116 protein-coding genes, 3 tRNA genes and 1 pseudogene (1 of these 120 only partly in view) are annotated in these 115,343 nt (G+C 44.2%); 57 read left to right on the forward strand and 63 right to left on the reverse strand.

What is annotated here, in order from left to right; translation table 11 throughout:
* Positions 1–51 carry the 5' end (the start) of a flavodoxin domain-containing protein gene (locus BHR79_RS01450; RefSeq protein ID WP_072560524.1) on the reverse strand. Its footprint begins 384 nt before the window's first position, so the window shows 51 of its 435 coding nt (coding positions 1–51); it begins with the start codon at positions 49–51; the stop codon falls past the left edge of the window.
* Between the two features lie 165 nt (positions 52–216).
* Between BHR79_RS01450 and BHR79_RS01455 the strand changes: the two genes are divergently transcribed.
* From BHR79_RS01455 to BHR79_RS01465, 3 genes are all read left to right on the forward strand, one after another.
* Positions 217–293, forward strand: a tRNA-Ala gene (locus tag BHR79_RS01455).
* 201 nt (positions 294–494) lie between these two features.
* Positions 495–725, forward strand: coding sequence for a ferredoxin (locus BHR79_RS01460; RefSeq protein ID WP_072560526.1), 231 nt, complete (start codon positions 495–497; stop codon positions 723–725).
* A 73-nt stretch (positions 726–798) separates the two neighbouring features.
* The gene (locus BHR79_RS01465; RefSeq protein ID WP_072560528.1) at positions 799–1,983 is read left to right on the forward strand and encodes an FprA family A-type flavoprotein; all 1,185 of its coding nucleotides are present in this window, start codon (positions 799–801) and stop codon (positions 1,981–1,983) included.
* A gap of 58 nt (positions 1,984–2,041) precedes the next feature.
* Here the strand turns inward: BHR79_RS01465 and phrB are convergent, their stop codons facing one another.
* The gene (phrB, locus tag BHR79_RS01470; RefSeq protein WP_072560530.1) at positions 2,042–3,400 is read right to left on the reverse strand and encodes a deoxyribodipyrimidine photo-lyase; all 1,359 of its coding nucleotides are present in this window, start codon (positions 3,398–3,400) and stop codon (positions 2,042–2,044) included.
* 107 nt (positions 3,401–3,507) lie between these two features.
* Here phrB and BHR79_RS01475 point away from each other — a divergent pair, with 107 nt between their 5' ends.
* Both BHR79_RS01475 and BHR79_RS01480 read left to right on the forward strand, forming a co-directional pair.
* Entirely contained in the window at positions 3,508–3,891 is a 384-nt protein-coding gene (locus BHR79_RS01475; RefSeq protein ID WP_072560532.1) for an OB-fold nucleic acid binding domain-containing protein, read from the forward strand.
* 41 nt (positions 3,892–3,932) lie between these two features.
* Positions 3,933–5,093, forward strand: coding sequence for a sugar phosphate nucleotidyltransferase (locus BHR79_RS01480; RefSeq protein WP_072560533.1), 1,161 nt, complete (start codon positions 3,933–3,935; stop codon positions 5,091–5,093).
* A 54-nt stretch (positions 5,094–5,147) separates the two neighbouring features.
* Here BHR79_RS01480 and BHR79_RS01485 read toward each other — a convergent pair whose 3' ends face one another.
* Together BHR79_RS01485 and BHR79_RS01490 are read right to left on the reverse strand one after the other, a co-directional pair.
* Positions 5,148–5,678, reverse strand: a complete 531-nt coding sequence (locus tag BHR79_RS01485) for an FKBP-type peptidyl-prolyl cis-trans isomerase (protein WP_072560535.1) — start codon at positions 5,676–5,678, stop codon at positions 5,148–5,150.
* A gap of 34 nt (positions 5,679–5,712) precedes the next feature.
* Positions 5,713–7,248, reverse strand: a complete 1,536-nt coding sequence (locus BHR79_RS01490) for a radical SAM protein (protein ID WP_072560537.1) — start codon at positions 7,246–7,248, stop codon at positions 5,713–5,715.
* Between the two features lie 91 nt (positions 7,249–7,339).
* On the opposite strand from BHR79_RS01490, the gene ilvD reads away from it, so the two are divergent.
* Positions 7,340–9,001, forward strand: a complete 1,662-nt coding sequence (ilvD, locus tag BHR79_RS01495; RefSeq protein WP_072560539.1) for a dihydroxy-acid dehydratase — start codon at positions 7,340–7,342, stop codon at positions 8,999–9,001.
* 1 nt (position 9,002) lies between these two features.
* Here ilvD and BHR79_RS01500 read toward each other — a convergent pair whose 3' ends face one another.
* Genes BHR79_RS01500 through mtxX form a run of 4 tightly spaced genes read right to left on the reverse strand, consistent with a single transcriptional unit; the run spans position 9,003 to position 11,994 of the window.
* Complete coding sequence (locus BHR79_RS01500) at positions 9,003–9,572, reverse strand: hypothetical protein (RefSeq protein WP_143743528.1); 570 nt, start codon at positions 9,570–9,572, stop codon at positions 9,003–9,005.
* Positions 9,573–9,623: 51 nt separating this feature from the next.
* Positions 9,624–10,556 (reverse strand): tetrahydromethanopterin S-methyltransferase subunit H, encoded by a 933-nt coding sequence (gene mtrH, locus BHR79_RS01505; protein ID WP_072560542.1) that lies wholly within the window; start codon positions 10,554–10,556, stop codon positions 9,624–9,626.
* A 9-nt stretch (positions 10,557–10,565) separates the two neighbouring features.
* Complete coding sequence (locus BHR79_RS01510; RefSeq protein WP_072560544.1) at positions 10,566–11,150, reverse strand: tetrahydromethanopterin S-methyltransferase subunit A; 585 nt, start codon at positions 11,148–11,150, stop codon at positions 10,566–10,568.
* Between the two features lies 1 nt (position 11,151).
* Positions 11,152–11,994 (reverse strand): methanogenesis marker protein Mmp4/MtxX, encoded by an 843-nt coding sequence (gene mtxX, locus BHR79_RS01515; RefSeq protein ID WP_072560546.1) that lies wholly within the window; start codon positions 11,992–11,994, stop codon positions 11,152–11,154.
* A gap of 88 nt (positions 11,995–12,082) precedes the next feature.
* Here mtxX and BHR79_RS01520 point away from each other — a divergent pair, with 88 nt between their 5' ends.
* Both BHR79_RS01520 and BHR79_RS01525 read left to right on the forward strand, forming a co-directional pair.
* The gene (locus tag BHR79_RS01520) at positions 12,083–13,552 is read left to right on the forward strand and encodes a replication factor C large subunit (protein WP_072560548.1); all 1,470 of its coding nucleotides are present in this window, start codon (positions 12,083–12,085) and stop codon (positions 13,550–13,552) included.
* Positions 13,553–13,614: 62 nt separating this feature from the next.
* Positions 13,615–14,958, forward strand: a complete 1,344-nt coding sequence (locus BHR79_RS01525; protein WP_072560549.1) for a dihydrolipoyl dehydrogenase family protein — start codon at positions 13,615–13,617, stop codon at positions 14,956–14,958.
* On the opposite strand, the gene BHR79_RS01530 is transcribed toward BHR79_RS01525, so the two are convergent.
* Positions 14,959–15,753 carry an ABC transporter ATP-binding protein gene (locus BHR79_RS01530; RefSeq protein WP_072560551.1) on the reverse strand — a complete coding sequence of 265 codons (795 nt, stop codon included), beginning with the start codon at positions 15,751–15,753 and terminating at the stop codon, positions 14,959–14,961. It lies immediately after the preceding gene.
* A gap of 163 nt (positions 15,754–15,916) precedes the next feature.
* On the opposite strand from BHR79_RS01530, the pseudogene BHR79_RS01540 reads away from it, so the two are divergent.
* Positions 15,917–16,636, forward strand: a pseudogene (locus BHR79_RS01540) (RAD55 family ATPase).
* Here BHR79_RS01540 and BHR79_RS01545 read toward each other — a convergent pair.
* Positions 16,633–17,040 carry a MarR family transcriptional regulator gene (locus tag BHR79_RS01545; protein WP_072560557.1) on the reverse strand — a complete coding sequence of 136 codons (408 nt, stop codon included), beginning with the start codon at positions 17,038–17,040 and terminating at the stop codon, positions 16,633–16,635. The pseudogene BHR79_RS01540 and the gene BHR79_RS01545 sit on opposite strands and share 4 nt — an antisense overlap.
* 167 nt (positions 17,041–17,207) lie before the next feature.
* Here BHR79_RS01545 and groES point away from each other — a divergent pair, with 167 nt between their 5' ends.
* The 3 genes from groES (at position 17,208) to clpB (ending at position 21,854) form a co-directional block, all read left to right on the forward strand.
* The gene (gene groES, locus BHR79_RS01550; protein WP_072560558.1) at positions 17,208–17,483 is read left to right on the forward strand and encodes a co-chaperone GroES; all 276 of its coding nucleotides are present in this window, start codon (positions 17,208–17,210) and stop codon (positions 17,481–17,483) included.
* 17 nt (positions 17,484–17,500) lie between these two features.
* On the forward strand, positions 17,501–19,111 hold the full coding sequence (groL, locus tag BHR79_RS01555; RefSeq protein ID WP_072560560.1) for a chaperonin GroEL: 1,611 nt from the start codon (positions 17,501–17,503) through the stop codon (positions 19,109–19,111).
* Between the two features lie 133 nt (positions 19,112–19,244).
* Positions 19,245–21,854, forward strand: a complete 2,610-nt coding sequence (clpB, locus tag BHR79_RS01560) for an ATP-dependent chaperone ClpB (RefSeq protein WP_072560562.1) — start codon at positions 19,245–19,247, stop codon at positions 21,852–21,854.
* 39 nt (positions 21,855–21,893) lie between these two features.
* Here the strand turns inward: clpB and BHR79_RS01565 are convergent, their stop codons facing one another.
* From BHR79_RS01565 to artA, 3 genes are read right to left on the reverse strand one after another with little or no spacing between them, the layout of a single operon-like run.
* Complete coding sequence (locus tag BHR79_RS01565) at positions 21,894–22,577, reverse strand: archaetidylserine synthase (protein ID WP_072560564.1); 684 nt, start codon at positions 22,575–22,577, stop codon at positions 21,894–21,896.
* Positions 22,578–22,580: 3 nt separating this feature from the next.
* Complete coding sequence (locus tag BHR79_RS01570; protein WP_072560566.1) at positions 22,581–23,282, reverse strand: phosphatidylserine decarboxylase; 702 nt, start codon at positions 23,280–23,282, stop codon at positions 22,581–22,583.
* Positions 23,283–24,104: an archaeosortase A gene (gene artA, locus BHR79_RS01575; protein WP_072560568.1), complete on the reverse strand. Its 822-nt coding sequence runs from the start codon at positions 24,102–24,104 to the stop codon at positions 23,283–23,285.
* 65 nt (positions 24,105–24,169) lie between these two features.
* Between artA and BHR79_RS01580 the strand changes: the two genes are divergently transcribed.
* From BHR79_RS01580 to priL, 4 genes are all read left to right on the forward strand, one after another.
* Positions 24,170–24,586, forward strand: coding sequence for an NUDIX domain-containing protein (locus BHR79_RS01580; protein WP_072560569.1), 417 nt, complete (start codon positions 24,170–24,172; stop codon positions 24,584–24,586).
* Positions 24,564–24,878, forward strand: coding sequence for a transcription factor S (locus BHR79_RS01585; RefSeq protein WP_072560571.1), 315 nt, complete (start codon positions 24,564–24,566; stop codon positions 24,876–24,878). Before BHR79_RS01580 ends, BHR79_RS01585 begins: the two co-directional genes overlap by 23 nt.
* An 83-nt stretch (positions 24,879–24,961) precedes the next feature.
* Positions 24,962–25,699, forward strand: coding sequence for a DNA polymerase sliding clamp (locus tag BHR79_RS01590; RefSeq protein WP_072560573.1), 738 nt, complete (start codon positions 24,962–24,964; stop codon positions 25,697–25,699).
* A 3-nt stretch (positions 25,700–25,702) separates the two neighbouring features.
* A complete protein-coding gene (priL, locus tag BHR79_RS01595) occupies positions 25,703–26,758 on the forward strand; it encodes a DNA primase regulatory subunit PriL (protein ID WP_072560575.1) in 1,056 nt (351 codons plus the stop codon).
* Between the two features lie 24 nt (positions 26,759–26,782).
* Here the strand turns inward: priL and metX are convergent, their stop codons facing one another.
* The 5 genes from metX to BHR79_RS01620 form a co-directional block, all read right to left on the reverse strand.
* Positions 26,783–28,234: a homoserine O-acetyltransferase MetX gene (gene metX / locus BHR79_RS01600; RefSeq protein WP_072560577.1), complete on the reverse strand. Its 1,452-nt coding sequence runs from the start codon at positions 28,232–28,234 to the stop codon at positions 26,783–26,785.
* The gene (locus BHR79_RS01605) at positions 28,231–29,535 is read right to left on the reverse strand and encodes an O-acetylhomoserine aminocarboxypropyltransferase/cysteine synthase family protein (RefSeq protein ID WP_072560579.1); all 1,305 of its coding nucleotides are present in this window, start codon (positions 29,533–29,535) and stop codon (positions 28,231–28,233) included. Before BHR79_RS01605 ends, metX begins: the two co-directional genes overlap by 4 nt.
* A gap of 10 nt (positions 29,536–29,545) precedes the next feature.
* Complete coding sequence (pscS, locus tag BHR79_RS01610; RefSeq protein WP_072560581.1) at positions 29,546–30,925, reverse strand: O-phospho-L-seryl-tRNA:Cys-tRNA synthase; 1,380 nt, start codon at positions 30,923–30,925, stop codon at positions 29,546–29,548.
* Between the two features lie 14 nt (positions 30,926–30,939).
* Positions 30,940–31,010, reverse strand: a tRNA-Cys gene (locus BHR79_RS01615).
* Between the two features lie 218 nt (positions 31,011–31,228).
* The gene (locus BHR79_RS01620; protein ID WP_072560583.1) at positions 31,229–31,561 is read right to left on the reverse strand and encodes a transcriptional regulator; all 333 of its coding nucleotides are present in this window, start codon (positions 31,559–31,561) and stop codon (positions 31,229–31,231) included.
* 178 nt (positions 31,562–31,739) lie between these two features.
* On the opposite strand from BHR79_RS01620, the gene nifS reads away from it, so the two are divergent.
* Genes nifS through larE form a run of 4 tightly spaced genes read left to right on the forward strand, consistent with a single transcriptional unit; the run spans position 31,740 to position 34,863 of the window.
* On the forward strand, positions 31,740–32,933 hold the full coding sequence (gene nifS, locus BHR79_RS01625) for a cysteine desulfurase NifS (RefSeq protein ID WP_083432984.1): 1,194 nt from the start codon (positions 31,740–31,742) through the stop codon (positions 32,931–32,933).
* Positions 32,934–32,938: 5 nt separating this feature from the next.
* Positions 32,939–33,352 (forward strand): Fe-S cluster assembly scaffold protein NifU, encoded by a 414-nt coding sequence (gene nifU, locus BHR79_RS01630; RefSeq protein WP_072562252.1) that lies wholly within the window; start codon positions 32,939–32,941, stop codon positions 33,350–33,352.
* Complete coding sequence (locus BHR79_RS01635) at positions 33,333–34,058, forward strand: HesA/MoeB/ThiF family protein (RefSeq protein WP_072560585.1); 726 nt, start codon at positions 33,333–33,335, stop codon at positions 34,056–34,058. Before nifU ends, BHR79_RS01635 begins: the two co-directional genes overlap by 20 nt.
* A 7-nt stretch (positions 34,059–34,065) precedes the next feature.
* Positions 34,066–34,863 carry an ATP-dependent sacrificial sulfur transferase LarE gene (larE, locus tag BHR79_RS01640; protein WP_072560587.1) on the forward strand — a complete coding sequence of 266 codons (798 nt, stop codon included), beginning with the start codon at positions 34,066–34,068 and terminating at the stop codon, positions 34,861–34,863.
* A 2-nt stretch (positions 34,864–34,865) separates the two neighbouring features.
* On the opposite strand, the gene BHR79_RS01645 is transcribed toward larE, so the two are convergent.
* Positions 34,866–36,182: a cobyrinate a,c-diamide synthase gene (locus BHR79_RS01645; RefSeq protein ID WP_072560588.1), complete on the reverse strand. Its 1,317-nt coding sequence runs from the start codon at positions 36,180–36,182 to the stop codon at positions 34,866–34,868.
* Between the two features lie 122 nt (positions 36,183–36,304).
* Here BHR79_RS01645 and moaA point away from each other — a divergent pair, with 122 nt between their 5' ends.
* The gene (gene moaA, locus BHR79_RS01650; RefSeq protein ID WP_072560590.1) at positions 36,305–37,225 is read left to right on the forward strand and encodes a GTP 3',8-cyclase MoaA; all 921 of its coding nucleotides are present in this window, start codon (positions 36,305–36,307) and stop codon (positions 37,223–37,225) included.
* Between the two features lie 11 nt (positions 37,226–37,236).
* On the opposite strand, the gene BHR79_RS01655 is transcribed toward moaA, so the two are convergent.
* Positions 37,237–38,526 carry a coiled-coil domain-containing protein gene (locus tag BHR79_RS01655; RefSeq protein WP_072560592.1) on the reverse strand — a complete coding sequence of 430 codons (1,290 nt, stop codon included), beginning with the start codon at positions 38,524–38,526 and terminating at the stop codon, positions 37,237–37,239.
* 186 nt (positions 38,527–38,712) lie between these two features.
* Here BHR79_RS01655 and BHR79_RS10620 point away from each other — a divergent pair, with 186 nt between their 5' ends.
* Positions 38,713–38,862: a hypothetical protein gene (locus BHR79_RS10620; protein ID WP_169818152.1), complete on the forward strand. Its 150-nt coding sequence runs from the start codon at positions 38,713–38,715 to the stop codon at positions 38,860–38,862.
* Here BHR79_RS10620 and surE read toward each other — a convergent pair whose 3' ends face one another.
* From surE to BHR79_RS01675, 4 genes are all read right to left on the reverse strand, one after another.
* The gene (gene surE / locus BHR79_RS01660; protein WP_072560594.1) at positions 38,863–39,651 is read right to left on the reverse strand and encodes a 5'/3'-nucleotidase SurE; all 789 of its coding nucleotides are present in this window, start codon (positions 39,649–39,651) and stop codon (positions 38,863–38,865) included.
* 49 nt (positions 39,652–39,700) lie between these two features.
* Positions 39,701–40,180 (reverse strand): hypothetical protein, encoded by a 480-nt coding sequence (locus tag BHR79_RS01665; RefSeq protein ID WP_072560596.1) that lies wholly within the window; start codon positions 40,178–40,180, stop codon positions 39,701–39,703.
* On the reverse strand, positions 40,177–41,775 hold the full coding sequence (locus BHR79_RS01670; RefSeq protein WP_072560598.1) for a BCCT family transporter: 1,599 nt from the start codon (positions 41,773–41,775) through the stop codon (positions 40,177–40,179). The genes BHR79_RS01665 and BHR79_RS01670 overlap by 4 nt, the downstream gene beginning before the upstream one ends.
* Positions 41,776–41,882: 107 nt before the next feature.
* The gene (locus tag BHR79_RS01675; protein WP_072560600.1) at positions 41,883–42,158 is read right to left on the reverse strand and encodes a hypothetical protein; all 276 of its coding nucleotides are present in this window, start codon (positions 42,156–42,158) and stop codon (positions 41,883–41,885) included.
* A 247-nt stretch (positions 42,159–42,405) separates the two neighbouring features.
* Here BHR79_RS01675 and alaS point away from each other — a divergent pair, with 247 nt between their 5' ends.
* From alaS to BHR79_RS01700, 5 genes are all read left to right on the forward strand, one after another.
* Positions 42,406–45,180 carry an alanine--tRNA ligase gene (gene alaS, locus BHR79_RS01680; protein WP_072560601.1) on the forward strand — a complete coding sequence of 925 codons (2,775 nt, stop codon included), beginning with the start codon at positions 42,406–42,408 and terminating at the stop codon, positions 45,178–45,180.
* 95 nt (positions 45,181–45,275) lie between these two features.
* Complete coding sequence (locus tag BHR79_RS01685) at positions 45,276–46,343, forward strand: response regulator transcription factor (RefSeq protein WP_072560603.1); 1,068 nt, start codon at positions 45,276–45,278, stop codon at positions 46,341–46,343.
* A gap of 137 nt (positions 46,344–46,480) precedes the next feature.
* Positions 46,481–46,735, forward strand: coding sequence for a hypothetical protein (locus tag BHR79_RS01690; protein WP_072560605.1), 255 nt, complete (start codon positions 46,481–46,483; stop codon positions 46,733–46,735).
* A 185-nt stretch (positions 46,736–46,920) separates the two neighbouring features.
* Positions 46,921–49,518 (forward strand): valine--tRNA ligase, encoded by a 2,598-nt coding sequence (locus BHR79_RS01695; protein ID WP_072560607.1) that lies wholly within the window; start codon positions 46,921–46,923, stop codon positions 49,516–49,518.
* 52 nt (positions 49,519–49,570) lie between these two features.
* Positions 49,571–50,092 (forward strand): universal stress protein, encoded by a 522-nt coding sequence (locus BHR79_RS01700; RefSeq protein WP_072560609.1) that lies wholly within the window; start codon positions 49,571–49,573, stop codon positions 50,090–50,092.
* Here BHR79_RS01700 and BHR79_RS01705 read toward each other — a convergent pair.
* From BHR79_RS01705 to thiD, 3 genes are all read right to left on the reverse strand, one after another.
* The gene (locus BHR79_RS01705) at positions 50,085–50,726 is read right to left on the reverse strand and encodes a MarC family protein (protein ID WP_072560611.1); all 642 of its coding nucleotides are present in this window, start codon (positions 50,724–50,726) and stop codon (positions 50,085–50,087) included. The genes BHR79_RS01700 and BHR79_RS01705 overlap by 8 nt on opposite strands.
* A 51-nt stretch (positions 50,727–50,777) precedes the next feature.
* Positions 50,778–52,058 (reverse strand): mechanosensitive ion channel family protein, encoded by a 1,281-nt coding sequence (locus BHR79_RS01710; RefSeq protein ID WP_072560613.1) that lies wholly within the window; start codon positions 52,056–52,058, stop codon positions 50,778–50,780.
* A 65-nt stretch (positions 52,059–52,123) separates the two neighbouring features.
* Positions 52,124–53,452, reverse strand: a complete 1,329-nt coding sequence (gene thiD / locus BHR79_RS01715; RefSeq protein ID WP_072560615.1) for a bifunctional hydroxymethylpyrimidine kinase/phosphomethylpyrimidine kinase — start codon at positions 53,450–53,452, stop codon at positions 52,124–52,126.
* Between the two features lie 164 nt (positions 53,453–53,616).
* Between thiD and BHR79_RS01720 the strand changes: the two genes are divergently transcribed.
* From BHR79_RS01720 to purF, 3 genes are all read left to right on the forward strand, one after another.
* A complete protein-coding gene (locus BHR79_RS01720; RefSeq protein WP_072358970.1) occupies positions 53,617–53,835 on the forward strand; it encodes an LSm family protein in 219 nt (72 codons plus the stop codon).
* Between the two features lie 79 nt (positions 53,836–53,914).
* The gene (locus BHR79_RS01725; protein ID WP_072358969.1) at positions 53,915–54,085 is read left to right on the forward strand and encodes a 50S ribosomal protein L37e; all 171 of its coding nucleotides are present in this window, start codon (positions 53,915–53,917) and stop codon (positions 54,083–54,085) included.
* Positions 54,086–54,113: 28 nt separating this feature from the next.
* Positions 54,114–55,526: an amidophosphoribosyltransferase gene (gene purF, locus BHR79_RS01730; protein ID WP_072560617.1), complete on the forward strand. Its 1,413-nt coding sequence runs from the start codon at positions 54,114–54,116 to the stop codon at positions 55,524–55,526.
* Here the strand turns inward: purF and BHR79_RS01735 are convergent.
* Positions 55,513–55,959, reverse strand: coding sequence for a phosphatase PAP2 family protein (locus BHR79_RS01735; protein ID WP_072560619.1), 447 nt, complete (start codon positions 55,957–55,959; stop codon positions 55,513–55,515). The two genes, purF and BHR79_RS01735, sit on opposite strands and share 14 nt — an antisense overlap.
* Before the next feature lie 159 nt (positions 55,960–56,118).
* On the opposite strand from BHR79_RS01735, the gene BHR79_RS01740 reads away from it, so the two are divergent.
* From BHR79_RS01740 to BHR79_RS01750, 3 genes are read left to right on the forward strand one after another with little or no spacing between them, the layout of a single operon-like run.
* The gene (locus tag BHR79_RS01740; RefSeq protein ID WP_169818166.1) at positions 56,119–59,694 is read left to right on the forward strand and encodes a hydantoinase B/oxoprolinase family protein; all 3,576 of its coding nucleotides are present in this window, start codon (positions 56,119–56,121) and stop codon (positions 59,692–59,694) included.
* The gene (locus BHR79_RS01745) at positions 59,678–60,217 is read left to right on the forward strand and encodes a M23 family metallopeptidase (RefSeq protein WP_072560621.1); all 540 of its coding nucleotides are present in this window, start codon (positions 59,678–59,680) and stop codon (positions 60,215–60,217) included. The genes BHR79_RS01740 and BHR79_RS01745 overlap by 17 nt, the downstream gene beginning before the upstream one ends.
* 47 nt (positions 60,218–60,264) lie before the next feature.
* Positions 60,265–60,723, forward strand: a complete 459-nt coding sequence (locus tag BHR79_RS01750) for a bifunctional nuclease family protein (protein WP_072560623.1) — start codon at positions 60,265–60,267, stop codon at positions 60,721–60,723.
* Between the two features lie 5 nt (positions 60,724–60,728).
* On the opposite strand, the gene dinB is transcribed toward BHR79_RS01750, so the two are convergent.
* From dinB to dusB, 7 genes are all read right to left on the reverse strand, one after another.
* Positions 60,729–61,820: a DNA polymerase IV gene (dinB, locus tag BHR79_RS01755; protein WP_072560625.1), complete on the reverse strand. Its 1,092-nt coding sequence runs from the start codon at positions 61,818–61,820 to the stop codon at positions 60,729–60,731.
* Between the two features lie 98 nt (positions 61,821–61,918).
* Positions 61,919–62,557, reverse strand: coding sequence for an endonuclease III (gene nth, locus BHR79_RS01760; protein WP_072560627.1), 639 nt, complete (start codon positions 62,555–62,557; stop codon positions 61,919–61,921).
* A gap of 24 nt (positions 62,558–62,581) precedes the next feature.
* Positions 62,582–63,460: a pyruvate synthase subunit PorB gene (gene porB / locus BHR79_RS01765; RefSeq protein WP_072560629.1), complete on the reverse strand. Its 879-nt coding sequence runs from the start codon at positions 63,458–63,460 to the stop codon at positions 62,582–62,584.
* On the reverse strand, positions 63,457–64,671 hold the full coding sequence (porA, locus tag BHR79_RS01770; RefSeq protein ID WP_072560630.1) for a pyruvate synthase subunit PorA: 1,215 nt from the start codon (positions 64,669–64,671) through the stop codon (positions 63,457–63,459). The genes porB and porA overlap by 4 nt, the downstream gene beginning before the upstream one ends.
* Positions 64,672–64,932, reverse strand: a complete 261-nt coding sequence (gene porD / locus BHR79_RS01775; protein WP_072560632.1) for a pyruvate synthase subunit PorD — start codon at positions 64,930–64,932, stop codon at positions 64,672–64,674. It lies immediately after the preceding gene.
* Positions 64,932–65,477, reverse strand: a complete 546-nt coding sequence (locus tag BHR79_RS01780) for a pyruvate ferredoxin oxidoreductase subunit gamma (RefSeq protein ID WP_072560634.1) — start codon at positions 65,475–65,477, stop codon at positions 64,932–64,934. Before BHR79_RS01780 ends, porD begins: the two co-directional genes overlap by 1 nt.
* Before the next feature lie 194 nt (positions 65,478–65,671).
* Entirely contained in the window at positions 65,672–66,625 is a 954-nt protein-coding gene (gene dusB / locus BHR79_RS01785; RefSeq protein ID WP_072560636.1) for a tRNA dihydrouridine synthase DusB, read from the reverse strand.
* Between the two features lie 68 nt (positions 66,626–66,693).
* Between dusB and BHR79_RS01790 the strand changes: the two genes are divergently transcribed.
* From BHR79_RS01790 to BHR79_RS01800, 3 genes are read left to right on the forward strand one after another with little or no spacing between them, the layout of a single operon-like run.
* A complete protein-coding gene (locus BHR79_RS01790; protein ID WP_072560638.1) occupies positions 66,694–67,245 on the forward strand; it encodes a dephospho-CoA kinase in 552 nt (183 codons plus the stop codon).
* Positions 67,232–67,666, forward strand: a complete 435-nt coding sequence (locus BHR79_RS01795) for an RNA-binding domain-containing protein (protein WP_072560640.1) — start codon at positions 67,232–67,234, stop codon at positions 67,664–67,666. The genes BHR79_RS01790 and BHR79_RS01795 overlap by 14 nt, the downstream gene beginning before the upstream one ends.
* Entirely contained in the window at positions 67,659–68,447 is a 789-nt protein-coding gene (locus BHR79_RS01800) for a sugar phosphate isomerase/epimerase family protein (protein WP_322787695.1), read from the forward strand. Before BHR79_RS01795 ends, BHR79_RS01800 begins: the two co-directional genes overlap by 8 nt.
* Here BHR79_RS01800 and BHR79_RS01805 read toward each other — a convergent pair.
* Positions 68,437–68,607 (reverse strand): ribbon-helix-helix domain-containing protein, encoded by a 171-nt coding sequence (locus tag BHR79_RS01805; protein ID WP_072359607.1) that lies wholly within the window; start codon positions 68,605–68,607, stop codon positions 68,437–68,439. The genes BHR79_RS01800 and BHR79_RS01805 overlap by 11 nt on opposite strands.
* A gap of 336 nt (positions 68,608–68,943) precedes the next feature.
* Here BHR79_RS01805 and BHR79_RS01810 point away from each other — a divergent pair, with 336 nt between their 5' ends.
* Entirely contained in the window at positions 68,944–69,345 is a 402-nt protein-coding gene (locus BHR79_RS01810; RefSeq protein WP_143743530.1) for a hypothetical protein, read from the forward strand.
* Positions 69,346–69,360: 15 nt separating this feature from the next.
* Here BHR79_RS01810 and BHR79_RS01815 read toward each other — a convergent pair whose 3' ends face one another.
* Positions 69,361–69,624: a DUF3303 domain-containing protein gene (locus BHR79_RS01815; RefSeq protein ID WP_072560644.1), complete on the reverse strand. Its 264-nt coding sequence runs from the start codon at positions 69,622–69,624 to the stop codon at positions 69,361–69,363.
* Between the two features lie 192 nt (positions 69,625–69,816).
* Positions 69,817–69,890, reverse strand: a tRNA-Lys gene (locus BHR79_RS01820).
* Positions 69,891–70,019: 129 nt separating this feature from the next.
* On the opposite strand from BHR79_RS01820, the gene BHR79_RS01825 reads away from it, so the two are divergent.
* Positions 70,020–71,105 (forward strand): PAS domain-containing sensor histidine kinase, encoded by a 1,086-nt coding sequence (locus BHR79_RS01825; protein WP_234970391.1) that lies wholly within the window; start codon positions 70,020–70,022, stop codon positions 71,103–71,105.
* On the opposite strand, the gene BHR79_RS01830 is transcribed toward BHR79_RS01825, so the two are convergent.
* Positions 71,106–72,896 (reverse strand): ATP-binding protein, encoded by a 1,791-nt coding sequence (locus tag BHR79_RS01830; protein ID WP_072560647.1) that lies wholly within the window; start codon positions 72,894–72,896, stop codon positions 71,106–71,108.
* Positions 72,889–74,142: a DNA double-strand break repair nuclease NurA gene (locus tag BHR79_RS01835; protein ID WP_072560649.1), complete on the reverse strand. Its 1,254-nt coding sequence runs from the start codon at positions 74,140–74,142 to the stop codon at positions 72,889–72,891. The genes BHR79_RS01830 and BHR79_RS01835 overlap by 8 nt, the downstream gene beginning before the upstream one ends.
* Before the next feature lie 311 nt (positions 74,143–74,453).
* Here BHR79_RS01835 and BHR79_RS01840 point away from each other — a divergent pair, with 311 nt between their 5' ends.
* The 7 genes from BHR79_RS01840 (at position 74,454) to thsA (ending at position 81,986) form a co-directional block, all read left to right on the forward strand.
* The gene (locus BHR79_RS01840) at positions 74,454–75,602 is read left to right on the forward strand and encodes a quaternary amine ABC transporter ATP-binding protein (RefSeq protein ID WP_083432986.1); all 1,149 of its coding nucleotides are present in this window, start codon (positions 74,454–74,456) and stop codon (positions 75,600–75,602) included.
* Entirely contained in the window at positions 75,599–76,429 is an 831-nt protein-coding gene (locus BHR79_RS01845) for an ABC transporter permease (RefSeq protein WP_072560653.1), read from the forward strand. Before BHR79_RS01840 ends, BHR79_RS01845 begins: the two co-directional genes overlap by 4 nt.
* 53 nt (positions 76,430–76,482) lie before the next feature.
* Positions 76,483–77,367: a glycine betaine ABC transporter substrate-binding protein gene (locus tag BHR79_RS01850; protein ID WP_072560655.1), complete on the forward strand. Its 885-nt coding sequence runs from the start codon at positions 76,483–76,485 to the stop codon at positions 77,365–77,367.
* Positions 77,368–77,439: 72 nt separating this feature from the next.
* The gene (locus tag BHR79_RS01855; RefSeq protein ID WP_159429222.1) at positions 77,440–78,321 is read left to right on the forward strand and encodes a glycine betaine ABC transporter substrate-binding protein; all 882 of its coding nucleotides are present in this window, start codon (positions 77,440–77,442) and stop codon (positions 78,319–78,321) included.
* A 571-nt stretch (positions 78,322–78,892) separates the two neighbouring features.
* Complete coding sequence (locus BHR79_RS01865) at positions 78,893–79,771, forward strand: glycine betaine ABC transporter substrate-binding protein (RefSeq protein ID WP_072560660.1); 879 nt, start codon at positions 78,893–78,895, stop codon at positions 79,769–79,771.
* Between the two features lie 196 nt (positions 79,772–79,967).
* The gene (locus BHR79_RS10625; RefSeq protein ID WP_158008567.1) at positions 79,968–80,141 is read left to right on the forward strand and encodes a DUF5350 domain-containing protein; all 174 of its coding nucleotides are present in this window, start codon (positions 79,968–79,970) and stop codon (positions 80,139–80,141) included.
* Between the two features lie 159 nt (positions 80,142–80,300).
* Positions 80,301–81,986 carry a thermosome subunit alpha gene (gene thsA, locus BHR79_RS01870; protein ID WP_072560662.1) on the forward strand — a complete coding sequence of 562 codons (1,686 nt, stop codon included), beginning with the start codon at positions 80,301–80,303 and terminating at the stop codon, positions 81,984–81,986.
* Between the two features lie 52 nt (positions 81,987–82,038).
* Here thsA and xth read toward each other — a convergent pair whose 3' ends face one another.
* From xth to BHR79_RS01885, 3 genes are read right to left on the reverse strand one after another with little or no spacing between them, the layout of a single operon-like run.
* Entirely contained in the window at positions 82,039–82,809 is a 771-nt protein-coding gene (gene xth, locus BHR79_RS01875) for an exodeoxyribonuclease III (protein WP_322787703.1), read from the reverse strand.
* Entirely contained in the window at positions 82,806–83,357 is a 552-nt protein-coding gene (locus BHR79_RS01880) for a winged helix-turn-helix domain-containing protein (RefSeq protein ID WP_234970369.1), read from the reverse strand. Before BHR79_RS01880 ends, xth begins: the two co-directional genes overlap by 4 nt.
* Entirely contained in the window at positions 83,347–84,462 is a 1,116-nt protein-coding gene (locus tag BHR79_RS01885; RefSeq protein WP_072560666.1) for an ORC1-type DNA replication protein, read from the reverse strand. The genes BHR79_RS01880 and BHR79_RS01885 overlap by 11 nt, the downstream gene beginning before the upstream one ends.
* A 112-nt stretch (positions 84,463–84,574) precedes the next feature.
* Here BHR79_RS01885 and BHR79_RS01890 point away from each other — a divergent pair, with 112 nt between their 5' ends.
* Genes BHR79_RS01890 through BHR79_RS01910 form a run of 5 tightly spaced genes read left to right on the forward strand, consistent with a single transcriptional unit; the run spans position 84,575 to position 87,654 of the window.
* Complete coding sequence (locus BHR79_RS01890) at positions 84,575–84,880, forward strand: DUF134 domain-containing protein (RefSeq protein WP_072560668.1); 306 nt, start codon at positions 84,575–84,577, stop codon at positions 84,878–84,880.
* 14 nt (positions 84,881–84,894) lie between these two features.
* Positions 84,895–85,728: an Mrp/NBP35 family ATP-binding protein gene (locus BHR79_RS01895; protein WP_200796353.1), complete on the forward strand. Its 834-nt coding sequence runs from the start codon at positions 84,895–84,897 to the stop codon at positions 85,726–85,728.
* Positions 85,729–85,763: 35 nt separating this feature from the next.
* Entirely contained in the window at positions 85,764–86,462 is a 699-nt protein-coding gene (locus tag BHR79_RS01900) for a DUF169 domain-containing protein (RefSeq protein WP_072560672.1), read from the forward strand.
* On the forward strand, positions 86,428–87,171 hold the full coding sequence (locus BHR79_RS01905) for a prenyltransferase/squalene oxidase repeat-containing protein (RefSeq protein WP_083432988.1): 744 nt from the start codon (positions 86,428–86,430) through the stop codon (positions 87,169–87,171). The genes BHR79_RS01900 and BHR79_RS01905 overlap by 35 nt, the downstream gene beginning before the upstream one ends.
* Before the next feature lie 42 nt (positions 87,172–87,213).
* On the forward strand, positions 87,214–87,654 hold the full coding sequence (locus tag BHR79_RS01910; protein ID WP_072560674.1) for a bactofilin family protein: 441 nt from the start codon (positions 87,214–87,216) through the stop codon (positions 87,652–87,654).
* 1 nt (position 87,655) lies between these two features.
* Here BHR79_RS01910 and BHR79_RS01915 read toward each other — a convergent pair whose 3' ends face one another.
* From BHR79_RS01915 to BHR79_RS01925, 3 genes are all read right to left on the reverse strand, one after another.
* Complete coding sequence (locus BHR79_RS01915) at positions 87,656–88,411, reverse strand: ABC transporter ATP-binding protein (protein WP_072560675.1); 756 nt, start codon at positions 88,409–88,411, stop codon at positions 87,656–87,658.
* Positions 88,412–89,191: an ABC transporter permease gene (locus BHR79_RS01920; RefSeq protein ID WP_072560676.1), complete on the reverse strand. Its 780-nt coding sequence runs from the start codon at positions 89,189–89,191 to the stop codon at positions 88,412–88,414. It abuts the gene before it with no gap.
* Between the two features lie 84 nt (positions 89,192–89,275).
* Positions 89,276–90,286: an ABC transporter substrate-binding protein gene (locus BHR79_RS01925; protein WP_072560677.1), complete on the reverse strand. Its 1,011-nt coding sequence runs from the start codon at positions 90,284–90,286 to the stop codon at positions 89,276–89,278.
* Positions 90,287–90,456: 170 nt separating this feature from the next.
* Between BHR79_RS01925 and BHR79_RS01930 the strand changes: the two genes are divergently transcribed.
* A complete protein-coding gene (locus BHR79_RS01930) occupies positions 90,457–90,984 on the forward strand; it encodes a helix-turn-helix domain-containing protein (protein ID WP_072358882.1) in 528 nt (175 codons plus the stop codon).
* A gap of 44 nt (positions 90,985–91,028) precedes the next feature.
* Here the strand turns inward: BHR79_RS01930 and BHR79_RS01935 are convergent, their stop codons facing one another.
* The 5 genes from BHR79_RS01935 to BHR79_RS01955 all read right to left on the reverse strand — a co-directional run bounded on the left by BHR79_RS01935 (position 91,029) and on the right by BHR79_RS01955 (position 99,401).
* Positions 91,029–94,742, reverse strand: a complete 3,714-nt coding sequence (locus BHR79_RS01935) for an S-layer protein domain-containing protein (RefSeq protein WP_072560678.1) — start codon at positions 94,740–94,742, stop codon at positions 91,029–91,031.
* 19 nt (positions 94,743–94,761) lie between these two features.
* On the reverse strand, positions 94,762–95,751 hold the full coding sequence (gene thiL, locus BHR79_RS01940) for a thiamine-phosphate kinase (protein WP_072560679.1): 990 nt from the start codon (positions 95,749–95,751) through the stop codon (positions 94,762–94,764).
* A gap of 204 nt (positions 95,752–95,955) precedes the next feature.
* The gene (locus BHR79_RS01945; protein ID WP_072560680.1) at positions 95,956–96,774 is read right to left on the reverse strand and encodes an anaerobic ribonucleoside-triphosphate reductase activating protein; all 819 of its coding nucleotides are present in this window, start codon (positions 96,772–96,774) and stop codon (positions 95,956–95,958) included.
* Positions 96,752–98,980 carry an anaerobic ribonucleoside-triphosphate reductase gene (nrdD, locus tag BHR79_RS01950; RefSeq protein ID WP_234970392.1) on the reverse strand — a complete coding sequence of 743 codons (2,229 nt, stop codon included), beginning with the start codon at positions 98,978–98,980 and terminating at the stop codon, positions 96,752–96,754. Before nrdD ends, BHR79_RS01945 begins: the two co-directional genes overlap by 23 nt.
* 166 nt (positions 98,981–99,146) lie before the next feature.
* Positions 99,147–99,401, reverse strand: coding sequence for a glutaredoxin family protein (locus tag BHR79_RS01955; protein WP_072560682.1), 255 nt, complete (start codon positions 99,399–99,401; stop codon positions 99,147–99,149).
* 331 nt (positions 99,402–99,732) lie between these two features.
* Between BHR79_RS01955 and radB the strand changes: the two genes are divergently transcribed.
* Positions 99,733–100,410 (forward strand): DNA repair and recombination protein RadB, encoded by a 678-nt coding sequence (gene radB, locus BHR79_RS01960; RefSeq protein ID WP_072560683.1) that lies wholly within the window; start codon positions 99,733–99,735, stop codon positions 100,408–100,410.
* 10 nt (positions 100,411–100,420) lie between these two features.
* Here radB and BHR79_RS01965 read toward each other — a convergent pair whose 3' ends face one another.
* The 9 genes from BHR79_RS01965 to BHR79_RS02005 form a co-directional block, all read right to left on the reverse strand.
* A complete protein-coding gene (locus BHR79_RS01965; RefSeq protein WP_072560684.1) occupies positions 100,421–101,149 on the reverse strand; it encodes an RAD55 family ATPase in 729 nt (242 codons plus the stop codon).
* Between the two features lie 139 nt (positions 101,150–101,288).
* The gene (locus tag BHR79_RS01970) at positions 101,289–101,663 is read right to left on the reverse strand and encodes a hypothetical protein (RefSeq protein ID WP_072560685.1); all 375 of its coding nucleotides are present in this window, start codon (positions 101,661–101,663) and stop codon (positions 101,289–101,291) included.
* Between the two features lie 14 nt (positions 101,664–101,677).
* The gene (locus BHR79_RS01975; RefSeq protein ID WP_072560687.1) at positions 101,678–102,295 is read right to left on the reverse strand and encodes an NTP transferase domain-containing protein; all 618 of its coding nucleotides are present in this window, start codon (positions 102,293–102,295) and stop codon (positions 101,678–101,680) included.
* Positions 102,280–103,107: an adenosylcobinamide-GDP ribazoletransferase gene (gene cobS / locus BHR79_RS01980; RefSeq protein WP_072560699.1), complete on the reverse strand. Its 828-nt coding sequence runs from the start codon at positions 103,105–103,107 to the stop codon at positions 102,280–102,282. The genes BHR79_RS01975 and cobS overlap by 16 nt, the downstream gene beginning before the upstream one ends.
* Positions 103,104–103,688: an alpha-ribazole phosphatase CobZ gene (gene cobZ / locus BHR79_RS01985; protein ID WP_072560710.1), complete on the reverse strand. Its 585-nt coding sequence runs from the start codon at positions 103,686–103,688 to the stop codon at positions 103,104–103,106. The genes cobS and cobZ overlap by 4 nt, the downstream gene beginning before the upstream one ends.
* 18 nt (positions 103,689–103,706) lie before the next feature.
* Positions 103,707–104,705 (reverse strand): cobalamin biosynthesis protein, encoded by a 999-nt coding sequence (locus tag BHR79_RS01990; RefSeq protein ID WP_072560712.1) that lies wholly within the window; start codon positions 104,703–104,705, stop codon positions 103,707–103,709.
* Positions 104,702–106,180 carry an aminotransferase class I/II-fold pyridoxal phosphate-dependent enzyme gene (locus BHR79_RS01995; protein WP_072560714.1) on the reverse strand — a complete coding sequence of 493 codons (1,479 nt, stop codon included), beginning with the start codon at positions 106,178–106,180 and terminating at the stop codon, positions 104,702–104,704. The genes BHR79_RS01990 and BHR79_RS01995 overlap by 4 nt, the downstream gene beginning before the upstream one ends.
* Before the next feature lie 126 nt (positions 106,181–106,306).
* Entirely contained in the window at positions 106,307–107,059 is a 753-nt protein-coding gene (locus BHR79_RS02000) for a tRNA (adenine-N1)-methyltransferase (RefSeq protein ID WP_072560716.1), read from the reverse strand.
* 9 nt (positions 107,060–107,068) lie between these two features.
* Positions 107,069–108,892 carry an HD domain-containing protein gene (locus BHR79_RS02005; protein WP_072560718.1) on the reverse strand — a complete coding sequence of 608 codons (1,824 nt, stop codon included), beginning with the start codon at positions 108,890–108,892 and terminating at the stop codon, positions 107,069–107,071.
* A gap of 84 nt (positions 108,893–108,976) precedes the next feature.
* On the opposite strand from BHR79_RS02005, the gene BHR79_RS02010 reads away from it, so the two are divergent.
* On the forward strand, positions 108,977–109,996 hold the full coding sequence (locus BHR79_RS02010) for an S-methyl-5-thioribose-1-phosphate isomerase (protein WP_072560720.1): 1,020 nt from the start codon (positions 108,977–108,979) through the stop codon (positions 109,994–109,996).
* 69 nt (positions 109,997–110,065) lie between these two features.
* Complete coding sequence (locus BHR79_RS02015; protein ID WP_072560722.1) at positions 110,066–110,239, forward strand: preprotein translocase subunit Sec61beta; 174 nt, start codon at positions 110,066–110,068, stop codon at positions 110,237–110,239.
* 32 nt (positions 110,240–110,271) lie between these two features.
* Here BHR79_RS02015 and BHR79_RS02020 read toward each other — a convergent pair whose 3' ends face one another.
* Positions 110,272–110,559: a signal recognition particle protein Srp19 gene (locus BHR79_RS02020; protein ID WP_072562256.1), complete on the reverse strand. Its 288-nt coding sequence runs from the start codon at positions 110,557–110,559 to the stop codon at positions 110,272–110,274.
* A gap of 114 nt (positions 110,560–110,673) precedes the next feature.
* On the opposite strand from BHR79_RS02020, the gene glmM reads away from it, so the two are divergent.
* Positions 110,674–112,020, forward strand: a complete 1,347-nt coding sequence (gene glmM / locus BHR79_RS02025) for a phosphoglucosamine mutase (protein WP_072560724.1) — start codon at positions 110,674–110,676, stop codon at positions 112,018–112,020.
* Between the two features lie 4 nt (positions 112,021–112,024).
* Here the strand turns inward: glmM and BHR79_RS02030 are convergent, their stop codons facing one another.
* Both BHR79_RS02030 and BHR79_RS02035 read right to left on the reverse strand, forming a co-directional pair.
* Positions 112,025–112,618, reverse strand: coding sequence for an endonuclease dU (locus tag BHR79_RS02030; RefSeq protein ID WP_072560726.1), 594 nt, complete (start codon positions 112,616–112,618; stop codon positions 112,025–112,027).
* Positions 112,619–112,626: 8 nt separating this feature from the next.
* Positions 112,627–113,916, reverse strand: coding sequence for a proteasome-activating nucleotidase (locus BHR79_RS02035; RefSeq protein WP_072560728.1), 1,290 nt, complete (start codon positions 113,914–113,916; stop codon positions 112,627–112,629).
* A gap of 85 nt (positions 113,917–114,001) precedes the next feature.
* Between BHR79_RS02035 and BHR79_RS02040 the strand changes: the two genes are divergently transcribed.
* Both BHR79_RS02040 and proC read left to right on the forward strand, forming a co-directional pair.
* Positions 114,002–114,484, forward strand: coding sequence for a multiprotein bridging factor aMBF1 (locus BHR79_RS02040; RefSeq protein WP_072358836.1), 483 nt, complete (start codon positions 114,002–114,004; stop codon positions 114,482–114,484).
* Positions 114,485–114,493: 9 nt separating this feature from the next.
* On the forward strand, positions 114,494–115,309 hold the full coding sequence (gene proC / locus BHR79_RS02045) for a pyrroline-5-carboxylate reductase (RefSeq protein ID WP_072562257.1): 816 nt from the start codon (positions 114,494–114,496) through the stop codon (positions 115,307–115,309).
* The last annotated feature ends 34 nt before the right edge of the window (positions 115,310–115,343 follow it).

Consider the following 115,343-nt stretch of genomic DNA (forward strand, 5'->3'; position numbering starts at 1 on the left):
CTTTTTGGTGTTCCCCTGAGTACTCAGGTATACTACTGCCAGTTCTGCCATCTTTTCCACTCCTCCCTGTTGATTATAAAAATATGTGATGTTTGCTACTTTAAGTGTTTCCCATAAAAATCCAAAACCGGTATTAAAGTAAGAAAATAATAGTTATGCAAAGCAAAATTGGCGATAGGTTTATTAGTAATGATTGCAACTGTGGATTGCAAATGTGGGCCGGTAGATCAGCTCGGAAGATCGCTACCTTGGCATGGTAGAGGCCTCGGGTTCGAATCCCGACCGGTCCACCACAATTTTGATTCCTTTCTATAATTTAATGCTCAAAGGACAAGAGCAATCTATACCTATTTGGTTACAATTTTTTAGATATACAATTTTTGTAATAAATTAATATTACACCAATTTCCCATGCTACACCCAATATTGATAAATATCAGTGGATCAAATTTGGAATGGGTACATTACAGATTGCTAATAGGGGAGTAATATAAATGGCAGACAAAGCAAACAAAGTTCCGCTGAACGTTGAAGGTCCATACTATGTGGATGACCAGTGCATAACATGTCGTCTTTGTACAACCGATGCACCGGCTAATTTCAAGATGGCTGATGACGAATCAACAGCATATGTCTATAAACAGCCTGAAAATGACGCCGAAAAGGAAGCCTGCGAAGAAGCACTGGACACATGCCCTGTAGATGCTATTGGCAATGATGGATAAACATTGCCCGGAGTAATAAAATAACTTTTTTTACATTGTTCAAATCTGCGTAGATTTAAAGGAGTTGTAGATAGTGGATAGCTATTTTGTACCAGAGATTTCCGATAATGTGTACTGGGTGGGAACAAAGGACTGGAACCGGCGCATGTTCGATGCGCTGATACCCCTTCCACAGGGAACTTCATACAATGCCTACCTTGTGAAAGGTGATGAAAAAACGGCCCTGATAGATTCCGTAAACCCGGGGTTTGAGAAGGAACTTGAACAGAAGATCAACCAGATCCATAAGATAAAGGATATCGATTATGTAGTCATGAACCATGCCGAACCGGATCATTCGTATTCCATACCCCTGATAATGGAAATGGCCCCTGATGCCATGCTCGTGACAACAGAGAAAGGGGCCGGGATGGCGCAGACCTATTACAACATTCCGCAAGACAGGATAATGCCAGTAAAGGATGGGGATACCCTGAATCTCGGTAACCGGAAACTGAAGTTTATCAGTGCACCCTGGCTTCACTGGCCTGAGACAATGTTCACTTATCTCGAAGAGAACAAGGTCCTGTTCCCCTGTGACTTTTTTGGTGCACATACTGCCTTTGGCATATATGACGGGGACGTTGATGACCTGATGAGCCTGGCAAAAAGGTATTTTGGTGAAATCATGATGCCTTTCAGGAAAATGGGAAAGAAAGGACTGGAGAAGGCACAGGAACTATCCCCGGCAATGATCGCACCCAGCCATGGGCCCATATACAAAAACCCGGAGAGGATTTTTAAAGCATACTCCGACTGGACTGCGGGGAATACCAGGGAAAAGGCAATCGTTGTTTATGTCAGCATGTGGCAATCCACCCAGGACATGGTTATGCAGATGGTGGAGACACTCCAGTCAGAGGGTATCGAGGTATGCCTGTATAACCTCGAAAATGCGGATATCGGAGACATCGCCATGGACCTTGTGGATTCCAGGGCGGTTGTGCTTGGCACACCTACGGTACTTGGCGGGATGCACCCACTTGCACTGCATGCAGCAAATCTTGTAAAGACCCTTCGCCCACCTCTCAAATACGGGGCCGCCCTGAGTTCCTATGGGTGGGGTGGAGGTGCTCTGTCCCAGCTACAGGACGTGCTGGGCTCGACAAAGATAGAACTTGTGGGGGCAATGGGCGTGAAAGGACCCTGCACTAAGGACGACACCGGCAAAATAATAGAGCTAGGCAGGGAACTTGCAGGGAAAATAAGAGAAGGATGAAGCAAGAGCCTCGAGATTCCGGGGAACAAAGGCTACCGAATATAGTTACCGCTGATACTTAATTGAACTTTTCTTCCAGACTGGCAACCTTTTCCACGTAGCCGTCAGCATCAAATTTACGCTTGAGGCCATTGGCGTTCATATACCGCACCTTCCCGAAAATATCCCGTTCCTTCCAGGCCCGGTCATGTTTACCAAAACACCAGGCAATACCCGCATAACCATTAGGGTCCCTGCCGTCCAGTTCATATTTGTTGTTAAGGTACAGGGCGATCTTATATGCCTGCTCGGGGGAATCCGTCCATTCCAGTATCTTCTTGCCCCAGTACATGCGCATGTAGCCGTGCATTTTTCCTGTCAGGACCATTTCTTTCTGGGCTGCGTTCCAGTATGGATCATGAGTCCGGGCCTGTTCAAACTCTTCCAGAGTATATATGTACTGCCTGAAATCATCCCTGTGTTCTGCAAGAGTCTTTTTTGCCCAATCGGGAATACAGTGAAGGGAATCGTAATATTGATCATAATACACAAAGTTCATTGCCAGTTCCCTGCGAACAACAAGTTCTTCCATATATGCTGTTGATCCACCCTTTTTGGCATCCTGCACCTTTAATGCAATCTCAAGAGGTGAAATTTGACCGAAATGCAGGTAGGGACTCATCCCCGAAAGGAAATCAAGGTTTGGATCATTACGTTTTTCAGCATAATCTTCAAGTTTGTCTGCTATAAAATCTGACAGCTTCTTTCTGGTCTGATGAATACCCCCTTTATATGTTGGAGAGGGTTTTACATTCCTGTCAATATCCATATTTTTCAGAATGCGTTCAAAATCATTCGGATCCAGAGAATCCAAATCAATTGCCAGAGATGAATTGGCCAAAGTGGATAATTCAAAAGGATGCATGAATTCATCAAGATGTTTATGGATTTTCTTGCGCAGGGTGGCTGCCGACCATTCCTCCTTGCCGGAAACATTCTCCACCGGCACTATAACATTGCTTTCCACCTGCGCAAAAGGACAGGAAACCGATGCAGCAAGATTCCCACGCCAGCTGCGTTGTAATTTCTGGTAATCCTGATCGGTAATCAACAGGCGTGCATCCCGGGCAAATTCATGGACAACATCAACTGGGTTTCCCTTTAAAATTGCAAATTGTATTCCCAATTTTTCCAGGGATTTTTTTGTTTGGACCAGACCTTCAAACATGAATGTATAATGCCGCAAATTAGCTTCAGGATATTCTGTCAGGCAGAATAAAACCAACAAAGGCAAATCCCTTTCATTGGCCCGCTGTATAGCAAATTCCAGTGCATGGTTGTATTCCACGCGTTGGGAAGATTGCATCCAGTAAAGTACGTATGTCTCCCTTCCAATGGGTTTCTCATTGAGCCAGTGGATCCTTCCAGCATTTGCCATCACAAGGAATTTTATCTTCTATCACATAAAAGACTAGTCATCGATACAAAAATATTTCTAGGTCACACACATTGGTCGAGGAAAGTAAGATTAAGGGGAAATTAAGCATGGAAAAGGAAGAAAAGGTAATTGCAATTTTGCTGACAATGGCGATATTATCCCTGGCTGTAGCATATGTCACCTATTTTCCCAACTCTTTTAACAAAACAGGTGAACAGCCCTTAACAGATTCTACAGAAGTAGGAAAAACTGTGACAATCGAAGGAACCCTCTACAGTAAAGAAACTACATTCAACGGAAATCACCTTATTCTTCAGATAGATTATAATTCCGATTTGCTGACTGTATTTATACCGGAAGATAACGGTGCAATGCACATAGATTCACGGATAACTGTAGGGGATAAATTAAGGATAAGAGGAGAAGTGGATGAATATAAGGGTGAGCCGGAGATCATAGTGGAAAATGAAAACGATATCAAGAAAATGTAAATCGGTACAATTTTAAGTCATTAAAAATATCATTTCTATACATGAAAGCCTGTATTATGTGTGGAGGAAAGGGTACCCGACTTAGGCCTTTAACTTTTGACAGACCAAAACCAAATATTCCAATCATCAACAAAGCATCAGTTGTACACCTTGTGGAGCATCTTGCAAAAGAAGGATTCACTGAGATAATAATCACCCTGGGCTACATGGGTGATAAGATCCTGGAGGAGCTGGGCGACGGCAGCATGTTCGGAGTCCATGTGGAATATGTGTACGAGGAGACAAAACTGGGTACTGCTGGAGGTGTGAAGAATGCTGAGAAGTACCTCTGTGATGAACCTTTCCTGGTAGTTGGGGGAGACCATATAATGGACCTTAAACTCCGTACTATGTACAGGTTCCATGAACGCAATGACGCAATCATTACAATAGGTCTGCTATCCATAGATGATCCCAGGGAATTCGGTATCGCGGATATGGATGTGAACAACCGTATAAATCGATTCCTTGAAAAACCAGGACCCGGCGAAATATTCAGCAATCTTGCAAGCACGGGTATATACATGTGTGACCCGGAGATATTCAAATGGATCCCGGAAAACCAGCCCTACGATTTTGCCAAAGACCTATTCCCATCACTGATGGCAGAAGACAGAAGAATCAATGGTTTGCTTGTGCGAGGACACTGGACTGATGTAGGCAATCCGGCAGCCTATCGCCAGGCACAGCGCTGGATGCTTGAATCAATGCCTGGAACGACCATTGAAGGTCACTTCAACACCAAGGATTCCCGTATAAACGGACCCCTCAAAATAGGCAACAATGTGGTGATCGGTTCCAACACCGCAGTTGTGGGACCAGTGGTGCTCGGTGAGAACACAACCATCGGGGATAATGTCCTGATCGGCCCGTATACGACGATCGGTTCGAACTGTGTCATCAAGGATGGCTGCAGGATCCTTTCATCCTACATATTCAATGATGTGACCATAGGAAGTAATTGTAACACTTCGGGTACTGTGATTGATAACACTACAGTGGTTGGCCAAAACTGCAGTCTGGAAAACGGAACCGTAATTGGCCCCAGGGTACATATAGGGAAAAATTCGACTATTCATTCCAATGTAAAGGTCTGGCCGGACCTGACAATCAAAAATGGATCCATAATAAAGGATAACTTGCTTAATCCTGATTATGATTAATTAAAAAAGGGATTGAGTATCCTGAGCGGATATTCAATCATTTAATGTTTCTTTTTATTCTTCTATGGACACCAGCGTAATATTGAATTTCAGTGTTTCCCCTGCCATAGGATGATTGAAATCAATCATTGCAGCGGTGTCATTAACATCGACAATAACTACCTGCTGGCCATAAGCGGTTGAAAGCCGGTCACCTATTTGATATGGTGTTGTTTTATTGGGCAAATCATCAAGGGGTACTGGCCTGACAAGTTCTTCTTTGTAGGGGCCATATGCTTGTTCAGGTGAAAGTTGCACTGTCTTTTCTTCCCCGACAGCCATTCCCTGCACTGCGCTGTCAAAACCTTTGATCATCCCTTCCCCTCCCAGAGTAAAGCCCAGGGGTTCATATGGTCTGGCAGGGTTGTGTATGCCCTCTTCCAGGGCAACTTCTTCTATGGAAGTGTCAAATACCGTACCGTTTTCGAACTCACCAACATAATCCACGGTGACATTGTCTCCTTCCTCTGCAACTTCAGCAGGGGTCGAGCAGCCACTTATGAGAAGAATTGCGGCAAGTGCTAAAATAAATAGTAGTTTTCTCATGCTCCGACTAATTTACTATTCATGATAAAACTTGTCATTCACGAACTACTGTGGCTGAAATAGACCTGAAACCGTGACCTGTTACCCTCACATCAACAAATTCACCCAGGGGAAGTTTTTCTGAGATACCTACAAGTATCGGATAGGACCCCATCTGCCTGCCAAAGGTACCCACAGAACCCTCACTCCATACCTCACAAAGCACATCCTTAAGTACAGTCCCCTCGGGTACTACCTTCCTCAACATGGGTAAATCAATATCCTTGCGGACTTTTTCCTTGTATTTCAAAAACATTTTCCGGTTTTTGGCCAGAGGCAGCTGCTGTTCTGCTACAGGAGTACCGCTAAAAGGCATAACCTGGCGAATGTTAATCCTGCGCAACAAAAAACCAGCATCCAGGATATTTTTCAAAAAATCATAATTCAATCCGAAGGTTTTCTTTGTTTCTCCTCCAAGACCGTGTACAAAATTAAGCCCGGGAAGCAGATGTGAAAGACCATTGGAGCCTCTTATGCTTCCAATATCATTCATCAATTTTACAGCTTCAAATACATCATCTGGCATTGCTTTGAGATTGTTGGCCCTGATTACAGCAGGATCAGCACTTTCCATGCCCATAGCCGCTACATCCCCGGGTGTGTGATATTTCAAAATGGACTTCATTATTTTACTGCATTCATCAGGATAGGTAGCTATAGTTGCCGGATTGGCATTGTCCATATGCAATACCTCCAGCCCGGGAGCCACTTTCCGAATCCCCGAGTACAGGGATTCAAGCGCCTGCGGATTTGGCCTTGGGAGAGAATCCCCTAAATCCACTGAATGATAGGTGAAAAGATCAGGTTGGCGACCCAGGCGGAAATACAGGGCACCTTCCTTATAAAGACTGGAGGCTTCGGCAACGACATCCTTCACAGGACGGTAGGTTGACGGACCATAGAAAAATTCAGTACAAAAAGAACAGTGGGTATCCCTGCCACATCCGCGGTAAGTTTCCATCTCACACATTATATTCGGGAAATCCGGATGCCTCCTGATTATAAATGCCCCCTTGTCGGCCCATCTGCCAATCTCCCCAACCGTACGCATCCGGTGTTCAACGTTATCAGGGTCCTCGATACAAGGACCGGGGCCAATTATATCATGCACAAATGCCTCAATGTCCTGCCGTGCAACAAATACATCATCACCAGCCATTTCAAGGGTTGACGCTGCCATGCCGCCTTCACTACTGTAACCCAGGCGTATAGGACCACCGATCACCTTCACACCCGAAGTGGCCCTGCAAAGGTATTCGATTTCCTTCAGGGTGATAGGTGAGGAGCGCAGGTACTTACCGGGAACGGTCATACCCGACAGAATTACCACAAGATCAGCCCGGGCAAGCAGGGTAAGGTCTTCCCGTTTACTGTTCCTTATACCGTCTATTGTGAAATAGGATACATCATCCCGACCTATACCACGCTCAACCAGGGCTCCCGCTATATAGCGTATGTAGGGAGAAATATAGGGAGGAACTCCGAAACATGCGGGTTCGTCAACATAACCGTCTATGATTGCAACTTTCATGAATACCGTGGACCTTGCTATAAGGACAAACAGAAAGCTTACTTATATTTAATGATTCATAAATATGAAGTAATTACCCAGAGGTTTCCAAATGAGAAGTGACAGTATCAAAAAAGGGACAGAGAGGGCACCCAACCGTTCCCTCCTCAGAGCTACAGGAGTTACCGATTCTGAAATGGAAAAACCGTTTATCGCGGTGGTCAATTCCTGGACTGAAGTTGTTCCCGGCCATATTCATCTTGATAAAGTATCCGAAGCCGTCAAGGCAGGTATCCGCAACGCAGGAGGAGTGCCCTTTGAATTCAATACTATAGGCATATGTGATGGTATTGCGATGGGGCATGAAGGAATGAGATATTCCCTCCCCAGCAGGGAAGTTATCGAGGATTCGATCGAGCTCATGCTCGAAGGCCACCAACTGGATGGCATGGTCATGATCACCTCATGTGACAAAATCACACCCGGCCATCTCATGGCTGCCGGCCGGCTGGATATTCCGACTATTGTGGTCACCGGAGGACCTATGCTACCCGGTTTTTCAGGAGATGAGCCAAGGGACCTGGTCTCCGTATTCGAGGGGATCGGGGAACACCGCACCGGCAAAGCTACAGCCGAACAACTGAAGGTACTGGAAAATGTATCATGTGCAGGTGCCGGGTCATGTGCCGGAATGTTTACTGCCAATACAATGGCGTGTATGACTGAAGCACTGGGACTGAGCCTGCCCGGCTGTGCCACAGCCCATGCGGTAGATGCCAAAAAGATCCACATCGCCAAGGAATCCGGAGAACGTATCGTTACAATGGTGGATGAAGGGTTGTCAGCACGCAAGGTGGTCAGCCAGAAATCTTTCGAGAATGCGATCATGGTAGACATGGCAGTGGGCGGAAGTACCAACACAGCCCTGCACCTGCCGGCTATTGCCCATGCATTCGATATGGAACTGCCCCTGGATACATTTGACCGCCTGGGTCGCTCAATCCCGCATCTAATCGGATTGAGACCTGGTGGCAAATATCACATGATCGACTTTGAAAGAGCCGGTGGCGTGCATGCAATAATGCAGAGATTGAAATCAAAACTCAACCTCGGGGAAAAAACTGTCACCGGAAAGGCAGTTGGAGAAAATATCGACGAATACGTGATAATAAATCCTGCCATAAATAAGAAGATTATCCATACCCTTGAGAAGCCCCTCCATCAGGAAGGAGGCCTGGCAATACTGAAAGGAAACCTAGCCCCGGAAGGAGGAGTGGTCAAACAGGCAGCTGTTGAGCCCGGAATGATGCAGCACAAGGGCCCTGCAAGGGTCTTTGAAAGCGAGGAGGAGGCCATGCATGCAATCCTTGATAATAACATCAAACCCGGAGATGTTGTGGTAATCCGTTATGAAGGTCCCAAGGGTGGCCCTGGAATGAGGGAAATGCTTTCCCCAACCTCAGCAATTGCAGGCATGGGACTTGCCGATTCAGTTGCCCTTATCACAGATGGCAGATTCTCCGGTGGAACCAGGGGACCCTGCATAGGCCATATTTCCCCGGAAGCCATGGAAGGCGGGCCAATCGGCCTTATCGAGGAAGGGGATATGATAGATATCGATATCCCTGCAAGGAAACTGGAGCTTCTCATCGATGAAGAAGAAATGCAAAAGAGAAAAGAAAACTTCAAACCTCTTGTTAAAGAAGTAAAAGGATATCTTGCCCGTTACAGGAAATCCGTAAGTTCTGCCAACAAGGGCGCTATCAGAGAATAAATCAACAACGTTGAATGCAGGTGCCGTCTCCTTTCTCCACAGTGGAGACGGTGCCTTCCCCTATCATATCTTCGATATTTCTTTCAACTTCATCCTTTGGATAGCGGACCGAAAGCAGGCTTATAAGAACTTGCTTTTTAATTATCATGCCATCAGGAAGGTACTGAAGTATACTCTGTTTAATAGGAGAAGGCGCTTCGTCTGCTGAACTTGTTTTTTCATTGTCCTTTATCCGTTTCATTTTAGTATAGAATGGATCATCCTCTTGTTCGGCAACTTCCTCGGGTGCAGGATTTGCAGCCACTACAGGTTTTTCATCCGGAGATAATGTATCGGTCACAGGAGAAGGTGGGACTGGATCTGTCGAGGAAGTGCCTGCTATGTGATTTTCAATAGATTTCAATCTGTTTTCAATTGACATGAGTTTTTGGGCCAGCAATACTGAATCATCCCTTGTCTTTCCAGGATCAAGGGCTTCTTCGAGCAAACTGCATATAAAGTTGTCACTGTCCGGCATCAATTCCAGTTTCGCAAAGAGAGTATCAGGAATGTCTATTTGCAATTGTCTCATCTGAATCACTTCATTACTATAGACCATTGACTTATGTACAAAACCATATAATCAGACCAACCTGTTAAACGGATGGGAAGAAGCAGGTTCTATTTCAAATTCTTCGGCAGATTCATAAATCATGATATCTGACATCGCAGCTACCGGGAAAATGTAGGGTGCATTCTCAATGGGGCCGTAAAGCACAAAATTCCCGGCTGCAGACTGCTGCATTACGGCAGATGCGATATCACACATCTTAAACACAAGTGGATCATGTTTCTTTTTATCCCTGAGCCATTCCCATGAAGAAGGAGCGTTGTGAATTCCCGAACCTACCGGAAATCCCCATTTTGCCTTGGATGCAAGCGTAATCCTCAGGCAGACCCCGGAACCATTGCCCATAGGAGTTACACCCGGATCAATCAATATATTACACATCCCGCATTCCAGAGCAATATCAATCAGGCCTTTGTCCATTGAAGAGATACCGGACTCCAGAAGTTGCATTCTGCCTTTGAAACCTGAATCCATGGCATTGAAACCCAGGACTATGGAGCTGTCTATATCTGAATCTTTTAACACCTTGCGCTCCTTTTCACCGATGGTCATATTTATGGAGTTATAAACTGCCCTGTCCCCGAGGCCGATCTCGCTCACATATTCTGCCGCAGCCATCCGGGCCAGCGGGTCGGGTGAATCAATAAGGAAAGGAGAGTCCGTAATCTCACTGACAAAGTCAATATAGTTGCGGAGGGCTTGTTCGGTATTGCCGAATATGTGCACCAGGCAGGGATTACCGGTTTCATCGGATGAGGCTCGCTGGGAAATGAGCAGCTCCTCTGCAATTTTGTGATCAAACAACCCTTCATTAGCATTCTCCACTATATCGTGTCCTTCATAGAATATTGTGCCTGCAAGGGCCGTGGGCAGTTCACCGGGATTGCCTCCAATCTTCACACCGGCAATATTGGCAATTTTTTGATCTTTTTGGAACCTGAACATCTGAATACCTCAAGCAATCTCGTAAATTAAGCCGGAAAAAGCATCCATAACCACTTTTTCACTGATAAGTATATCAGCACCGATGGATTCAGGGGCCTGATATTTCCTGACAGCTTTTTTAAAAGATACAGGAGAAACGTCAAAGGGCTCCTCCTGATCATGATAACTGTCAACAATAGAACATATTTCATCAAGATCAGTAAGTCCGATACGGTCTATAAGTTCCACCTGTTTACGGAAACGCTGAATGGTTTCAATTTCCAGATTCTCAATAAAGGGAATCGCCCCCTCTGAACCCAGAATCCTCCCATCTTCATCAATACCGTTTTCGTAAAGGGCTTTCAGGGTCTGCCCGGCAAGATGTCCCCGGGATTCGCCACCACAGAGAAGCACGTACCTGATATTGCAGTTGGAAACGACATTCATTACAACTTTCTCAGCTCCCAGGTTTTCCGTTTTGCAACTACCCCAGATTGCTGCTTTTTCGAACAGAGGCATCGAACTTGCAAGAGTTACCACGGCAATACAGGATTTGGGATTGCCTGCACTGAAATCTCCTTTTGTAACGGGCCATTTCTCTGAAACTGTATCCAATTTATACTACCTCCCTTTTGTTGGAAACAAGAGCTGCAGCAAGCATTATTGCCAGGGTATAATGGCCGCCCACCCGGGATGTGTCAATAAACACATGCCTGTCCATAAGGACGGGGGCCCCAATTCCATTGCCCCCACCCAGAAATACAAGTGAACGGAAGATAAGATTGCCTGATATGCCATCCGGAGCAAGGATGAAGTTAGATTCCCTGATGGCATCCTCTATAAGAATCGTGTAATGTTTCGCATCAATTCCTGCATCATTTAAACGGTTTGCCAGAAAATCCGCATCTGCCAGGGTACGATCCACGCGTTCGTCCCGACCAAGGTCCCCCATACGCCCTCCAGACAGGATACCAACCACGGGTTCAATACCAAACCTGCGGATATAGGCAGCACTTCTTTTTACAAGCTCGATTTTATCGGAAAGGGAGTGCCCTTCATCAATACCCACAGGTGCAAGGAAAAAAGGATTATTGTCATGAGTGAGCAGGAAAGCAACCCTGTATAATTTCTCGATGCCGAGTACCTCTTTGAGGTGAGACAGGGTGCCCGAGGCTTTTGCAGTGCCTCTTACAGCAGCCTCAACGTCCCCGGATGCAAGCAGACTGCCGAGAACTTCTTCCGGTTGTGGGGTATCGATCACTTCAAGGTTTGTCCCGATTGCCGATATATCACGCTGGTCGCCTACAAGAACCACCCTGGCATAACCCTCAACCTGGGCTTTTTCTGCACTCTGGATCAGTTTGGGAGTGGGATTGCGCACACCCAGTGCAACCCGGGGACAATTATCAAGAGCCCTTGTACGTATGATATCCAGCAATCCGTCTGTCTTTTTCTGCATGGGCAGCCTCATTAATATGCGAAGTTAAACAATCAACAAACAACACAATTATTAATTAGTTTTCGCTTTAATATAGGTGAGGTCACAGATGACAATAGAGCAAGATTGGGCAGAAAAATACCGTCCTACAAAACTGGCAGATGTTGTGGGGAACAATAAACCCCTGCAGGCTCTCCGTGACTGGGAAGAAGAATGGGAACACGGAGTTCCTGAGAAAAAAGCAGCCATATTGAGTGGACCTGCCGGTGTTGGAAAGACATCAGCTGCCCATGCCCTGGGAAATGAGATGGGCTGGGAAATAATAGAGATGAATGCAAGTGACCAGCGGACTGCCGGGATTATCGAGAGGGTGGCAGGTTCTGCTTCACGCATGAGTACACTTACAGGGATACAAAAGCGCCTCATAATACTGGATGAAGCAGATAATATGCACGGATCGGCCGACAGGGGTGGAACCCGGGCCATTACGAATGTGATCAAGAAATCCGATCAACCCATTATACTCATTGCCAATGACCTGTATGCCCTCTCATCAACCCTGCGTTCTCATTGTGCGAACATAAAATTCAATTCCATTCCCCAGCGTTCCATCCTGCCTGCATTGAAAAAGATATGCAAGATGGAAGGGATAACATGTGGCACAGGCGTGCTGGAGAAAATCGCTGAAAATACAGGCGGTGATCTTAGAAGTGCCATAAAAGATTTGCAGGCAACAGCAACAGATAAAAAAGAGATAGAAGTTGTGGATGTTACCACTGCAGAAAGGGATACAAAGGAATCTATTTTCAAAGTACTTACCAAAGTTTTCAAGGGCAAGGACCCTCTTGAAGCCTACAGGGCAACCTTTTCCCTTGACGAAACACCTGAAGACCTTATCCAATGGGTTGATGAGAACCTTCCCAACCAGTACCTGGACAAGGACGAAACACTAAGTGAAGACATGACAGCCGCCTATCACAATCTTTCAAGGGCTGATATATATCTTGGCAGGGTACGATTGCGGCAGAACTACGGACTCTGGAGATATGCCGGATTCCTGTTAAGCGGAGGAACGGCAATGGCAAAGAAACACTCCCATTCCGGTTTCCGCAAGTTACAGCCCCCCTCCATGTGGAGACGTATGGGCCAACTGCGCTCCAAACGAAACATGAGGGATAACATAGCTGCAAAAGTGGGATTACACTGCAATGAACCAATCCGGGATTGCCGTATAGATCTGCTTCGGATGTATGGGCTTTTGCTCAAAAGCGAGGACTATGCAGTTGATACAGCATATTCTCTTGAACTCGATGTAGATGAGATTGCTTACCTGACTGAAAGCAAAAAGGTAACCAAGAAAATCCAGAAGATCTATGATGCTTCCCGGGAAATGATGCATGAAAAGGAAGATGAAGATATCGATGTATTCATGCATGTTGCTGAAAAAGACAGGGGACAGTCAACCCTTGATTCCATGTTTTCAGCAGAAAAAGACCCTGCAGAAGAAAATAAAATGGACGGAAAGGAAAAGGATGATCCAAAACCTGCCAAATCCCAGAAGACTCTTTTTGATTTTTAAACTATATTTGCGATATACATTTATCTTCCAGACGCCTAATTTTCCCCGGAGGGTTGAAGGAAATGGCCAGAGAGTATGACATTATTATCATTGGGACAGGCGTAGCAGGCACCGTTTGTGCGAACAAGGCAGCTGCGGCAGGAATGAAGATCGCGATTACAGATATCAGGGAATATGGCGGGACATGTGCACTTCGGGGATGTGTGCCAAAAAAAGTACTTGTGGGTGTTGCCGAAACTGTTGAACAGGTTAATCGTTTCAACAAACTGGGAATCATGCCACAATCTTCCATGAACTGGAGTAAGTTAATGGACTTTAAACAAACTTTTGTGGAAAAATTCCCTCAGAACAAGGAAGAAAAGTTCAAAAATATGGATATTGATACCTATCATGGCGGGGCAAAGTTTGTTTCCCAAAACGAAGTCAAGATAGCAGATACAGTCCTGAAGGGCAAACACATTCTGATTGCACCCGGCTCGTTGCCCCGAAAAATAGGAATCAAGGGCGAAGAAAACCTGATTACAAGTGAGCAATTTCTCAATCTCGATGAATTGCCCGGTAGAATTGTTCTTGTGGGTGGTGGCTATATTTCGTTTGAATTTGCCCATATCGCTGCACGTGCCAAAAGTCAGGTAACTATTTTGCAAAGAAGTGAAGTGCTCAAACACTTTGACAGGGATATGGTCAAATTGCTGGTAAAGGCTTCCCAAGAAGCCGGCATAAATGTAAATACCGGTGTCTCGGTCAGCTCTGTTGAAAGTACTTCAGCAGGATATATTGTGAAGACCAGAGATGGTGAGGGCAAAGAATCGCAGATTGAATGTGACCTGGTTGTAAACGGTTCCGGCAGGATTGCAGCCCTTGAAGGAATGGAACTTGAAAAAGGGAATGTTGAGACAAAAGAAGGATTCGTGGAGACGAATGATTACATGCAAAGTATCTCCAACCCTTACGTATATGCAGCCGGAGATTGTGTAAAGTCTGGAGCTCCTTTAACCCCTGTTGCAAGTTTGCAGGGAACGACTGCAGCAGACAATATGATAAAAGGAAATGTCAAGACAGTGGATTATACCGGCATTCCTTCCACGGTATTTACCCTGCCTCCTCTCTCAAGCGTAGGAATCACCCTGCCTCAATCTACTGACAGGTATGAAGTCCTGATTCATGATCGCAGCCATTGGTATAACAGTAGGCGCCTGTCGGAAAACTATGCGGCCTCAAAAGTCATCATAGAAAAAGAAAGCCAAAAAGTTGCAGGCGCCCACATACTGGGATCCCATTCAGAAGAAGTGATTAATCTCTTTGCAATGGCAATAAGACTTGGACTGACACTTTCCGAATTCAAGAGAGTGGTTTATGTGTTCCCCACGGTCAGTTCAGAAATCCAGTCCATGATACGTGGATAATCACCAGGCGTGATAGTAACCATCTTTAGAGAAAACCTGTACCTGTATTCCAAATATATCAGACAGGTTTTCTGCAGTTAATATTTCATCCGTTGGCCCGTCCCTGTATACACTTCCCTCACTTAGCAGGACCACCCTGTCAATTTCAGGGACCAGGTCTTCGAGATTATGTGTCACAAGAATTATGTTTTTACCTTTGGAAGCAATCGTGCGCATGGACTGCCTGAAAATATGCTGTGCCCTGAGATCTAAACTGTTTGTAGGTTCATCCAGTATCAGTACATCGGGGTCATGCACAAGTGCCCTGGCAACCAATAGTCTGCGGGCCTGTCCAGTTGACATTTCGTTTATGGGGCGTGAGGCAAGATTTTCAATGCCAAGAAAGCCGAGCACCTCATGAGCCCGCCTCTTCATATCCCCGGTAATAGAATGGTTGCGATAGAGGCCTATGCTGCTAAAAAACCCGGACACTACCACCTCGATACCCGGAATATTACGCATATATTCATCCTGCAAATCACCACTGATGATACCCATTTTGTTGCGCAACCCGAAAATGTCCCGGCGCTCCTTTCCAAATAAGCGGACAATTGTCTTTTCAGAGTGAAGGGGACGTAGGTCTCCTGTGACCGTTTTGATAAAAGAGGATTTGCCCGCTCCATTTGGACCGATAATCGCAACATTTTCTCCATTTTTAATATTAAGAGAGAAATTGTCCAGTAATATGTTACCCTTTTTGCAAACTGTGACATTTTCCATTTCAATAATCATAGGCTTCGCATTTTTCGTTTCCATGTGTTACACAACAACAGTTAAATAATTTATAAATTTTTTTAGACATAACATATCCTGCTATACACAGATATCCTAAGATATATATCCATATAAAAATATACTAACATATGGAGGAAATGACATGGGGATTGAAGACAGTAATTTCTCAACGCATCAACAAGGAATGATTCCTAGTGGAATCGAGGGGCTTGATATCTATCTGGAAGGTGGGATAACAGAAGGAACTACAGTACTTCTGATGGCAGAACCCGGGGCAGGATCATCCATTTTTGTCCAGCAATTTGCATACGGTGGCATCGAAAACAATGAGTAGGTCCTGTTTTTTGACAGTGAACAAAGGCCGGAAATGATAAATTCAAATATGGCCCGTTTCGGGATGAATATATATCCACATATCGGCAAAAATATCAATATTATTGATGTCCACAAATATCGTGAGCAAGGACGCGAAGATGAACTTTATAATAAATACCTGAAGGATACGGACATAAACCCTATACTTGAAGAAATGTTGTCGGAAATCACCGAAAACGAGTCTGATAAAAAATGTCGTACCATTGTGTATTCACTGTCATATTTTATACGCCTGGTAGGCCTGGATCCTGTAGTTGAAGCTATTGAATCGCTATCAAAGAAAGGGGACATAAATAAATCGGTCAATTTCCTCCACATTACAAAAGGAATGCACGGGACAACTGTGGAAAACACATTAAAACAGGTTTGCGATACTGTAATTGAACTTCAGGTGGAAGAGAGAAGTTTCAATGTACAAAGAACAATATTTATCAGAAAACTCTACGGCTCCATTGCACCGGATAATTTCCTGCCCTTTTATATAGGAAAAGAAGGAATAAAACTGGATACGATAAAACGTATTCTTTAACGGTTCCTGATACCTTTTTGTCTGTCAATTTCTGAAGCAATGGCTTCCAATTCATCAAACATGCGTTCGGAGTCTTTACGCATTTCATGTACTGCTGCCTTCAGGCTTCCCCCCCTTAGATAAAGCAGGCGTTTTTCACGATAAACAAGTCCTGCCTTTACCAAATTCCTTACATGGTGATTAACACGGGAGAGATTTATGCCAAGAGCCTCAGCTATCATTTCCGATGAAACACGCTCATTCTCGGCAATGTTATCAAGCAAAGTCATTACGACCTGGTTTGCCGTGTTTTCTATATCCCTTCCCGAAGACAGGCCAAAGCTATCACATAACCAGTGTAAATCCTTTTCAGGGTCCTTTTCCCTTGGTTTTTCCAGATTTACCAATATAATCTGCCGACTCATAGGAGATGAATTAAAGAATAATAGTATATAAAAATAACTGTATTACGTAGATATGATATCTACATAATACATATAAAATACACAAAAAACAAAAAGTTTAAATAATAGATTCCCCATTAAGATTCCATACTGACCGAGTCAGTCTGAAAAGGTCAGGAGGACAAAGCATGAATATAAAACCAGTTGGAGAAAGAGTTCTTATCAAACCCATAAAGGAAGAGGAGGTCACTTCGGGAGGAATATACATCCCGGAAAGTGCCCAGAAAGAAAAAAAAGAAGGAAATATTGTAGCCGCAGGCACATATGAAGACGGTAAAGAATTACCGGTCAAAAAAGGTGATCATGTCATCTATGGTGGATTCCAGAGTGATGAAATGGAAATGAACGGGGAGAAATATCTATTCATAGATTTCAAAGATGTACTTGCAATTGTTGAAGAATAAATTATAGGGGGATATAAATGACTACTAAACAGATCACTTTCGACGAAAATGCCAGACAGGCTTTACTGAGAGGTATCGACAAAGTATCCAACACCGTTAAAGTAACCCTTGGGCCCAAGGGAAGAAATGTCGTGCTTGATAAATCAGGCAACCCTACAGTTACCAATGACGGCGTCACAATTGCCAAAGAAATCGAACTAAAGGACAAGTTTGAGAATATGGGAGCAAAGCTTGTCAAGGAAGTTGCTTCACGCACACAGGATAATACAGGGGACGGGACAACTACAGCAACATTACTGGCACAGGCAATGATCAGTGAAGGTATACGTAATATTACAGCGGGAGCCAATCCGATCGAAATCAAAAGGGGAATCGATAAAGCAACCGCTAAAGTAGTTGAATACCTGCAGACCCAGAGCAAGGAAGTCAAGGATAAGGAAAGGATCATACAGGTAGGAACAATTTCTGCCAACAATGATGAGGAAATAGGCAAACTGATATCCGATGCTATGGACAGGGTCGGGTACAACGGAGTAATAACCGTAGATGACTCCAAAACAATGGAGACATCCCTGGAAGTTGTTGAAGGTATGCAGTTTGACAGAGGATATGTCTCACCGTATATGGCAACCGACCAGGAAAAAATGGTTTGTGAACTTGAGAATCCGTACATACTCCTTACAGACAAGAAAATCAATAACGTAAACCAGATTGTACCGGTGCTCGAAAAAGTCGCACAGGAAGGAAAACCTCTCCTGATAGTCGCACAGGATGTAGAAGGGGATGCACAGGCAGCACTTATTCTCAATATTATGAGAGGATCCCTCAAAGTAGGTGCAGTCAAGGCACCCGGATTTGGTAACGACCAGAAGGATATGCTGGAAGACCTGGCCGCCCTGACAGGTGGAACTGTTGTCAGTGAAGACAAGGGAATGAAACTCGAGGATGTTACCGACGATATGCTCGGAAGTGCCCACAAGGTCAGTGTGGACAAGCAGAAGACCACCATCATCGAAGGCAAAGGGGACAAAAATGCCATCGAACGCCGTATGGAAATGATAGAGTCCCAGATCAATATCACTGATGCCGAATACAAGAAAAAGGAACTGCAGAAAAGACTGGCCAAACTCGGAGGCGGTGTGGCAGTCATCAAAGTTGGTGCTGCAACAGAAACCGAACTCGAAGAAAAGAAGATGAGAATAGACGATGCTCTCAATGCCACAAAAGCAGCCGTTGAAGAGGGAGTAGTTGCCGGGGGCGGTGTGACCCTGTTCCATGCAATCCCACATCTGGAAAAATTGGAACTCGAAGAAGACCAGATGGTAGGTGCCAACATCGTGAAAATGGCTCTTGAAGCACCCCTGCGCCAGATCGCACACAACGCAGGCAAGGAAGGTGCCGAGGTAATAGCACTGATCAAAGCCGAAGCTGATGAAGAAGTGGGCTACAATGCCAAGAAGGATACTGTAGAAAATCTTTACAATGCCGGTGTAATAGACCCGACAAAAGTGGTCAGGAGCGGCTTACAGAATGCATCTTCAATTGCAGGAATGGTACTTTCCACTGAGGCCCTTGTCGCTGAATACGACGAGGAAAAGGATGAAAACGCACCTGCAATCATAATCTGATGGCACCAGGCAAGCCCTGCTATCTTGCAGGGCTTTTTTTTTTGAGGCATTACACCCGGGGGAGAATGTCTTCAGAAAAACACTCCAAAAGTATAAAGCCCTGAAATATTGAATTAAATAATGGAGGATCATTATGGACCTGAATAATTTCACACAGAAAGCCCAGGAGGCAATACAAAATTCCCGCACCATTGCTGCAAGATATTATCATCAGCAGATTGATGCGGAGCATCTATTCCTTTCTCTTTTGGAACAAAGGGAAGGGCTTGTGCCTTCTCTGCTTGACAAGATGAACATTTCCAGTGCAATGGTTAAAGAACAACTCGAAAAACACATGTCAGGGCTTCCGCAAGTTTCAGGTCCTGGGAGTGAGAATGTTTACTTCACACAGAAAGCCATCCGGGTACTGGATAATGCTGCATCCCTGGCAGGCAAGATGGGTGACGAGTATACCAGTGTAGAGCACATACTGGTATCCCTGGTCCGGGAAAAGGACAGTTACAGCAAGGAACTGCTCGAGGAATTCGGGGCAGATGAAGAGCGCCTGAATCAGGCGATCAAGGAAATCAGGGGGAATCGCAGAGTGACATCAGAAAACCCGGAGGATACATATGAACCTCTGGAAAAATACGGCATAGATTTTACAGAACTTGCCAATCAGGGGAAACTTGACCCGGTAATAGGCAGGGACCATGAGATCAGGCATACGATAGAAATACTGTCCCGGCGCAGGAAGAATAACCCGGTACTCATCGGAGAGGCAGGTGTGGGCAAGACCGCCATTGTAGAAGGACTGGCGCAGCGTATTGCAAAAAAGGATGTCCCCGATGCAATGAAGAACAAACGTATTGTGGCCCTGGACATGGGTTCCCTGGTCGCAGGAGCCAAGTTCCGGGGAGAATTTGAGGAAAGGCTCAAGGCAGTCCTGAAGGAAGTAGCCGAATCTGAAGGCCAGATTATACTGTTCATCGATGAGTTGCACACCATTGTAGGAGCAGGAGCCACTGAAGGTGCAATGGATGCAGGCAATCTGCTCAAACCTATGCTAGCCAGGGGAGAACTGCACTGTATAGGTGCAACCACCCTTGATGAATACCGGAAATACATCGAGAAAGATGCAGCCCTGGAACGCAGGTTCATGCCAGTGATGGTGAACGCTCCGGATGTCGAGAACACCATCTCTATTTTGAGGGGTCTGAAAGAAAAATATGAGGTTCATCACGGGGTTCGTCTCAAGGACAGTGCCCTTGTGGCAGCTGCTGTCCTGAGTGATCGGTATATCTCGGACAGGTTTTTGCCCGACAAAGCCATTGACTTGCTGGACGAGGCAGCATCGAAGGTTAAGACTGCCATCGACAGCAAACCGGCCAGTCTGGATGAAGCTGACAGGAAACTTATGCAACTTGAGATCGAGAAGGAAGCCCTGAAAAAGGAAAAGGATGCTGCTTCAAAAGAAAGGCTGCAGAGCCTGGAGAAAGAGATCTCAGAAATCCGGGCCGAATCCGATGCAATGCGCACTCGCTGGGAAAACGAGAAGGCCACTATTGCAAAACTGAACAGCCTCAAAGAGCAGATTGATGATACCAAGACCCAGCTGGAACTGGCAGAGACAGAAGGCGATTTTGAAAAAGCATCCCGCCTGAAATATGGTACCCTGGTCCCCCTGCAACATGAATACGAGGAAGAGGAAAACCGCCTGAAGGAAAAGCAAACCAATATGCTGCTCAAGGAAGAGGTGGATGAAGAAGATATCGCATATGTAGTCAGTGAGTGGACCAGAATCCCGGTTACCAGACTCATGGAGGGAGAACGGGAAAAACTGGTGTATCTGGAAGATCGCCTGCATGAAAGAGTGATAGGCCAGAACGAGGCAGTAAAAGCCGTTTCAGATGCTGTGATCCGTGCCCATGCAGGTATCAAGGACCCCCGCCGGCCAATAGGCAGTTTCATCTTCCTGGGACCTACCGGCGTGGGTAAGACCGAACTCGCCAAAGCTCTTGCCAATGAACTTTTCGATAGCGAAGATCATATGATCCGCATTGATATGTCCGAGTACATGGAAAAACACACAGTTGCAAGGCTTATCGGTGCGCCGCCGGGCTACATCGGTCATGAGGAAGGGGGCCAGCTTACCGAAGCCGTACGCAGGAATCCCTATTCAGTCGTCCTGTTTGATGAGATCGAAAAAGCCCATCACGATGTATTCAATATCATGCTCCAGTTGCTCGATGACGGCAGACTGACCGATTCAAAGGGCAGGACTGTGGATTTCAAGAATACGATAGTGATCATGACCTCCAACATCTGTGTGGATTACGCCATCTCCAAACTGGAAGAGGGAGTTGCCTACAGCAAGATGCAGGAGACGGCCATGAACGAACTTACCAAACACTTCAGGCCGGAATTCCTCAACCGTATCGACGAGATCGCCATATTCCGCGCCCTTACCAAGGACCAGCTGACATACATCGTGGATATCAAGATAGAGGACCTCGTGCAGAGGCTCAAAGAGCGCAGGATCGATCTTGAAATCACCGCCCGGGCGAAGAAATACCTGGGGGATGCTGGCTACAGTGAGACATATGGTGCGAGACCACTGAAAAGGGTCATCCAAAACGAACTAGAAACCGAAATCGGCAAACGTATTGTCAGCGCAGAGGTTATGGAATCCGATACTGTTGTTGTCGATGCCGATGAGCGTGGCCTTAGCTTTGAGGTCAGAAAGGGAGAAGAACATACATAAGCTCCCTTTTCTTTTTTTTAATTAATTAAACCACTTAACTCATTTTTCATAATACTGCCTGGGAATCCTCATTATCGGAGATTCCAGGTACAGCATCAGGGATAAAAACAGGATAGTGGAGAATATCCACATATAGGAATTAAGCAGGAAATAGGACAGTATTGTTGAGAAAAAGAGTATTGATACAGCACCCATGGCCCTGGGACCGCGAAGTTTGGGATAAGGATGATCACTGATCATTAGATAGCACAACAGCACGACCAGACCGAAGATAACCCAGGTATAGATATATTGAGGGGCAAGCAGGACATAGGATGATAAAACCACAGCAGAAGCCGTGATTGGCAAACCTTCAAAATCCGGGATTGTTTTTTTCTTAGTGTTGAAACGGGCAAGCCGCAATATTCCACAAACCAGATACATGCAGGCAAAAAAACCCGCTGCGTATCGCAGGGGACCTGATATACTTAAAAAGATCAGACATGCAGGAGCCACTCCGAAAGAAACAGCATCTGCAAGGGAATCAAGGTATTCCCCCATTGGACCCTGACTTATGGTGCGTGCCAGATAACCATCCATCCCATCGGCTACCGCTGCAACCAGTACAAAAATAAAACCCAGCTTAATCTGTCCGCTGAAGGCCGCGAAAATAGCCAAAAGTCCGAAAACAGCATTTGTCAACGTCATTATGTCCGGCAGGACCAGATCCTTGAAGATATCCATCCATTACCTCTCATGATGTGGAGTTTTTGCAATTTTTGTATCACCTGCATATACCTTATCCCCTTTACTGACACAAATATCAAATCCTTCAGGGATAGTAACATCCACCCGGGACCCCAGCCGTATCATTCCAATTTTTTCTCCCTGCAGGATTTCATCCCCTTCCTCCACATAAGTAACTATCCTGCGTGCCAGGAAACCGGCTATCTGGGTTACTTCTATTTTTCCTACGGATGTCTGCAGCTGAATATTTGTTCTCTCGTTGCGTGAGGAATCCTTGGTAAATGCCGGTAGATAACTTCCTTTGAAGTGTTTTACAGATAAAACTTTACCGCAAAAAGGAGCGCGATTGACATGAACATTGTTAAGGTTCATGAAAATGCAAACCTTACGACCCCTGATATCCGAAATTTTACCATCAGCCGGGGCAAGGATACAGCTTTTACAGAGAGTAGAATCCCGCTTAGGATCACGGAAAAAGAAAACAAAAAATACTGTCAGCAACCCAAACCCAAAAGTGGAGTAGAGGAATATTTGCCAGCCGGAAAACAGGCTCAAAAAGAAAGTGTTTCCCCCCAGCAGAGGGACATCCAGCATTGATTGAACGGTAAATATCTGCAATCGCGAAGTTACATACATAAATCCCATTGCAATTGTGAGCAATGAGGCCGTAAAGACCCAGCTATGAGAACCTTTTGCAAGCATTTACCTGTTTCCTGCAATTTTATCAATAATGTCCTTTAACCTGAATCTTGAAAGGGACACAAGCCCATCAATCAGGTCGAAGAGCTGGGGAAGAATCTTCAGGACAGCATAGCCAATTACAAAGAGGGCTACCGCCGAACCCATCTTGGCAATCATATGGTGGGCGATCTCAAAACTTTCTGCACCAAACCATTGCTCTCCATAAGCTATAATTACAAAAACATCACGAAAAATATTCAGTATATAGATAACCGGTACTGAAACCATAAATGCCTGGAACAACTTAGAAGCAGGAGCCCTGACAGAAGCAATCAGGCCGCAAAAGAGGGCAATACTTTCAATGGCAGTACAGGCAAGGATAATCTCCACTGTATAGCCATTATAGGAAATCAGGTTCCAGGAATCCTGAGTAACTTCATAGCCCAGAGAACCGAGAAGCCAGGTTATGTTATCTGTAACGCCAGCAATGATCCAGTAATTAAGTGAAGGCAACTGAGCAAAAGGAAAATAGAAAAAAGAACCTATTGCAGTCGCGCTGGTCACCATTGAAGTAATATCCAGATTCGCAACCGGCAGGGTGTTTGACCTGTATTCGTCTATCATTGAGTAGGCCATCATAAGACAGAAACAGGCAATCATTATTGTAAGGAATACATTGAAATAATCGTAAATTTCCATGTAATGGATTGGCTGGTAAGCCCAGTGTGCACCAAAAGTAATCCATCCAAAAGCGCCTATCATTTTACGATAGGATAATTTACCGGGAAGAATAGCTGAAAGAATCATTAATCCTATTGCTATCAATAAAATGTAGTCTGTCATTTTGGAAGCACCTTAATAAGTATCCAATCTTAATATAGTATCTATCCTATTAAGGTTTTGTCAGAATGAGACCAAAAACACCCCTACTGACAGTCGATGGCGTAATCATATTAAACGGGAAGATAGTACTTATTAAAAGGAAAAATGAACCTTACAGGGGATCGTTTGCCCTGCCGGGTGGTTTTGTAGAGATTGGCGAAACCACAGAAGAAGCGGTAAAGAGAGAAGTAATGGAAGAAACGGGCCTTCTAATCGAAATACTCAAATTAGTTGGTGTATATTCAGACCCTTCCCGTGATCCCAGGGGTCACACAGTATCCGTGGCCTACCTTGCAGTAGGCAAAGGCGAACCAAGGGCAGATACAGATGCTGCAGAAGTTGGATGTTTTGATCCCGACAGTCTGCCAGGACTCGCTTTTGACCACCAGCGGATTCTAAATGATGCAGGAGATGATATTGATGGAATTTTGTCCAAAATGTAAGAGTATGATGTTTCCCAGCGACGGGGACCTTAAGTGTCGCAAATGTGGATATGAGAAAAGCAGGGAAGAAGGCGCAGAAACCATGGTTTCAAAAACCAAGCGTGATGAACGTGAGGTTACAGTGCTTGAGGAAAATGTCGATGAAGGGTTACCTACAACACTTGTCCAGTGTCCGGAATGTGGAAATAACAAAGCATACTGGTGGATGCGACAACTACGTTCAGCAGATGAATCGGAGACCAGATTCTTTAAGTGCACAAAATGCAGTTATACCTGGAGAGAATATGACTGATATCCTCCGACAAAATAAAAACTTATATAACCTGTCGCGTATAATGATTTTCAGATTTTAAAATAATCAGGCGGAGCGACAAAATGTTAGAGGCAACAATTGATGCATCACTTCTGAAAGATTCCATTGAATCATTATCTGTATTGGTTGACGAAGCCCGAGTACACATCTCACCCGAAGGTATAGGCGTGAAAGCTGTGGACCCGGCCAACGTTGCCATGGTCAGCTTTGAACTTCAGGCTGATGCCTTTGATGAATACCAGGCAGAGGAAAGCGAGATCGGATTGGACCTTACAAGAGTACTGGACATATTGGGTGTCGCAGAAAAAACGGACAAAGTGAAGATGAAGCTGGAAGAGGATTCCAGGAAACTCTCCATAAGCATTGGCGGAATATCATATACACTTACATTGCTTGACCCGTCTACAATCCGTGCAGAACCCAGGATCCCACAGCTCGAACTGCCTGCAGAGATCGTTGTGAACGGTAAAGGATTCAGCAGGACCGTTAAAGCAGCCGAAAAAATAAGTGACCATATGTCAATGGGAGTTGAAGGAGAAACCTTCTTCCTGGAAGCAGAAGGCGACACAGATCGTATGCGTCAGGAAATGCCCCGTGATGAACTGATAAGCATCACACCGGGACCTGCACGATCATTGTTTTCCCTGGATTATCTTTCAGACATCGTTAAACCTGCCTCCAAATCCAATGAGGTAACCCTCCAGATAGGAAATGATTTCCCTATCAAGATAAATTTTGAAATTGCAGGTGGAAGGGGTAAGGTCGGATACCTGCTGGCCCCCAGAATAGAGTCTGAGTAAATTATGGAAAGGGCAGAACTTGCGCTGTACCCCTTTACATCCGCCGCTTCGCAATATGTCGGAGAACTGGATTTTGATCTGGATCGCCTTATAAATTCAAGAGCGTTCCAATCAGCCAGACTCAGGGGTGAGGAAAGATTAATCCAGTCTCTGACCTCGGGCATCAGTAAACCCTCCCTCACAAATACAGATGAGGGACGGGTACTCACAGAACTTCTTTCCTACCCTTATGCAAGGATACTCGTATCCTGCCTGAACGATCCCTACCTTAACCGAAAATATTCTCACGCTGAAGCCGAAGCTGCATATTCCCTGCTGTTAGAGAGAGAAGATTTTTTTCTCAGGGAAATAGGAGAAGAATTCGGAATCCATGCCAAACAGCATGAAAGAGGCTTCCATCTACACTTTGCGGATTTTTTGAAATATTCCACAACCCTCAAAGCAATTGAGTGGAAACTGATAAACCAGAGAATGGTACATGGCAAAGTTTTTGTTGAAAGAAAAGATTTTGCCCGATTGCTGCAGGAAGCAATCAAAAAAAGTATTCATGACAGCCTTCCCCTCAAAGTTCCCGAGAAGACCTGCACAGATTGCTCAGGTGCACTGTCAAGATTGAAGGAACTACTCCAGCAAAAGAAAGGTGATATTGAAAGTGGACAGATCGGAGAAGTAGACAGTAAACTGTTTCCTCCCTGCATCAATTATGCCATCAATAATGTTCGTACAGGGGTAAACCTTGCTCATTCAATGCGTTTTGCAATGACTTCCTTTTTGACAGGTATTGGCATGACAGTGGATGATATAATCAACATGTTCAATGTATCCCCGGATTTTGATGAAGAAAAAACAAGATACCAGATTGAACATATTGCTGGTTCCTCAGGTACAAAATATACTCCTCCCTCATGCAGCACCATGAAGACTTACGGCAATTGCCATGGAGCTGATGAGCTTTGCAAGAGAATCAACCATCCCCTGAACTATTACCGCAGGAAAATGTGGTATAAAAATAAATTTAAAAAGCCTGCAAATACAAAAGAAAAGAAAGAGACAGAGTAACTGGCATAAATCATATCACTCGTCTCACTTTGCACCCCTTCCCACCATTGCACTGATAGTATCACTGGAAAGAATACCTACAAGACAACCTCTGTCATCAACCACAGGAAGAGCCGAGATTGCATGGTCTTCCATTATAAGAGCTGCACTGGAAAGGTTTTCATCGGGATGGGATGTCAAAATATCCCGTGACAGTATTTTTTCGATGGAAGTTATATTGTTGGCAACAGCCCTTGTGATATCCCAGGAAGTCACTATACCCGTAATACGGCCACTTGCTGCCAGAATCGGAATATGTGTTGCATTTTTCAAAATCATTAATTGTGCCGCCTCTTCCAGCGTACACCCTTCATGGAGAGTCGATACGTTCTCCGACATGACATCTCCCACAGTGAGATGGCCCAGGAAAGTGGATAAAAGATAATTTAATTGCCCCTTTTCCAACAAAAAGGCATCATGACCAAAATGTGAAATGAGTTTACGATACTGCACACTTATATCGTTGGAGCCCAGCGCCTGGACTATTTCCTCGGACTGGTAGGAAGGATAAAGCCAATCCGAAGATACAGAAATAACCATAAATTCTGATTCTATATTGCTGAAACTTTTTGAGAGGGAAAACCCATTGCTTAAATCAAAATTGTCAACTGCACCGGTAAGATAAAGATAGGAATTAGGGTCAAAACGGCTGGTAAAAGTATCACCCTGATGGTGTAGATAACTCTCCACCTGGAACATTTCGTTTTCCCTGATATCCCTTCCAAACTTATCATGCATGGAATCATCGCTCAGGTAAGTGATGTGTCCGATCATGCGTGCAAGGGAAAGACCCTGTCTGGGTAATTCTCTCCCATAATAATCCCCATCATTCCAATAAGGATCCCGTATTATTGCCTGTCTTGCAACCTCATTAAAGGCAATCTGCTGGGGCGAGGAGATTGCTGTGGATGCAAGCACAATGGCCCTTTTCATGAAGCCTGGATAGGATACTGCCCATTGCAGAACCTGCATACCGCCCATGGAACCTCCTGCTATTGCATAAAGGCCGGAAATACCAAGATTGTTAAGTAATGTGTGTTGCAGGTTCACCATATCTTCAATAGTAATACGGGGAAAAGACAAACCATAAGGCAAACCGGATTGGGGATTGGTGGAGGCCGGACCTGTGGTGCCCTTACACCCCCCCAGGACGTTAGAGCAGATTACAAAATACTTATTGGTATCAAAAGCTTTCCCGGGCCCAATTACAATATCCCACCAGCCCGGTTTTTTATCGCCTTCATGCCAGCCGGCAGCATGGGCATCCCCAGTGAGGGCATGACATATAAGAATTACATTGGATTTGTCAGAATTCAGTTTGCCATAGGTCTCATAAGCTATGGAAACCTCTGCCATTTCATCACCATTCACAAGCCTGAAGGGTTCTTTTAGATGATGATATTTTGTTTCCACATAACCTACGGACCTCTCGGTCATACATTCACCTCGTTCAAGGCCTGGTCAAGATCTGTGATCAGGTCTTTTGCATTCTCAATACCAATGGATAAACGGATGTAATCGGGCGTAACACTGGTACTTGCCTGTTCCTCGGGGGTAAGCTGCTGATGAGTAGTGGAAGCGGGGTGGACAACAAGGCTCTTTGCATCCCCGATATTGGCAAGATGGGAAAACAGCTCAAGATTTTCAATGAATTGTTTACCGGCTTCAAGCCCTCCCTTAATACCAAATCCAACTATCGGGCCAAACCCTCCATCGAGATACTTTTGAGCCCTATTATGGCTGATATGGTCTTCAAATCCCGGATAATTCACCCATGCAACTTTCGGATGGTCTTTTAGGAAACGGGCGATCTCAAATGCATTTTCAGAATGTTTTTTCACACGCAAGAAAAGGGTCTCCAGTCCTTGCAGGAAAAGGAACGAATTAAAAGGACTTACTGCCGCTCCCAAATCCCTTAACCACTGGACCCGGGCCTTCAGGACAAAAGCAATGTTACCCATTCCAGGAACGTCCTTGAACGCATCCCAGTATACAAGGCCGTGGTAACTCGGATCGGGTTCTGTGAACTCAGGGAATTTTCCGCTACCCCAGTCGAAATTACCTGAATCGATGATGACACCTCCCAGCGAAGTACCGTGGCCACAAACATACTTGGTGGCGGACAGGACAACGATATCAGCACCGTGTTCAATGGGTTTTACAAGTCCGACACCCACTGTATTGTCCACTACCAGCGGTACACCTGCCGCATGGGCAATGTCTGCAATTGCTTCGAAATCTGGGACATCGAGTTTGGGATTTCCTATAGATTCGATATACACAGCCCGTGTATTCTCATTTATAGCCTGCCTGAAAGCTTCCGGGTTAGTGGAGTCCACAAAGGTTGTGTTCCGTCCCAATTTTGGAAAGGTGTGATTGAATAACTGGTATGTCCCACCATAAAGGTTATCGGCAGCCACAATCTCATCACCCAGTCGGGTAATTGTCAGCAGGGCAAGGGAGATGGCAGACATTCCCGAAGAAACAGCCAGGGAACCAGTACCACCTTCAATAGCAGCCATCCTTTTTTCAAAGACATCGGTGGTAGGATTCATCAGGCGGGTGTAAATATTGCCAAATTCCTTCAGGGCAAAAAGATTTGCCGCATGTTCTGTATCGTCAAAAACATAGGCCGTGGTCTGGTAGATGGGAACGGCCCTTGAACCCGTAGTTGGATCCGGTTCCTGTCCTGCATGTATGGAAAGGGTTTCCGGATTATAATTATTTGATCTGCTCATTGTTTATACCTCAATTGACATTAAGGTTATATTTTACTGCTATTTCCTTAAATGCATCTGAAAGATAGTCTATCTTTTCCCTGCTGAGACCATAGGTGTTAAGTTTCCATGCCCTGGTGGCGCCCGGGAACATCCCTACAACCCCTAGTTGTGAAAGTTCATCACTCAGGAAGAATCCACGGCGTTTGTGCTCCTTTGCCACTTTATCGAAGGTCTGTGTTGTATCCACTTTGGTCAGTGTGTGTCTTCGCGGGTACTCAGAAATCACCTTATTGCCTTCTATTTTCAAGAACTCTTCCATGAAACGGTTGGAATTGCGGACTTGCTCATCCCATTTCTGTGTACGTTTTTTCACATGTGGGAATGAGGCCATCATGGCAAGCAAGGTACCTCCCATAAGAGTACATCCCATCATCTCCACTTCCTTGATGCCAAATTTGCGTCCCGTGACATCTCCTTTCATCCGGGTTGTGCGAAAAACCAGGTCCGAATATTCATCAGTGGTGGCCAGTATTCCAGAAGGGGCGGGAGAAGCCATACTTTTGTGACCGGAACCGACTACAAAATCTGCACCCAGTTTCTTGCCATCGACGGGCATAACACCCACAGTGTATGCACCGTTATAGAGCACCGGTATGTCATAATCATGTGCAATACTGGCGATGGATTTGATATCATGCTCATTTGCATACTGGTAATCATAGTGGTCTATCATCATCAGCGAGGGATTTTTCCCATCTTCTCCGATAACATCCTCTATCTTTTCAGCCATTGAGTTAACATCTACCTTGTTTTCACCATCCAGTGGTATTTCCCTGACCTTGCCTCCTGCAGCTTCAACTGCCAGGAATTCCGTGTAGTGAGCCAGGGATGAAACGATTACCGAATCATCTTTTCCCACAAGAGACGATGTAACTGCCTGGAAACCTCTTCTGGCTCCGGGAACCACCCTGGCGGTATCCATATTCACAAAGCTTGCCAGTTCTTCGTGGAAATCAGCAATTGGAGGGCGACTAATTTTGTCTAGACGAAAAGGCTTGCGGCATGAGTCACAGGTAGAATATCCATCCCCGTAGGATATGAGAGCCTTCCGGGCCTCAGGTGTAAGCCTGCCTGCAGCCTGGATAGGCTGGATGTTTATATTTCCCTCTTCCCTGTACCTCAATCCTATACGGTCAACTATTTGGGGAAAATTGGCCTGTTTTTCAGAAGTGCCTTTTTCGAGGTCCTCAATCACCGATTTAAGGTTAGCAGTAGATTTCATGAATGCATCCTCTTCTCCGGCAGACATACCGTTGGGAAGGGATCGACGAATAATCTCCCGCATATCCTCCAGCTCAAAAAGGGCCTCAAAGGTCTTCTCTATCAAATGGTCTTTGGCGCCTTTCATTTTCTTCCTCCTAAAGGCCGGGGTGAGAATCGAACTCACCTACACCGATCTGCAGTCGGTTGCATAACCGCTCTGCCACCCGGCCGGTACGCATCATATATTAATCCACATCATTGCTTTTCCCGATAAGAACCTATGAATAGTTGATGAAGACATCTGTCGCCTTCATCACGTTTTTTGTGGTGGTTGGTGGTGGCAGGCATCTATCACCTGCATTTCACAATAGTGAATTAACAATTGTGAATTGTGCTTCCTTATAGATATAGTTTGTGGATGGGAAAGTAAAAAGAAAAAGTAGAACCATTACTTATCGGCGGGACAGGCATCATCCGACCTGAGCTGGCGGCAAATGTCACAGAACCTGTGAGAGAGATCATCAACCGTCCCATTCTGGATATCGACCGCTAGATTGGCTATGGAAGCTTTTATTTCGTCATCAAATTCTATCCTGTAACCTCTTTTTTTAGTAAGATACTGGGAAACCGCTGAAGGAGCCATCCCGAAAAGCTTAGCCACTTCCTGTTGGGTTACACCGTTATCCACCAATTCTTTTGCAAGGGCAGCCCTGATAGCAGGCAGAACATCCCATACCACAACCTGACACGGAGTTTCAGTTTTCATATTCTCACGCTTCATTTTCTATAGATACTGATCTACAAGTATATCACTATTGTGAATGGTAGTTGATACCTTCCATCGAATATACGTGCAAAAACTTAAAAGGCATTAAAAAAACAATATATTCACAATTGTGACACAAACATATTAAGAATTGAAGAACGATAAGATCTCACAATAAATAAAGGAGGTCACAATGAAAAACAATATGGACAGTACAAGCAAGACCGTCTATCTGGACCATGCAGCCACAACGTTTACTGATACCGAGGTGCTGGAGAAGATGTTGCCATATTTCACCGAAAAATTTGCCAATCCCTCTTCACCTTACAATATTGCACATGTGTCCAGGGATGCAATAGACCGCGCCCGAAAGCAGGTAGCCGATGCCATCAATGCAGAAATCAATGAGATATATTTCACAAGTGGCGGGACTGAATCCGACAACTGGGCCATCAAGGGTGTTGCCTTTGCCAACAGGAAAAAAAGCAACCACATAATTACCTCCGCCATTGAACACCATGCTGTACTGCATACATGCCAGTGGCTGGAAAAGCAGGGTTTTGAGGTTACCTATCTTCCAGTAGACAAATTCGGGCAGGTCAGAATAGAGGATGTAAAAAAAGCCATCAGAGAAGACACAATCCTTATATCTGTAATGCTGGCAAACAACGAGATCGGCACAATTCAGCCAATTTCGGAGATCGGCAGGATTGCACGGGAGAAGGGCATATATTTCCATACGGATGCCGTGCAGGGGATCGGCCAGATACCCTTGGATGTGGAAGGCCTGAATGTGGATTTACTCTCCCTCTCCTCCCATAAGTTCTACGGACCAAAGGGAGTAGGTGCCCTGTATATCAAAAAAGGTACCCGGATCGACAGCTATAGTCATGGGGGTGCCCAGGAAAAGAAAAAAAGGGCAGGCACAGAAAACGTACCCGGTATCGTGGGACTGGGCGCAGCTATCGAACAGGCAACATCTCAACTAGAAGAACATGCTACTCACATGAAAAACCTGAGAACACGCTTGTTAGAAGGCCTTCTGCAGATCCCGGCCACCCACCTTGCAGGACATCCGGAAAAACGCTTGCCGAACAATGCAAATGTGATATTTGAGTACATAGAAGGTGAATCGATCCTGTTGATGCTGAATTCTTTCTCTATTGCAGCCTCTACGGGAAGTGCCTGTACCTCGGCTTCCCTTGAACCATCTCATGTGCTCATTGCCTGCGGATTCCCCCATGAGATCGCACATGGGTCCCTACGCCTGACCCTGGGCAAGGAAAATACGGAAGAGGACGTGGATTACCTGTTGCAAACGCTGGAGCCAATTATCAAGAGGCTCAGGGCGATGTCACCTATGACACCAAAGGAACTGAGGGAATGATATTAATGATGTACAGTGAAAAAGTAATGGAACATTTCATGAATCCCCACAACGTAGGCGAGATGGAAAATCCCGACGGAGTCGGAGAGGTAGGCAATCCCCAGTGCGGGGATATCATGCGGATATACCTGCGCATTGAGAATGATGTGATAACGGATGCAAAGTTTATGACCTTCGGGTGCGGTGCCGCCATTGCTTCCAGTAGCATGGCAACCGATCTGATCAAGGGCAAAACGCTGGAGGAAGCCTGGAAGATCACAAACAAGGCAGTGGCAGAAGCCCTCAACGGCCTGCCTCCGGTGAAAATGCACTGCTCGGTGCTTGCGGAAGAAGGCATCCACAAGGCAATCAATGACTACAGGGAAAAACAGGGCCTGGAGCCCCTGGAGGAAAAGCCGGATGCTGACTGCTGCGGATAAGGAACTGTACGGCCGGCAGGTCATGATGATCGGGGAAGACGGGCAGGAAAAGCTTAAAGGAGCAACCGTACTTGTGGCCGGCTGCGGAGGGTTAGGTTCCCCTGTTTTGCATTACCTGGCCGTTGCCGGTATCGGCCATATCCGGCTTATCGATAAGGATACCGTTGAACTGAGCAACCTCAACCGACAGATACTGCACTGGCACCGGGATATAGGAAAAGCCAAAAGTCAGTCTGCTGAAGAAAAACTTGCAGAACTCAATCCTAATATCAGGCTGGAAGCTTTCAATACAGAAATCAATGCTGAAAACGTAGATGAATTGATACAGGGAGCAGATATAATCGTAGATGCACTGGATAACTATGAAACACGAATGTTGCTCAACAGGGCCGCAATCCGGCAATCAGTACCCCTGGTCCACGGTGCCGTTCACGGGTTCCACGGGCAACTCACCACAGTCATTCCGGGAAAAACACCCTGCATCGAATGCCTGATCCCTGAAAAACCCCCGAAAGAAGTATTTCCAATCATCGGTTGCACTGCGGGTGTTGTGGGAACCATGCAGGCAAACGAGGTCATAAAGTACCTCCTTGGTGAGGAAGGATTGCATACCGGACACATTGTTATGTGGGACGGTAAAAATGGGACACTGGAGAAAATGAGAATCTGTCGCAGGCCAGACTGTCCTGAATGCGGCCATCTTTAAGAAAAATATGCCTGATAATAAGTTAAGGAAACTGGAAGATATCATAAAAGACACCGGCCCCATGGCAATTCTTTTTTCCGGCGGCGTGGACAGCAGCCTGCTTGCAGTTGTAAGCAGGAAAGTGCTGGGAAAAGATCACATCTGCATCCTTCTGGATTCACCCCTTATCCCCGGGAGTGCAGTTGATAATGCCAGAAAAATTGCAGATGAAAATAATTTGGAACTTCACGTACTGAACTTCAATCCCCTGGAAATCCGTGACATACGTAAAAATCCAAAGGATAGATGTTATCATTGCAAAAAACAGATCATAAAAACTGCAAAAGAATATGCCTCTTCCCTTGGGTTTGCAATTATTGCCGACGGAACCAACGTCTCGGATACACAGACATTGCGACCTGGGCTTGCTGCTTGCAGGGAAGAAGGGATATTTCATCCATTCATCTCTGCAGGCATCAGTAAAGCGGATATCAGACAAATTGCCAGACAGGAAAAATATGATTTCTGGGGGCTGCCTTCTTCTGCCTGTCTGGCCTCACGTATACCCTATGGCGAAATGCTGGACAGCGGGAAACTCAGAAAAATCGAACAGGGAGAAGACATTCTGCACAGAATGGGATTTTTACAATGCCGTATGAGGTTGCATGATGAAGGAAACCTTGCACGTATAGAGGTCCCCGCAGAACAAATCCCAACGGCTGTCCTGAAAAAAGATGAACTGGTCAGGCACCTGAAAACAACAGGTATCACCCATGTCTGCCTGGACCTCAAAGGCTACAGAAGCGCCAGCATGGATGAGACCTGAGATCAGCGTTGTTTGTACTTGCGACAGCTTTCCACGAAATCATCCACCGGAAATGAGCCCGGATGAGCATGCATATAACTTGCCACCGAATTGTGTTCATAGATACCATCCATACCATCAACAATTCCTTTGCCCCGCTCCATAGTGTAAGCCAGACGGCTGTCAGACGCACAATCTGTTACAGAGTAATGGAATTCATGGCCACGTACTTCTCCCCTGAATATGGGGGAATCGGCGTGCCCTTTGGTGTAGCCCAGTGCCTGCAATTTTTTCGTCATGACGGTTTCAGCGGGGAAAAGGTCAGCCAGTTTATAGACCCTGTCCTCTATTTCATAGGAAGTACAGAGATATTGCAGACCGCCACATTCACCATAGATTGGCATCCCGTCTGCTGAAAGGTCCTTTAGTTTGTGAGTGGTCTGTGACTTTTCAAGTTCTGCTATGTGGAGCTCAGGATAGCCACCTCCGAAATACATACCATCCACATCAGGAATTTCACCTTCAAGCGGACTGAAGAATTTAATTTCAGCCCCTGACCTGCGAAAAGAGTCCAGCATGTCCTGATAGTAGAAACAGAAAGCACTGTCCATTGCCACACCTATTGTCACATCAGCCTCCCTGCTGGCAACGCATTTCCCAGGTGCAGCCGGGAGAGGTTCGTTTGCCAGGGATAGCACACTATCCAGATCAATGTTCTCTTCAATGAAGTTACCCAGTTTTTCCAGATCATAATCCCGTTCATCAGCCATGTGCAAACCAAGATGACGGGAAGGGACGGTCAGGTCCTGGTTACGAGGCAGGGCACCAACTACCGGCACATCTCCCAGGGCATCCCTGATCATTTGAGCATGTCTGGGACTTCCCACGCGGTTAAGAACCACACCATCAATATGTACATCACTGTCAAATTCAGAATAGCCTTTGATGAGGGCCGCAGCACTTCTGGACATGCCGTGCACATTGACTACAAGAATCACAGGAGCACCCAGGGATTTGGCCACATGAGCCGAACTTGCAAGATCAGAGGAATTCATTCCGTCAAAAAGCCCCATGACACCTTCAACGACCCCTATATCCGCATCATTATAACTGCAATGAAAACTCTGCCTGACACCTTCTTCACCCATCATGAACGTATCAAGGTTCCTTGAAGGCCTCCCGCAAATTGCTGTATGATGAGTGGGATCGATGTAATCCGGCCCCACCTTATAGGGCTGGACGTGCATTCCCCGACGGGTCAGGGCCGCCATGATACCCATGGAAACGGTTGTTTTACCGACTCCACTGTGTGTGCCTGCAATAACTATTGATTTTTTCATGGCACAAGTTGGGTTGATTTGATATTTAAAATATGGGGCAGTAAGCTTCACTGTTACCGGATAAACTTAAGTTTATATACCCCCTTCACCATCCCAAATTAAACACCAATTCCCGATATAGCATGATTCCCGGAAAACAGCTCACAGATTCCTACGGACGCACTATAAAAAGCCTCAGAATATCGATTACTGACAGGTGTAATCTCAATTGTATTTATTGCCACAATGAAGGGAATATGAAAGTGGCAGATGAAATGTCAGCCCAGAAAATATCTGATATCATCAAGGCAGCCAGCCTGTATGGAGTGGACAGGGTGAAATTCTCCGGCGGAGAGCCACTTGTCCGCAGGGATTTCGAGGATATACTGAAAAGCCTGCCCCCCTTAAAGGATGTATCTGCAACTACCAACGGTATACTGCTGGAAGAAAGGGCCCAGAGTCTCAAGGAAGCAGGACTGGACCGGATAAATGTAAGTTTGGATAGTGTTGATGACAAAAACTACAGTTTGATTACTGCAGCAAATCCGGGTGATGTATATAAAGTGCTCAGGGGAATAGAAAAAGCAATCGAGGTTGGCCTTACTCCTGTAAAACTGAACATGGTAATGCTCAAAGGGATCAATGAAGACAAAATCGACCAGATGCTTGAATTTGTCCGTAAGCACAAAGGCAACATCATACTACAACTCATACAGCTAATGGATTTCCAGGATGTTGTAAAATATCAGGTTGACGTGGAAGGAATTGAAAAACAACTTGAAGAAAGGGCCGATGAAGTCCGGGTACGTAAAATGCACCGCCGCAAAAAGTACATCATCGGCGGTGCTGAAGTTGAAGTAGTAAGACCCATCGACAATACTGAATTCTGTGCCAATTGCAACCGGCTGCGTGTGACAGCCAACGGGAAACTCAAACCATGCCTGTTGGTTAATGATAATCTTGTGGATACAAAAGGCTCAAATGCAGAAGATATTCCACGATTGCTGGAGGCAGTTGTGAAAAAAAGGGTGCCTTATTACAGAGGAAACGTAACTGAAGGGTAACAGGTAAATTATTACCTGAAATTTATCTCGATATCCTCCTCAAATGCATCATTCACATGTGAACTCAACTTCGATTTTGTATTTACCAGCTGCTCTTCCAGGGATTGCAGGCGTTCTGTTTCATCTTCCAATTTATCCTCTGTGGAAAACAGGGCCTCTTGCTTTTTTGAAATATCCTTTTCCATGGAGGTTTTCTGGCGATACACATCCATCTGGTCCAATTGATCCCTTAACTGCCTGAGCCTGTTATCGTATTTCTTTTTATCCTCATATAAGGATTTGAGAGAAGAAGAGGTTTTTATTGAATGCACCTGTTCAAGAGTTTTATCTTTCTTTTTATCCTTCAGACCAAGTGAATCACTTTGAAGTCTCAAAATCAACTCATCATAGAGCGGATCCAGGTTGTTATCCAGTGCCGAGACAGGATCTTGCATGACAGTATCAAGTATATTGCGCACTTGTGGCGACAGGGTATGAATTCCGTTTTCATCCTGTTTTTTCATTCTGGATAAGGCCTTGGACAATGGGGTGAACATCCTTTTGATATCAGCTTCTACATCCTGGGCCTGTTGCCTTACGTCGTCAATTTCACTGTTAATTGCTTCTGCCCGCGGATATTCAGAACCGTTAACCAACTCTTCAAGATCTGATTTTGCACCCTGCAAAATTTCATCCAGGGAGGTATACTTATTCTCCAATTCCTGGATATTATCCCGACACTCCATTATTTCAGATTCCAGATTATGGATAGCTTCAATATCTGCAAATATATTGCTGATCATACCCAGTTTATGCCGGGGGCCCTCAATTGTCGAAAATAAATCACTTAAAGCATGGTTCAGGTGTGCAAGATCGCCGCTTATTTTGTTATATTCAGTTGGATAGAGTTTTTTTGCATAAAGCATGCTTTTTCGGGTATTGTCCAGAAAAGTATCCATATGGGAAACCGCTTCAGTATAGAAGGTATAAGCCCCCTCTATAGAGTTATCATGTGGGACCGTGATTTTCTCATCAAGTATTTCCAGGTTATCAACAATAACATCCCGGTTTGAATCTCCGATCTTACCCATTTTCTTATCAGCTGATTCAATCGGCGTGGCAGCCAGAAAGGCCTTTTTGTCGACCCTGAGCTGCTCAAGTTTATTGCCAATTACGGAATAAAGATCGCTTATAAGGGGTTTTGCAGCGTTAACTTCCCTTTCATATCTGGTTTTACTCCATTCACGGAGATTTTCAAATTCCAGATGTAATTCTTCAGGCTCATCCTTGCCCTTACCAAAGAGTTTCTTGAGGAAATCCATGTATTCAGATGAAAAAACATGGTGATTTGTTAAAAAGATTCTGCATGAAGAAGAATTGAAACATAAATATTAAATCAACTCCCGGCCATCAGGTTCAAATTAGAATCTCTAATACAGAAAGAGAAGGATACAAAGAAAAATAAATATTGGAATCCATTCTATATGCACAAAAGGGAAGTGTCAAAAATGAAAGTCGAACTCAGTGTTGATGGTAAAAATATAGAAATAAACGATTTTGTTCAGAAATTCCTGGGAAAGACTGCAGCTGCTTCTGCAGAAAGTCTGCATGGTGTCGACCCGACATGGGAAGAGATCGACATCCATATCAAAAAATAATCAAAGTAATTTTTCTATTTCCGAGTTATCCACGCGGGAAGTTGAATCCAGACTGAGAGGTGTTATAGATATGTGCCCTTTCTGGGTAACTACATGCACATCGGTACCTTCTTCACCCTGTGGCATAAGGTCACCTGCCAGCCAGTAATATGGCCTGCCCCTGGGATCATGACGCTCCTCCACTTCCATATTGAAAAACTTCCTTGCAAGACGGGTGATCTCAATCTCGGTATCTTCTTCCACATCATGCGGCAGGTTCACATTCAAAACATCCACGTTTTCAGGCAGTCCATGTTCCAGAACTTTTTTTGCAATCCGGTTTACTACCTTGATACCAACCTCAAAATCGTGTTCATAGTCCCGTAAATCATCGAATTTAAGTCCCTGTTCTATGACCTGAATAGAAACAGCAATTGCCGGGATACCATAACTTGCACCTTCCAGAGCTGCACCCACGGTTCCTGAGGTAGTGGCGGTATCCGTACTGATATTTTCCCCGATATTGAATCCTGATAAAATCAGGTCGGGTTTTTCCTTCATAACCGAAAATATCCCCAATATCACCGAATCAGTGGGAGTGCCTCCTATTGCATGAGCCTCCACACCATTTATCTTTGTACGATTCATCCGCAGAGGCTCAAAAATAGAAATTGACCGCCCTACACCGCTTTGCTGGAAAGCCGGTGCAGCAATCGTCACATCGCCCAGTGAATCCACACTTTTGTAAGCGGCACGTATACCAGCTGAATAAACACCATCATCGTTGGTAAGCAGAATTTTTTTCGACATGAAAAGCCAGATTAACCTTAAGGGTTTTAAAGGTAATGAATTGGATAAATCAGTAATTGATCCACTTGGAATATTCAGCGACAAAGCATTCGATGATATTTTCCCGTGTCAGATCCTCTATATCATATTCATCGACAGTACCGTTGCGAAGTAATATTTCCACCTTACGGATACGTGGCTGCTCTTCATCTGCATGTTGCGGAAAAGCAAAGCCGCCCCTTTGGTAGGCCCTCCCCCGTATCTCAAAATAGAACTCCTCAACCTGTTCATGGGGTTTTGTGCCAGAGGAAACATAAACAGTTAGAGAGGCAGAATTCATTCCGGTGTCATCCACATTAACCTCAACAGTTCTGCCATATTTTTCAATTTCCTTTTTCAGGTCGTCATAGGCAGGAAATACCACATGTCTGAAAAAATCCCTCATATTGAGTTCTGCAAACCTGACATTCATTTCCTGCGTAGTCTTTTCCCCGGAATTTTTCTTTTCCGTCTGGAAAATATCCCGCAATTTTTGTTCCCACCTGTTCATTTGGACCCACCTTTGAAAAGTTCTCCTACCAGTTGTTTAGCTTTATTATTTGATGTATTTTCCGGCGGTTTTTTTTTCGTATCTATGACCTTATAACCATCAGACTCAGCTTTTAATCCCTTGGATATGCTGTAACACATCAGAATTAAAACAACACAGAAAGGCAGAGCCGTAGTAAGGGCAGCTGTCTGCAATCCCACAAGCCCCCCGGTCAACAGGAGAACAGCTGCAACAGCACCCTGAAGCAGGGACCAGAATAGCCTCAGGGGGATTGCCGGTTTGGGATCTCCTCCAGATGAAAGGATGGAAATCACAAGAGAACCCGAATCAGAAGATGTGACAAAGAAAGTCATTACTACAATGGTTGCAAGAGCGGAAGTCAGCAATGAACCGGGTAATTTATCCAACAGGACATAAAGGGCAGTCGGAATACTTGTCTGGACAACATTCACAATACCACCATTGCCAAATATTTCCATATGAATTGCCGTGTTACCAAAGACGATAATCCAGATGAAAGTTACAATCGCAGGAGCAAGCAGTACTCCCCTGATAAATTCCCTGATTGTACGCCCCCGGGATATACGTGCAATGAACATGCCAACAAAGGGTGACCAGGAGATCCACCAACCCCAGTAGAACATGGTCCACATTTTCTGCCATTCCAGGCCAGTGAACGCATCAGTCTGGAATGTAAGATAAACAATATTTTGCAAATAATAACCAATACTTTGTACATATGAACTCAAAAGAAAAACAGAGGGGCCTACGATAAAGACGAATATCACAAGGGTAAGACCCAGCAGGATATTAACCTGACTCAATATACGTATTCCCCTGTTCAGACCCGACATCACAGAAGTAGTGGCTGCAAGAGTTATGAATACAATCAGCAATATCTGGTTATTTATAGACACCGACATCAGGCCAAGATAATCCATTCCTGCATTAATCTGCATCACACCCAGACCCAGTGAAGTGGCAACACCAAACAATGTGCCAAAGATGGCCAGCACTTCCACAATGTTTCCACGTATTCCATATATCCTGTCACCAAACAATGGATACATTGTAGAGCGAATGGTCAACGGCATATCATGCCTGTAGGAAAAATATGCAAGAGAAAGCCCTACCACAATATATATTGCCCAGGCATGAAGCCCCCAGTGGAAAAAAGTGAGATTCATCGCTTCAACTGCCGACTCAATTGTACCCGGTGCAGCATCCCTCGGAGAAGCGAGATGAAGAATCGGTTCTGCAACACTATAGAAAAGCAGCCCTATGCCCATACCCGCACTGAAAAGCATTGCAAACCAGGTGGTGTCCTTATAAACCGGCCTATCCGAATCTTTGCCCAGCCTGACAGAACCATAGGGGCTGAAATATAGCCAGATAACAAATAGAAGGAAAAAAGCAACTGAGAGAATGTAGAACCAGCCAAAATTGACCACAATTATATTCTGTAACGTTCCAAAAATTTCAGATAAGCTTTCTGTAAAAAAGACTCCCAAAGACACAAAAAATAATACCAGAACTGCCGATACATAAAAAACATGAGGATTTACCTGAAAGCCGGGACTTGCCTTTATCTGCATGTTGCCTCCTATCTATAAGACACTGGCACAGAGACAAATTACAAAAGAGTTTTGATTATATCTTTACTGTTTCGTATAAAAAGGAGGAAAGGAAAGTAAGAAGGAGTTCAATCATCCATAGAGAAGGGAGTTACTAACTTTGCATAATTCACTTCGTGAATATTCTCATTTTCGGAAATGTCACTCACAAACTGGGCTCCGTTAACTTCATAGTCACCCATTCCATAAGTAGTTTCAAATTCTTCTTCCGCTGCAACTGGATCACAGAGATATATTTGGAGTTCGCCATTTGAATCAAGGAATACCGAAGGATGAACACCGGTTTTTTCATAATCTTCTACTGCACCCCTGAAAACCATTGACATGTAATTAATAGTCTGCATTAATATCATCTCCTCAATAAAAAGAACTACTTATGGACATTCATATAATCTAAATGTACACAAATTGCTCATAAATGAGCTTATTAATGGATGCTTGTGTTCAAAAAATATAATACAATAAATATAAATATAAAATAATAACTGATTGAGAAGGTGTATATATGAGAAATATTTTTAAACATGGGGGCATTAGGCATAAGAATCTAAGGCTCTATTGTTACAATTAACTATTCAATTTGGGATTATTATGCTTGAAGAGGAATACGATATAAATTTCTTCTACGAAAACGGTTTTATCAGAAAACAGTGCCAAAAGTGTGGCAGTTATTTCTGGACCCGTGACAGAGACAGGGATACATGCGGAGATGCACCCTGTGACCCATATTCATTCATCGGCAACCCCGTCTTCAAGAAAAAATTTAATCTTGCACAGATGAGGGAGTTTTATCTTAGTTACTTTGAGAAAAATGGACACACACGTATTGAAAGATACCCTGTGATAGCACGCTGGAGAAATGATATCTATCTTACTATCGCCTCCATAGCAGATTTCCAGCCCTTTGTAACTTCCGGACAGGTTGCCCCACCTGCAAACCCACTCACCATATCACAACCATGCATTCGTCTTTCTGACCTGGATGCAGTAGGAAGAAGTGGCCGCCATCTGACTACCTTTGAGATGATGGCACATCACGCATTCAACAAAAAGGATAATGAGATCTACTGGAAAGACCAGACAGTACAGCTCTGTGACGGCCTGCTCAACGAGCTTGGAGTAGACCCCTTTGCTGTAACCTATAAAGAAGAACCCTGGGCAGGTGGCGGAAACGCCGGTGCCTGTGTTGAAGTTCTCATAGGTGGCCTGGAAGTGGCAACCCTTGTGTTTATGAATCTCCAGCAATCCAAAGACGGAGATATTGTGATTAAAGGTGATACTTACAGGAAAATGGATAACTACATAGTGGACACAGGCTACGGATTGGAAAGGTTGGTATGGGCATCCCAGGGAACCCCTACTGTATACGATGCTATATTCCCGGAAGTTGTTGGGGAACTTATGGAACTGGCAGGAGTGGAGCATCGGCTGGAAGACAAAGACTATGCAAACATTTTATCCCAGAACGCCCGGCTTGCAGGCCTGATGGACGTAAGTGAAAAAGCAAACCTGCTGGAATTGCGCAAACAGGTAGCTTCAAACATAGGAATTACTGCTGACAAACTTGGCACCATAATGGAGCCCGTGGAAACGGCATATGCAATTGCAGACCACGCCCGTTGTATAACATTTATGCTGGGTGACGGAATAATACCTTCAAATGTCAAAGCCGGATATCTTGCAAGACTTGTGATCAGGCGCACAATGAAGATGATGCAGGACCTTGGTATCAAAATCCCGTTATCAGACATTATACAGATGCATATCAACCATCTCCCTGAATATCCTGAGTTCGCCGACAGATTTGATGTAATAAACGACATACTGGATAACGAAGAAAAGAAATTCCAGGAAACCCTGCAGCGTGGGAAGAAACTCATACAAAAATCTGCAAAGCACTACAAGAAAAAGGGAGAAAAAATGCCTCTTGACACTGTTATAGATATGTATGACAGTCATGGCATACCGGCTGAAATATCCAAAGAAGCTGCTTCTGAAGTTGGAGTGGAAGTCGAACTACCCGATAATTTTTACTCCCTTGTCGCTGAGCGTCACAGCAAATCCGTGCAGGAAGAGGAAAAAGAAATCCCCTATGCAGATCGTCTCAAGAAACTCCCCCCTACAAAACGGCTTTTCTACGATGAACCAAACAGAATGGAATTCGAAGCTGTTGTTCTTGATGTTTTTGACAATAATATAGTGCTTGACAGCACGCTTCTCTATCCGGAAGGAGGGGGACAACCACCAGACCATGGCACATTCATGGTAGATGATGCCTTACTCAAAGTGATCGATGTCCAGATATTTGACGGCGTGGTCATCCATACCATAGAAAGGATCGAAGATGAACTCCATATTCGAAAAGGAGATATGGTAACGGGTAAAGTGGATGAAAAGCGTCGCATGGCCCATGCAAGAAATCATACTGCAACCCATATAATAAACGATGCAGCCCGGCAGGTGCTGGGAGAACATATATGGCAGGCAGGTGCACAGAAATTCACCGACCGCGCCAGACTTGATATTTCCCATTACAAAAGAATTGTTCCTGAGGAAATCAATGAGATTGAGATGATTGCAAACCAGATGGTAATGGAGAACAAGCGAGTAATAAGCGAATGGATGGATCGCAGTACCGCCGAAAAAAGATATGGTTTTAGCCTTTACCAGGGCGGAGTACCACCAGGCGATCGCATTCGTGTATTGCATGTAGGAAGCGATATTGAAGCCTGTGCAGGGACCCACTGCACCTTTACCGGACAGGTCGGCCCCATCAAGATTCTGAAGACAGAACGGATACAGGATGGAGTAGAACGTATTGAATATGCAGCAGGCGAATCTGCTGTTGTAGCTTTCCAGGAAAGGGATAAGCTTCTCAGAAGTTCTGCAGAAACATTGAGGGTATCTACCGAGCAACTACCGTCAACCATTGAACGTTTCTTCACTGAATGGAAAGAATTTAAGAAAGAAAACACCCGACTCAAGAAAGAACTGGCAGAATCCCATGTAAACCAATTAGTTGAAAATGCTGAACTGATAAAGGAGATTCGCCTTATAAATTCAAGAATCGATGGTGCAGATGCCGATGAACTTACCCGAATTGCAGGAGAACTTGCTTCAAGTGACGATATTGTTGCATTACTCATAAGTGATCATGAAGGTGTCAAAATCGCATCTGCTGCCGGTGACAGTGCAGTTTCAAAAGGGGTTAACGTAGGAAACATCGTACGTGAAATAGCAAGTCTAACCGGCGGAGGCGGAGGAGGTAAACCTTCAATGGCACGTGGTGGAGGCCAGGATAGTTCAAGGATTGATGAAGGTCTTGCATTGGGTCGCCGGATGTTAGAAGAGCAACTCGGGGATTAATCAAAAACGTTTGGGACTAATTGTAATGTGAACAGAAGTCCCAAACATTAATATTCTAATACACCAAATAGAGATATCAGGAGGAGTAGAGGGAAATGTCCGGCGAAGATACCGCAGAGATTATGGATACTTTTCGTGAAGGACTTGCCGACAAAACCACTGTTTTTCTGGCTCCTGCAAGTATATCCAGTGAAAGGTTAATCTACTTTTATATTCAGTCCATACTGGAAAATGATGATCAAAAGAATATAATATGGCTCTGTCTGAAAAACTCAAGAGACAAGGTAATAGATAATTTTAGGGATTATGGGATGGGGATTGAAGACTATCTGGATAGAATATGGTTTATAGATATCGAAGACCCTTCAAAAGAGAAAAAAGAAAATACCCTTTACTATTCTTCCCAGACCGATTATATGAAAATCGGGTCACATACCTCAAAACTATTTTCTGAAATGCCCGGATCAACAATGGTCATTGATGACATGAATACCCTTTCAAAGGATAATCTCCAGGTTGTTGAAAATTTCCTGAAATACGTTATGTCAAATGTCCACCAGCATGAAGGAAGCGCTGTGTCAATGCTCAACAAAGGTTCTGCTGGTGAAAAAGAAGGAACTTTGGTATCCTTTTTCGATGTTGTAATAGATGCCTCGGATACCGGAGAGATGCATGTTGAAATGGGACTGAAAAGTCTTGATGTGAAATACGTAGTCGAAAAGGGAAAAATAAATCTATACTACATCCAGAAAAAGATCAAAAAAGAAAGACTAAAAATACTTATTGTAGATGATGAACCCGATATTCCCGATCTTTTGAAATTGTCCCTGAAAGATGAACCCTACGATTTTTTAGTTGCATATAACGGGAAAGATGCCATCAAAATTGCAAGAGAAGAATTCCCGGACCTTATATTACTGGACATAATGATGCCGGATATGGACGGTTATGAGGTCGTTGAGACCCTGAAAAAGGAAAGGGACACAAGAGACATTGCGATTATCATGATTACAGCCAAAACAAAAGTAGATGACAAACTAAAGGGAATGGAACTGGGTATTGATGATTATATTTCAAAACCCTTTGACAAAAGAGAAGTTAATGCCCGTATAAAAATGGTTATGAAACGTTTTGGCTGGAAACCCCCAGAAGAAAGTGAATAATTTACTCAACTACCTTTTTGCCGGGTTTTGTGACCTGGAATATTATAATTACAACCATCAAGAACTTTAATTATAAAAGATCTGGTAACCGGCACCCCATTGCAGGTTATAACCGATAAAAGTACCCAGGTGACAGGATGAAAAAAGAAAAATCATTATATCACAACCCCTATCTTATAGCAGTACTCTACATCATTGCAATTCTTTTTCTATACACGGCATACCGTGATCTGATAGCTATAGCTGTTGGCGGGATATTTATAACCATTTTTGGCCTGATGTACGGAGTACAGGAACATGACAGGGATCTTATATTTTACTCCGGTCTTTTTTTATCCGCCTCAATTGTGGCAATAATCATAGCAGGCACCTTTGTTTCACTCATTATATAACTTAAATTGAGTTCACCAAATCATACTCTGTGGTCAGGCTATTCTATAGAAGCCATTGTTGGACATAAGCAAACCTTTAATATAAGATTAGACAAGATGTTGTTCGAGATTTGCCGGATATACATATATTATGCCATCCGGTACTGAATATCAAACTTATTCATCATAATTATCGGAGTGTCCTGATGACGATCCCTAAAGAATATAACCCCCAAGAAGTGGAAAAAAGATGGCAGAATGCCTGGGACATGTCAATGTACCATTTTGATTGGGAAGATGAGAATAAACCCCAGTATATAATAGATACCCCTCCTCCCTATCCTACAGGGAATTTCCATATCGGAAATTCCCTTAACTGGTGTTACATCGATTTTGTTGCACGATATAAACGCATGCAGGGATTCAATGTTATGTTCCCACAGGGATGGGACTGTCATGGCCTTCCCACTGAAGTGAAGGTAGAAGAGATACATGGCATTACTAAAAATCAGGTTCCAAGAGCTGAATTCAGGGAGCTCTGTGAAGAGCTTACAATCGGAAATATAGAGAAAATGCGCCAGACAATGCGCATGTTGGGTTTTTCGGTGGATTGGAGTAACGAATTCATCACGATGAAACCCGAATACTTCGTAAAAACACAGCGCTCCTTTGTCCAGATGCAAAAACAGGGACGTATCTATCAGGCCGACCATCCCGTAAACTGGTGCCCGCGCTGTGAAACAGCTATTGCCTTTGCGGAAGTCGAATATGAAGCAAGGGACACAAAACTGAATTATCTGAACTTTGATAAAGTCAGGATCGCTACCACAAGACCTGAATTGTTGGCTGCCTGTGTTGCTGTGGCAATCAACCCCGATGATGAAAGGTATAAAGAAAATATTGGTGAAAATGTAAAAGTACCTTTATTTGACCATGAAGTGCCTGTAATAGCAGACAAAGAGGTCGATCCAGAATTCGGTACAGGCGTGGTAATGATATGTACCTTCGGTGACAAACAGGATGTACGCTGGTGGATCGAGCACAACCTACCCCTGCGTAAGGCTATTGATCGTAATGGCTTTATGACAGGTATTGCCGGCAAATATGAAGGAATGAAATCTTCAGAATGCAAGGAAGCAATCGTTCGGGATCTCAAAGACCAGGGTTACCTGTACGATCAGGACAGCCTTGACCAGAATGTGGGAATGTGCTGGCGTTGCAACACACCGATAGAGATTCTTTCTGAAAGGCAATGGTTTGTCAAAATTGAAAATGATAAAATCCTTGAAACAGCAAATGAGATCAACTGGATCCCTGACTACATGAAGATACGCCTGGAAAACTGGACAAACACCATGGAATGGGATTGGTGCATATCCAGACAGCGTATTTTTGCCACCCCTATACCGGTGTGGTACTGCAAACAATGTGGGAAATCCCTGATTGCAGAAGAGGAGTGGTTGCCTCTTGACCCCACACAGACAAAACCTCCAATACCCTGTGAATGTGGTTCGATTGATTTTGAAGCTGAAGAAGATGTACTGGATACCTGGATGGACTCATCCCTGACAGCCCTGCATGTTACAGGTTGGCTTACAGATCATGAAATGAGATCACCTGCACAGCTGCGACCCCAGGGCCACGACATTATCCGCACGTGGGCATTTTACAGCATACTCCGTGCCAAAGCTCTTCAGGATTCCAAACCGTGGGAATCTATCATGATAAATGGTATGGTACTCGGAGAAGACGGACACAAGATGAGCAAATCCCGGGGCAACATCATTTCTCCGGAAGAGGTCGTCGACCAGTACAGCTCTGATGCGTTCCGCCAGTGGGCTGCAATCGGAGGTTCTACGGGTTCTGATGTAATGTTTAGATGGAAAGACGTGGTATCAGGATCCAGATACTTTAACAAAATGTGGAGCATCTTCCGCTTTTCAATGTCCCATCTGGAAGAAGTACTACCCGACATCCCTGAAGTTGCCATATCCAGCCTAGGCACAGTAGATCGCTGGTTGCTCAGCAAACTCAACAGGCTGATAATTTCAGTAACCGAGAATATGGATAACTACCAGTTCGACGAAGCCTACAAATCCATACGAGGATTTGCCTGGGAAACCCTTGCGGACAACTATATCGAACTTGTCAAAGCCAGACTTTATGGAGAGGAGGAAACTTCAAAGAAAGCAGCCCGTTATACCCTCTACACAACCCTGGAAACCCTGACCCGCATGCTTGCACCCTTTGCACCTTTCTTTGCAGAGGAAGTTTATTCCCATATTTCTACAGACAGTGTTCACCAAACAAACTGGCCTTCTGCACACAGGGAAATGATCGATGAAACTTATGAGAAGCAGGGTGAAATAATAAAAGACCTCGCAAGCAGTATCCGCAGGTATAAATCCGATTCAGGGATGGCCCTGAATGCCCCTCTCAAGAAGATCGAGATCTATTCTGTAATGGATGATGTTACAGACCTTGAGGGAGCTACAAATTCTGCAGTGGAAGTTATAGAAGGAATACCCGAATTTGAACATGTACCCGTGGATGTTAAACCCAACATGGGAATTATCGGACCAAAATTCCGCAAACAGGCTGGCAGTATCATCGCTACCCTGAAAAAAATGGATGCATCCAGGGTTGCACAGATGAAGGAATCTGGATCCATTGATATTGAAGTTGATGGAGAAAAAATAAGTCTGGAACCTGAAAGTGTGGAAATAATAAAAGAAGTAACGTCTGCAGGCAGAACAGTGGATGTCCTTGAGGTCAGCGATGTAATGGCCGTAATATTGCGCTGATTTCGCTATTTATTTATTGGAGTACTCCCCTTGTTTCTATGGGGGAGTACCAATGGTATATAATACTATATTAATAACTACCGACGGTTCCGAAAATGCACGAAAAGCAGTGCAATCGGGAATAGATTTAGCAAGTGCATGTGGTTCAAAGGTCTATGCACTCTATGTAATGGAAATGAATCCTGTAGGCATGACCAGGGAAGCAATACACAGGGATTGGAAAACGGCAATGCAGGTGTCGCTTCCCGAACATATATCTCCGGCCCAGTGGCGTGAATTTGCAAAGATTGCCGACGAAAACTGGAAAATAGAACGCAAGAAGCATCTCGAGGAAAAAGCAGAAAATATTCTTTCCTACGTCGAGGATCTCGGGAAAAATAAGGGCGTCGATGTCGAAAAAGTACACATCGAAGGCAAACCGGCAAATGAAATCCTTGATTTTGCCTCCGATAAGAACGTAGATCTGATTGTTATGGGCACATTAGGCATGGGCTCAGACGGGACATTCCGGCTGGGACGTGTAGCAGAAAGAGTAATCCATAATGCCGGCTGTGATGTAATGTCGGTCAGGTGAATCCTGCAAGGTTACTATATATATTCCACACACCATGAGTTACAAAATCCACCGCAAGAGCTGCAAGGAAAAGACCGAGAAGCCTGGTGATAACATGTGCTCCGGTGTATCCTATTAATTTATAGAGACGCCGGGAATAATATAGAGTCACAAAGCATATACCGAATGTCAGCAGGATTGCCAGCAATACCACCAGTTTATGAGAAATTAAAGGGGATGTACCCGAAAGCACGACTACGGTTGTGATTGTGGCAGGCCCTGTCATCAAAGGAAGGGCTATGGGGAATATCCAGACATCATCACGGCTGAGGGATTCATGAATTTCCTCTTCCGTTACACTTTCCCCGGATACTTTTGAGAGCAGCATATCAAAAGCTACCTTGAACAACAATATTCCACCAGCCACCCTCAGCGAATCTACACTAATCCCGAAAACATTGAGGATGCTGTGACCGGTAAGTGCAAAGAAAATGCATATAGCACAGGCAAGAAGGGTTGCACGGGTTGCTATACTGTTTTTTTCTTCCTGGGTCATGCTGCTTGTTAGTGAGATGAACGTCACGACTACTCCGATCGGACTCACGATAACGAAGATGCTAACAAAAGAGTAAATAAAGAATGATACAACGTCCATATCTGGCCACTATAGCAATCTGGTATTTAAAAGTGATCCTAAATAAGTCAGTTAATTAACATCGTTTTCACTGACAGATTCTTCACTATCTGATAACCCATCAGATTTTTTGTCCTCAATCTCACAGGAGCCAGATTCCATTATTTCCACCATTTGGTTATAATCCTCAAGAATGCTGTCCATGATGGAACTGAGGTGTTCAAGCACCTTGGAGTGAAGCAGACCTTCGGGCGATGATTCCATTTCTCCCGGTTCCGGAGCTTTTTCCAGTGCCTCAACAATCTGCTCTATGTTTTTCAAGCGATCCTGTATAGAAGACCAATTATTCTGCTGGATTTTGGCAGATTTTTCAGGAAGGCAGGAAATTTGTTTTTCCACTTTTGCCTTTTTATTATCAAAATATTCCAGGGTATTACGAGCTTTTTCCAGCATTTCAGCCTCTATAGCCTTATCAAAAATGATTTCTTCGGTGGATACCTCGGGAATGTAGTTCCTGTCAGGCCGATATTCCTCCTCATCCTCCTTATTTTCCCGCAGAGGAGGAATGAATCGTTTGCCATTCTTCATGACCCTCTGGTTCATGAATGTAGGAGATACAATTTCAATATCCATTTTATGAAGCGAATCCAGCACTTCCTTCTTAAAATTAGAACGGTCAGTTAGCAAAGCTTTAGTCTCTTTCAGCAGACCACCCACTTTGTAGGTGACAGAGAAGTCCCCCAGCTCAAGAACATGTACGAAAGGATCCTCCAGGCCTGCCTGACCAGCCGCCTCGAGTAAAGCTGTTTCAATATCCTGCCGGCATACATCATAACCCAGTGAAACATTAGTAGAGATTATGGTTCCCGAAGAGCGTATGGTAATCAGAGGATTGGACATTAGTTTCAAATTTGGTACGATGATCAGGTCACGATCTTCTGACTGAATTCGTGTATAGAGTATAGTTTTGTCAGTCACCCTGCCAAAGATTTCACCACTTCTGATATAATCACCCACATTGAATGGCTTAATGAGCCGAACCATTATACCAGACATTCCATTTGAAACAAAGGTGGTAGAAGAAAGAGCTACAGTAGCACCAACAATAATACCTATCGCACTTACTATGATCTGTTTTGAATCACTGGATATCGGCAGGGAAAATATAACCAACATCATGCCCAGGAATGTAATAAGGGTAAAGAAAAGATTCCTTATGAAGTTGTCACCTTTGAAAATCAAAGATTTCTTAAAAAGATACTGGAACAGAAGGACTACCAGCAATGTCAATATAACTATTACAATCGTTGAATAAAAATCATCGACCCCAACTGCGATACAATATTCCTCCATTAATAATGGAAATTACCAGTATAAGGTATAAGTCTGTATTTACTTATACCTATACCCAAAACCGATCAATTAATTCGTTCGACAATCCGCAGGGCCATCTCCACAACATCTGTCGCATTCTTGCCAAGCAGCCTTATCATAGGTTCTTTTCCAAAATCGCCTTCATCATATATGACTTCCGGGACCTTGCCGTATTTTTCTATTGCATAAGCCGTTCCCCAATCCATTGTACTCACATCGGAAGGCTCGTCTTTGCGTTCAAAAGAAGCAATTCCAAGGCCCATCTGGCTGCAGGCAGCAAGTACCGCCTTGCTGTACTTAACATTCAGGCATGCCCTGATTTCAGGATTGGAATGTATAGCAGCAAGTACCACACTTCCAACATGTTTACTGGCACCAAACCCAACACATCCTGATGCCACAGGCCTGCCTTTTGAACGGGTTATACGACCGTGTACACCGGCTACATCGGATATTGTTTCCGCCTCAGGAGTTGCCATGGCAATATTGCATCCTACCTCGGGGATAAGTTTTGAAAAAGCCTTTTCTGAAAGCAGGATATCCAGGGCCTCGGTAGTATTCACAAAAGTATGGTGTTTTGCAGCTGAATTACGCAGAAAAGCAAGCGGATCTACCGGCGAGACACCCATTCCAGCATCGGTACTTTTTGAAATGGCATTTTCTACAAATCTTTTGGCACACCTTGCAGCCTCGGGCACTCTCAATTCATTTGAGAGATAAACAAGCAGAGCCGCCGAATAGGTGCACCCTGAGCCATGAGTTCCCCCTTCAACAAATCGACTTGATATTGTTGTAAATGTGTCATTGTGGGATTCATAGACAAGATCCGAAGCATCAAAATGACCTCCTGTAATTATTACATTATCCACACCGAGTTTTGCTATCCTGCGAGCTGCTTTCTGCCCATCTTCCCAGGTGTTTATCGTAACTCCTGACAGGGCTTTTGCCTCATATATGTTGGGAGTTACAACAAAAGCCAGAGGGAACAATTTTTCTTTCAGGATACTAAGCGCAGATTCTGCAAGCAAGGTGCCTCCGGCCTCGGCAGTCATTACCGGATCCACAACAAGTTTAAGACGATGCTTCTTTACCTCAGATGCAACCGTGGCGATAATTTCAGGAGAAGAAAGCATTCCTGTTTTTGCCCATTTTACATCCATATCCGTACACACCGCATCAATCTGAGAGGATATATGGGGCAAGGGCACCTCCATTGAATCCTGTACACCCATTGTATTCTGGGAGGTAATGCATGTGACGGCGCATGTGGGATGCATCCCAAGTGCCGAAAAGGTACGAATGTCTGCTTCTATGCCGGCACCTCCGCCGGAATCCGAACCTGCTATCGTAAGGGCTACCTTTGTATTGCTCATATAATTTCACCTGATGATAATTTATTTGACTGATGCAGAATATCTGCGATAACTTTATATATAGTATTTGCAACATGTGAGGTTTACATTATTACATGCAAACACCCAATTAAATTCGTTTGGGTAAATTAGATTTAAATATTATACCTACGGGGTAATTCAATATGGGAAACAGACCTCTGGACATACTGAACAACGCATTAAACACAGCCGTAATCGTAAGATTGAAAGGTGCAAGAGAATTTCGTGGAACACTTCAGGGATATGACGTTCACATGAACCTGGTGCTGGATGAAGCTGAAGAGATCAAGGAAGGAGAAATCGTCCGCAAGATTGGAAGCGTTGTTGTCCGTGGAGATAATGTTGTATATGTATCTCCGTAACCTATAAGAATAATCAGGGCAATCAATGGTACCCTTCAGAATACTGATTACTACTATCCATATTACAAGGTGATAAATAATGTCAAAAGGTACTCCCTCAAGAGGAAAAAGGCAGAAACGTACACATGCTAAATGCAGACGTTGCGGTAGCGTATCTCTTAATATCCACACCAAACAGTGCACATCCTGCGGATTTGGTAAGACCTCGCGTATGAGAAGTTACAAGTGGCAGCGCAAGTGCAAATACTGATTACTCTTATTCTTTTGCTGAGGTGCAAATGAAGGAAGAATGCGGTGTTGTAGGGGTTTTACTGGATGATACAAAATCCCAATCAAAAACCGCCGCACTTCAGATTTACTATTCTCTCTATGCACTACAGCACAGGGGTCAGGAATCCACTGGCATTACTGTTTACAATGGTGGGTCAACCCATTCGCTGAAAGGGATGGGCCTTGTCCCGGAAGTTTATGCAAGAGAAGACATTGCAAAACTTGTAGGTCATGTAGGCATTGGCCACGTCCGTTATTCCACAACGGGTCAGTCACGAATAGAAAATTGCCAGCCCCTTATTGTGAATTATAAAAGTGGTACTGTAGCTATTGCCCATAATGGCAACCTGGTGAACGGCAGTGACCTGCGGGACGAACTGGAATCAGAAGGCAGGATTTTTATTACCGATTCTGACACCGAAGTCGTTGCCCACCTTCTGGTCAAGGAACTGCTAAAACACGGACCTGTAGAGTCTATCAAGAACGTGATGAACAGGCTTGAAGGGTCATATTCCCTGGCCATAATGATCGATGACCTCCTGATAGCCGCCAGGGACCCGCTTGGGATCAAACCTCTATGTATAGGAAAAACGGACCTTGGACTGGTAGTGGCATCCGAAAGTGTGGCCATTGATACATTAAACGGCAAACTTATCAGGGACGTAAAACCTGGCGAGGTTGTTGTATTAAAAGATGGTGAAGTGGAAAGTCATCAGGTATACAATACCACACATGCAGCACATTGTGTTTTTGAATATATCTATTTTGCAAGGCCTGACTCTGTAATCGATGGCCAGCTTGTCTACAAAGTCAGGGAACGTATTGGCAGGGAACTTGCAAAAGAACATCCTGTTGAAGCGGATATTATTTCTCCGGTACCTGATTCGGGTATTACTTCTGCTGTCGGATATACCAGGGAATCAGGCATCAAGTATCAGGAAGGTTTGATGAAAAACCGTTATATTGGCAGGACCTTTATTCTTCCGGGCCAGGAAATGAGAGAAACCGCTGTCAGGCTCAAGATGAACACTATTGCAGAAAACATAGAAGAAAAAAGGGTAGTACTCATCGATGACAGTGTTGTAAGGGGAACCACTTCCCGGAAAATCATCAAAATGATAAAAGACGCTGGTGCCAGAGAAATACACGCAAGAATCGGGAGCCCTGCTATAATTGCCCCCTGTTATATGGGAATTGATATGGCTACCCGTGAGGAATTAATTGCGGCAAACAACAAAGTGGAGAATATTTGTAATACCATAAACGCAGATTCCCTTGGATACTTAAGTATCGATGGACTGGTCAGAGCCATAGGTCTTGACAAAGAGGACCTGTGCATGGGATGTCTGACAGAAGTATATCCTCTGGAGATTCCCGGGGAAAAATGCCAGTGCAGGCAAACCCGGCTTAATCAATTCTAAACCTATTTACTTTTCTTACAAATGCAGGATAAAAAAGCAAACCTGCATAACCCAGAATAATGCCTGCTATTGCACCTGCTATAACATCCGTAGGGTAATGTACACCTACTGTAATCCGGCTGATACCCATCATTATGGCAAATAGCCAGAATAAATAACTTGATTTGCCTGAAACTGGATGCAAAAACGTGGCAGTTCCAAAAGCCAGTGCTGTGTGACTGCTGGGAAAAGAATAGCCGGCTGCATCCACAAGGATACGTCCAGTTTCTGGCCTGGGAAACATGAATAATGATTTCATCCCATAAACAGCCAGCCATATTATTAACAAAAGTGACAAGTAATAGACTGCATAAGATTTACCTTTAAATATATATAGAAATGCAGCGATTAACAACCATATAAACAGGTTTCCCGCTATTGTCAGGGGAACCATGATAAAATCAAGAGCCTGAATGGAATTTATGTAATGAAATAATTGCAAATCAAATTCCTAAAATGACATTGACATAATATTGTAAGCCAGATATAAACAATTTTGCAGGATAATCGCTGTGAAAACATGCAAAATAATTCAAATTCCTAGGACTTCTGGATTGACAGAGGAGGTACCTTCACTGATATAGTGGCCCTAAAACCGGACGGGAAACTCCAGACACACAAACTCCTATCCGACAATCCCGAACAATACGAAGATGCTGCCATAGAAGGGATCCGACAGGTCCTGAATCTCGGAAAAGATGAATCCCTTCCTGCAGAAAAAATTACATCTATCCGTATGGGGACCACTGTAGGAACGAATGCACTGCTTGAGCGCAGGGGAGAGCCTACAGTACTTGTAATAACGGAAGGATTCCGGGACATCCTGAAAATCGGATACCAGAACCGCCCCTGTATATTTGCACTTGATATCAAAAAACCCGAAGTACTCTATGAGGAAGTTATTGAAGCCAGACAAAGATACAGCTCTGACGGAACAATAGTAACTCCTCTGGACTGTGAGGATATCAAAGAAAAACTTATGGAATATTACAATAAGGGTTACCGCTCTGTCGCAGTTGCTCTTATGCATTCGTTTCGCTATCCTGCTCACGAAGAGCAAATAGAAAAGATTGCACATAATGTAGGATATACCAATATATCCCTCTCCCATCGCACAAGCCCTTTAAGCAAACTGGTTGCCCGGGCAGAAACAACAGTTGTGGATGCATACCTGTCCCCTGTGCTGGAAAATTATGTTAATCTGGTCCGCAACAAACTCAATGACCAGAAAAACTCTACTGATCTTTTCTTCATGCAATCCAGCGGCGGACTTGTAAATGGAGACAGTTTTCGGGGCAAAGACAGTATTCTTTCGGGTCCTGCCGGCGGCATTGTAGGATCGGCAGAAGTCTGCAGGATGGCAGGGTTTGACCGGGTAATCAGTTTTGATATGGGGGGAACATCCACCGATGTAGCCCATTACAGGGGAGAAATGGAACGAACCCTCGAATCAACTATCTCAGGAACACATCTGCACACTCCCATGCTGAACATACATACTGTTGCTGCAGGCGGCGGATCAATCCTGCACTTTGAAGATGGCAGGTTCCAGGCAGGACCCGATTCTGCGGGCGCCGACCCCGGACCCGCCTCCTACAGGAAAGGAGGTCCACTTACAGTTACTGACTGTAACGTAATGCTGGGCAAGATAAACCCACAGAATTTTCCCCGGATTTTCGGTGAAAATGCGGATTTACCCCTTGACAGGGAAATTGTTGTGGAAAAATTCAGTGAACTTGCAGAAGAAATAAAGCTGCAAACCGGTAAAAGCATGAATCCGGAGGAAGTCGCCGAAGGTTTCCTGAAGGTGGCAGTGGAAAATATGGCTAATGCCATCAAGCATATTTCGGTGAAACGGGGGTATCACCTGGAAGATTATATCCTATGTTGTTTCGGAGGTGCGGGAGCACAACATGCAGGCCTTGTAGCTGATTCTCTGGGAATTGGAAAAATACTGATCCATCCTTTTGCAGGAGTACTGTCAGCGTACGGAATGGGACTTGCAGACAGACGGGTAATCGAGGAGAAGGCCCTGGAGACGTACCTTGAGGAAGGAGTTGAAAAGGAACTGGCAGGTATCACAAAAAACCTTTCTGAAAAAGGAATGGAACGCATGCTTGCAACAGGTGACAGGAATATTGAAATCGAAACCTTGGAAAGGGTACGCCTGAAATACGAAAGTACTGAAACCACTTTTGATTTGCCATGTGGCCCAATAGACGAAATGACAAAAATGTTTCACACCCTGCACATCGAACGTTTTGGTTTCGTAAGTGAAAATAGAAAACTGGTAGTGGATTCTGCCTATGTGGAAATTATTGGCAAGAACCAGACACCTGTAGAAACCACCCATTTATTAACAGATAAAAACCCGAAGCCTGCATCTTCAAAGGAAGTTTACATGGAAGGGAGATGGCACAGGATACCTTTGTTCACAAGAGATGTCCTCAAACCCGGCAATCGGATTACAGGGCCTGCCCTAATCATGGAAAATACAACTACCATTGTACTGGAAAGTAAATGGCAGGCTTCCATAACAGAACACAATCATTTGCTGCTGGAAAAAAAGGTGACGAAGTCCAGACCGGATATTGGTACTGAAGTCGATCCCATCATGCTTGAGATATTCAATAATCGTTTCATGTCAGTAGCCGAACAAATGGGATACAGATTACGCAATGCAGCCCATTCGGTGAATATAAAAGAGAGATTGGATTTCTCCTGTGCAATCTTTGATAGCAGCGGTAATCTTGTTGCAAATGCACCCCACATCCCGGTACACCTGGGATCAATGGAAGACGCAGTAAAAGAGGTAATCTGCAACCATGAAAATGATTTCAGCGAAGGTGACACCTACATTCTCAATTCCCCCTATCATGGAGGGACCCATCTCCCTGATATAACTGCAGTATCCCCGCTTATTAGCAATGGAAAACCACAATTTTATGTAGCATCCAGAGGCCACCATGCGGATATCGGCGGGATAACTCCGGGTTCCATGCCACCATTAAGCAAGAGGATCGAGGAAGAAGGAGTCCTTATTGAAGAATTCAAACTTACAGAGCAAGGAAAATTCCGGGAACAAAAATTGCTTGAACTTTTCAACCAGGCAACATATCCCCCCCGAGACCCCGACCAGAACATCGCAGATCTCAAAGCACAGATTGCTGCCAACCATAAAGGAATAGAAGAACTCCGCAAACTTGTTGATACATATTCCCTGAAAACCATTACTGCATACATGCAACACGTACAGGATAATGCCGAAATGGCGGTGGAAAGAGTAATTGATGTTTTAGAAAATGGAGACTTTGAGTACAGACTGGATGATGACAGTAAAATTGCAGTAAGGGTAAGAATTGACAGGGAGAACACAAAAGCAATCATCGATTTTACACACACTTCACCCCAAACGGAAAGCAATTTCAATGCACCCTCAGCAGTATGCAAAGCTGCGGTACTTTATGTATTCAGGACACTTGTGCAGGATGACATTCCGCTCAACTCTGGCTGTCTCAGGCCAATTACGATAATTATTCCCGAAAATTCGATGCTTAATCCTTCATATCCTGCAGCTGTTGTGGCAGGGAATGTCGAAACTTCCCAATATATTGTGGATTGCCTCTACGGAGCCCTCGGTACACTTGCACCTTCCCAGGGAACAATGAATAATTTCACATTCGGCAATGACAGATTCCAGTATTATGAGACAATCTGTGGGGGGGCAGGAGCAGGCAATGGTTTTGATGGAGAAGATGCAGTTCAGACACACATGACTAATTCCCTGATTACAGACCCCGAAATCATGGAATTACGCTTTCCTGTGAGAATAGAGGAATTCAGTATTAGGAGTGGTAGCGGAGGAAAGGGACAATTCCAGGGAGGCAACGGTGTACTCAGAAAGGTACGTTTTCTCAAAAAAATGAATGCAGCAATTCTTTCAAGCCACAGGAAATATCCACCAAAGGGAATGGCAGGCGGAAAAAATGCAAGCACCGGGGAAAACACCTTAAAAAGGAAAAGTGGGGAAACTATTGAACTTTCAGCAGCTGATGAAATAGAAGTGGAAGAAGGAGATGTATTCATAATTAAAACTCCCGGAGGAGGAGGCTATGGAAACAGGGAATGAAAAAAACTGGCCCCTTCCAGTACCGGTACATATACCTGCTGATGGTGAACGGGGTTGTTTCTGGGAAGACAGAAAAGACCGCCACCACTGTGGCATTGACCTTTATGCAAAAAAAGGAACCCCGGTTTTTGCCATAGAGGAAGGGGAAGTTGTAGAAATTGAAATCATGACTTCCCCTTCAATGATAAAGTACTGGAATGAAACCTACCATCTAATAGTTAGGGGGAATTCCGGAACATATTACAAATACGGGGAAATGGCCATGACCATTCCGCAGAAAGGTACATGGATCAAAAAACATGACCAGATTGGAGAAGTCGGGCTGGTACTCAACCCTGCGATTATAGATAGCACATCACCCCGATATATCCAGGCACTAAAAGAAAAAAATCCTGCCATGTTGCATCTTGAAATATGGGAAGAATACCCTGTTACAGATCATAAATTGTATCTGGGAGGAAATTGGTTCGGGTCCAAAAAACCACCGGGCCTCTTGAACCCCCTGCATTATTTGCATAAATAAAAATCAATTGATAAGATATTAATATTATTGAATTTCATGATAAAGGCATGCCAGAGGAAGACGAAACCTGCCAGGTAAATATAAAGGGAGTTTACCTCATGAAAATGGAAGAGGGAATAGCACCAACTGTCATCCTGGAAGGTGCGGCCGGAAAAATAATGCCGATTTATATAGGGCATCTGGAAGCCCTGTCCATAAATAATGCATTAAACAGTGAGACAACACCACGCCCAATGACCCATGACCTTTTGATGTCCATCCTCTCAAGAATGGAAGGCAAAGTTGAAAGCGTATTCATTGATGAAAAGGCAGAAGGAGTATTTTACGCCCGTCTGACTTTGAGCAAAAACGGTGTTAAAATGGAATTCGATGCAAGACCCAGTGATTGCATCGCCCTTGCCCTGCGAGCAGATGTTCCAATCAATATTAAGGATGAAATTCTGGAAAACGATGTCATAAGTCCCGAAGAACTGGACGGCGCGAAATCATTCGAATCCCTGTTGTAATCGCCTCAAAAGTAAGAAGCAAGTGTTGTCTGAGACGATACTTCCTGTAACCCGGCAACCCTAACTCCAATTCGGCGAATGGTCGATTTGTTTTCCCCAAGGAAGTTTGTTAGCAATTTATCCAGATTTGTCCTCAGAATTTCTTTTCCAGCAACCGCTCTCTGGAGCGTATGGTTACGAGTTTGGGTTTTGAAATCAGATGTGATCACGATCAGTGTAACCTGACGAAAAGAAACGCCTCTTTCGATTGTCTTTCTGATCACATCATCGGCAAGGTTATCCAGAACAGGCATTATCAAATCGTGATCCGATGAATTTTCCGGCAAAGTGGCTATCCTGCCAATCTGTTCAGTACCTTCCCGTTGCCTGACAGGAGAATCATCAATTCCCTGTGCAGCCTTTTTGAGCCATGAGCCTTTCTTTTTACCAAAAGCATCTATAAGAGACACAATATCCGAAGAAGCAAGTTGCCCCACTGTATTTATATCCATCTGTTCAAGGCTGCCGGCTGTGACATCCCCCACACCCCAGAGCTGGGAAGGGGACCGGTCCTTCAGGAATGAACTGATATCATTTTTCGAAATTACCGTAAGCCCATCGGGTTTATTTTCTGAGGAGGCCATTTTGGCAATGAGTTTGTTGGGCCCAATCCCCACAGAACATGTTAGCTGTTCTTTTTCGAGAATCGTTTGCTTAATATCTTCACCCATTTTCCGGGCACATTCAAAGTCACCGTTACAATTTTCTGTAACTTCGATGAATGCCTCGTCTATACTGATCTGCTCAAAGGATTCATCACTATCCGCATGCGAGCGCAGTATTTCCATGATACTGTCAGAAACTTCAGTGTAAAATTCTTTCCTTACGGGAAGAAAAACCGCATCCGGATTCAGTTTAATGGCCCTGGAACAAGGAATTCCGGATTTGATACCATATTTGCGGGCTGTATAATTGGAAGTGCTTACCGAGCCTCCGTGCTCCCCTCTCCCCGAATACATGCAGACCACTACAGGCCTGCCTCTAAGGGAAGGGTCTTCACGCTCCTCGACAGCAGCATAAAAATAGTCCATGTCCACATGGACAACAATACGTAACATAATAAAAAGAGAGGTTTTTTAGATTTGTATAGTTTGTGGAAAAAGATTCACATTCTTTTTGTTACAGATAGCAAAATAAAATGAACTATAAAGAGATATCAAACCAAACTCGATGGACATAGGTGATTTACAACACATTTCTCACAGGCGGGCTTGCGGGCAAAACATACATTCCTGCCATGTAATATCAGGGTCAGGGAAAAATCATCCCATTCATTCCTGTCAGCAAGCTCCATCAGATCTTTTTCAATTTTGACAGGATCTTTATTTTCAGTAAAACCCAGCCTTGTAGCAAGACGTTTGACATGGGTGTCCACCGCAATTCCCGCTTTTACACCAAAACCCCTTGCAAGCACTATATTAGCAGTTTTGCGAGCCACGCCGGGAAGTCTTAACAGATCTTCCATCGTAGAAGGAACTTCACCATCAAACTCCTCGATGATAACTTTGGCACTCTGTTGGAGATGTTTGGCCTTGTTGCGATAGAACCCGGTAGAATAGATATCCTTTTCCAGTTCACTGATGTCCGCATCCGCATAATCAAAGACCGAACGGTATTTCTTGAACAACTCATGTGTCACTTTATTGATCTGCACATCCGTACTCTGGGCAGATAGGATAGTGGCTACAAGTAATTCCAGCGGGGTTTTGAAATGAAGAGCAGGCTGTGGATCAGGATACTCCTTTTTAAGAATTTCCCATATTTGAGGGAAATTAGAAAGATTACTTGGTGTCATAGAAAAAGAGAATAAGATTCAGGCTTATTCAAGCCCGAAATCTTCAATGTTTTTATCTGCAAGTGCCTGGATCAGTTTGAGCTGTTCCTCTCCGCCTTCCATTTTGAAAAGATGTTTAAACCTTTTCTGCATCTTAAGATAATCCTCTACAGGTTTTTTCTGTTTGCCTATCTTGCGCACCTTTGTAACTTCACCATTCTCCATTTCATACAGCGGCCACAGGCCGGTCTGTACTGCCAGTTTTGCAACTTCCACAGTTTTGGAAGTGTCAAAACCCCATCCTGTGGTACAGGGAGCATGGGCATGAATGTAGGTTGGGCCTTCAATCTCGGTTGCTTTCTTGATCTTCTTGATCATATCCTTGGGATAACCCAGGGAAGTTGTAGCAATGTATGGAGAACCATGAGCTGCCATTATTGCAGGCATGTTCTTTTTAGGCAGGGGGTTCCCATAGGAAACCTTTCCGGCAGGGCTTGTTGTGGTAGACGCATCAAAGGGTGTAGCACCACTTCTCTGCACTCCGGTATTCATGTATGCCTCGTTATCCATACATACATAGGTTATATCGTGGCCCCTCTCAAAAGCACCGGAAATGGATCTCATCCCTATATCAAGAGTAGCACCATCTCCTGCCAGTGCGATTACCTTGGTGTCGCCTTTCTTACCCATTGCTTTAAGGGCAGCCTCCACACCGGAAGCCACAGCACCTGCATTCTCGAAAAGGGAATGTATCCAGGGAACCTCCCAGGAAGTTTCAGGGTAAGGTGTACTCATAACTTCCAGACAGCCGGTAGGAGATATAACGATACAGTCTTCCCCTGCGGCCATAAGGGTGAACTTGGCCACCATTGCATCACAGCAACCTGCGCAACCCCGGTGTCCTGATGTAAACAATGATTTCACAACAAATCCTCCTTCAGATCAGCATATTTGCTCTCAGTATTGATACCCGAAGAGATAATGCCTTTGGCTTCCTCCACGATATCCTCAATGGTTTTTACAGGTATGTCACGACCACCGTGTCCGATCATACGGCCCACTATCGGGACATCAATCTTAGTATTATACAGGCTTGCCTTGGTTTCTGTAAACAGGGCTCCTTCATTGAGTCCTAATGAGATATTCTTGTCAAGTGCGACAACGACTCTGGCACCCTTGATAGCATTCCTTATTGCTTCTGCCGGGAATGGCCTGAAAGTCCTTACTTTAAGCAAACCGACCTTGATTCCCTTTGCACGGAGTTTATCCACGACATCCCTGATGGTTCCCACAAGTGAACCCATCGCCATGAGTATGATGTCAGCATCTTCTGTTTCGTATTCATCTATCAGGCCACCGTAGTACCTGCCGAATATCTCATAGAACTCATTGGCAGCTTCTTCTATCTTGGGCAGGGCATTATCCATTGCCTGTTGCTGCAGATATCTGAATTCAGTATAGGCAGTAGGGTCTGCAAAAGCACCGAATGTCAGCGGGTTTTTGGGATCAAGGGTATATTCCGGTTCATAGGGTGGCAGATATTCATCCACAAGGTCCTGTTCCAGCAAGACCAGGGGCTCGTAGACGTGAGACAGGATGAAGCCGTCCATACAGGTCATTGCAGGCATCATTACATCCTTATCTTCTGCTACCTTGTAAGCCTGGGCGGTCATATCAGAACTTTCCTGTAGATCTTCGGCATACATCTGGATCCAGCCGGTATCACGCTGGGAAATTGAATCCTGATGATCATTCCAGATGTTGATAGGGGCACTGACCGCACGGTTTGCTATGGTCATTACAACTGGCAGGCGCATCCCTGACATGTTGAAAAGAACTTCGTGCATCAGTTCCAGACCCTGGGAGGTTGTGGCCGAATAACACCTCGCACCTGCTGCAGCGGATCCCACAAGGGCCGAAAGGGCGGAAAACTCGGATTCCACTGTTATATATTCACAGTTGGAAATCTCACCATCGGCCATAAACTGGGAAAGGTCTTCAACAATATGGGTCTGTGGTGTGATAGGATATGCGGAAATAACATTTGGCCTGCATATTTTCACCGCATGTGCAACGGCATATGAACCCTCTGCCACACTCATTTTATCCTTATCAAGGGTACGTATAACAGTCATTTATTTTTCCTCCAATACCATATCGATGGCTTCTGTGGGACATTCATTGGCACAGATTCCGCAACCTTTGCAGTAATCATAGTCAAATTCAAAGAATCCGTCATCCCTGGGAAACACCGCCATGTCAGGACAGAGCAGTTCACATAATTTGCACTTAATACATTTGTCATAATCAAAGACTGGTCTGAAGGTTCTCCAGCCACCGGTCTTGTTTACCCTCGTGGTACCGGGTTCACAGACTCCTCCAAGTGATATGCTCATTATTTTTCCTCCGCCATCAAATCATAGGCTTTCTGTACAGCCTCTGCGTTTTTCTCTCCGATCTTACCTGAGAAACGCTCCTTTACGGCATTGACAATTGAACTGGCCCTGACCTCTCCGGTAGCACCGGCAAAGGCTCCTAAAAGAACAGTATTTACAATCGGCCTGCCAATGATATCAAGAGCGATTTTTGTTGCATTCACGGTCATTATACGGGCATTTGTGTCAAGATCAAAATCTTCCGGAGCAAAATCAGAATTAATAATTATAATACCATCGTCCTTTGCCCCACTTGCAACATCCACTACCTCAAGAAGCGTGGGATCCTGAACGATTATGTAATCTGGTTCATAAATCTGGCTCCTGAGCCTGATTGGGGCATCACTGATCCTTGTGAAAGCCTGAACCGGTGCTCCACGTCTTTCGACACCAAAGGCCGGGAATGCCTGACTGAACTGGCCATCCTCAAAAGCGGCTCCTGCTAGCAGTTCGGCTGCTGTAACCGAACCCTGTCCGCCTCGACCATGTACTCTTATTTCTTTCATCTGTATTCTCCGTAACAAACGTAATGGACATATAATTGTAGATAGCGGATACAAACCCGCATGCATCAACAATTACCGGTTGGATGGTAATTGGAATAAATGCAATGTTTAATTGTGTAGAATAGCTAATTCCTATTTAGTTTTTCGGTGATAACAAATGACAGAAATTTATTTTAAAAATCCCAAAAGAACAATTAGGTCTCCCTGCATAGCATTTCCATCCTGGATATAATGCCCTCACTACTCTTTACGTTCTGGATGGATTTGCGAAAAGCCCTGGAACCTGCAAGACCCCTGGTAAACCATGCAGAATGTGCTGCCAGGTTTACTTTTTTGTCCAATCCATAGGTTTCCAGTAGTTTCAGATATTCCTCCAGACTGCTTTTTCGCTGATCACAACCGGCAGGAGGAAACTCCGTGCCGCTTTCAAGGGATGCCGCTATCCTTGAGAAGATATCAGGATTCCCCATGGCTGCCCTCCCTATCATAAGACCGTCACATCCTGTATATTCAAGTACCCGGGCAGCAAAAGCACCGTCCCGGATATCCCCGTTTGCAATAACAGGAATTGATAACTTTTCTTTAATCCTGCGAGCGTACAAATGATTCGCCACCCCCGAATATTGTTGCATGGCAGTCCTTCCATGGACTGTTACGGCTGAGACACCGGCATTTTCAAGCCTTGATGCGAGCTCTACAGTCTGTGATACATCCCTGAATACTCGTATCTTTACAGTAACCGGCACAGTTACTGATTCCACTACACACTGTATAATATTTTCCAGCACATCAGGGTTTTCCATAAGCATTGAACCTGCACCCGTTTTTCGGATCCTGGGGGACGGGCAACCCGCATTGATATCAATAATTGAGGGAGATGTTTCACTTTCAATTAGGCAGGCAGCTTTTGCCATAGAAACCGGGGAACTGCCAAATATCTGGACACCAAATATACCCTCGTCCGGACAACTTAACGCCATCTGATGTGATTTTGCATTGTCATGCAGTATCGCCTCGGAATTTATCATCTCGGTAAAAGCAAAAGATGCACCCCTGCGCCTGCAAATTACCCGATAGGCAAGATTGGTCACCTCTGCCATTGGAGCAAGCAGAAGGTTTCCTCCAAGCCTTATCTTTCCGATTTGCATGATATGTTCTATGGGATAACGATATATAAATAATAACATATCATAGGGCAGGAAAGGAGAAGCAACTCATGAAAATAATAGCCTTTGTAGGAATGCCCGCCTCCGGGAAATCCGAAGCCTCAAAAGTAATTCGTAATATGGGACTTAACGTAATCAATATGGGAGATGTGATCCGGGAAGAGGTCAAGCACCGCCAGCTCGATCCAACAGACAGCAACACGGGAATGGTAGCCAATGACCTGAGGGATAAAGAAGGCATGGATGCCGTTGCCAGGAGATGTATCCCGAAAATCAAACAGAAAGATAACGATGTTGTTGTGATAGATGGCGTCCGCGGGATTGCAGAGGTGGAAACTTTCAAGAAAGAATTTGGAAATGAATTTTCATTAATAGCTATAAGCAGCCCTCTTGAAAACCGGTTTAAACGTGTGTGTAAAAGATGCAGAAGCGATGATATGCAAAAAATCGAAGATTTGAAACTAAGGGACGAAAGGGAAATGAAATGGGGAATGGGACAGGCAATGGAAAATGCCGATGTAACCATTGACAACACCGCCAGTCTCAAGGAATTCAGACAACACGTAAAAGACACGGTGGAAAGGATAAATGGCCAGTGTTAAGTTATGGGCTCCTGTAAATCCAACAGAGGATGCCTCAAAGGTCTGTGGGGCACTTACAAGAATTAGTGGTCTTACACCCCGTTTAGATGATAATGTCGCAGTTATAGATTGCGACCATCGTGACCTGCAAATATTCCACCGCCTGCTGCGGGATGAAGAAATTCTCGATACCGCAAGATCCGTTCTCGAAAAAGGAACACAAAGCCCGGAAGAAAAAATAAGTTTCATGCTCAATAAACAGGTTGCTTTTGTGGGACGCATCAGTTTTCCTGCAGGAGAAGAAGAGCTCGGGTCGATCCATGTGGAAATTAAATGCAATGAAGGGGAACTGGAAGATATAATTAACTGGTTAGCACCTCCCACAGAAGAAGGAAAACCTGTTTATGAAAAGGAAATGCCTCCATTAAGAGAAGGTGAATAAGTTGCCACCGGCAATCGGGTTTTCTGCAAGGGCAAGCGGGGAAATGCCTCTAGAATGGGCTTATGAACTGGAAGAGATGGGATTTTCAGCAATCGAACTTGTGCAGGAAGGAAAGCAGAAAATTACTGCTGAAAACATTGACAGGGTACAACAGATAAAGGATACAACAAACCTGACCTTCACAATACACATGCCATTTTCTGACATAAACCTTGCAACCCTCAATCCCGGTATACATAAAGAAATTATAAGGCAGATGGGACATTGCCTGCACATGGCATCAGGTCTTGCTGAAATCGCAGTAATCCATCCTGGTTATCTCTCCCCTGAAGGAGCATTATATCCCGAAAAAGCCTGGGATAATACGATAGGATCCCTGAAAGAGATAAGCACGATTGCAGTGGAAGAAGGAATTATGCTCGCACTGGAGAATATGCCAGCTATGCCCCACATATTCGGAAAATATCCTGCTGAAATACTGGAAATTATAGAAAAGGTTGATTCGGATAATATAGGCATGACACTGGATATCGGCCATGCCAATACAATGGGCCTGCTTGATGAGTTTCTGGATTCCTGCAGAGAAGTAATGGTCCATTCCCACATACATGACAACCATGAAAAACGAGATGAACACCTCCCTCTTGGCAAGGGTTGTATAGATTGGAAAAAAGTATTTGACAGGGTTGACGGTTATGAAGGGTTGTTCATTACAGAAATGAAAAATCTGGAAAATGGTACAGAATGTATGGAATATTTAAAATCAAATCTTATTCTTTAACTCTTCCATGCCTTGTATCCACATCATCCATCCTGTCCAGTAATTTACGTATTGCAGTCCGAATAGCATCCGACTGGCTCACGAATTTCCTATCTTCCCCTACGTGACAATTAAGATCATCCAGCAATTGCTGGGGGATATCCACACTAACCTTGGGCATAAATCTCACTCTCCTGTGAATTTTATATAAGATAATAACTGATAATACATATAAACGACTCGTTGAAAACGGGCCTAAGAAAATAAATCGGCATCCTTTCAATTATTCTTATAAAAATAAGGGGGATTTTCTATTTCAACAACAGGATATAACATATTTTTGGGGTTTTACAAAATAATAAGCTCTATATTTAAACCTATAGAAAAAAAGCCAGACACAAAGGACTCCGATATTGAGTGGGATGTATCACACAAGAGGCTCAAACCCGGGGAAAACATCACAATAAAGGGCAATACTAAGCCTGACACCCGCATAAACATGATCGTGAGGTTCAATTTGGCAGTTGAGGTACATGATGGCAGGTACAGTCATGATTTCCGGAAAGTGCAAATTCCAGAAGGGCCTAATGAATTTAAAGTCCAAACAAGGCCTGTAAAGAACATGACATTTACCGTTAAAATGTTGATGCCTTTCCGACAACACAGGGATGCTGAAGAGTCAGTTGCCACATATATAGACACAAATGTGCCTTCTGGCACCTTCAATATAAACATAAGCGGGGATGCTCAGGAAAATACAGAAACGGTCCAGATGGATGTAAAAGCCTCACAGGTCATTCGAGCCGATCCTGAAGGTAATATTAGTTATACTTATGATACAACCCCATTTAATCCAGGAATTGTTGAGATAGAAATCGGCAACGATAAAAAAGAAGTAGAACTTATAAGGGAAGATTGAAACTTCCCTTATAAATTATTGCTTTGACATTAGTTTTATGAAATCAGTTGATTCCATAACAGGAACACTGTCTATTTCGCAGATATCAGACCATGGAAGGTTGAAAGCCGCATAGGCTTCTGCATCATCACATTCGTAGAGGATGAAATAACGTCCTCCTGTAAGGTCAACCCACTGTTTTATTATATTGATACCTGTAGGTGGTTTTAGTTCCTTAAAGTGTTCAATTACCTTGTCACTGAGAGTAGGTTCCCATGTACTAACATCCATATATAACATATTTTCAAATCCTCCATTTATACCAGGGAATGAGATAGATGGTTTAATATCACCCCACGGAACCCCATTCCTTATCAATAAATATTAAGAAAGTAGTATATAGGTTTTGTTGTTTAGCCTATTTTTATCCAGAATCGAAGAAAGAAAAATATTGAATATGATTTGAAAAATTGTAAAGAATAACAAAATAGGCGGGCCGGAAGGGATTTGAACCCTCGGCCTATGGATTAAGAGTCCATCGCTCTGCCTGACTAAGCTACCGGCCCATTTGTGCGGCCCTTCATAGGTATTACCTGAATATATACGTTTCGGCAAAAAGATAAAACAAAAACAGTACATAGCACTATTAGGAACTAATTTATCGCTAAAAGAAATGGGGAGTAATTGTGGGAGAAATGGACAAATCAAAACAATATCCTACGGATATGTATTCCACCCTGGTCAAAAAAAGTAATGACGGGATAATAATAATTCAGGACGAGGCCATAATATTTGCAAATCCTAAGTTCAGAGAGATTATCGGATATACACCCGCAGAACTTAAGGGAATGAATTTCAAAAACATCTTTCCTCCTGAAAACATCAATATGATCAGCGAACGATATCATCGCAGGCTCAAAAAAGACCCCGACATCCCTGAAAGATATGAAACAGAAATGCTCAGCAAACAAGGAGTAAGGGTTCCTGTAGAGATCAGTGCATCTTACATAGATTACGACAACAGGCCAGCTGACATGGCAATAATCAGAGATATAACAGAGAGGAGGGATGCAGAAAAAAGATTCGAACAATATACCAACACTCTTGAAAAAAATTATCATGTCAAAGAGCTATTCGGTGATATCGTAAGTCACGATCTGAAAAATCCTGCAGGAATAATTAAGGGTTACTCACAGTTGCTGGTAGATAGGGAAGAGGATACAGAAAAAAAGAAGATGGCCATTACTATCAACAGGAACATAGACAGAATACTGGAACTTATTGAAAATGCATCTGTTTTCGTAAAACTTGATACCCTCACAGACATCAAATTCGAAAAAGCAGACCTTGCCATGATGTTGAAAAAGGTCGCAAACGAATATGCAGAAGAAATTCAAGAAAAAGAGATTGACCTGAAAATAAATGTCAGCGGCGAATATCCTGCAAACATCCACAAATCAATCCAGGAAGCATTTTCCAACCTGCTTTCAAATGCAATAAAATACGGGCCTGAAAAAAGTCACATTACCATAGATATAATTAAAGACAATGATATGTGGAAAATACTTTTCATCGATGAGGGTGAGGGAGTACCCGATGATAAAAAAGAACTCATATTCGAGAGGTTCGAAAGAGCAGGATCATCTGTCAGTATAAAAGGGACCGGACTTGGACTTGCAATTGTAAAAAAGATAATGGAGCTACATGGCGGCCAGACAGGTGTTGAAGACAGGGAAGATAGAAAGGGAAGTATTTTCTGGGCCACTATCCCCCGTGCCTGATCAGGCGTGTTTTACCACACATTTATGCAGACCGGTTACCTCCACAATATCACTGTTATCCGGACTCTGAATTATCATCTGCCCCTTGCGAAGATAAGGAATCCTTTTTTCAAATTCCAGTGGAACATTTAATGCATTTATGGCATTGTCGTTTGAGAGATTGAGAATAATCCGGCTATTTATCTGCTTGAGCACCGTGTCATCGATATCCTGTGGGTCCTGGGTAATCAGGAAAAGTCCAAGTGTTTCTTTGCGCCCCTGCCTGGCTGCATCTGCGAATCTGGAAACGATACGTCTTGAATGGGCCGACATCGCACCGGAAAGATACCTGTGTGCTTCATCCAGAGCCAGTAATACAGGGGTTTTCTTAACAGAATCGTTGCCTGATGTGCTGAGTTTATTATCCACTACAATTGTCATCAAGGTGAGAGTAATGAGATCCCTGATACGGCTATTGTTTATATATTCAGTCGGGAAAACACTAACCCTGCCCGGCTTGAAAACTTCATCAAGTATTTCGGTTATCGGTTTTGCCGGCTGGTCAAATACCCTGCTGAAAGAGCGGTTTTTGACCTTACGCACAATAGCATCATAGGAGGATTCATGGATTTTCCCACTATCAACATAAACAGAACGTGTGCCTTCATCCGCAATGAAGCCTGTAAATCCCTGATAGGTATGATTTGCAGGAGTCTTGAAATAATCCTCAATCAACAGCTCAAGGCCTATATACTGGTTTTCAGTCAATTCAGCTGCTGATATCAACCAGGAATTATTCCTTACAAGTTCGAAAGGAATTGTAAATTCCATTTGTTGTGCACGGGATTTGCCCGGATAAGACTGACCGTCCACACTTGCCAGGAATGTTCTTGTATCCTGATGGCCCCCATGCAAGACGTCCTCTTCTGCAAAGGTTACTTCATCGGAATATCCTATATCCGCATTATCCTCAAACAACTGGGAATATTCATCCTGTGGATCCATTATCACAAGACACGGGTTTTTCTTTCTGCCCTGTTCACCCCTTACAAGATACTGGTTATCCGATGCCAGGAATTGGCGCAGAATATTCTTTGTAAGAAAAGTTTTGCCCGTACCGGTACTTCCGCACACCAGCATATGACGGAACATTAGCGGATCCCCCATTGAATAATCATTGCGCAGATAGTAGGCAACTGTTGGAGGTGAAGCATGTGTCCTGACAAGTTCACCCCCCACACTCAAATGTCCCAGAAAAATACCTTCGGTAGGAATGTTGAGACCTGTCTGGATCTTGAGTTTTTCAGAAACCGGTAGTATCGGAGTATTGGGACGGGGAAGCCTGTCGGCCATGCGACGCATTAGTCCTGTCTTTGCAGGAGACAGGATACATAGAGGGTCAAGATATGCAAGGAATTTGTAATCTATCTCATTGGTATTATTGGCCTTTAACATCCTCCTGGAATGCAACTCTGTCGCATCATCCACTTCAAATTCCTGAAGGTACTGCAGCTTCCAGACCCTTGCAAACAGATCTTCATCTCCGTAGGGAACCAGTACATATGTACCAAGCCTGACATTCGGCCTGTGAGAAGAAGTAATATAACCAGTAAGTCGTGCACCAGCTTCAGTTATTTCCAGGGGGTCAATACCTGTTGTAATTGTACCCAGCGCATCATCAAAGGATGATTCATCCGGATTATCCACCTTATCAGGAACATATTCCTCAAAATCTTCAACCGGTTCTTTCGAGGATACACTGTCCCCCTTATCACCTGTGGCATAAGCAAGTATATCGTCATCATTATCCATCTGTATCACTCCAGCGTATATCGTTGTATTTCGTATCAACCCTGAGTTTATTGAATTGTCCAAGAACCTGTTTCCTTTCTTTTTTGCGTATCTTTGCTATTGAATCCACCTTGGAGAGTGTCGGTGGAATACCGCCTACTGAAATATCATATAATACTTTGCGGGTGATCAGGTGCCTCATATCATCATCTTTTGTCAAGCCATAAGGAGATTCTACTTTAAAAAGAACATTCATAGCAGGAACATAGATTACAAAAAATGTCAATGCATAATCCTCTGCATCATACTTGTGGGAAAGAGAACTATCCATCAAAGGACTCGTGGTCTGGAGCATATTCTCATAGAACTGGTTGGGTTGCATGAACCAGTTTGTATACGTAATACAATTACGTGAATCTTCAGCAGAAGGATGGAGGACGTTTTTGAAAAATTGGGCATCTACCAGCCAGGGTATATCCAGCTCCATTTCCTGCTTTTTAAGCGTTTGTACGATCTGCATATCTTCAGGATTTTTCACAAATCCTACCAGTGGGAGACTATTATCCATTGCATGATCCATGATGTCAATATAATTTTGCAAGATTTTCAATGCTGTAGGGTCATATCTTATTCTGACTTCTTCAGAAGGCACAACCATCCAGTACATTAACTGTTTAGGATATATGGGACCATCCATTATGAAAAAATCCCTCTTTGTGAAAATATCTTTCATCCAGAGAATATGTTCGGACTCGGAAAGGTAAAGAGCAATATTGTGAACAAGGCGTTTTTCCCTGGTCTCCAGCAGACCTGCCTCAATTTTTACCAGGCGACTTCTGCCATTGCCCCTATCAAATAATTTCCAGTCCTGTGAGGTGTTGATAGTAACATTTGCAGAAGAGGAATAAGTAGCAGCAACAATTGTTCTTTTTGAATGGATATCAAGATCGCTTGGCGAGGAAGCCATTGCACAATGACAGAAATCCAGTGCAAGTCCCGAATCAAAGAGAAAAGTGTTGGTACTTCCACTATCAGAAGAAAGAGTTCTTTCAACAGGGTCTTTTGATTGTGACATTCGGGCCATATCTACCTTTCCCCTGTATAACCTCCCGATGGATTTCAAAACAATTCTGGAGCCGTATTTTAGTTCTTTCAAAAAATCAAGAAGATCAGTGGCATCGTTATCTTCATCTTCTTGCTCTACATCCATTTCAATACCGGATGCGATTTCTTGTATGGCTTTTATGTGAATCGGTTCAAGTGACATTTAATACTAAATGAGGTTTCTGACAATATATAATTATTCACATAGACTGGATTTTTCAGCAGATGGCGCCACTTTTTCATAGAAAATGTATCACCATAAAGTATAAAAAGAATTAAGCCATTTATAGTTTGAATTCCAAACGATTATTCCCTGTTTAATATTGAAAGTATATTTACAAAAAAAGATTGTTATAATCTTTTACTAAATAACCTATTAAAAAAAAAGGGGTTATTTTTATTTCTGAAGAAAGAACGAAGAAAATTGTAGTCAGCAACTTAACGAAGATCTTTGGTAAGCATCCAAAGAAAGCTTTGTCTTATGTTGAAGAAGGTCTTTCAAAAGATGAAATCTTCAACAAGACTGGTCAGACCGTAGGACTGTATAATGTGAGTTTTGATGTGTATGAAGGAGAAATTTTTGTACTTATGGGCCTTTCCGGGTCCGGTAAATCAACCCTTCTGCGTTGCCTAAACCGACTCATTGAACCCACATCCGGGTCGATACAGGTTGGTGAGGAAGATATTACAAAGGCGTCCAAGGAAAGACTTCGGTTGATCAGGGAAAAACAGATCAGCATGGTCTTCCAGAATTTCGCCCTTTTACCACACAGAACCATCATTGATAATGTTGCTTATGGTCTTGAAATACAGGATTTCTCAAAGGATGAAAGACATGAAAAGGCAGCAGTTGCAATCGAAACTGTTGGCCTGAAAGGTCATGAGTTCAGTAAACCATCCCAGTTGAGTGGAGGTATGCAGCAGAGGGTCGGACTTGCCAGAGCCCTTGCAACAGACCCGGAGATCCTCTTAATGGATGAAGCATTCAGTGCCCTTGACCCGCTTATCCGCAGTGAGATGCAGGATGAGTTGCTTGAACTTGAGGAAAAGATGCAGAAAACGATTGTTTTCGTATCACATGACCTGGATGAGGCCCTCAAGCTCGGTGACCGTATTGCCTTGATGAAAGATGGAGAAATTGCCCAGATCGGGACTGCCGAAGAAATCCTCACAAATCCTGCGAACGATTATGTCTCCAAATTCGTTGCCGGCGTGGATAAGACAAAGATCCTTACTGCTGAGAATGTAATGAAGAGGCCTGATCCAGTTGTTTCAATGAAATCTGGCCTACAAGTTGCCCTGAAACTCATGGAAAAGCACGGCATATCCTCCATATACGTGGTGGATAAAGCCAAGCGTCTCCAGGGATTCCTGAAAGTCGATGATGCGGTCCGAGCACAGAAAGCCGGAAAAACCATGGAAGATGTAATCATAAAGGAGTTCCCGAAAACTACAGTCGACACTCCACTACAAGACCTCATATCAATCCGGGCAGAAACTGACCAGCCAATTGCGATTGTTAACGAAAATGATAAACTTGTAGGCGTGGTCGTCAGAGGTAGTATTCTTGCTGCACTTAAGACCACTGAAGATGAAGAACAAGTTGAGGAGGTAGCACAATGATAGTACCACAACTCCCTATAGGAAGCGTTGTCGAATCTGCAGTCTATTGGATTAGTGATACTTTAGGCTTCATCCTTGATGCATTCAGTGCCCTTTTTGGATTTGTCATTGATATTTTCAAAGATGTACTAATGGCAATGCCACCTCTGTTGTTTGTTGTGTTGCTTGCAGCCCTTGCATACGTAATCGGTCGCAAGGACTGGAAACTTGCTTTAGGTACTGCCCTTGGATTCATAGTGATACTGAGTATGGACCTCTGGGAATATTCCATGGAAACAATCGCTCTTGTAATTTCGTCTGCTGCACTGGCTCTAATAATAGGTATTCCTTTGGGCATTCTTGCGGCAAAGAGTGAGACTCTTCACAGGGTATTGAGACCGATTCTGGATCTTATGCAGACTATGCCTTCGTTTGTTTACCTTATCCCAGCAGTTATTTTCTTTGGACTTGGTAACGTGCCGGGTATGATCGCAACAGTTGTGTTCTCCATGCCCCCTGCAATCAGGCTTACAACCCTTGGAATAACCCAGGTTCCTAAAGAACTGGTAGAAGTTGCCGATGCTTTTGGGTCAACCTCATGGCAAAAACTTATCAAGGTGGAAATACCTGTAGCTTTAAAAACAATAATGGCCGGAGTTAACCAGTGTATAATGCTTGCCCTTTCAATGGTCGTTATTGCCTCAATGATTGGTGCCCGAGGCCTTGGATATCAGGTATTGATAGGAATCCAGAGGGTTGATATAGGAGTCGGATTCGAAGCAGGGCTTGGAATTGTCATAATCGCTATTGTACTTGACAGGCTTACACAGCACCTTACACCAAAATAAGTGCTAAAGCCTTCATTCTTTTTATCCAATTAACACAGGAGGAATAATAGAAAATGGATAATAAATATAAAGCAGTAATAGTAGGAATTCTTTTAGTGCTTTCTCTCTTTGCTGCTGGTTGCGCCCAGCAGGGAGAAGAAGGCGATGATGGTGCAGATGAACAAAAAACCACGAGCATCGGCTATGTTATGTGGGACGGTGAAATTGCCAGTACCAACGTAATGAAAGAGGTCCTTGAACAGGCCGGTTACGACGTCGATATTATCGCTGTTGATGCAGGCCCACTATACCAGGGACTTGCAGACGGCCAGTTTGACTTTACAACATCCGCATGGCTTCCACAAACCCAGGCAAATTACTGGGAGCAGTATGGAGACCAGGTTGACAGCGTTGCTGTAAATCTTGAAGACTGCAGACTCGGTCTTGCAGTACCAACCTACATGGAAGATATTAATTCCATCGAAGACCTGAATGCAAACAAGGAGAAGTTCGATGGAAAGATCACCGGTATTGACCCCGGTGCAGGTATCATGCAGAACACAGAAGATGCAATCGACATGTATGGTCTGGAATATGACCTTGAAGCCAGCAGCAGTGCTGGAATGGCCTCTGCACTTGACGGTGCTTACAGGGACGAGGAACCAATCGTTGTCACCCTCTGGACACCTCACTGGGCATTCGGCAGATATGACCTGAAGATTCTGGATGATCCACAACAGGCCTACGGTGAAGCAGATCATGTAGAAACCCTTGCAAGACAGGGACTCGAGGAAGAAAAACCGGAACTCTATGCAATCATCAGCAGGTTCCACTGGACCCATGATGAGATTCAGACCGTAATGGCTGATATGGAAGACGGCATGGATGCCGAAGATGCTGCTGCAAAGTGGGTCGAAAACAATCCAGATAGAGTTAACGAATGGCTTGGAACTGAATAAGGGTAATTAACCCTTATTCCTGTTTTTTTATCGTTCCATCTATTTAATTTTTGGAAAAAAGAGGTGATTAGTTTGAGACATAATGTTTTGAAAGTTTTAGCATGCTTAGTGATAGCAATAGCCCTGATTGGTGCAGGTTGCACATCACAGGAAGAAAGCCCGACAGAAGAGCCAGTACGAATTGGAGTAGTCCAGTGGGATGACTCACGTGCAACTGGAAATGTATTTTTGCATATCCTTGATGAAGGAGGCCATGAATATGAGATTGTATCCGCAGATTTAGGAGGTCTATACCAGGCAACCTCACAGGGAGACATCGATGTCCTTATCCAAGCATGGTTACCTGCAACCCAGGCTTCCTACTGGGATCAATACGGAGACAGTCTGAACAAGGCACAGGTTGTGTCATCAGGTGCTAAAATTGGACTTGCTGTTCCAGACTACGTATATGATTCCGGAATTACCACCGTGGAAGACCTGAAGGGCAATGCCAGCAAATTCGATGGCAGAATAACTGGTATTGAGCCCGGTGCAGGAATAATGGTCACCACAGAGAAGGCCCTTGAAGAATACAACCTTGAAGAATATGAATTATATTCCAGCAGTACTGTGGGAATGGCAACCGAGCTTCAGGACAAAATGGACAATGAGGAATGGATCGTAGCTACCCTCTGGAGGCCACACTGGACATTCGCACGTATGGAAGGCCTGAAATTCCTTGAAGATCCAAAAGGAGTATATGGAGGAAGTGACAACCTTGTCATCCTCACAAGACCTGGTTTTGAAGAAGACAGACCAGAATTCTACCAGCTTATCCAGAACTATGAAATGGATCTTTCTGATATCGAATCAATAATGATTGATATCGATGAAGGACAATCTCCTGAAGAGGCTGCATCCAATTGGCTTGCCGAGAATCCTGAAAAGTACGATGAGGTACTTGGCACCCAGTGAGGATGACAATCCTCACTTACTTTTTTTATCCACAACCTTTAATAACTAGCATTCCCTTTAGAGTAACCGTATATCTAAGAAGGAATGGATACTTAATTTAGGTACCAGCATTGGATATATTTTAATTGTAACAATGGACCTGTGGAAGAATCAAACCCACTGCGCTTGTAATATAATCTGCTGCACTGGTCCTGCAATCCTGCTTATAAACCTGAGTATTACACAGGCACCAACAGAATTTGTCGATGTTGCCAATATTTTCGGCTCAACCCTGACAGAAACTTATAAAGGTAGATATCCCGGTTGCTCTTAAGACTATAATGGCCGGTGTTACCAGTATTTTATGCTGGCCTTTTCAATGTTTGTTATTGCTTCCATGATCGAAAACCTTTGCCTGACTTAGAAGGTGTTGATAGGAATCCAGCGAGTAGATTCGAGTTGGATTCGAAGCAGGACTCAGTATTGTGATTATAGCGATTGTCCTTGTCAGACTGACCCAGCACCTTACACCCAAATAAGGCCTGAAAAAGTCTTTTTACTTTTATCCAATAATAAAGGAGGAATAGAAAATATGGATAATAAATTAAAAATGATAATAATAGGAATAGTGTTAGTGCTTTCCCTCTTTGCTGCCGGATGTACGCAGCAAGAAAACGAAGATGCAGGCACTGAAGAAAAATCAGCAACCATCGGATATGTAATGTGGGATGACGCAATTGCAAATACCAATGTAATAATGAAAGTTCTCGAACAGGAAGGTTATGAAGTAGAAATAATAGCTGTCGATGCAGGCCCACTATACCAGGGACTTGCAGATGACCAGTTTGACTTTACCACATGTGCATGGCTTCCACAAACCCAGGCAAATTACTGGGAGCAGTATGGAGACCAGGTTGACAGAGTTGGTCCAAATCTTGAAGACTGCAAACTCGGTCTTGCAGTACCAACTTACATGAAAGACATTAATTCCATCGAAGACCTGAATGCAAACAAGGAGAAATTCGATGGTGAAATCACCGGTATTGATCCCGGTGCAGGAATAATGCAGAACACAGAAAATGCAATCGATATGTATGGTCTGGAATATGACCTTGAAGCCAGCAGCAGTGCCGGAATGGCATCTGCACTTGACGGTGCCTACAGGGACGAGAAACCAATCGTTGTCACCCTCTGGACACCTCACTGGGCATTCGGCAGATATGACCTGAAGATCCTGGACGATCCACAAAAGGCCTATGGAGATGGCGATAACATAGAAACACTTGCAAGACAGGGACTCAAGGAAGAAAAACCTGAACTCTATGCAATCATAAGCAATTTACATTATAACCACGAAGAGATTCAGACCGTAATGACCGACATTGAAGCAGGAATGAGTGCTGAAGAAGCCGCTGCAAAATGGGTCGAAAACAATCCAGACAGAGTTAATGAATGGATTGGAACTGAATAAGGGTAATTTAACCCTTATTCCTGTTTTTTATTAATAGTGGATATGAAATATATCTCAGCAGTATTGTAGAAATGACGACTGTACTGCAGGGTTCAATTGAAGGACAGGCCACTTTTTTCCGCAACCTTTAATAACTAGCATTCCCTCTAAAGTAATCCACATATTCAAATAATCAATATCATAGAGAGTGATAATTATGGGCAAAACAGGAAGTATTGAATGGGTAAAAATAAAGGGACGTAAAGGCAACACAATCAAAGTTAAAAAAGCCAGAGCTAACAAGGCACATACTGCACCTGCACAGAGGTATTCTTCTGCAGGTACAAAGAGGAGATTCAAAAGAAGATCCCAAAAAGCCATTGTTGGCTGATTTTCTTTTTTTATTATACTAATTTTTAGAATACAATTTTCAATAGGCTAACCGATATTCCCATTACAGCAATGTTTATATAGAACCACAAACATGTACAAACGACCTGTATGATGCAGGGAATATCAACTTGATGTATATAATACGGAGGTAAAAGTAATGGCAGGACAGATGGCTGGTGGACAGCCAATTTTTATTTTAAGAGACGGAAATCAGAGAACCAGGGGCAGAGATGCCCAGAGCAACAACATAATGGCTGCAAAAGCTGTGGCTGAAGCTGTCAGGACCACACTCGGACCAAAGGGAATGGACAAGATGCTTGTAGACTCCCTTGGTGACGTAGTAATCACAAATGACGGCGCAACCATACTCAAGGAAATGGACATTGAGCACCCTGCTGCCAAGATGATCGTAGAAGTTTCCAAGACCCAGGACGATGAAGTAGGAGACGGAACAACCACTGCTGCTGTGATCACCGGAGAACTGCTCAAAAAGGCAGAAGACATGATCGAGCAGGATGTACATCCAACAATCATCGCATCCGGATACAGGATGGCAGCTGAGAAAGCTGGCGAATTGCTCAAAGGACTTGCAAAGGATGTTACGATCGATAACAAGGACACCCTGATAAACATCTCCAATACTGCCATGACAGGAAAGGGTGCAGAGGCTTCCAAAGAAGTACTCAGCGAAATAGCTGTATCCGCTGTCGCAAGCATTGCAGACAAGACTGATGGCGAAAGCATCGACATCGACAATATAAAGGTAGAAAAGAAGGTCGGTGGCAGTATCGAGGATTCAGAACTCATTGAAGGAATGATCCTTGACAAAGAGCGTGTACATTCCAACATGCCAAAGAAAGTCACCGATGCAAAGATTGCACTTATCAACAGTGCCATCGAACTTAAGGAAACTGAAGTCGACGCGGAAATCTCCATCACCTCACCTGACCAGCTCCAGTCCTTCCTTGACCAGGAAGAAAAGATGCTCAAAGGTCTTGTAGATAAAGTCGTCGCAAGCGGTGCGAACGTTGTCTTCTGCCAGAAAGGTATTGATGACATGGCACAGCACTTCCTTGCAAAGGAAGGAATCTTTGCAGTCAGACGTGTCAAAAAGAGTGACATGGAAAAACTCGTACGTTCCACCGGTGGTAAACTGATTACCAACATCGAGGAAATGACCGCAGATGATCTTGGAAAGACCGAAACAGTGGAAGAAAGAAAGATTGCTGGCGACAACATGGTCTTTATTACCGGCTGTGTCAATCCAAGATCCGTATCTATCCTCCTGCGCGGCGGAACCGAACATGTAGTCGACAATATTGAAAGGGCACTCCATGATGCTCTGCGCGTAGTCGGCGTAGCCATCGAGGATGAAAAACTCGTAGCCGGCGGCGGCGGTCCAGAAGTTGAAGTGGCATTCCAGCTGCAGGATTACGCATCATCCCTCAGCGGCAGGGAACAGCTGGCAGTCAAAGCATTCGCAGAATCCCTTGAAGTTATCCCAAGGACTCTTGCAGAAAACGCAGGCCTGGATCCAATCGACATGCTTGTAGAACTTCGCTCCCACCATGAGAAGGGCGCCAAGACCGCCGGTCTTGATGTCTTCAGTGGAAAAGTCATTGACATGTGGGAAGCAGGTGTCGTTGAACCCCTGAGAATCAAGACACAGGCAATCAACGCTGCAGCAGAAGCATCTGTCATGATCCTGAGGATCGACGATGTAATTGCGTCCTCCAACCCATCCCCATCAGGCGGCGGTGGCGAAGGCGGCATGCCACCAGGCATGGGCGGCGGAATGCCACCAGGTATGGGTGGAATGCCTCCAGGCATGGGCGGAATGTAAAATAATTTGATACAACAGAGCGCTTTTGCGCTCTGCTTTTTTTATATTTTATTCAGGAATCCAGTTCCAATCCTACAGGACAGTGATCTGAACCGGTCACTTCACTTAAAATAAAAGCTTCTTTTACACACTGTTTTAGATCAGTACTTACAAAAAAGTAGTCCAGCCTCCAGCCCACATTACGTTCCCGTGATCTGGTTTTCAAATCCCACCAAGTATAATTACCGTCATTTGAATTGAAAAGCCTGAAAGTGTCAAGGAAACCACGGGAGAGAAATTTGTCAATCCATTTCCTTTCCACAGGAAGAAAGCCTGAACGTTTCTCATTTTGTTTTGGTCTTGCAATATCAATAGGTTTGTGAGCGGTGTTCAAGTCTCCACATATGACTACAGAATAACCCTCATGTATTAATCCCTGTATATATTCCAGAAAAGCCTCATAGAAATCCATTTTATACTGAAGTCGCTCATCCGAAGAATTACCATTGGGAAAATAAATGTTAAAAAGTACGAAGTGCTCGTAAAAAGCAATCAGGATACGTCCTTCATGATCAAATCGGTTTATACCAAAACCATAACGTACCTCTAGTGGTTGGACCTTACTGTAAAAGGCAACACCGCTATAACCCTTCCTTTCAGCAGCACTGAAATAGCTATAATAACCATCTATGCGCCTGATCTTCGAAGGGAGCTGGGAAGGGCGGGCTTTTGTCTCCTGCAAGCACAGGACATCAGGTGATTCAGAATCCATCCATTCCAGAAAACCTTTTTTAGCAACTGCCCGCAAACCATTGACATTCCAGGAAAACAGTCGCAGATTTATTCCTCCTCATTTATCGCAGGAGAAATACCTATATCGACAGCCCTAATAGTAGCAATTACTTCATCCTCCTCATCGATATCCAGATTTCCCAAATCCTTTTCTCCCATTATAGAAGTTAATACTGCAGAATCAAATTCAAGCTGAATTCTGGAGATTCCATCAGAAGATTCTACTTTCCTGACCTTACAGGCAATATTGTTGATCTCACCCACATTTTCAGAGGATAATTCCTCCTCCACCATCCTGTCAACATAATCCCGATTCAGTTCATATTGATTAATCAGGTCCCTTCCATACTCTGTAAGAAAAGTACCCTGCTCTTTACCTCCCCTTACAGTCCTTACAACATCGTGTCCGATTCTCAAATTCATCTTCTTCAATATATTCCAGGCATGTTTATAGGAAATCTGGAGTTTTTCGCAGGCTTTTTTCAGGGATTTCTCTTCATCTATAGCCTTCAATAGACGCACTTTGCCGGCACCAATCACAGGTTTGCCCTCATGTGTCAGCCAGACCTTTGTACGGGTTTCCAGAATATCAACCCCCAATACATTTAATTACATCATCTGCAGGATAGTTCAGACGAATAATACGGGTTCTGCCCCGCATACCTTCACCCGAAAATGAAACATCCAGGTAATGCGAATCTTTTAATTTGTTCACCAATCCATAAAACCGGGTGTATCCCAATTCATTATTCTCATTGAAAAGTTCGTAAAGTTTGCCTGCTTTGATTTCATCATTTTCAGCAACAAGCCGCAGAATCTTTTTTTCATAATCTGTAAGGGATGATATGTTACGCCTCAGATGCAAAAGACGTGATGATTCATAGGCACGGGACACGTCGTCCTCTGAAATGTTTTTGCTTGCCCTTTTTTCTGCATTCAGGCCTGATCTCTTGAGTAGATCGATACCAACACGCAGATCACCGGTCACATCTACATAATTGACTATTTTTTCCCTGACTTCCTCCGGCACTACCTCCGGATAAAAAGCCAGCTGGATTCGGGAAGAAATGATGTCTCCTACTTCGTCATAAGAATAAGGAGGAAATTCAATCTCTTCAGGCAGGAATACAGAACTCACCTTTGGATCAAACCTGTAAAGTTTTCCCGTATCACTTACAATCGCAATCACACCCATTTTCACACCGGGATACTGTTCATGGGCTCGTAGTATGGAATACATGATCTCATCGGCATGTCCGCCGTGGAATAAATAATTGATATCATCCAGACACACCACCATTACCTTGTCCTTTTCGATAAGTTTCAGGACTATCTTTTCAAAAAGTTTCCTGAAGGCTACCCCGGAAGACGGAGGATCTATATTGAAAAGTTTGCGATATATGCGTGAAACAACAGCAAAGCGAGTGGAATCCATCTGGCAATTGATCTTAACCAGCACCACATCCGAGGTATGTGCTTCTATTTCTTCGAAAACCTTCAATACAGCACTGGTTTTACCAGTGCCGGGTGGACCATAAACAAGACAATTAATAGGCCTCATACCTTTTACTGCAGGTTTTAAGCTATAGATGAGAGATTGTAGCTGAGAATCCCGGTGCATAAATTGTTCGGGAAGATAATCCAGCTCCAGTACGATGGGATCTCTGAAAATTGTCTCATCCCAGAGAAGCATATTATTTTTCATATACCTGACTCCTAAACCTAGTATAAAATTCCCCTGTAAATATAATAGCTTTTTTGCAGGGCTATTTGGAATCCTTTATATATTTGCTCACCTATGGGTGATTGGTTAACGTATGAAATGCAGGAGAGGAAGACCAAAATGCCCCCGCAGGATACGGGCAGAGCCCAATGTTATGTGCTTTAAACCCTGCGGAATACCAAGGTCTGAAGTTGAGGTAGTAGACCTCGCATTTGAGGAACTGGAGGCCATCCGACTTGTGGATGTGGATGAGCTGACACAGGAAGAAGCCGCCCTTGAGATGGGAATTTCCAGAAGGGCTTTCTGGGAAGAACTGAAAAATGCGAGAAAAAAAGTCGCCAGAGCTCTTGTTGAAGGGCAGGCCATAGATATCAAAGGCGGAAATTACACTACTGAATAAATGGAGTCATTAAAATGAGTCAAAACATACAGTCAGCTGAAAGTCTGGTAAATTCCAAAGTTGAAGAGCCAAAACTCGTATCGAATCTGCGTGGAATAAGAAACAAGCTCATGGTAATGAGTGGCAAAGGCGGTGTAGGAAAGAGTACCGTTTCAGCAAATCTCGCTGCAGCCCTTGCCAGGCGCGGGAAAAAAGTAGGACTGCTTGACAGTGATATTCATGGACCAAGCATTCCCACAATGTTTGGAATCACTGACCAGAGACCCGAAGTAGGAGAAAAGGGCATTCTTCCCGTACAGGTTGCCGATAACCTCAAGGTCATGTCCATAGGTTTATTGCTGGACGATCAGGATTCCCCCGTGGTCTGGAGAGGGCCTGCCAAGATGGGAGCCATAAAACAGTTCCTTGAAGAAGTTGACTGGGGAGTACTGGACTACCTTATCATAGACCTGCCTCCGGGCACAGGAGATGAACCATTGAGCATAGTACAGTTGCTGGGCAAGGTCGATGGTGCCATCGTTGTCACAACTCCCCAGGATGTAGCACTTACAAGTGTAAGGAAATCCCTGAAATTTGCAGAAATGCTGGAAGTACCCGTAATTGGAATGGTCGAAAACATGAGCGGTGTAATCTGCCCCCACTGCAATGAAGAAATACAGGTCTTTGGCGGAGAATCTGTAGAAAAGGCTGCAAAAGATTTCAACACCCCCATACTTGCCACATTGCCTATCGAACCCGATGTTTCATCATCAGGGGATAAAGGAGATGTATATGTCAATGATGATAAATCCATCTGGAAAGAAAAGTTCGATTCAATTGTTAATTCTGTGGAAGAAAAGTTCAACTAATCTTCCTTTCTATTTTTAAGGGCAAGGGGATTTTTATGGAAAATAAAGAGATAAGTGACAAACTCAAGGAAATACTGCAACTAAAATACGAACCGGTAGCCGTGAAATTGGTTAAAAAGGGCGAAGATATTCCTGCAGACTTTAACCAACCCGAGAAAAAAACCCGCCATTGTCAGTCTATTATGAAAGCAAGGACCGGCGAATGTCTTGTGATACCGGCAGATAAACATGCATGCGTGGTAGGTGGTTCCAGTCTGGGACTTTTAGAAACACCTGACAATGTAAGAAGCGGGGAATTCCACTCCAAAATCGGCATGTTCGATACACCTCAAGCAGCTGCTAAGATGATAGAGGAGAGGGCAGAATTCGAGGAATGCAGCATGCAGGCAACAGTAGTTTGTCCTCTTGAAAAGGCTGACTTTAAGCCCGATGTAGTGGTTCTGGTCGATCTCCCGGAAACCCTTTACTGGATTGTACCAGCATTTACTTTTGAAAAGGGAGGAAGGGTTACCCTGAGCACAGCACCGTTCCAGGCCACCTGCGTGGATTCAACGATAATTCCCATCCAGACCGGCGATGTAAATTTTTCCATGGGATGTTTCGGCTGTCGCAGGACAACTGATATAGGCAGGGATGAAATGCTTGTGGGAATTCCGGGCCCAATTCTTGAAAATATAGTAGAGCATCTTGAAAAACTCTATGAAAAGCCTATCAGAAAAGCCAGGGGATTGTAAGATTCAGGCAAAGGAAATTAAATATAACGATGCGGTAAGCAGAGGGCTTGATTGGCTGGATGAAAGTCAGCCTGGCACCCTCAAGGAATATGCCAGAAGCACAACAGCCAGCTACCTCTGGGGAAGGGGATATACCCTTACAGCCACCCTCATAAAAGAGATTCACAGGCCACAATCTTTCAGGGAAATTTGCAGAGGTGTATCAGCCCTTGCCACAATGGGGATTTACTATCCTGCAGTTACCCATTCTATCAAAACCAAACAGAAAGATGGCAATTTAAAAGATATATATGATAGAACATATGCCCTGATTGCTCTTGCAGATCTCGAAGTGTCCTGTCCAGACGAATGCCAGAAAATCATAAAGGATTTTGATAGTACATGGGAACATCCCGGTACAATTGCATTGATAATAATTTGCCTCATAAAACAATCCAAACTGACAGGAACAGACCACACTGATTTTACACGGGAAAAAACCGATTGGTTATTGTCCCGGATACAGGATAACGGTGGCTGGAAATTCACAACAACCAGCAATCTTGTTATGCAGGCACTGATAATTGCCGGTCGCTCAGGCGAAATAGACCAATCTATCAAGTGGTTACTTAAAAAACAAAATGATAACGGTAGTTGGGGCAAAAATAACGGAGATATTACGGCTACTGCACAGTCATTGATTACTCTTGCTCTGTATATCAATGCTTAAAACAGAAGGGCTAAAATACAAGCCATTTATAATATTGGAAACATGAATGAAGACAATGAGAACAACATGAAATTCCATCCACAGAGCAATACCTATATTCTCCGGAAAAAATCCTATTTTGAGCAAAATGTAAGCCTGGATGGAAATCTCATTACAGGACCAGATACTAATTTCTGGAAAAACCTGAAGGTTGCCGGCAACGTAGAACTGGGTAAGGGTACAGTTGTGAGGGGCAGCCTCCATGCAGAGGAAGTTATACTGGGCCCTGGTTGCAGGATTGACGGGGATATTCACGCCAGCAGGAATGCGACCCTGCTTGATCGTTGCACAATCAATGGCCACGCCACTACAGATGGCTGGATGAAAGTACGGCCTGGTTGCAATATAAAGTTTGTAAGAGCTAAAAAAGAACTGGAACTTGTGGGTAAAGTCAATGTTGAAAGTATAGAATCAGGTACCAAAGTAATCGTACATTCTGAATGAATTATTTATTTTCTTCAGCCAGCATATTCAGCAGACTGTTACGCAGTTTATTTGCAGAGGTACTTGTCCTATCCCTGGGCCGGGGCAGATCGACATCAACCATTTCCTTTATTCGCCCGGGCCGGGAAGTCATAACAGCAATCCTGTCGGAGAGATAGACTGCTTCATCCACACTGTGTGTTACAAAAAGAATTGTTATCTTTTTAGCTTCCCATATCTGTAACAGTTCCTGCTGGAGTTTATTGCGTGTCTGGGCATCAAGGGATCCAAAAGGCTCATCCATAAGTAAAACTGCAGGATCATTTGCAAGGGCCCTGACAATAGCAATCCTTTGTCTCATTCCTCCTGAAAGTTCGTAAGGATAACTGTCCCTGAAATGCTCAAGTCCTACAAGCCTCAGATATTCTTCAGCAATCTTCCTGGATTCTTTCCTATCCATACCACTCATGTCCAGACCAAATGTCACATTATCCATGACTGTTCGCCAGGGGAACAGGGAATATTCCTGAAAGACCATACCCCTGCGAGGATCGGGAGAGGTTATCGTTTCGCCATCCAGTAGAATCCGGCCCGAATCCGCCCTGTCAAGTCCGGCAACAATTCTCAAAAGGGTAGTTTTTCCGCAACCTGATGGACCGATGATACAGACAAACTCACCATCTTTCACCTCAAAATTCACATCTTTAAGGGCATCGGTAGCCTCACCTTTATCCTTTTCAAAACTCTGTCCCACATTCTCAATCACAAGCCGGCCCATTTAAACAACGACTCCTTTTCTCCATTTGAGCAATTTCCCGTCCACATACCAGCGGAAAACACGATCTATCAAAAGTCCCAAAAAGCCCAGAATGAGCATGTAGACCAGCACAAAATCCATCTGGTGCAGATAATAATGCCACCATATCTTGTATCCCAGACCGTTTTTACTGACACCGAACATCTCAGCTGCTACCAGACACATCCAGCCAACACCCATCGCAATTCTTATGCCTGCGGCTATAGAGGGCAGTGAATAGGGTAGTGCAATATAACGAATAAGAGAGGTGCTTTTCATACAACCCAGCACCTTACCGGCTTCTACATAAACTTTTGAAACACTCTTGAAACCGGTCAATGTATTGATAATAATTGGGAAAACGGCCCCTACAAAAACTACAAATCCGGCAGATATGTGAGTCAGACCAAACCACACAATTGCAAAGGGAATCCATGCAAGAGGAGGAATCGGACGCACAATCTCAATCAGAGGATCTGCTACCCTGTCTGCATTATGGAACCATCCCATTGCAACCCCTATTGGGATGCCTATAACCAGAGCCGAAATGATACCTATTCCAAAGTGCAGCAGACTTATCATAAGATCGGTGAACAGAACTCCCCTTTCGATTATTGTGATGAAAGCATAAACTACATCGGTAAAACTTGGAAGAATGAAGGTATTCCCGATAACAAAATCAGCTATAAGTTGCCATATAATAATGGCTGTTACCAGAGAAATGATTTCTATGCCTTTTTTTGAAACCGGTTTGGTTTTCATGATACCTCCGGAAATGTGTGGAGGAATTGCCTCCACTTCCGGCGACCTATAATCAACAGGTCTTTAAAAAGGTTGCTGTTTATTTTACTCAGTTATGGCCAGTTCATAGAAACTCATGTCGAATATATCTTCCTGGGTGAATTCCTCATCGACATAACCAAGTTCATACTGGACCTGTGCATAATCCACAGTGGAATCTGCAATTATGGCAGGATCGGCAATCCACTGGCCATCCCATTCATCTATGGAAGTACGGACTACATTAACATCCCAGCCCTGCTTATCTGCAAATATCTGTGCAGCTTCGTCCTGGTTTTCAAGATTATAATCTGTGGCTTTTATATGGGTTTTTACAATCTCGGCCACCATGTCCGGATGATTGCGTATAAGGTCGCCACTTACAACAAGCACACAGCATGCATGGTTGGGAAGCATTTCCCCTGAAGGTACAACTGACCTGCCGTTGCCTTCCTGTTCAATCAGGGTTGGAGCAGGATGGGGCAGGAATGCAGCATCAATCTGGCCTGCAGAAATTGCAGAAATAGCATCACCGGGACCCATTGCCTTTATGTCAACATCGTTGTCCGGATCAATACCATTATCTTTCAACCAATCACGCAGAATTGTATCCTGAATTGTACCTGGCGGGAACGTTGCGATGCTCAATCCCTTGAGATCTTCGGGACCTTCATAGGGATGTTCAGGACGCAGGATAAGATCGGAACCCTGGGAATTCACGCCTGCAACTACTTTGGCATCAAGACCGTTACTCAAGGCTGATACGAATGGTGCAGCGCCTACATAGGCCACATCCAGGTCGCCTGCAAGCATTGCCTGCATTTCGGGAGCACCGGTTGGGAATTCATATTCTTTCACTTCTTCCACACCATAGGAAGCAAGATCCTCTTCCCACCATCCTTTTTCCCTTGCTGTCATATAGGAAAGCTGATGGGTACTGGGTTGATAACCTATGTTAAGAGTAGTCACGTCGGCAGTCTCTTCTGTGCCATCTCCATCCTGAGAAGCACAGCCTGCAAGGAAGACAGAGGCTGCCACAACAAGTATGAGGATTAGTATTTTACTGATTTTTTTCATTACGATCCACCTTTTTATATTTATCACTATAGTCTACTATATAGTCAATTTTGTAAATGTCACCGAGACATTATTTAAAACTTGCCTTTTATCGTCATATTATGTCCTAAAAGTATTAATACACCATCCATCATTCCCTTTTAATGCTATAAATAAATGGAGATAGGAAAATGAGTATTGCAGACAAAGTTATCGAATCAGCATTTGAATCCGATGAAGCGTTCCAGCATACTTTATTGAAGGTCATAAAGGAAGACCTGGGTCTTACAGCTATAGAATTTTCCGAGCATTCCTCCATTCCACCAAGTACCCTTTACAAACTTATGTCCGGAAACCGGGAACCCAATTTACGTACGATGCGCCAGATCGTGAAAACCATAAAGAAACTTGAAGGATATGAGGGCGGAGAATTCATAGCCGTTATAGCCTCCCGGCCGGTACTGGATAATATTAAAGAGACAAAAAGGAAAATTCACGGGAACCTGTGCACCATACGAGAATATGCGGCTACGTCCATGGAAGAAGCTATCATTGCAGCTGTGCGGGCTGAAAGGGAAGGAGCAAGGGCTCTTGTTTGCGCACCTATTGTAAGCCCTACAGTGGAAAAAATTATCAAAATACCTGTATCCACCATTATGCCAAAGGATAGTCTTCTCGAAGCAATCGAGAATGTGGCACGAAAAATGGAAATGGAATAAAAAAAGAAGACAAGAGCGCTTTTGTAAGCGCTCATATTCTGGTTTTACCTGCCCAGCATGGAACGCAGGGATTCTGCGATCTCAGCGAATTTGGCAGTTCCGCCTGTGGCAAATACGTAGGCTGCACCTCCACCAACTACAAGGAGAATGCCTCCGAGCACATACCATACAATACTGGTTCCCTCTTCCACATCCATTGTTGTTGACAGGCCGCCTGCCTTTACAAGATAGGTACCCGGTTCACCTGCAGTAGAGGTGAATTCTATGGTTGTGGAATTGTTCTGTCCAAGGGTGATTTCCTGACTGTCTGTCACATTGTCGTTGATCGATAACTCGACAGTGTAACTGCCTTCTGCATTACCTGTATTGATGGAATCAAGCATTACAGTGAATTCCTCACCGGCAGTGGCAGGAAGCGGATCAATCCTCAGATTACTGAATTCGAAATTTGCTGCCAGTTCATTGACCTTGATGTTCAATTCTGCATCAAGGTAGCCATCCGCCTTGGCTTCCAGCTTGTGGGTACCGGGCTCTTTTGGATTGTAGGTTATCGTGCCGTCCTCGTCGGTTTCACCCAGGGATTGGCCGTCAAAGAATACCTCGGCATCCTCCAGTGGTTCAGAACCGATCGCCTTGACCACAGAGATGGTTATCGGCGTACCCTCAAAAACTTCCTCAGGGGAAACTTCGATACTGATCTTTTTGCTTTCATCATCAGGAGATATTACTTCAAAGTTGCCTTTTGATGAAACATAACCTTCCTTTTGCGCAGTTGCAGTAAACTTACCGGCGTCATCAGCATCATACTCGAACACACCTTCATTTGAAGTGGTTCCTACCCTGTCACCATCAATAAGTATTGATGCATCCCTGATAGAAGCCCCACGGGATGTTACTGTGAAAGTGATTTCCTCACCTTCAACAACCGTGGTTGGTTCGATGTCAATGTCCAGAGATTCAGCGGGTTCTGTTTCCACTTCAACGAATGGGTAGTAACGGACTTCATTACTGTCAGCAACCTTGAACTTGATCTCACCCATGATGTCGATGGTGTCTCCTTCATCAAGATCGATGTCATCTTCATTTTCAAGGACAATGCTGTCACTTGTACTTTCAACTGTCATTACACCAAAGTCGTCTCCATCTTCAACTTCCAGGTAATCCTCGGATATCTGGAAGATACCTTCGACAAATACAGCACTGGTTTCGGTACCACTGAATATTTCATCAAAATGAACGACGATTATTGGTACATCATCTTCACTACCAAGATCCTTTTCATAGACATATTCATCATCGGAAGATACTATAGCTGACTCAATATTATCGCCATCCTGGGTCAGCTGAATCATTACCCTGTCACCGTTGACATCAATTTCCCGGATGCTGAGGGCATAACCTTCTTCCAGAATCAGGGAAGAGCCTGTATAGACCGATTTTTCATCGTCATCGTCTATAAGAACTTTCGATAGCTGGCCGTTTGACATGAGATCGGAATCATAGGTTTCATCTCCGAAATCACTGTCATCATATCCAGCGAAATATTTCTCGGCCATGAAACCTATCACATTATATTTACCCCAGTTATTGTATTCGAAATCTACAGATACAGGAGTGGCTTCATAGGTAAGATTACCTTCATCAATTGAACGTCCATCGTATTTCACAGTAAGGGATTCACTGCTCAGCCCCTCATCTATGTCATAATAGAAACCCTCAAAGTTCAATGGAGTCCAGATGAATCCTTCATCTTCAGCAATGGTACCCCTGAGTTCATAGGTACCGGGTTCGGACATGTCAACAAAGGGTGCAAATCTCAATACATCATCGTCTGCTACTATGAATTTGAGTTTGCCCATGATGTCAATTATGTCACCTTCGTCAAGATTGATATCGTCTTCATTTAACATCTTGATTTCATTAGCACCAACGTTGTCAATTTCCATTTCACCGAATTCATCTCCTTCATCGATTTCCACATAGTCATCGGAAATCTGGAAAATACCGTCTATGAAAACAGCGTTTGTCTCGGTACCACTGAATACATCATCAATGTGTACTACAATTATGGGCACATCATCCACGCCTCCAAGGTCCTTTTCATAAACATAGGTTTCATCGGAGGAAAGGATTGCATCATCCACTTCGTCCCCATCCTGAGTAAGGCTTATCCATACACTGTCTCCATTAACATCCACCTGTTTGATGTTGAGAGAATAGCCCTCTTCAAGAGTGAGAGATGATCCGGAGTAGATGGATTCGTCATCGTCCGTATCCAAAAGAACCTTCGAGAGGATGCCATCTGACATCAGGCTGAGAGTATAGGCACCATCGCCGAAATTACTGGAATCATAACCGGCGAAATAACGCTCTGCCATGAAGCCTATTATCTGATAACCTCCCCAAGCATCTTGTTCAAAATCTTTGGGGATAGGTTTTGTGATATAATTAAGCTTACCTTCCTTTATTTCACGATTAGAAGCATCAATAGTTATTTCCATGGTCTCTGAAGTGTCACCTGTGTCAAGATCATAGTAGAAACCGGAGAAACTGCGACCATCCCATGTGTAAGTAGTTGACTGATTTCCTTCTTCCCATATGCGGTTACCCCATTCGTAAGTGGCAGAATGAGTCGTGGTAGTATTTGATACCTCATTTTCGTTAACGTTACCACTTGTGTCAACGGTCTTTACTTCAATAGTATATTCTGTATCAAAGTCTAAATCCGTTGCATTGTATTCGGAATTGGAACTATTTATCTCAAAAACACCATCAAAATATATTTCTGTGTGATTGAAATCGCCATCTGAGGGGTTATCCCAGGTCCATTTTATCCAAGTAGTTCCTACTTCAGCAGCTGATAGAGAAGATACAGGAGAAGGAGGGGTTGTGTCAGAATTTGTTGTAGATGTTTGATTTACCCAAGTGGAATTTACGTTGCCACTTGTATCAACAGTACGTATGCTTATGTCGTAAGAAGTATCTGAATCCAATCCTGTTGCATTGTATTCAGGATTGGAACTATTTATCTCAAAAACACCATCAAAATATATTTCTGTGTGATTGAAATCAGAATCAGATGGATTAGTCCAGGACCATCTTATCCAGTGTTCAGAAGTTGTATTGTCTAAATCCTTAATACTAGCCGGAGGGGTGGAATCCGGCGATAGTGTAGTAGCTGTATCATTAACCCATGTAGAATTTATATTTCCACTTGTATCAACAGTATGTGTACTTATTTCATAATCACTTCCAGGATCCAGAGAACTATTTGTATAGGACTCTGAGGAAGTATTTGTTTGCCAAGTATCATTAAGATAAATCATGACATAATCAAAATCAGAATCTAGAGGATTATCCCAAGACCATGTAATTTCCTCCAAACCAACGTTGCTTTCATTCAAATTATTAATGCTAGCTGGTGGAATTATATCATCAGTAGTTGCAGTATCATTATTCCATTCAGACAGATTTCCTCCATTATCAACAGCACGTGTTGAAATCTCATATTCCTTGTCTGAGTCTAAACCAGTAGCATTATAAAATTGATCTGTCACACTATCTTCAAAAGTACCATCAATATACACAGAAACATTACTGAAATTAGTTTCAGCAGGATTATCCCATGTCCAGTTTATCCAAGTAGTTCCTGTATCAGATTCATTAAGATTACTAACACTTGAAATTGCGGATGCACTCCCACAAACAACTCCAAATATCAGTAAACTAGCTATAATTAATTTAAATCCGGTTTTCATACCATAATCTCCTTTGTAATCATATCTGATCAGATGTTCCTATATGTAAATAACCTTTTCGATTAATAGCAAAGTTTGCCCCATCTTTGCCAACCAAGCTAATACCCGCGTCAATGTCAACAATTTCTCCTACAACAGTTAAATAAGATTCGGCCTGTAACGCCTCGAACATATCTTTGGAAACCGTTACCAATAACTCGAAATCTCCTCCTGAATACAGAGCCATTTCCAGGGCCTCTTTCTCACTTGAAGCAATCTCAGAAACACGCCTGTCTACTGGCAGCAACTCTTCCCTCAGGACAAATCCCACTTCATTGACCGAGGCAAGATCATACAGCGACAGTGCCAGCCCGTCACTGGTATCCATGGCAGAGGTCACAGCACCGCTTTTTGCAAGCATCCTGCCCTCGGCAATCCGGGGCACGGGTTCCAGAAGGGGTTTCATGAAATCATAATCAACATCCATATTTTTCAGGTACGCCTCCAGGGCTGCCCCTGCTCCTCCAAGGGTGCCGGTAACACAAACCAGATCTCCCGGTTTTGCCCCTTTGCGGGTGAGAAGTTCTTCTTTGGAAACCCTGCCCAGAGCAGTTCCCGTGATGGTAAGTTCCTCATGGGAATCCACATCCCCTCCGATTACAGAAGTTTCGCAGAATTCTGCACAATCCCGCATTCCCCGGGCGATTTCCCCGGCGTCTTCCAGAGACATGTTTTGGGGGTAGCCCACCGCAGCAAGCAAACCCAGAGGCTGGCCACCCATTGCAGCAATATCACTGAAATTCACCGCAGCAGCCATCCAGCCGATCTGCCAGGGAGTCATCGTATCGGGAAAATCGGTTTTTTGGTGCAACATGTCCGTAGTAACTACAAGGTACTCCCCGCCAAATTCAAGGACCGCACAATCATCATCTCCGGCAGGCACACTCAATTCCCTGTTACCCCTGCCAAAGATCGAAGACAGCTGTGCAATAAACGCACGTTCATCAATATCCTTTATCGTTGATACCATCGAAACCTCCGGAGATATCCAATGCCCGTCCTCGTATGAATATCAGCAATACGAATGTTCTGGTTTATCAAATCAGAAGGCATCGGAAAAAGCCAGAAACACGCCTGCAAATCAAGTACCTGCAGGACAGGCAATGATTCAGCAGGTACGCTTCTCAGAAACATACCTTATAAAAGGTACTGCCGGCACATATAAAGAACTTACTTAAACTACAGACTGGTTTGAAGTTATTTTTTCACAGCCGTTTTTGCCTGTACGTATAAAGACATTATTCAGGAAAGGAGTTGCAGCATGACCCAGGGATAAAAGTTCATCCCGATTCAAGGGTGACAGATCCCTCAGCTTCCCGTCCATTGAATGTTCCGTTTCACCCTGCTGGATAAAATAAGGGACATCGCTGCCAGCACATTTTACAATAGAAGAAGCAATCGATTCAATATCTTCAGGTTTATCCATAAAACCCGGCAGCACGGTTGTCCTTAATTCCTGCAGGAGTTTGTTCTCTGCAGCCAGTTTTATGGAACGTTGTACATTATTCACAGCATCTGCCGGTGAAATTGTCACAGAAGGATAGGAACCATAACCAATCATCCTGCCATAATCCCCGGCATTTTCAAGAGAGGCTTTAACATCGATGAAAACACCATCAACCAATTCATTTTCAATAAGATCTTCCAGAACATCAACGTGTACACCATTGGTATGTAACCCGACCAGAAGTCCCATATCCCGGGCCATTTGAGCGATTCCGGAAACTGCCTGCTCCTGCTGCAGGGGTTCACCACCGGAGATTACCACAGAACTCACAAAAGGACGGGAAGTTTCCATTAACTGTTTTATCTGGGAACTTTCAACCAGCTCATAACCATTCAAAATAGAATAGTTCTGGCAGTAGGGACACCTGAAAGGACAGTCCCTTAAAAAGAAAACTACGGAAGCCTTGCCCGGCCAATCGAGGGTAGAAAGGGGGACATAGTCCCCAAAATTTACCTCGAAATCTTTAACGCATGTCAGGGGAGCCATATCTCATCCTATCCGCAAGTTCTTGTTTCTTGGCAGCATTCCATCCGCCTACAGACTGGATATAACCGGTAACCCTGGAAAGGTGCTCCACATTATCGGAATTACAATTTTCACAACTGTCCTGTAACCCGGACATCATATGGAAATCATTCATACAGACGGTCATATCTTTTGTAAAAGCAAAGTAGCCGGTCTGGGTGTTGCGTGCAAGATGCATTGTAAAGTCTTTCAGTCCCTTTGCATCGGGAGAACCTTCACCTAGCCAGATGTGCATGATATTACCTCCATCAACAATAGGGAAGAACACATGCTCTACATTGATCCGCTCCATCAGGGACAAGTCTGCGCCCGGTGGTGCATGTGTACCGTTGGTGTAATAGACAGGCAAATCGTGTGTTTCCTTGAGTCTGGCAACCGAGGATTCCACATCTCCCTTGAGGACCGAAGCAGCCTTTTCCCTGTATTCATCATGAAGCAGGTCTGAAACACCAAATCTCTGACAGGTGGTTTCAGCGGGCGTCCGTGCAAGAGCTATCTCAACCCCATGCTCCTCTGAAATCTTGCGGGCATGCATTTCCATTTCTGTCATTGCCCTGACTGCAACCTTGAAAGCCTCTTTTGACTCATGCATCTGGGAACCTGTATGATACTGGACCATCTCATTGATACCCACCACACCGATGGTAAACACAAGACTATCCATATCAACAGCAACAGCGCCTTTCTTGCCGGTAACCGGATCCTTGGGCTGCTGGGTGGCAAAGGGCATCCTGCCGGATTCGATAATAGGGGTCATCCATTTAAGTTTGGTATGGAACACTTCAATTGCCCTGTCCATCAAACCCTTAAGCTTTGCGAATAGTTCCTCATCATCGCCCTGTGCCTCGTAGGCAGCCCTTGGGCAATTCAGGGAAACAACCTGCCAGGAACCCATGGAAAAGTGTTTTCCGTCCTTGAAGTTGAGCTTTTCTTCAAATTCATCATCATCTTCTGCATTTGCAGAAAACTGATAGGCACAGCACTGGTAACAGGAGATCCCTTCACCTGCTCCCCTGTAAGGAGGAAGCTGGTTATCAAAGTAAGGAGTGCCAAACTTGGCGGTAAGTTCGAACGTCAGGTTATAAAGATCATCATAGGTCGGAAGTTCTGGATGAGCACGATTGAACATCTCGTCCTCTTCCATGAAATCAGGCTCAATGGAAATCTCCGGTTTGGGGAAATTAAAGGGTTTACCCCAGTAGTCACCTTCAAGCATGACATTCATAAGCGCCTGGAAGCCAAGACGGACCTCCCTTTCATACTCACCATAGACCCTAACGTCACTACCATCCGAGCCATCCCAGACATGTCCGCGATAGACTACAGGTTTATCTCTCCAGAGTTTTGGAACCCCGGGAGAAAGCTGTACGGAGGAAAAGACAAGCTGTCCTCCCCGGGCCACCATCATCTGAGTCATCTCATAAACGAACATCTGCATCAGCTGTTCGATCTCCTTGTATGACTTACCCTCTAAAAAGGGCGCAAGGAATGTAAGGAAATTATAAAATCCCTGACCTCCGGCAAAATTCGTCTGGGCACTACCCAGAGCTTTTACCGCATGAAGAACTGCAACTTCAGCTTTCATTGCAGGACCTGCAACACTGGCCTTGGCACCGGAACCATCCGGCATGAGTCCATAATAGAAGAAATATCTCAAATCCCAGTCCTGACAGAAAGCCCGGGTTCCCATGTATTCCAGGTCATGGATATGCAGATCACCATTAAGGTGAAGGTCGGAAAGTTTGGGTGGCAGAAGTAAAAGATACTGTTCCTTGGAGATCTTGTCGGCCTTTTTCTTGTGAGAGGTTTCCGCATTCTCCTGGAGATTGGCATTTTCCTTGGCTTCAAAGCCGGTACCCATATCGATCTCGCAGGCATCATAAACAGGAGTACCTACCCTGGTGGAAATATTACGCCATTCCACATCATTGCGCTCAATCAGGACCATATTAACAACTTCCCTGATAAGCGGGCCGGAGAGGAACCTTAGATTCATACTACGAATCCTTTTTTCCGTTTCCTTTGCTATACCAAGGGCCTCATCCCGGGTGATAGCCGGTATACCATGGAAACGTTCACTGAGAGAGGTTTCTTTTAGCAGCTGGTTTACAACGATATTGCGATCCCATTCAACCATGTGTCCGTCAGTGGTCCTGACTTTAGGCATTATTGAAACAAAACTCCCGTCAAGAGTCTGCTGTCTTGGAGATGATTCGGAAGTCGTGTCAACAATATTGGACGAAGGGATGGTGTCCTCAGGGACACCGCTTATATCGGTATTTTTTACTTTCTTATCAATTTCTTCTGCCATAGAATCCATATTAAGCCCCCATTTAATTTAGTAAATCCTGAAGGACATCCATATCCACATCACTACCTTTGAATATATTGTCAGATGTGAGGAAATCATCCCCTATCTGCAATACAGGTGCTTCACTTGTAAAGACACCATTTATGCGCAGTTCTGTAAGTGCTTCCGCAGATGTCATATCTGCTTCTTCAAACTGTACATTATTCTCTTTTAGCGTCGCTTTCAGACGGGCACATTTCGGGCAGACATCGGTGGTATAGATAATAATTTCAGACATGATACTCCATCCTTGTAACAATAAACACCATCAGGAGAGCCAAAGAAGATAGAACGGAATCAACAATCATAAATCCAGTTCCGATTTCCCCTAAACAACTGACTTCCCGCAGTAAGTAGATACGAAATAGGATTCATTCATTTATAATGCTTTTTCACCCTATGTCTGGATACACTGAAATGTGATTGATAACAAATATGATATACAATAAAATAGTCTAAATATTCTGAATTTAGTTTATTATCCGACCTGGTAACAAACAAAAAAAAGGAAGTTTCCAAAAGATGTATAACCTAAACACTGATAATAGCAGTAACTCAAACCAATTGAGGTGTACACTATAACCGACTTACTTACATCAGGATGCAAGCCTATAGATGAACTTCTTGGAGGAGGGTTCGAACAGGGAGTTGTGACCCAGATATATGGAGAATCAGGAAGCGGAAAGACAAACCTCTGCCTCCAGCTTGCAGTCCATTGCGTAAAGGGTGAAAAAAAAGCAATTCTTGTTGATACTGAGGCAATCTCGCCGGAAAGGTTCAGGCAGATAGCAGGTGAAAATGCCAGGGAAATTGCCCAGAACATAATTATCTACGAACCCCACAGTTTCGAGGAACAGTATTCTGCAATCCACGAGATAGAAAAAATAAGTGCCCAGAACATCGGACTTATAATTGTGGATTCAGCAACTGCTTATTACCGGTTTGGCCTTGAAGACGAAGAGAAAAGTATCCGCACTCGCAGGGAACTTGCCAACCAGATAGGCTATCTCCACGGCCTGGCCCGCAAGAGAGGAATTGTAGTTGTTATCACAAACCAGGTCTATTCAGACATAGGAACGGGCAAACTGAAACCTGTGGGTGGCAGTACGGTCGAGCACATGTCAAAAACCATAATTCAGCTTGAGCGTACAGGTGAAAATAAAAGAAAAGCCAACCTGCTCAAACATCGCTCCCGTCCGGAAGGATTGAGCAGGGAATTCATAATTACCGAAGAAGGGCTGAAGTAAATAAGAACATTCACTCCAGATACGGAGACTGGGCAAGCACCGACATCCCATTATCCGAAATATTGAGCACACGCACCTCATTGATTGTGCTCGAGCCCCTCAGTTTCATAACAAAGATGGTACGCTGGAGATTATTACCTACCCTGACACGTTCCAGTTTGATAACTGAATCCGCACCATATTCCACCATCTCATCAAGACCAAACATCTTGCCAACTGAAATCACAGAAGTTACATCGCGGCTGCGCAGGACACCAAACACATCATCTATCAGGGTTCTCAGTTTGTAATTTGAATCTATAGCAAGGAAAAGGGCTTCAATTGAATCAATGAATACCCTCTGAGGCTGCACATCATCTATTTTGCTTTCAATTAGCTTTTTGAAACTCTTGATAAGCTCTGAGGGTGCGATCTCCACACTTTTCTGGAGACGAAGCCCCGGATCGGTTATATCGACAAAAGAAAGTAAACCATCATCCTCAAGTTTCTTGAAATCCCAGTCAAAGGATGCTTTCATTTCCCGAACAATGGATTTGGATTCTTCCGATGTGATTATACACATCACCTTTTCCCCGTTCTTTGCCCCTTCATAAATGAACTGGGATCCAAAAATTGTTTTACCGGTACCTGATTTCCCGGAAACAACGTTTGCAGTACCTTTAAAGTACCCGCCCTTGAGCATCTCATCCAGTCCCTTAATACCAGTACTAACCCTTTCAGGAATTGTCGTCTCCTCCATTTGAAACACCTTATAAATATCTCACAATGTAATTAGAACATAATAGCAAAAATATCCACCTGTGATAAACAGCGATGGAATTTATTTACGTATAAAAAAAGGGATTCCTGATATAAAAATTCATGTATCTTCCCGGGAGTTAACAAAAACCGCTTTCATCAGACGTATCCGGTTCTTCGACAACTTCAAGCAGCACCTCACTGAAAAGCAATTTTTCCAGTGTGCGCGTAACATAACTACGTTGCTGATGTTTACTTATGTCCTCCCCAAGACGCAAGTCAGAATCAACCTGTACCCTCCACAGTGCCAAACGGAAATTTTCAGGGTCCTTTATGTCCATAGTATAGAATTTCTCAAGGAAAAAAGGAAGAATAAAAGGATTATCCACAACTTCACACAATAAGAGATATTCTTCAGCGAAAGAATTTGTAATCTTCAGGTCCTGTCTACCCACAATAAGCCTTAATGTATCCAGAGAATAATCCTTGCCCTTAATATTGACACAATTTGTCATAGAAGAACCCCGAATTATTTATTCTGTCTTTTTTCCAGAATATCAGTGCAGCGCTGCAGGTCCTCTGCAGTATTGACATTCAGGGCTACTTCCGGATCTTCCAGAAGATAATTATAATATTCCTGTTCCTCCCGGATTTTGCTTCCGTCAAGGATATTTATTCCAGTGGGGACTATGAGGTTTCCACTCCAGTTGAAAACGGTATCCGGACGCAAACCCACTTTTTTACACAGGGAAAGGGGTATAAATACCGACATTGAAGGTTTTCCACACCTGTAGTATTCCTCCACAATGGAATCGAGAAGACCGGCTGTTATCAGGGGGAGATCGGACATAATTACCATCAGGGGCTCTGCAACTTTAGCCTGCTCCACAGCATAAACCATGTCACCAACATAATTATCACCGGCAGTATCAATGGTTTTAACATTGCCCCCATAACAATTCTGTACAACTTTTTCGGTATGAGGGGTAAAAGGGGACACTGTCACATAAACATCACCAATACTCTCTGACTCCTCCAGGGCATCCACAACATAACATATCATGGGCTTACCCAGAAGATCTACACAGGGTTTCTCACCCATACCCAGGCGCAAACCCTGTCCACCAGCCATTATAAAAGCATCCATGAAAGCCCTCCGTATCCTGCATTGATGGCAAATAGCACCAGGGTAATGGCAATCAAAGAAGTAAGCCTGGCAATTTCATTGGCGGTACCTATACAATCCCCGTTGACACCACCAAAATGCCTGTTGGAAACATTGAGAACTCCGAAAGCCCCCAATATGGCTGCCACAAAACCTATCAGGCCAATTATACCCAACCCAAGAACAGATACAATACCACCCATTACCAGGCCAGCCAGATATTTACCGCCGTGCGTTGTGTCGATCACCATGGAACCCAGGCCTTCATGGATCGATTTGCCAAAAGCTGCTATTGTGAGCATACCCTGTTTGGCACCGACCTCTGCCACAAGCAGGGACAGGGGCAAAATTGTCCACTGTGGTAGCGATGAGATTGTTCCGGTCATGTATACCTGCTGCTGAAGAGAGGAAATACTGGCATAGAGCAAAATCAGGCCTATGACACAATATGCCACCCCTCCTATACCCAGAGACATATCCTTAAGGGCCTTGATCTTCTTTTCAAGAGAGCCGTGAGCCGTACAACCGTCACCAAAATCAGAAAGCCCGTCCAGGTGATTGAGACCTGTTAGATAGTAAATAAAAACAATAACCAGGGCTGCGGAAATATTTGCGGGGAACACATATTCCACAATTCCTGTAAATATGCCAATCAAAAGACCCAGTATAATACCCGTAAAGACAAACAGGTAACTTCTTTTTACCAGTTCATCAAGGCCTTCCATGGTAATTCCCACGGGAATTGTCGATAAGAAACCAAAACCCGTCCTGACTGCGAGTAGAAATCCGCTCATCCGGCTATCACACCACCGCCGGGTTTTTCATCATCTTCTTTTTTAGAGTTGTCAATCTCTGCCATTCCCCTGGTATACATATTGGCAGAAACTCCTCCGATAAGTCCACCGATGACATCATCCATGAAAGGACCGAGTTCTGCAAGTATACCCGGTTTTTGTTTGTCGAACCTGACAAACTCAAACATGCCCTTGTCACCACTGATATATTTGGAAATGCTCATCCCCAGTACCTCATCGGCTATCAGGAAGGTCAGGTCCCTTTCATAGGAATCACGACTTATGTTGGGCAGTGTCCCATTGCGACCCTCTCTTTCAAGCAGGATACCGGAATAGATCAGCATGCAAAGATTGGGATCGGAAAGCGCAAGACGAAGCTCCCTTATAAAAAGGGCTTCTGCCTTTTCGCGAGTCTCGATTCCCGGATGAGGTGTGTAAAGTCCCATTGAAGCCTCCACAAGTACCTCTTCAGTAATACCCTCTTCCTTCAGGATATCCATAATATCATAAGTATAACCGGTATCAGCTTCTTCGGGCTGTTCTCCTTTTGTATTCCTGGATTCTACATCAGATAGTTTCATAGTATCACTTTGATCAGATTATGTAAATTTCCATATAAAGTTTGACAAAACATAAATTACAAGCGAAAAACACGCTATAGATATAAGAGCTGCTCCTTCTACAAGCCGGTTTGCCCTTTTAATAGATTCCGCACCCGGGGATGCAAGTCCCTGCCCCAGTACATAGACTCCTGGTTTTTCCAGTTTGACACCTACAGCCCCGGCCACTGCTGCCATGGGATATCCTGAATTTGGAGAATCCGGCAACTTGCAATCATTAGTTGAGCAGGAGCATGCACCTGAAGGATCAAAAGACATCGTTTTTGGCAGAATGTTCAGGAAAAGTGCAGCTATCCAGATGAAAAACAGGGAGATCCGGGCAGGAATCCAATTAAGTACATCATCCAGTTTTGCCGAGAAGAACCCAACTTCCCTGTGTGCCTCGTCCCGGTAGCCAACCATGGAATCAAGGGTACTTACAGCTTTAAAGGCATAAGCTGCTATCAGACCGAAGGGGCCTGCTACCGAATAATAGAGCAGGGGAGAGAGAATAGAATCTACATAATTCTCGGACACGGTTTCTATGGCAGCAGAAGATACATGGGAGCCACTAAGTTTTGAGGTATCCCTGCTTACATACATAGAAAGTTGTCTCCTGGCCTCTTCCAGGGCGCCCACTTCCAGAGATGATGCAACTTCTTCTCCGGCAAATAATAATCTGCGGATAGCAAAAGTACTTTTGAGGAAATAGGCTTCAATAACTATACCCACAAGTTCGGGCACCAGGGATTGACTCGACACTAAAAGTACAATATAGGCAATAAGGGATGCAAAAAAAATGCATGAAAGAGCCATGAAGACACCATAGGCTTTTCTTCCCGATGAAGGAATGTGCCTTTTGAAAATACCAATCAGTGTCCCGATCCAAACAACCGGGTGCAGGCGAGCCGGTGGCTCCCCTACTGCAAGATCAATTAACACAGCGAATAAAAGCACATAAATCATATGCATATAACCGGTAAAAATAAAATCCATCATAATAGAGGCTCCATTACCTCATCCCAGGCCTTTTTGAGTTTGCCTTCAATTTCCCCTTCACCTTTGAGGACATCAAGGAGATTCTGGACATTTTGTTTTCGGTGAACCAGGCCACATTTTTCACAACTCCACACCTTGCCTCCGCTTGAGCGACATATCCATCTGCCTCCTGTGCGCTCATCCTTGCAGGGATAAAAGGGGCAGAAGCAGAAAGTGCAATCCTGACCTTTGAAATGGCAGGGATAATAGGGACAAGCCCTGTTCGCACCAAGGGGCCTGACAGGTTCTTCATCCAGTATTTGGTTAAGATTCTCCATGGCACTATCCCGTGCACTGTCAACTACAACTGTCCCTATAGCTTCCACAAGCCTATCAGTATCCTCTTTCGGCCTCACCGAGACCCTGATAAAATTACGGTCCATGGAATAAAAGTCGGAACAATCCCTTACAAGAAGACCCTTTTCAGCGAGCCTGTGAGTCAATTCAACCGAATCCAGACTTGCAGCACTTATATCAACAAGGACAAAAGATGTGTTACTTTCATGCGTTTTGAACCTGCGCACCTTGCCCAGGCGTTCCATAAGGTAGCGGCGATTTTCCCGGACAAATTGCCTTGAAGCAGTTAGATAACCATTAGCAATATCAGAAGGCATATCTAACAAGGACATCGCGACTGCTTCATCCATTGGCCCTATATTACAGCAGTTGCGAACCCTGTTCAGAATCGTTGCAAAATCCACACCAGTAATACCGCAAGCAATTCCTGCTGCGGGAAGTGAAAAAGTGTCTTTCAGGAAACGTATCACTAAAAGATTGGTAACAGAAGGAACTTCATCCACCAAAGTAGCAGATACATCTGTTAAGTCTAACAGACTTTCATCGACCACCAGCAGAGTAGAATGGTCATTACAGCGTTGCATAAGGGAAATTAAATCCGTTTTTGAGTAAAGCTGGCCGGAAAGATTGTCCGGATTGGTGAGCAGGAATATTTTTGCCTTGCTAAGCAAAACTGAAGATATATTTTTTAAATCTTCTTCAAAAACATAGTTCACTTCCCCACCACTGATTATACAATGTTTTTCATTGGCCGGATTCTGAGACCTGTTCAGAAGAACGGTATCCCCTGTTTCAATTACCGAGGAAAATACCATACGTATTAAATCTTCAACTCCCAGAGCAGGAACAATATTATCTCCAGAAATATTATTTCCAAAATATTTGGCAGCACTGGTCCTTAATTCTGAATATTCATTATCAGGGAATTGGGAATACATGGATTCCACCCGGGAAAAAATGTCCTCCAGACAGAGGTTGCAATCAGGGCGATCAAAGGGACTGCCCAGAGGATTGGATGTTGAACTAAAGTCAATTATAGCTGTTTCACTAATACCTTTTTCCAGAGCAATTTTGTGCCCATCTTCTAAAGGTTTCCTGATTGATTCAGCATCCTTTTTCCATAATCCATTACCAGACACGTTAATCGAAATGAACTAATGAATAGAACCTATATTAAATTAATCAAATTGAGTTTCCTATGCTCCAGAGTAATCTGCCTGTGGAAAACATCATCTAAAAATGTAAAGATAAAAATCTACCCTCGGTCATTTTCTGGCAAAGGTCAGATAACCGGTGTGGCCTACTCTTGCAGGTGCGGGCCTTGTGCCTCTTTCGGATACAGATAGCTCCCTTTCCAGGCATTCAAGGGTATGTACACTGTAAAATCCTGCTTCCACGGCTTCCAGGTATGCGGCTTTTGCCTGTTCAATGAAAGGTGAATAAACAACAAGGAAACCTCCGGCAAGCAGGCTAGAACAGGCATATTTGACAGATTCTGCCGAATCTTTAATGTCAAGTACTATAACATCGAAAAAATCACTGCCCTGTCTCATCACATCCACAATATCCCCGCAGCGGACTTCCACATTGGAAAGGCCGGCCATGGACAAATTGGTCCGGGCGTTCTTCACAAAATCCTCACGTATCTCATAGCTGATCACTTCCTTTGCTACAGAACCCAGATAAATGGCAAGCACACCGCTTCCTGTACCGGCTTCGAGGATCCTGTCAGAAGAATTTATACCTGCATGGGAAATAATCTGGCCCACATCCTTGGGCATGATAGGTGCCCCGGTGCGTTTTGCAAGCCTGAACATATCCGGGGCCCGGGGCCTGATGACAGAGAATTGCTGACCCATATGGGACACAATGGTACCACCGGGTTTTATACTCAGCAACTCGGCCGTTTCAACAATACCAAATTCGCAGTGGAACTGTTTACCCGAGACTGTGGTCAGGTATTCCCGGAATTTGTCTTTATGACGGGTGCGTAAAAGCACCGTTTCATTTTCTTTCACATATACACCTCAGGACTGTTGATAACGACGGGCAGGAATTGTTACGATATCCCGGGGAATAGAGTGTTTATCCTGCCGGAGTACCTTTGAAAGTTCCCTGAATTCACGGCCGTAGGCTTCTGAAAGTTGTTTTCCGTATTTAACTCCGTGCATCGTCAGGACATATTCATAGCGCTGGTGGAACCTGTTATACTTTTCATAATAACGCAGGTCTTCGTCCACTATACCCATTGCCACGAGCAGCTGGATGTCCTCAAAAACCCGGTTGCTATAAGGAAAACCATAGTCCCGATGGAATTTATAGTCAAAGAGATTACGAAGGCTTACATCTTCACTGAACCGCTGGACCATGCGATATATCCAGGTTATATTACGTAAACGGGGAATTGAGATAAAACCATCTTCCTCTTTCCAGAAGATGGAATTAACGGTATAGAACAACAAAATCAGCCCCTCTATGGGCAGGTAATTTTCCTGGCGTATGAATCTCAGCAACTGAGGAGACAGGGTGTCAACAGTATGGCCTACAACATCCTTAAGCTGTGCGGATTCTGGGCATCCGACACCATCAACAGGAGAAAAAACAACCAGTGAAAGTTGCCTGGAAATTGCCCTGACCAGACCGTTTGCAAGGGCAGATTCATCATAAAAGAAACTATCCTCACCGTTCACAACAACCCTTGTACTGCGAGGCACTCCGCTGGCAACACTCAAGTCTACAAAAACATCCCCTATTCTCTTTTCAAGCTGTTCCTCGAACATCTTCTTTGCCACACCATGCCTGGCGATTGTAGACAGGGCCATGCGGGTTGCCGGATTGAGGGTTTTCTGGTTAAATCGCACAATCGGGTCACAGATATTTCCCGCCAGGACTGAACTGATAAGCTGTTGTGCCTGATTGCTGCCATATGTTTTAATGAAATAGAGCAAGTCCGCATCATTATATTCAGTGAAAAACAAACCCACCTGGTTATTCACAGATTCTGCATCCTTCTTTTCCCCGAATATAGCCAGAGCATTTTCAAGAGCTCGCAATAACATAATCCTGGCAGACTGGGTATGAGGATGATGGACTATAGCATTATAGTGATGTGCACGTGCTATGAGCATTGATTCAGCAACCGTCAATGTCATATCTTCATCGTAACTGCAACCCTCCTTTCTACCCAGTACGATATTGCCATTACGGATGCTCAGGTTCTGTATAATCTGATCCACGTCTATTAATCCCAGGGATATGCCGGTGTGATAGGAATCACGAAGCAAAAAATCTATTCGATCCGCATCTATATCACCGGATATTAACTGTCCCAGATAGGGTTTCTCCAGAAAGGAGGATTTACCTGTTGCCATGAGGGCAATTTGATCGAAAAAATCAACAGGATCCTGACCCAGCTCATCCTCAACTTTTCTTGCAATATTTCCGTTGTTTGCAAAACAATTTCTTATGACATATTCACTGAAAGCTTCGTGGTTTTCCCTAATTATACCACCGTATTGTGGCTTGATATCAGGATTGCGTTTTAGGACATCTTCCACGGCATGAGAATATGCAGAGTGGCCTACATCATGCAAAAGACCTGCAACCTCTACTTTCACTTTATCCTCTTGCGGCAGAGACAGGGCATCGGCTATCAGGGACGCCATATGCATGGTACCCAGGCTATGTTCAAACCTGCTGTGCTTTGCACCCGGATAAACGATATCAACAAGGCCTAGCTGCTGGATGGAACGTAACCTCTGCACCTGAGGAGTTTCTACCAGTTCCTTTTGGAGAGGAGTCAACAGGATGGTTTTATGCACAGGATCATGAATAGCCCTTGAACTGACCATGGATGTGTATTTAGGTGGAAGATATATATAAAGGTGTAAAATATCTCAATCAGACCTAATTAATTATCACCAGAGTGAAACATAATGAGAACAATTCAATGGAATGCTGAGAATTCTACCGTGAGAATGATCGACCAGACCCTGTTGCCTGTCGAATACAGGGAAATCGAATGTGAAAATCTTGCCCAGCTGTGTGAAGCAATCAAATCATTACGGGTCAGGGGAGCACCCGCATTGGCAGCAGCAGGTGCCTATGGTATTGCCCTTGCCAGCAAACTCAGCAGTGCAAATGATATGGAAAGCCTCCTGGAAGATCTCAAAAATGCCGCACGGATCATCCTGGCAACCCGACCCACAGCTATAAACCTGGGATGGGGAATACACCGGGTTATCAAAGCGGTCTCAGAGGCCTACGACACCGAGGGTATAAGGGACATAGCTCTCAACGAAGCCCAGGCTATTGCCGATGAAGATGTACAGATCAACAAAACTCTCGGCAAACATGGTGCTGCCCTGCTGGAAGACGGGGACACCGTGATGACCCACTGCAATGCCGGCAGACTGGCCTGTGTGGACTGGGGCACAGCCCTGGGAGTGGTACGCTCCGCTGTGGAACAGGGAAAAGATATCAATGTTATCGCATGTGAGACCCGGCCTTTGAACCAGGGAGGCCGGCTTACGACCTGGGAGCTGATGCAGGACAACATCCCGGTCAAACTGATCTCGGACTCCATGAGTGGTTATGTAATGCGCCACGAGCTTGTGGACAAGGTGATAGTCGGGGCAGACCGCATTACAGAAGATGCTGTATTCAACAAGATCGGAACCTACAGCCATGCGATAGTGGCCATGGAACATGAAATTCCCTTTTATGTAGCAGCTCCTGCCTCAACCTTTGATTTCAAGGGCTGGGAAGGCAGCGTGAAGATAGAGGAGCGAAGTCCTGATGAATTGCGCTACATGCAGGGAGTACAGATAGCACCTGAAGATGTACCGGTTATCAATCCTGCTTTTGACAGCACACCGATGGAATATATTGAAGCGATAATTACAGAAAAAGGAATCTTCAGGCCACCATTCCTGATAGATGAAGTAAGAACCTGAGGGCGCAAACTTTTAAAGTATAAAATACAATCAGGGTACAAGTAAACAAAAGGAAAGAGCTGGAAGAATATGGGAAAAAAGAAACAGAGTAACAACGGATTGATGTCTTCTGCTGGTCTTATGAGATATTATGAAGAGGACAAAAGGGCAATCCACCTGGACCCAAAAGCAGTTATAGTCTTTGGATTGCTTTGTGGATTTGCTGTTCTTCTATTAAGCGCCAGTTATGGCACCTGGCCATAAAATAATATCCATTATAAAGAAAAAAAGGGCATTCAGCCCTGTCTGACTTTTTTAATCGTTTTAGAGATCTGTCTTGCCGTGGTAGTTCTGGATTCGTTCTTATCCACTAAGATGCGTCCGCTTTTCTCCCACCAGGAACGTGGATAAGCTTTGTCTTTTTGAACCTCTGGATTTAGGTCCAGAGACGCAGCTGCCTTTTCCATCTCTTCCAGGTTCGGCTCCTTTACTGAACTTTTGCGAGATATAATTCTTCCCTCATTCCTGCTTTTGGAACGATCTATGGAAGCCGGCCAGATTACAAGCCTGCCTTCATCTTTCATTAGCATGGTCCATAGATTGGAATTCATTAAATATAATTCTTGGTGATAAACAACCTCCAGATAAACCTAAAATAGTAAAGTGGCATCTAGTATAGCAAGTAGGAGAGTTTACAAATGGGCCTGTTCGGAACCAACGGAGTACGTGGTATAGCTAACGAATTCATTACACCTAAATTTGCAATAGACCTTGCCAGGAGTCTGGGGACCTATCTGGGAGAAGGTAAGACCGTAGCAATCGGAAGGGATACACGCATCTCAGGAGAGATGCTAAAAGCAGCTGCAATGTCCGGTTTACTTTCAGCAGGCATAAAAGTTATCGACATTGGAACCTGCCCAACCCCCTCTGTCCAGTATTATGTGCGCGACCATGCAGATGCAGGGATTGTTATTACTGCGTCCCACAACCCCCGGGAATACAACGGCATAAAACTTATAGACGCAGATGGTACCGAGTTTTCCAGAGAAGGAGAGAAAAAGGTCGAAAATATCTACAATACCGGCGAATTCCACACTGCTAACTGGAACCTGACAGGTGAACTGAACAGGGATTATAATGCCAATGATTACTACATCAACGGAATAATTTCATCGGTCAATTCCACAGAAATCAGCGCAAAACAATTCCGGGTGGCCATAGATACAGGATGTGGTGCAGGTTCTCTCACACTACCCCTATTATTGCGTAAACTGGGATGTGAGGTCATCACGATCAACGCCCAGCCGGATGGTACTTTCCCCTGGAGAAATCCCGAGCCAACACCCGATGTACTGGGAGAACTCAGGGATATTGTCAAAAACTACGATGCTGACCTGGGAGTTGCCCAGGACGGTGATGCAGACAGGGCAGTCTTCTTTGATGAAAATGGTACATTCATTGATGAAGAAATACTGCTTTCCATGATGGCAAAATATGTGCTAGCCTGTAAAAAAGGCCCAATAGTGACACCGGTAAGTTCATCCCGACGCATGCTGGACATTGCAGAAAAAGCAGGTGTAAAACTTCACTGGACAGCTGTAGGATCCATTAATGTAGCACGCAGGATGATGGAAATAGACGCTGTTTTTGGAGGAGAAGGTAATGGAGGCCTTATTTTCCCCGAACACCAGTATTGCAGGGATGGCGCAATGGCCTGTGCCAAATTACTTGACATAATGGCAGCTGGCGTGAAACCTTCACAGATGGCTGCAAATGTTCCAGAATACCACAACGCCAAAACAAAGTTGAAATGTGGTGATCTGGATAAGACACTTGAAAACGTAGCCAGCCGTGTACAGGGAGAGGGAATTGAGATTGATGCCACTGATGGTTTCAAGATATGGTATGAAGACGGGTGGTTACTGATACGCCCTTCCGGCACCGAACCAATTGTAAGGGTATTTGCCGAAGCTAAAACGGATCAAAAGGCAAAAGAACTGCTGGAAAGAGGAGAAAAAATAGTACTGGCTTCAATCCAGGATTAAACCATCAGGGTTTACCGCAGGATTCCCCGCAAATAATACCGGTGGCAATGAGATGTGCAACCCTCAAAGGTTCAGGGATATTGCTATGGGTGGCACTTAACTGGACTATCCTGGTGGCGGACATTTCATCGATGCCTGCACACTGGATGTAAACCGGTGTATGGGAATGAGAAGTTACCACCCTGGATATTCTGCCTGCTTTTTTTATTATCTCAAACCTTTCATCCGGGTATTCCAGATGATATAGAGCATTTTTTATATTCTCAAAATCGGGCATCGAGCGCATCAGCACAATCACACCCATCCCTGTAGATTCATTTAAGCGCACGATGTCAATCGGATTGAACCCACCGTATGTGACTCCATCCAGCATTATCACACGAGCCTGATTCCTGTGTTTGCTGGCTGATATCATCCTTATTAATGAATCGGTAGCATCCATACCATCCCTGGTAATGTAGGTGGATAACACTCCGTCAAGCCACATTCCCCCTCTGAAAAAAGTCCCTACCACAAGTATACGTTCACTTACCAGCGCCGAATCATCAATACCCAGGATCCTTATTTCCGGTTTTATATGAAAAAGAGAAAAGGGTATACCCCCTTTTAAGCAAACATTGCGCCCGGATGCTCATTAACTTGAGGTTGCCGGGGCTTTAGGACCTTATCGATGGCATCCATAAAGTCAGCCATTGTAACACTGTCACGATCATTGCGTACAGCAAACATACCGGCCTCGGTAGTCAGTGCATGCAGGTCCGCACCACTTGTATTTTCTGTAAGGGTGGCAAGTTTGTCAAAGTCAACATCCCGGGCAAGGGAAAGCCCTCTGGAATGAATCCTGAGGATCAAACTACGTGCTTCTTTATCCGGCATCGGAACCTCCACCATCCTATCAAAGCGACCCGGACGGATTATGGCAGGATCCAGGATGTCCACCCTGTTGGTGGCTGCAATTATACGAATATCACCCCGGTTCTCAAATCCATCCATCTCCGCAAGAAGTTGCATGAGAGTGCGCTGCACTTCCCTGTCAGCACCGTTGGTGTCACTCAGCCTGGTTGCTGCAATGGCATCGAGCTCATCTATGAAAATAATGCTGGGAGCTTTCTTTCTTGCCATATCGAAAACTTCCCTGACCAGCCGGGAACCTTCACCAATGTACTTTTGTACAAGTTCCGAACCCACAACACGGATAAAAGTTGCGTCAGTACGATGGGCTACCGCTTTTGCCATCATTGTTTTACCGGTGCCAGGCGGGCCGTGCAGAAGCACACCTTTAGGTGGTTCCACACCCACCCGTTCAAAAGACTCGGGTTTAATGAGCGGTAGTTCGACACATTCAATAATATCCTGGATCTGATGATCCAATCCACCGATATCTTCATAGCTCATATCCTGGGATTCCAGGACTTCCATTGCCGAAACTTCCGGTTCTTCTGTCGAGGGAAGAACATCCACTATGGAAAGGGTCTGCTGGTTCAGGGCAACCCTGACACCGGCAACCAATCTGGACTCATCTATGTACTGGGAAACCCCTACCATAAACTGGGGTCCCGAACTACTGCGTATCAATACTTTATTGGAATCAATGACATCAATGATATTTGCCACGATCAAAGGAACAGTCTTCAGTTTATTAATCTCAGAGCGAAGCTTGCGAACTTCTCGTTCATACTTCACTTTCTGGGATTCGACATACTTTTTTTCAGATTCGATCTGGTCGCACTGCTCTTTAAGTTTACTGTTGCGGGATTCGAGTTGTTTCATTCTGTCCAGAAGGTACTTTGAAAAGTCTTCGTCTCCTTCAGAACCCATATAATCATATTCAACATCGGACATATTTTTAAATCCGTAATTCCCCTGATTTATCGTATCATCACTAGTTTCGTTCATATAGCTCCGAATAATATTTAAGTCCATAGGTATATAGCACTTTCGAAAAGATGCATGGCAGCTTCCATGTAAGAGATGATTTTTTATGCAGTGTGAAATATGTGGTGCAGAGATAAAAGGGGAGCCTTTTAAGATAAATGTCGAGGGAAGCGAACTCAACGCCTGCAACCGATGTTCACAATACGGAACATCAGTAAGCACCCGGAAACCGGTATCCAGAAAGAACGCCCCTGTGCGGCAGGGGATTAAAAAGAGTTCAAAGCCCAAAAAGAACCCGGTAACTGCTCCTACAGAAGAACTCATAGACGAATACGAACAAACCATAAGAGAAGCAAGGGAAGCAAAGGGTCTTACCCAGGAAGAACTTGCTTCCAAGATAAAGGAAAAAGCATCCCTTATAAAAAAGATTGAGAAGGGAGACATCGTACCCGAGGATTCGGTACGTACAAAGCTTGAACATGCCCTTGATATCGAACTCACCGAGAAAGTGGGAGAAGACGACTGGGATACAAATACCCTGAACCGGGGTACTACTCTTGGGGATATAGTAACCATCAAGAAAAAATGAAGTGATATGATGCACCTCGAAAACAAGAAAGTCGGCATAATAGGGACTGGCAAGATGGGGCAAAGCCTGCTAAGAGGCATAATACGTGCAGGAAAAGCAAAACCTGCAAATATCTATGCCAGCGATGTTTATGAACCTGCACTGCAGGCGCTTAAAGATGAACTTGGAATAAACGTATCAACAAATAACTTTGATACAGTGGATAATTCAGACCTCATCATCCTTGCGGTCAAGCCCCAGATACTGCGCAATGTACTGAGAGGTTTTGCAGACCATATCAACGAAAACAAACTCATAATTTCAATTGCAGCAGGAGTTCCTGCAGCCACTATTGAAGAGGAGTTGCATGAAGATACAAGAGTAATTCGTGTGATGCCAAACATTGCCGCAACCGTAGGTGAAGCGGCCTCTGCAGTCAGTGCGGGGAAGAATGCATCCGCAGAAGATGCGGAAGTTGCAATGGAAATCTTTTCAAGCATGGGTTCTGCCGCCCTTGTGCCCGAACATCTAATGGATGCAGTTACAGGTGTTTCCGGAAGCGGGCCCGCATATATTTTCCCCGTAATCGAGGCTATGGCGGACGGTGGTGTGCTTGAGGGACTTGACAGGGAAAGTGCACAAAAACTGGCAGCCCAGACAGTACTAGGCGCAGCAAAGATGGTCCTTGAAACAAAAAAACATCCAGCAGAACTAAAGGACATGGTGACCTCTCCTGCAGGGACAACCATACACGGCGTTCATGCACTTGAGAAAAACGGAATAAGGGCAGCTTTCACAGATGCAGTGATGGCTTCTGCAAAACGCTCCCGTGAAATGGGGAAATAATTCCCCTACCTTTCCTGAAACGATACAAAAATTG

Source organism: Methanohalophilus halophilus, from assembly GCF_001889405.1.
Lineage (GTDB): Archaea > Halobacteriota > Methanosarcinia > Methanosarcinales > Methanosarcinaceae > Methanohalophilus > Methanohalophilus halophilus.

Coding starts and splice junctions, on each gene's coding strand:
- BHR79_RS01460 (WP_072560526.1), top strand. CDS start 495: ATGGCAGACAAAGCAAACAAAGTTCCGCTGAACGTTGAAGGTCCATAC.
- phrB (WP_072560530.1), bottom strand. CDS start 3,400: ATGGCAAATGCTGGAAGGATCCACTGGCTCAATGAGAAACCCATTGGA.
- BHR79_RS01475 (WP_072560532.1), top strand. CDS start 3,508: ATGGAAAAGGAAGAAAAGGTAATTGCAATTTTGCTGACAATGGCGATA.
- BHR79_RS01480 (WP_072560533.1), top strand. CDS start 3,933: ATGAAAGCCTGTATTATGTGTGGAGGAAAGGGTACCCGACTTAGGCCT.
- BHR79_RS01485 (WP_072560535.1), bottom strand. CDS start 5,678: ATGAGAAAACTACTATTTATTTTAGCACTTGCCGCAATTCTTCTCATA.
- BHR79_RS01490 (WP_072560537.1), bottom strand. CDS start 7,248: ATGAAAGTTGCAATCATAGACGGTTATGTTGACGAACCCGCATGTTTC.
- ilvD (WP_072560539.1), top strand. CDS start 7,340: ATGAGAAGTGACAGTATCAAAAAAGGGACAGAGAGGGCACCCAACCGT.
- BHR79_RS01500 (WP_143743528.1), bottom strand. CDS start 9,572: ATGAGACAATTGCAAATAGACATTCCTGATACTCTCTTTGCGAAACTG.
- mtrH (WP_072560542.1), bottom strand. CDS start 10,556: ATGTTCAGGTTCCAAAAAGATCAAAAAATTGCCAATATTGCCGGTGTG.
- mtxX (WP_072560546.1), bottom strand. CDS start 11,994: ATGCAGAAAAAGACAGACGGATTGCTGGATATCATACGTACAAGGGCT.
- BHR79_RS01520 (WP_072560548.1), top strand. CDS start 12,083: ATGACAATAGAGCAAGATTGGGCAGAAAAATACCGTCCTACAAAACTG.
- BHR79_RS01525 (WP_072560549.1), top strand. CDS start 13,615: ATGGCCAGAGAGTATGACATTATTATCATTGGGACAGGCGTAGCAGGC.
- BHR79_RS01530 (WP_072560551.1), bottom strand. CDS start 15,753: ATGGAAACGAAAAATGCGAAGCCTATGATTATTGAAATGGAAAATGTC.
- BHR79_RS01545 (WP_072560557.1), bottom strand. CDS start 17,040: ATGAGTCGGCAGATTATATTGGTAAATCTGGAAAAACCAAGGGAAAAG.
- groES (WP_072560558.1), top strand. CDS start 17,208: ATGAATATAAAACCAGTTGGAGAAAGAGTTCTTATCAAACCCATAAAG.
- groL (WP_072560560.1), top strand. CDS start 17,501: ATGACTACTAAACAGATCACTTTCGACGAAAATGCCAGACAGGCTTTA.
- clpB (WP_072560562.1), top strand. CDS start 19,245: ATGGACCTGAATAATTTCACACAGAAAGCCCAGGAGGCAATACAAAAT.
- BHR79_RS01565 (WP_072560564.1), bottom strand. CDS start 22,577: ATGGATATCTTCAAGGATCTGGTCCTGCCGGACATAATGACGTTGACA.
- BHR79_RS01570 (WP_072560566.1), bottom strand. CDS start 23,282: ATGCTTGCAAAAGGTTCTCATAGCTGGGTCTTTACGGCCTCATTGCTC.
- artA (WP_072560568.1), bottom strand. CDS start 24,104: ATGACAGACTACATTTTATTGATAGCAATAGGATTAATGATTCTTTCA.
- BHR79_RS01580 (WP_072560569.1), top strand. CDS start 24,170: ATGAGACCAAAAACACCCCTACTGACAGTCGATGGCGTAATCATATTA.
- BHR79_RS01585 (WP_072560571.1), top strand. CDS start 24,564: ATGGAATTTTGTCCAAAATGTAAGAGTATGATGTTTCCCAGCGACGGG.
- BHR79_RS01590 (WP_072560573.1), top strand. CDS start 24,962: ATGTTAGAGGCAACAATTGATGCATCACTTCTGAAAGATTCCATTGAA.
- priL (WP_072560575.1), top strand. CDS start 25,703: ATGGAAAGGGCAGAACTTGCGCTGTACCCCTTTACATCCGCCGCTTCG.
- metX (WP_072560577.1), bottom strand. CDS start 28,234: ATGACCGAGAGGTCCGTAGGTTATGTGGAAACAAAATATCATCATCTA.
- BHR79_RS01605 (WP_072560579.1), bottom strand. CDS start 29,535: ATGAGCAGATCAAATAATTATAATCCGGAAACCCTTTCCATACATGCA.
- pscS (WP_072560581.1), bottom strand. CDS start 30,925: ATGAAAGGCGCCAAAGACCATTTGATAGAGAAGACCTTTGAGGCCCTT.
- BHR79_RS01620 (WP_072560583.1), bottom strand. CDS start 31,561: ATGAAGCGTGAGAATATGAAAACTGAAACTCCGTGTCAGGTTGTGGTA.
- nifS (WP_083432984.1), top strand. CDS start 31,740: ATGAAAAACAATATGGACAGTACAAGCAAGACCGTCTATCTGGACCAT.
- nifU (WP_072562252.1), top strand. CDS start 32,939: ATGATGTACAGTGAAAAAGTAATGGAACATTTCATGAATCCCCACAAC.
- BHR79_RS01635 (WP_072560585.1), top strand. CDS start 33,333: ATGCTGACTGCTGCGGATAAGGAACTGTACGGCCGGCAGGTCATGATG.
- larE (WP_072560587.1), top strand. CDS start 34,066: ATGCCTGATAATAAGTTAAGGAAACTGGAAGATATCATAAAAGACACC.
- BHR79_RS01645 (WP_072560588.1), bottom strand. CDS start 36,182: ATGAAAAAATCAATAGTTATTGCAGGCACACACAGTGGAGTCGGTAAA.
- moaA (WP_072560590.1), top strand. CDS start 36,305: ATGATTCCCGGAAAACAGCTCACAGATTCCTACGGACGCACTATAAAA.
- BHR79_RS01655 (WP_072560592.1), bottom strand. CDS start 38,526: ATGGATTTCCTCAAGAAACTCTTTGGTAAGGGCAAGGATGAGCCTGAA.
- BHR79_RS10620 (WP_169818152.1), top strand. CDS start 38,713: ATGAAAGTCGAACTCAGTGTTGATGGTAAAAATATAGAAATAAACGAT.
- surE (WP_072560594.1), bottom strand. CDS start 39,651: ATGTCGAAAAAAATTCTGCTTACCAACGATGATGGTGTTTATTCAGCT.
- BHR79_RS01665 (WP_072560596.1), bottom strand. CDS start 40,180: ATGAACAGGTGGGAACAAAAATTGCGGGATATTTTCCAGACGGAAAAG.
- BHR79_RS01670 (WP_072560598.1), bottom strand. CDS start 41,775: ATGCAGATAAAGGCAAGTCCCGGCTTTCAGGTAAATCCTCATGTTTTT.
- BHR79_RS01675 (WP_072560600.1), bottom strand. CDS start 42,158: ATGCAGACTATTAATTACATGTCAATGGTTTTCAGGGGTGCAGTAGAA.
- alaS (WP_072560601.1), top strand. CDS start 42,406: ATGCTTGAAGAGGAATACGATATAAATTTCTTCTACGAAAACGGTTTT.
- BHR79_RS01685 (WP_072560603.1), top strand. CDS start 45,276: ATGTCCGGCGAAGATACCGCAGAGATTATGGATACTTTTCGTGAAGGA.
- BHR79_RS01690 (WP_072560605.1), top strand. CDS start 46,481: ATGAAAAAAGAAAAATCATTATATCACAACCCCTATCTTATAGCAGTA.
- BHR79_RS01695 (WP_072560607.1), top strand. CDS start 46,921: ATGACGATCCCTAAAGAATATAACCCCCAAGAAGTGGAAAAAAGATGG.
- BHR79_RS01700 (WP_072560609.1), top strand. CDS start 49,571: ATGGTATATAATACTATATTAATAACTACCGACGGTTCCGAAAATGCA.
- BHR79_RS01705 (WP_072560611.1), bottom strand. CDS start 50,726: ATGGACGTTGTATCATTCTTTATTTACTCTTTTGTTAGCATCTTCGTT.
- BHR79_RS01710 (WP_072560613.1), bottom strand. CDS start 52,058: ATGGAGGAATATTGTATCGCAGTTGGGGTCGATGATTTTTATTCAACG.
- thiD (WP_072560615.1), bottom strand. CDS start 53,452: ATGAGCAATACAAAGGTAGCCCTTACGATAGCAGGTTCGGATTCCGGC.
- BHR79_RS01720 (WP_072358970.1), top strand. CDS start 53,617: ATGGGAAACAGACCTCTGGACATACTGAACAACGCATTAAACACAGCC.
- BHR79_RS01725 (WP_072358969.1), top strand. CDS start 53,915: ATGTCAAAAGGTACTCCCTCAAGAGGAAAAAGGCAGAAACGTACACAT.
- purF (WP_072560617.1), top strand. CDS start 54,114: ATGAAGGAAGAATGCGGTGTTGTAGGGGTTTTACTGGATGATACAAAA.
- BHR79_RS01735 (WP_072560619.1), bottom strand. CDS start 55,959: ATGGTTCCCCTGACAATAGCGGGAAACCTGTTTATATGGTTGTTAATC.
- BHR79_RS01745 (WP_072560621.1), top strand. CDS start 59,678: ATGGAAACAGGGAATGAAAAAAACTGGCCCCTTCCAGTACCGGTACAT.
- BHR79_RS01750 (WP_072560623.1), top strand. CDS start 60,265: ATGCCAGAGGAAGACGAAACCTGCCAGGTAAATATAAAGGGAGTTTAC.
- dinB (WP_072560625.1), bottom strand. CDS start 61,820: ATGTTACGTATTGTTGTCCATGTGGACATGGACTATTTTTATGCTGCT.
- nth (WP_072560627.1), bottom strand. CDS start 62,557: ATGACACCAAGTAATCTTTCTAATTTCCCTCAAATATGGGAAATTCTT.
- porA (WP_072560630.1), bottom strand. CDS start 64,671: ATGACTGTTATACGTACCCTTGATAAGGATAAAATGAGTGTGGCAGAG.
- porD (WP_072560632.1), bottom strand. CDS start 64,932: ATGAGCATATCACTTGGAGGAGTCTGTGAACCCGGTACCACGAGGGTA.
- BHR79_RS01780 (WP_072560634.1), bottom strand. CDS start 65,477: ATGAAAGAAATAAGAGTACATGGTCGAGGCGGACAGGGTTCGGTTACA.
- dusB (WP_072560636.1), bottom strand. CDS start 66,625: ATGCAAATCGGAAAGATAAGGCTTGGAGGAAACCTTCTGCTTGCTCCA.
- BHR79_RS01790 (WP_072560638.1), top strand. CDS start 66,694: ATGAAAATAATAGCCTTTGTAGGAATGCCCGCCTCCGGGAAATCCGAA.
- BHR79_RS01795 (WP_072560640.1), top strand. CDS start 67,232: ATGGCCAGTGTTAAGTTATGGGCTCCTGTAAATCCAACAGAGGATGCC.
- BHR79_RS01805 (WP_072359607.1), bottom strand. CDS start 68,607: ATGCCCAAGGTTAGTGTGGATATCCCCCAGCAATTGCTGGATGATCTT.
- BHR79_RS01815 (WP_072560644.1), bottom strand. CDS start 69,624: ATGTTATATATGGATGTTAGTACATGGGAACCTACTCTCAGTGACAAG.
- BHR79_RS01825 (WP_234970391.1), top strand. CDS start 70,020: ATGGACAAATCAAAACAATATCCTACGGATATGTATTCCACCCTGGTC.
- BHR79_RS01830 (WP_072560647.1), bottom strand. CDS start 72,896: ATGGATAATGATGACGATATACTTGCTTATGCCACAGGTGATAAGGGG.
- BHR79_RS01835 (WP_072560649.1), bottom strand. CDS start 74,142: ATGTCACTTGAACCGATTCACATAAAAGCCATACAAGAAATCGCATCC.
- BHR79_RS01845 (WP_072560653.1), top strand. CDS start 75,599: ATGATAGTACCACAACTCCCTATAGGAAGCGTTGTCGAATCTGCAGTC.
- BHR79_RS01850 (WP_072560655.1), top strand. CDS start 76,483: ATGGATAATAAATATAAAGCAGTAATAGTAGGAATTCTTTTAGTGCTT.
- BHR79_RS01865 (WP_072560660.1), top strand. CDS start 78,893: ATGGATAATAAATTAAAAATGATAATAATAGGAATAGTGTTAGTGCTT.
- BHR79_RS10625 (WP_158008567.1), top strand. CDS start 79,968: ATGGGCAAAACAGGAAGTATTGAATGGGTAAAAATAAAGGGACGTAAA.
- thsA (WP_072560662.1), top strand. CDS start 80,301: ATGGCAGGACAGATGGCTGGTGGACAGCCAATTTTTATTTTAAGAGAC.
- BHR79_RS01885 (WP_072560666.1), bottom strand. CDS start 84,462: ATGAAAAATAATATGCTTCTCTGGGATGAGACAATTTTCAGAGATCCC.
- BHR79_RS01890 (WP_072560668.1), top strand. CDS start 84,575: ATGAAATGCAGGAGAGGAAGACCAAAATGCCCCCGCAGGATACGGGCA.
- BHR79_RS01895 (WP_200796353.1), top strand. CDS start 84,895: ATGAGTCAAAACATACAGTCAGCTGAAAGTCTGGTAAATTCCAAAGTT.
- BHR79_RS01900 (WP_072560672.1), top strand. CDS start 85,764: ATGGAAAATAAAGAGATAAGTGACAAACTCAAGGAAATACTGCAACTA.
- BHR79_RS01905 (WP_083432988.1), top strand. CDS start 86,428: ATGAAAAGCCTATCAGAAAAGCCAGGGGATTGTAAGATTCAGGCAAAG.
- BHR79_RS01910 (WP_072560674.1), top strand. CDS start 87,214: ATGAATGAAGACAATGAGAACAACATGAAATTCCATCCACAGAGCAAT.
- BHR79_RS01915 (WP_072560675.1), bottom strand. CDS start 88,411: ATGGGCCGGCTTGTGATTGAGAATGTGGGACAGAGTTTTGAAAAGGAT.
- BHR79_RS01920 (WP_072560676.1), bottom strand. CDS start 89,191: ATGAAAACCAAACCGGTTTCAAAAAAAGGCATAGAAATCATTTCTCTG.
- BHR79_RS01925 (WP_072560677.1), bottom strand. CDS start 90,286: ATGAAAAAAATCAGTAAAATACTAATCCTCATACTTGTTGTGGCAGCC.
- BHR79_RS01930 (WP_072358882.1), top strand. CDS start 90,457: ATGAGTATTGCAGACAAAGTTATCGAATCAGCATTTGAATCCGATGAA.
- BHR79_RS01935 (WP_072560678.1), bottom strand. CDS start 94,742: ATGAAAACCGGATTTAAATTAATTATAGCTAGTTTACTGATATTTGGA.
- thiL (WP_072560679.1), bottom strand. CDS start 95,751: ATGGTATCAACGATAAAGGATATTGATGAACGTGCGTTTATTGCACAG.
- BHR79_RS01945 (WP_072560680.1), bottom strand. CDS start 96,774: ATGGCTCCCCTGACATGCGTTAAAGATTTCGAGGTAAATTTTGGGGAC.
- nrdD (WP_234970392.1), bottom strand. CDS start 98,980: ATGCCTAAAGTCAGGACCACTGACGGACACATGGTTGAATGGGATCGC.
- BHR79_RS01955 (WP_072560682.1), bottom strand. CDS start 99,401: ATGTCTGAAATTATTATCTATACCACCGATGTCTGCCCGAAATGTGCC.
- BHR79_RS01965 (WP_072560684.1), bottom strand. CDS start 101,149: ATGGAGGAGACGACAATTCCTGAAAGGGTTAGTACTGGTATTAAGGGA.
- BHR79_RS01970 (WP_072560685.1), bottom strand. CDS start 101,663: ATGACAAATTGTGTCAATATTAAGGGCAAGGATTATTCTCTGGATACA.
- BHR79_RS01975 (WP_072560687.1), bottom strand. CDS start 102,295: ATGGATGCTTTTATAATGGCTGGTGGACAGGGTTTGCGCCTGGGTATG.
- cobS (WP_072560699.1), bottom strand. CDS start 103,107: ATGAGCGGATTTCTACTCGCAGTCAGGACGGGTTTTGGTTTCTTATCG.
- cobZ (WP_072560710.1), bottom strand. CDS start 103,688: ATGAAACTATCTGATGTAGAATCCAGGAATACAAAAGGAGAACAGCCC.
- BHR79_RS01990 (WP_072560712.1), bottom strand. CDS start 104,705: ATGATGGATTTTATTTTTACCGGTTATATGCATATGATTTATGTGCTT.
- BHR79_RS02005 (WP_072560718.1), bottom strand. CDS start 108,892: ATGGTCAGTTCAAGGGCTATTCATGATCCTGTGCATAAAACCATCCTG.
- BHR79_RS02010 (WP_072560720.1), top strand. CDS start 108,977: ATGAGAACAATTCAATGGAATGCTGAGAATTCTACCGTGAGAATGATC.
- BHR79_RS02015 (WP_072560722.1), top strand. CDS start 110,066: ATGGGAAAAAAGAAACAGAGTAACAACGGATTGATGTCTTCTGCTGGT.
- BHR79_RS02020 (WP_072562256.1), bottom strand. CDS start 110,559: ATGAAAGATGAAGGCAGGCTTGTAATCTGGCCGGCTTCCATAGATCGT.
- glmM (WP_072560724.1), top strand. CDS start 110,674: ATGGGCCTGTTCGGAACCAACGGAGTACGTGGTATAGCTAACGAATTC.
- BHR79_RS02035 (WP_072560728.1), bottom strand. CDS start 113,916: ATGAACGAAACTAGTGATGATACGATAAATCAGGGGAATTACGGATTT.
- BHR79_RS02040 (WP_072358836.1), top strand. CDS start 114,002: ATGCAGTGTGAAATATGTGGTGCAGAGATAAAAGGGGAGCCTTTTAAG.
- proC (WP_072562257.1), top strand. CDS start 114,494: ATGCACCTCGAAAACAAGAAAGTCGGCATAATAGGGACTGGCAAGATG.